The organism is Candidatus Pelagibacter sp. HIMB1509 (assembly GCF_052047855.1).
Lineage (GTDB): Bacteria > Pseudomonadota > Alphaproteobacteria > Pelagibacterales > Pelagibacteraceae > Pelagibacter.
The window spans coordinates 746,910-860,215 of record NZ_JBNAIU010000001.1; the positions used below are offsets into that span (position 1 = coordinate 746,910).

Annotated in this window: 130 protein-coding genes and 3 tRNA genes (2 of these 133 cut by a window edge); 100 read left to right on the forward strand and 33 right to left on the reverse strand. The window is 29.1% G+C overall.

What is annotated here, in order from left to right:
* From ACTTBO_RS03885 to ACTTBO_RS03915, 7 genes are all read left to right on the forward strand, one after another.
* Nucleotides 1–305 carry the end of a D-2-hydroxyacid dehydrogenase gene (locus ACTTBO_RS03885; protein ID WP_440656489.1) on the forward strand. The gene continues 715 nt to the left of window position 1, outside the view, so the window shows 305 of its 1,020 coding nt (coding positions 716–1,020); its start codon lies beyond the left edge, outside the window; it ends in the stop codon at nt 303–305.
* Between the two features lie 20 nt (nt 306–325).
* On the forward strand, nt 326–775 hold the full coding sequence (locus ACTTBO_RS03890) for a YtoQ family protein (protein ID WP_440634015.1): 450 nt from the start codon (nt 326–328) through the stop codon (nt 773–775).
* Nucleotides 776–1,028: 253 nt separating this feature from the next.
* Entirely contained in the window at nt 1,029–1,871 is an 843-nt protein-coding gene (locus ACTTBO_RS03895) for a HalD/BesD family halogenase (RefSeq protein WP_440656490.1), read from the forward strand.
* Between the two features lies 1 nt (nt 1,872).
* Nucleotides 1,873–2,766 (forward strand): NAD(P)-dependent oxidoreductase, encoded by an 894-nt coding sequence (locus ACTTBO_RS03900; protein WP_440656491.1) that lies wholly within the window; start codon nt 1,873–1,875, stop codon nt 2,764–2,766.
* Nucleotides 2,766–3,497: a class II aldolase/adducin family protein gene (locus tag ACTTBO_RS03905; RefSeq protein ID WP_428080272.1), complete on the forward strand. Its 732-nt coding sequence runs from the start codon at nt 2,766–2,768 to the stop codon at nt 3,495–3,497. The genes ACTTBO_RS03900 and ACTTBO_RS03905 overlap by 1 nt, the downstream gene beginning before the upstream one ends.
* Nucleotides 3,497–4,711 (forward strand): Coenzyme F420 hydrogenase/dehydrogenase, beta subunit C-terminal domain, encoded by a 1,215-nt coding sequence (locus ACTTBO_RS03910; protein WP_440656492.1) that lies wholly within the window; start codon nt 3,497–3,499, stop codon nt 4,709–4,711. The genes ACTTBO_RS03905 and ACTTBO_RS03910 overlap by 1 nt, the downstream gene beginning before the upstream one ends.
* A gap of 6 nt (nt 4,712–4,717) precedes the next feature.
* The gene (locus tag ACTTBO_RS03915; RefSeq protein WP_440656493.1) at nt 4,718–5,107 is read left to right on the forward strand and encodes a DUF2306 domain-containing protein; all 390 of its coding nucleotides are present in this window, start codon (nt 4,718–4,720) and stop codon (nt 5,105–5,107) included.
* A gap of 46 nt (nt 5,108–5,153) precedes the next feature.
* Here ACTTBO_RS03915 and ACTTBO_RS03920 read toward each other — a convergent pair whose 3' ends face one another.
* The 4 genes from ACTTBO_RS03920 to ACTTBO_RS03935 form a co-directional block, all read right to left on the reverse strand.
* A complete protein-coding gene (locus ACTTBO_RS03920) occupies nt 5,154–5,825 on the reverse strand; it encodes a GNAT family N-acetyltransferase (protein ID WP_440656494.1) in 672 nt (223 codons plus the stop codon).
* Nucleotides 5,825–6,715 carry a DMT family transporter gene (locus tag ACTTBO_RS03925; protein WP_440656495.1) on the reverse strand — a complete coding sequence of 297 codons (891 nt, stop codon included), beginning with the start codon at nt 6,713–6,715 and terminating at the stop codon, nt 5,825–5,827. Before ACTTBO_RS03925 ends, ACTTBO_RS03920 begins: the two co-directional genes overlap by 1 nt.
* A gap of 153 nt (nt 6,716–6,868) precedes the next feature.
* Complete coding sequence (locus tag ACTTBO_RS03930) at nt 6,869–7,909, reverse strand: zinc-dependent alcohol dehydrogenase family protein (RefSeq protein WP_440657127.1); 1,041 nt, start codon at nt 7,907–7,909, stop codon at nt 6,869–6,871.
* A gap of 78 nt (nt 7,910–7,987) precedes the next feature.
* Nucleotides 7,988–8,197: a hypothetical protein gene (locus ACTTBO_RS03935; RefSeq protein ID WP_440656496.1), complete on the reverse strand. Its 210-nt coding sequence runs from the start codon at nt 8,195–8,197 to the stop codon at nt 7,988–7,990.
* A 32-nt stretch (nt 8,198–8,229) separates the two neighbouring features.
* Between ACTTBO_RS03935 and ACTTBO_RS03940 the strand changes: the two genes are divergently transcribed.
* The 3 genes from ACTTBO_RS03940 to ACTTBO_RS03950 are packed head-to-tail and all read left to right on the forward strand — an operon-like array spanning nt 8,230 to nt 10,584.
* The gene (locus ACTTBO_RS03940) at nt 8,230–8,775 is read left to right on the forward strand and encodes a hypothetical protein (RefSeq protein WP_440656497.1); all 546 of its coding nucleotides are present in this window, start codon (nt 8,230–8,232) and stop codon (nt 8,773–8,775) included.
* Nucleotides 8,772–9,191, forward strand: a complete 420-nt coding sequence (locus ACTTBO_RS03945) for a hypothetical protein (RefSeq protein WP_440656498.1) — start codon at nt 8,772–8,774, stop codon at nt 9,189–9,191. Before ACTTBO_RS03940 ends, ACTTBO_RS03945 begins: the two co-directional genes overlap by 4 nt.
* A gap of 46 nt (nt 9,192–9,237) precedes the next feature.
* Nucleotides 9,238–10,584, forward strand: a complete 1,347-nt coding sequence (locus tag ACTTBO_RS03950; protein WP_440656499.1) for an NAD(P)/FAD-dependent oxidoreductase — start codon at nt 9,238–9,240, stop codon at nt 10,582–10,584.
* 156 nt (nt 10,585–10,740) lie between these two features.
* Here the strand turns inward: ACTTBO_RS03950 and ACTTBO_RS03955 are convergent, their stop codons facing one another.
* From ACTTBO_RS03955 to ACTTBO_RS03975, 5 genes are read right to left on the reverse strand one after another with little or no spacing between them, the layout of a single operon-like run.
* Nucleotides 10,741–11,331, reverse strand: coding sequence for a metal-dependent hydrolase (locus ACTTBO_RS03955; protein ID WP_440656500.1), 591 nt, complete (start codon nt 11,329–11,331; stop codon nt 10,741–10,743).
* Nucleotides 11,332–11,342: 11 nt separating this feature from the next.
* On the reverse strand, nt 11,343–11,537 hold the full coding sequence (locus tag ACTTBO_RS03960) for a hypothetical protein (RefSeq protein ID WP_440656501.1): 195 nt from the start codon (nt 11,535–11,537) through the stop codon (nt 11,343–11,345).
* On the reverse strand, nt 11,534–12,298 hold the full coding sequence (locus tag ACTTBO_RS03965) for a PD-(D/E)XK nuclease family protein (protein WP_440656502.1): 765 nt from the start codon (nt 12,296–12,298) through the stop codon (nt 11,534–11,536). Before ACTTBO_RS03965 ends, ACTTBO_RS03960 begins: the two co-directional genes overlap by 4 nt.
* A 24-nt stretch (nt 12,299–12,322) precedes the next feature.
* Complete coding sequence (locus ACTTBO_RS03970) at nt 12,323–12,484, reverse strand: hypothetical protein (RefSeq protein ID WP_440651236.1); 162 nt, start codon at nt 12,482–12,484, stop codon at nt 12,323–12,325.
* On the reverse strand, nt 12,484–12,741 hold the full coding sequence (locus ACTTBO_RS03975; protein ID WP_440656503.1) for a hypothetical protein: 258 nt from the start codon (nt 12,739–12,741) through the stop codon (nt 12,484–12,486). The genes ACTTBO_RS03970 and ACTTBO_RS03975 overlap by 1 nt, the downstream gene beginning before the upstream one ends.
* A 538-nt stretch (nt 12,742–13,279) precedes the next feature.
* On the opposite strand from ACTTBO_RS03975, the gene ACTTBO_RS03980 reads away from it, so the two are divergent.
* From ACTTBO_RS03980 to ACTTBO_RS04065, 18 genes are all read left to right on the forward strand, one after another.
* Nucleotides 13,280–13,732, forward strand: a complete 453-nt coding sequence (locus ACTTBO_RS03980; RefSeq protein ID WP_440656504.1) for a hypothetical protein — start codon at nt 13,280–13,282, stop codon at nt 13,730–13,732.
* A 67-nt stretch (nt 13,733–13,799) separates the two neighbouring features.
* Nucleotides 13,800–14,036, forward strand: coding sequence for a hypothetical protein (locus ACTTBO_RS03985; RefSeq protein WP_440656505.1), 237 nt, complete (start codon nt 13,800–13,802; stop codon nt 14,034–14,036).
* Complete coding sequence (locus tag ACTTBO_RS03990; protein ID WP_440656506.1) at nt 14,020–14,199, forward strand: hypothetical protein; 180 nt, start codon at nt 14,020–14,022, stop codon at nt 14,197–14,199. The genes ACTTBO_RS03985 and ACTTBO_RS03990 overlap by 17 nt, the downstream gene beginning before the upstream one ends.
* Nucleotides 14,200–14,230: 31 nt before the next feature.
* Nucleotides 14,231–14,914: a hypothetical protein gene (locus ACTTBO_RS03995; protein ID WP_440656507.1), complete on the forward strand. Its 684-nt coding sequence runs from the start codon at nt 14,231–14,233 to the stop codon at nt 14,912–14,914.
* Nucleotides 14,915–15,042: 128 nt separating this feature from the next.
* Nucleotides 15,043–15,222, forward strand: coding sequence for a hypothetical protein (locus ACTTBO_RS04000; RefSeq protein WP_440656508.1), 180 nt, complete (start codon nt 15,043–15,045; stop codon nt 15,220–15,222).
* A gap of 9 nt (nt 15,223–15,231) precedes the next feature.
* Nucleotides 15,232–15,408 carry a hypothetical protein gene (locus ACTTBO_RS04005; protein WP_440656509.1) on the forward strand — a complete coding sequence of 59 codons (177 nt, stop codon included), beginning with the start codon at nt 15,232–15,234 and terminating at the stop codon, nt 15,406–15,408.
* Nucleotides 15,398–15,631, forward strand: coding sequence for a hypothetical protein (locus ACTTBO_RS04010; protein WP_440656510.1), 234 nt, complete (start codon nt 15,398–15,400; stop codon nt 15,629–15,631). The genes ACTTBO_RS04005 and ACTTBO_RS04010 overlap by 11 nt, the downstream gene beginning before the upstream one ends.
* 134 nt (nt 15,632–15,765) lie before the next feature.
* Complete coding sequence (locus tag ACTTBO_RS04015; protein ID WP_440656511.1) at nt 15,766–15,984, forward strand: hypothetical protein; 219 nt, start codon at nt 15,766–15,768, stop codon at nt 15,982–15,984.
* A 133-nt stretch (nt 15,985–16,117) separates the two neighbouring features.
* On the forward strand, nt 16,118–16,318 hold the full coding sequence (locus ACTTBO_RS04020) for a hypothetical protein (protein WP_440656512.1): 201 nt from the start codon (nt 16,118–16,120) through the stop codon (nt 16,316–16,318).
* Between the two features lie 407 nt (nt 16,319–16,725).
* Nucleotides 16,726–17,298: a hypothetical protein gene (locus ACTTBO_RS04025; RefSeq protein WP_440656513.1), complete on the forward strand. Its 573-nt coding sequence runs from the start codon at nt 16,726–16,728 to the stop codon at nt 17,296–17,298.
* Nucleotide 17,299: 1 nt separating this feature from the next.
* Nucleotides 17,300–17,674, forward strand: a complete 375-nt coding sequence (locus tag ACTTBO_RS04030; protein WP_440656514.1) for a hypothetical protein — start codon at nt 17,300–17,302, stop codon at nt 17,672–17,674.
* A gap of 5 nt (nt 17,675–17,679) precedes the next feature.
* The gene (locus ACTTBO_RS04035) at nt 17,680–18,054 is read left to right on the forward strand and encodes a hypothetical protein (RefSeq protein WP_440656515.1); all 375 of its coding nucleotides are present in this window, start codon (nt 17,680–17,682) and stop codon (nt 18,052–18,054) included.
* A 65-nt stretch (nt 18,055–18,119) separates the two neighbouring features.
* The gene (locus ACTTBO_RS04040) at nt 18,120–18,986 is read left to right on the forward strand and encodes a hypothetical protein (protein ID WP_440656516.1); all 867 of its coding nucleotides are present in this window, start codon (nt 18,120–18,122) and stop codon (nt 18,984–18,986) included.
* Entirely contained in the window at nt 18,983–20,548 is a 1,566-nt protein-coding gene (locus ACTTBO_RS04045) for a hypothetical protein (RefSeq protein ID WP_440656517.1), read from the forward strand. Before ACTTBO_RS04040 ends, ACTTBO_RS04045 begins: the two co-directional genes overlap by 4 nt.
* Nucleotides 20,549–20,553: 5 nt before the next feature.
* Nucleotides 20,554–22,362, forward strand: a complete 1,809-nt coding sequence (locus tag ACTTBO_RS04050; RefSeq protein WP_440656518.1) for an NERD domain-containing protein — start codon at nt 20,554–20,556, stop codon at nt 22,360–22,362.
* A complete protein-coding gene (locus ACTTBO_RS04055; protein ID WP_440656519.1) occupies nt 22,359–25,895 on the forward strand; it encodes a helicase-related protein in 3,537 nt (1,178 codons plus the stop codon). Before ACTTBO_RS04050 ends, ACTTBO_RS04055 begins: the two co-directional genes overlap by 4 nt.
* A complete protein-coding gene (drmB, locus tag ACTTBO_RS04060; protein ID WP_440656520.1) occupies nt 25,892–27,829 on the forward strand; it encodes a DrmB family protein in 1,938 nt (645 codons plus the stop codon). Before ACTTBO_RS04055 ends, drmB begins: the two co-directional genes overlap by 4 nt.
* Nucleotides 27,822–28,559, forward strand: a complete 738-nt coding sequence (locus ACTTBO_RS04065; protein WP_440656521.1) for an Eco47II family restriction endonuclease — start codon at nt 27,822–27,824, stop codon at nt 28,557–28,559. The genes drmB and ACTTBO_RS04065 overlap by 8 nt, the downstream gene beginning before the upstream one ends.
* Here the strand turns inward: ACTTBO_RS04065 and ACTTBO_RS04070 are convergent.
* From ACTTBO_RS04070 to ACTTBO_RS04080, 3 genes are all read right to left on the reverse strand, one after another.
* Entirely contained in the window at nt 28,552–29,772 is a 1,221-nt protein-coding gene (locus ACTTBO_RS04070; protein ID WP_440656522.1) for a DNA cytosine methyltransferase, read from the reverse strand. The two genes, ACTTBO_RS04065 and ACTTBO_RS04070, sit on opposite strands and share 8 nt — an antisense overlap.
* An 81-nt stretch (nt 29,773–29,853) precedes the next feature.
* Nucleotides 29,854–30,207, reverse strand: coding sequence for a hypothetical protein (locus ACTTBO_RS04075; protein WP_440656523.1), 354 nt, complete (start codon nt 30,205–30,207; stop codon nt 29,854–29,856).
* Nucleotides 30,194–30,529, reverse strand: coding sequence for a hypothetical protein (locus ACTTBO_RS04080; RefSeq protein WP_075506578.1), 336 nt, complete (start codon nt 30,527–30,529; stop codon nt 30,194–30,196). The genes ACTTBO_RS04075 and ACTTBO_RS04080 overlap by 14 nt, the downstream gene beginning before the upstream one ends.
* Nucleotides 30,530–30,834: 305 nt before the next feature.
* Here ACTTBO_RS04080 and ACTTBO_RS04085 point away from each other — a divergent pair, with 305 nt between their 5' ends.
* The 6 genes from ACTTBO_RS04085 (at nt 30,835) to ACTTBO_RS04110 (ending at nt 36,439) form a co-directional block, all read left to right on the forward strand.
* Nucleotides 30,835–31,377 carry a hypothetical protein gene (locus ACTTBO_RS04085; RefSeq protein WP_440656524.1) on the forward strand — a complete coding sequence of 181 codons (543 nt, stop codon included), beginning with the start codon at nt 30,835–30,837 and terminating at the stop codon, nt 31,375–31,377.
* Entirely contained in the window at nt 31,361–31,879 is a 519-nt protein-coding gene (locus ACTTBO_RS04090; protein ID WP_440656525.1) for a hypothetical protein, read from the forward strand. The genes ACTTBO_RS04085 and ACTTBO_RS04090 overlap by 17 nt, the downstream gene beginning before the upstream one ends.
* A 45-nt stretch (nt 31,880–31,924) precedes the next feature.
* Nucleotides 31,925–33,037: an RIP metalloprotease RseP gene (gene rseP / locus ACTTBO_RS04095; RefSeq protein ID WP_440656526.1), complete on the forward strand. Its 1,113-nt coding sequence runs from the start codon at nt 31,925–31,927 to the stop codon at nt 33,035–33,037.
* A 157-nt stretch (nt 33,038–33,194) separates the two neighbouring features.
* Nucleotides 33,195–33,470, forward strand: a complete 276-nt coding sequence (locus tag ACTTBO_RS04100) for an HU family DNA-binding protein (protein WP_440656527.1) — start codon at nt 33,195–33,197, stop codon at nt 33,468–33,470.
* A 145-nt stretch (nt 33,471–33,615) separates the two neighbouring features.
* Nucleotides 33,616–34,917, forward strand: coding sequence for an ammonium transporter (locus tag ACTTBO_RS04105; protein ID WP_440656528.1), 1,302 nt, complete (start codon nt 33,616–33,618; stop codon nt 34,915–34,917).
* A 229-nt stretch (nt 34,918–35,146) separates the two neighbouring features.
* Nucleotides 35,147–36,439, forward strand: a complete 1,293-nt coding sequence (locus ACTTBO_RS04110) for an ammonium transporter (RefSeq protein ID WP_440656529.1) — start codon at nt 35,147–35,149, stop codon at nt 36,437–36,439.
* A 58-nt stretch (nt 36,440–36,497) separates the two neighbouring features.
* Here the strand turns inward: ACTTBO_RS04110 and bcp are convergent, their stop codons facing one another.
* Together bcp and ACTTBO_RS04120 are read right to left on the reverse strand one after the other, a co-directional pair.
* The gene (bcp, locus tag ACTTBO_RS04115) at nt 36,498–36,965 is read right to left on the reverse strand and encodes a thioredoxin-dependent thiol peroxidase (RefSeq protein ID WP_440656530.1); all 468 of its coding nucleotides are present in this window, start codon (nt 36,963–36,965) and stop codon (nt 36,498–36,500) included.
* Nucleotides 36,958–37,935 (reverse strand): glycosyltransferase family 2 protein, encoded by a 978-nt coding sequence (locus ACTTBO_RS04120; protein WP_440656531.1) that lies wholly within the window; start codon nt 37,933–37,935, stop codon nt 36,958–36,960. The genes bcp and ACTTBO_RS04120 overlap by 8 nt, the downstream gene beginning before the upstream one ends.
* 65 nt (nt 37,936–38,000) lie before the next feature.
* Between ACTTBO_RS04120 and ACTTBO_RS04125 the strand changes: the two genes are divergently transcribed.
* Nucleotides 38,001–38,342, forward strand: a complete 342-nt coding sequence (locus tag ACTTBO_RS04125; RefSeq protein WP_440656532.1) for a rhodanese-like domain-containing protein — start codon at nt 38,001–38,003, stop codon at nt 38,340–38,342.
* On the opposite strand, the gene ACTTBO_RS04130 is transcribed toward ACTTBO_RS04125, so the two are convergent.
* Both ACTTBO_RS04130 and ACTTBO_RS04135 read right to left on the reverse strand, forming a co-directional pair.
* Entirely contained in the window at nt 38,339–38,917 is a 579-nt protein-coding gene (locus ACTTBO_RS04130) for a 2-hydroxychromene-2-carboxylate isomerase (protein WP_440656533.1), read from the reverse strand. The genes ACTTBO_RS04125 and ACTTBO_RS04130 overlap by 4 nt on opposite strands.
* Nucleotides 38,910–39,383 (reverse strand): ABA4-like family protein, encoded by a 474-nt coding sequence (locus ACTTBO_RS04135; protein ID WP_440654372.1) that lies wholly within the window; start codon nt 39,381–39,383, stop codon nt 38,910–38,912. Before ACTTBO_RS04135 ends, ACTTBO_RS04130 begins: the two co-directional genes overlap by 8 nt.
* Nucleotides 39,384–39,407: 24 nt before the next feature.
* Here ACTTBO_RS04135 and ACTTBO_RS04140 point away from each other — a divergent pair, with 24 nt between their 5' ends.
* A complete protein-coding gene (locus ACTTBO_RS04140) occupies nt 39,408–39,971 on the forward strand; it encodes a regulatory protein RecX (protein WP_440656534.1) in 564 nt (187 codons plus the stop codon).
* A gap of 134 nt (nt 39,972–40,105) precedes the next feature.
* Here ACTTBO_RS04140 and ACTTBO_RS04145 read toward each other — a convergent pair whose 3' ends face one another.
* Both ACTTBO_RS04145 and ACTTBO_RS04150 read right to left on the reverse strand, forming a co-directional pair.
* Nucleotides 40,106–40,870 (reverse strand): 3'(2'),5'-bisphosphate nucleotidase CysQ family protein, encoded by a 765-nt coding sequence (locus ACTTBO_RS04145; RefSeq protein WP_440656535.1) that lies wholly within the window; start codon nt 40,868–40,870, stop codon nt 40,106–40,108.
* Nucleotides 40,871–40,873: 3 nt separating this feature from the next.
* Nucleotides 40,874–41,044: a DUF3553 domain-containing protein gene (locus tag ACTTBO_RS04150; protein ID WP_428080254.1), complete on the reverse strand. Its 171-nt coding sequence runs from the start codon at nt 41,042–41,044 to the stop codon at nt 40,874–40,876.
* A 41-nt stretch (nt 41,045–41,085) separates the two neighbouring features.
* Here ACTTBO_RS04150 and mnmA point away from each other — a divergent pair, with 41 nt between their 5' ends.
* From mnmA to ACTTBO_RS04215, 13 genes are all read left to right on the forward strand, one after another.
* The gene (mnmA, locus tag ACTTBO_RS04155) at nt 41,086–42,204 is read left to right on the forward strand and encodes a tRNA 2-thiouridine(34) synthase MnmA (protein ID WP_440656536.1); all 1,119 of its coding nucleotides are present in this window, start codon (nt 41,086–41,088) and stop codon (nt 42,202–42,204) included.
* A gap of 162 nt (nt 42,205–42,366) precedes the next feature.
* Nucleotides 42,367–43,542, forward strand: coding sequence for a trans-sulfuration enzyme family protein (locus tag ACTTBO_RS04160; protein WP_440656537.1), 1,176 nt, complete (start codon nt 42,367–42,369; stop codon nt 43,540–43,542).
* Nucleotides 43,543–43,545: 3 nt separating this feature from the next.
* Nucleotides 43,546–44,766, forward strand: coding sequence for an MFS transporter (locus ACTTBO_RS04165; protein WP_440656538.1), 1,221 nt, complete (start codon nt 43,546–43,548; stop codon nt 44,764–44,766).
* A 4-nt stretch (nt 44,767–44,770) separates the two neighbouring features.
* Nucleotides 44,771–45,928 (forward strand): chorismate-binding protein, encoded by a 1,158-nt coding sequence (locus ACTTBO_RS04170; RefSeq protein ID WP_440656539.1) that lies wholly within the window; start codon nt 44,771–44,773, stop codon nt 45,926–45,928.
* Complete coding sequence (locus tag ACTTBO_RS04175) at nt 45,925–46,485, forward strand: aminodeoxychorismate/anthranilate synthase component II (RefSeq protein ID WP_440656540.1); 561 nt, start codon at nt 45,925–45,927, stop codon at nt 46,483–46,485. Before ACTTBO_RS04170 ends, ACTTBO_RS04175 begins: the two co-directional genes overlap by 4 nt.
* Complete coding sequence (locus tag ACTTBO_RS04180; RefSeq protein ID WP_440656541.1) at nt 46,445–47,188, forward strand: aminotransferase class IV; 744 nt, start codon at nt 46,445–46,447, stop codon at nt 47,186–47,188. Before ACTTBO_RS04175 ends, ACTTBO_RS04180 begins: the two co-directional genes overlap by 41 nt.
* Before the next feature lie 2 nt (nt 47,189–47,190).
* Nucleotides 47,191–47,589, forward strand: a complete 399-nt coding sequence (locus tag ACTTBO_RS04185) for an HIT family protein (RefSeq protein WP_440656542.1) — start codon at nt 47,191–47,193, stop codon at nt 47,587–47,589.
* A 98-nt stretch (nt 47,590–47,687) separates the two neighbouring features.
* Entirely contained in the window at nt 47,688–48,482 is a 795-nt protein-coding gene (locus ACTTBO_RS04190; RefSeq protein WP_440656543.1) for an adenylyl-sulfate reductase, read from the forward strand.
* 33 nt (nt 48,483–48,515) lie between these two features.
* Nucleotides 48,516–48,986, forward strand: coding sequence for an adenylyl-sulfate reductase subunit beta (gene aprB / locus ACTTBO_RS04195; RefSeq protein ID WP_075506608.1), 471 nt, complete (start codon nt 48,516–48,518; stop codon nt 48,984–48,986).
* Complete coding sequence (aprA, locus tag ACTTBO_RS04200) at nt 48,986–50,845, forward strand: adenylyl-sulfate reductase subunit alpha (protein WP_440656544.1); 1,860 nt, start codon at nt 48,986–48,988, stop codon at nt 50,843–50,845. Before aprB ends, aprA begins: the two co-directional genes overlap by 1 nt.
* A gap of 27 nt (nt 50,846–50,872) precedes the next feature.
* Nucleotides 50,873–51,223: a hypothetical protein gene (locus ACTTBO_RS04205; RefSeq protein WP_440656545.1), complete on the forward strand. Its 351-nt coding sequence runs from the start codon at nt 50,873–50,875 to the stop codon at nt 51,221–51,223.
* Nucleotides 51,224–51,288: 65 nt separating this feature from the next.
* Complete coding sequence (locus ACTTBO_RS04210; RefSeq protein ID WP_440656546.1) at nt 51,289–51,423, forward strand: hypothetical protein; 135 nt, start codon at nt 51,289–51,291, stop codon at nt 51,421–51,423.
* Between the two features lie 30 nt (nt 51,424–51,453).
* A complete protein-coding gene (locus ACTTBO_RS04215) occupies nt 51,454–52,533 on the forward strand; it encodes a sulfite exporter TauE/SafE family protein (protein WP_440656547.1) in 1,080 nt (359 codons plus the stop codon).
* Here the strand turns inward: ACTTBO_RS04215 and ACTTBO_RS04220 are convergent.
* The 3 genes from ACTTBO_RS04220 to ACTTBO_RS04230 are packed head-to-tail and all read right to left on the reverse strand — an operon-like array spanning nt 52,530 to nt 55,083.
* Nucleotides 52,530–53,603 (reverse strand): YeiH family protein, encoded by a 1,074-nt coding sequence (locus ACTTBO_RS04220; RefSeq protein WP_440656548.1) that lies wholly within the window; start codon nt 53,601–53,603, stop codon nt 52,530–52,532. The genes ACTTBO_RS04215 and ACTTBO_RS04220 overlap by 4 nt on opposite strands.
* A 24-nt stretch (nt 53,604–53,627) precedes the next feature.
* The gene (locus tag ACTTBO_RS04225; RefSeq protein WP_440656549.1) at nt 53,628–54,794 is read right to left on the reverse strand and encodes a UxaA family hydrolase; all 1,167 of its coding nucleotides are present in this window, start codon (nt 54,792–54,794) and stop codon (nt 53,628–53,630) included.
* Between the two features lie 4 nt (nt 54,795–54,798).
* Nucleotides 54,799–55,083 carry a UxaA family hydrolase gene (locus ACTTBO_RS04230; RefSeq protein ID WP_075506614.1) on the reverse strand — a complete coding sequence of 95 codons (285 nt, stop codon included), beginning with the start codon at nt 55,081–55,083 and terminating at the stop codon, nt 54,799–54,801.
* A 116-nt stretch (nt 55,084–55,199) separates the two neighbouring features.
* Between ACTTBO_RS04230 and xsc the strand changes: the two genes are divergently transcribed.
* On the forward strand, nt 55,200–56,984 hold the full coding sequence (gene xsc, locus ACTTBO_RS04235) for a sulfoacetaldehyde acetyltransferase (RefSeq protein WP_262589343.1): 1,785 nt from the start codon (nt 55,200–55,202) through the stop codon (nt 56,982–56,984).
* A gap of 39 nt (nt 56,985–57,023) precedes the next feature.
* Entirely contained in the window at nt 57,024–58,328 is a 1,305-nt protein-coding gene (locus tag ACTTBO_RS04240) for an NAD(P)/FAD-dependent oxidoreductase (RefSeq protein ID WP_440656550.1), read from the forward strand.
* On the opposite strand, the gene ACTTBO_RS04245 is transcribed toward ACTTBO_RS04240, so the two are convergent.
* Genes ACTTBO_RS04245 through ACTTBO_RS04255 form a run of 3 tightly spaced genes read right to left on the reverse strand, consistent with a single transcriptional unit; the run spans nt 58,325 to nt 60,915 of the window.
* Nucleotides 58,325–59,206 carry a DMT family transporter gene (locus ACTTBO_RS04245; RefSeq protein WP_440656551.1) on the reverse strand — a complete coding sequence of 294 codons (882 nt, stop codon included), beginning with the start codon at nt 59,204–59,206 and terminating at the stop codon, nt 58,325–58,327. The genes ACTTBO_RS04240 and ACTTBO_RS04245 overlap by 4 nt on opposite strands.
* Nucleotides 59,207–59,264: 58 nt before the next feature.
* Nucleotides 59,265–60,041 (reverse strand): fumarylacetoacetate hydrolase, encoded by a 777-nt coding sequence (locus ACTTBO_RS04250; RefSeq protein ID WP_440656552.1) that lies wholly within the window; start codon nt 60,039–60,041, stop codon nt 59,265–59,267.
* 13 nt (nt 60,042–60,054) lie between these two features.
* Nucleotides 60,055–60,915, reverse strand: coding sequence for a DMT family transporter (locus ACTTBO_RS04255; RefSeq protein WP_440656553.1), 861 nt, complete (start codon nt 60,913–60,915; stop codon nt 60,055–60,057).
* Between the two features lie 51 nt (nt 60,916–60,966).
* Here ACTTBO_RS04255 and ACTTBO_RS04260 point away from each other — a divergent pair, with 51 nt between their 5' ends.
* Entirely contained in the window at nt 60,967–61,566 is a 600-nt protein-coding gene (locus tag ACTTBO_RS04260; RefSeq protein ID WP_440656554.1) for a LysE family translocator, read from the forward strand.
* Here ACTTBO_RS04260 and ACTTBO_RS04265 read toward each other — a convergent pair.
* From ACTTBO_RS04265 to ACTTBO_RS04280, 4 genes are read right to left on the reverse strand one after another with little or no spacing between them, the layout of a single operon-like run.
* On the reverse strand, nt 61,563–62,366 hold the full coding sequence (locus ACTTBO_RS04265; protein ID WP_440656555.1) for a M23 family metallopeptidase: 804 nt from the start codon (nt 62,364–62,366) through the stop codon (nt 61,563–61,565). The two genes, ACTTBO_RS04260 and ACTTBO_RS04265, sit on opposite strands and share 4 nt — an antisense overlap.
* Nucleotides 62,351–63,109 (reverse strand): SDR family NAD(P)-dependent oxidoreductase, encoded by a 759-nt coding sequence (locus ACTTBO_RS04270; protein ID WP_440656556.1) that lies wholly within the window; start codon nt 63,107–63,109, stop codon nt 62,351–62,353. Before ACTTBO_RS04270 ends, ACTTBO_RS04265 begins: the two co-directional genes overlap by 16 nt.
* Nucleotides 63,109–63,702: a TerC family protein gene (locus ACTTBO_RS04275; RefSeq protein ID WP_075506621.1), complete on the reverse strand. Its 594-nt coding sequence runs from the start codon at nt 63,700–63,702 to the stop codon at nt 63,109–63,111. Before ACTTBO_RS04275 ends, ACTTBO_RS04270 begins: the two co-directional genes overlap by 1 nt.
* Nucleotides 63,702–65,297: a GMC family oxidoreductase gene (locus ACTTBO_RS04280; RefSeq protein WP_440656557.1), complete on the reverse strand. Its 1,596-nt coding sequence runs from the start codon at nt 65,295–65,297 to the stop codon at nt 63,702–63,704. The genes ACTTBO_RS04275 and ACTTBO_RS04280 overlap by 1 nt, the downstream gene beginning before the upstream one ends.
* Before the next feature lie 141 nt (nt 65,298–65,438).
* On the opposite strand from ACTTBO_RS04280, the gene ACTTBO_RS04285 reads away from it, so the two are divergent.
* From ACTTBO_RS04285 to ACTTBO_RS04310, 6 genes are all read left to right on the forward strand, one after another.
* The gene (locus ACTTBO_RS04285; protein WP_440656558.1) at nt 65,439–66,533 is read left to right on the forward strand and encodes a TRAP transporter substrate-binding protein; all 1,095 of its coding nucleotides are present in this window, start codon (nt 65,439–65,441) and stop codon (nt 66,531–66,533) included.
* 71 nt (nt 66,534–66,604) lie between these two features.
* A complete protein-coding gene (locus ACTTBO_RS04290; protein ID WP_440656559.1) occupies nt 66,605–67,219 on the forward strand; it encodes a TRAP transporter small permease subunit in 615 nt (204 codons plus the stop codon).
* Nucleotides 67,219–68,553, forward strand: coding sequence for a TRAP transporter large permease (locus ACTTBO_RS04295; protein WP_440656560.1), 1,335 nt, complete (start codon nt 67,219–67,221; stop codon nt 68,551–68,553). Before ACTTBO_RS04290 ends, ACTTBO_RS04295 begins: the two co-directional genes overlap by 1 nt.
* Nucleotides 68,554–68,579: 26 nt before the next feature.
* Nucleotides 68,580–70,037, forward strand: coding sequence for a cytosine permease (locus tag ACTTBO_RS04300; RefSeq protein WP_440656561.1), 1,458 nt, complete (start codon nt 68,580–68,582; stop codon nt 70,035–70,037).
* Nucleotide 70,038: 1 nt separating this feature from the next.
* The gene (locus ACTTBO_RS04305; RefSeq protein WP_440656562.1) at nt 70,039–71,043 is read left to right on the forward strand and encodes an alcohol dehydrogenase catalytic domain-containing protein; all 1,005 of its coding nucleotides are present in this window, start codon (nt 70,039–70,041) and stop codon (nt 71,041–71,043) included.
* A gap of 193 nt (nt 71,044–71,236) precedes the next feature.
* Nucleotides 71,237–71,887 (forward strand): DUF3047 domain-containing protein, encoded by a 651-nt coding sequence (locus ACTTBO_RS04310; protein WP_440656563.1) that lies wholly within the window; start codon nt 71,237–71,239, stop codon nt 71,885–71,887.
* Here the strand turns inward: ACTTBO_RS04310 and ACTTBO_RS04315 are convergent, their stop codons facing one another.
* Complete coding sequence (locus ACTTBO_RS04315) at nt 71,888–72,028, reverse strand: hypothetical protein (RefSeq protein ID WP_440648707.1); 141 nt, start codon at nt 72,026–72,028, stop codon at nt 71,888–71,890.
* A 58-nt stretch (nt 72,029–72,086) separates the two neighbouring features.
* Here ACTTBO_RS04315 and ACTTBO_RS04320 point away from each other — a divergent pair, with 58 nt between their 5' ends.
* A complete protein-coding gene (locus ACTTBO_RS04320; RefSeq protein ID WP_440656564.1) occupies nt 72,087–72,503 on the forward strand; it encodes a YbgC/FadM family acyl-CoA thioesterase in 417 nt (138 codons plus the stop codon).
* Here ACTTBO_RS04320 and ACTTBO_RS04325 read toward each other — a convergent pair.
* Complete coding sequence (locus ACTTBO_RS04325; RefSeq protein ID WP_440656565.1) at nt 72,496–73,176, reverse strand: uracil-DNA glycosylase; 681 nt, start codon at nt 73,174–73,176, stop codon at nt 72,496–72,498. The two genes, ACTTBO_RS04320 and ACTTBO_RS04325, sit on opposite strands and share 8 nt — an antisense overlap.
* 2 nt (nt 73,177–73,178) lie before the next feature.
* Here ACTTBO_RS04325 and ACTTBO_RS04330 point away from each other — a divergent pair, with 2 nt between their 5' ends.
* Both ACTTBO_RS04330 and ACTTBO_RS04335 read left to right on the forward strand, forming a co-directional pair.
* Nucleotides 73,179–73,736, forward strand: coding sequence for a histidine phosphatase family protein (locus ACTTBO_RS04330; protein WP_440656566.1), 558 nt, complete (start codon nt 73,179–73,181; stop codon nt 73,734–73,736).
* 10 nt (nt 73,737–73,746) lie between these two features.
* Nucleotides 73,747–73,884, forward strand: coding sequence for a hypothetical protein (locus tag ACTTBO_RS04335; protein ID WP_179850441.1), 138 nt, complete (start codon nt 73,747–73,749; stop codon nt 73,882–73,884).
* On the opposite strand, the gene ACTTBO_RS04340 is transcribed toward ACTTBO_RS04335, so the two are convergent.
* From ACTTBO_RS04340 to ACTTBO_RS04350, 3 genes are read right to left on the reverse strand one after another with little or no spacing between them, the layout of a single operon-like run.
* Complete coding sequence (locus tag ACTTBO_RS04340) at nt 73,881–74,255, reverse strand: hypothetical protein (protein ID WP_440656567.1); 375 nt, start codon at nt 74,253–74,255, stop codon at nt 73,881–73,883. The two genes, ACTTBO_RS04335 and ACTTBO_RS04340, sit on opposite strands and share 4 nt — an antisense overlap.
* Nucleotides 74,256–74,295: 40 nt before the next feature.
* Nucleotides 74,296–74,466, reverse strand: coding sequence for a hypothetical protein (locus tag ACTTBO_RS04345; protein ID WP_179850442.1), 171 nt, complete (start codon nt 74,464–74,466; stop codon nt 74,296–74,298).
* Nucleotides 74,459–74,710 (reverse strand): DUF1289 domain-containing protein, encoded by a 252-nt coding sequence (locus ACTTBO_RS04350; RefSeq protein ID WP_440656568.1) that lies wholly within the window; start codon nt 74,708–74,710, stop codon nt 74,459–74,461. The genes ACTTBO_RS04345 and ACTTBO_RS04350 overlap by 8 nt, the downstream gene beginning before the upstream one ends.
* Nucleotides 74,711–74,794: 84 nt before the next feature.
* Between ACTTBO_RS04350 and ACTTBO_RS04355 the strand changes: the two genes are divergently transcribed.
* The 39 genes from ACTTBO_RS04355 to lpxD all read left to right on the forward strand — a co-directional run.
* Nucleotides 74,795–74,879: transfer RNA gene (locus tag ACTTBO_RS04355), tRNA-Leu, on the forward strand.
* A gap of 10 nt (nt 74,880–74,889) precedes the next feature.
* Nucleotides 74,890–76,338 carry a trigger factor gene (gene tig, locus ACTTBO_RS04360; protein WP_440656569.1) on the forward strand — a complete coding sequence of 483 codons (1,449 nt, stop codon included), beginning with the start codon at nt 74,890–74,892 and terminating at the stop codon, nt 76,336–76,338.
* 42 nt (nt 76,339–76,380) lie between these two features.
* On the forward strand, nt 76,381–76,992 hold the full coding sequence (gene clpP, locus ACTTBO_RS04365) for an ATP-dependent Clp endopeptidase proteolytic subunit ClpP (RefSeq protein ID WP_262589313.1): 612 nt from the start codon (nt 76,381–76,383) through the stop codon (nt 76,990–76,992).
* A gap of 89 nt (nt 76,993–77,081) precedes the next feature.
* Nucleotides 77,082–78,350, forward strand: coding sequence for an ATP-dependent Clp protease ATP-binding subunit ClpX (gene clpX / locus ACTTBO_RS04370; RefSeq protein ID WP_075506632.1), 1,269 nt, complete (start codon nt 77,082–77,084; stop codon nt 78,348–78,350).
* A 60-nt stretch (nt 78,351–78,410) separates the two neighbouring features.
* Nucleotides 78,411–80,789 (forward strand): endopeptidase La, encoded by a 2,379-nt coding sequence (gene lon / locus ACTTBO_RS04375; protein ID WP_440656570.1) that lies wholly within the window; start codon nt 78,411–78,413, stop codon nt 80,787–80,789.
* 50 nt (nt 80,790–80,839) lie between these two features.
* Nucleotides 80,840–80,915: transfer RNA gene (locus ACTTBO_RS04380), tRNA-Val, on the forward strand.
* 12 nt (nt 80,916–80,927) lie between these two features.
* Nucleotides 80,928–81,004 (forward strand) — tRNA-Asp (locus tag ACTTBO_RS04385).
* 88 nt (nt 81,005–81,092) lie between these two features.
* Nucleotides 81,093–81,461: an NADH-quinone oxidoreductase subunit A gene (locus ACTTBO_RS04390; protein WP_262589310.1), complete on the forward strand. Its 369-nt coding sequence runs from the start codon at nt 81,093–81,095 to the stop codon at nt 81,459–81,461.
* A gap of 10 nt (nt 81,462–81,471) precedes the next feature.
* Nucleotides 81,472–81,987, forward strand: a complete 516-nt coding sequence (locus ACTTBO_RS04395) for a NuoB/complex I 20 kDa subunit family protein (RefSeq protein ID WP_425321967.1) — start codon at nt 81,472–81,474, stop codon at nt 81,985–81,987.
* Nucleotides 81,988–81,989: 2 nt separating this feature from the next.
* Nucleotides 81,990–82,595, forward strand: a complete 606-nt coding sequence (locus ACTTBO_RS04400; protein ID WP_075506636.1) for an NADH-quinone oxidoreductase subunit C — start codon at nt 81,990–81,992, stop codon at nt 82,593–82,595.
* Nucleotides 82,579–83,754 carry an NADH-quinone oxidoreductase subunit D gene (locus tag ACTTBO_RS04405; protein WP_440656571.1) on the forward strand — a complete coding sequence of 392 codons (1,176 nt, stop codon included), beginning with the start codon at nt 82,579–82,581 and terminating at the stop codon, nt 83,752–83,754. The genes ACTTBO_RS04400 and ACTTBO_RS04405 overlap by 17 nt, the downstream gene beginning before the upstream one ends.
* Nucleotides 83,751–84,359 carry an NADH-quinone oxidoreductase subunit NuoE gene (gene nuoE, locus ACTTBO_RS04410; protein WP_075506638.1) on the forward strand — a complete coding sequence of 203 codons (609 nt, stop codon included), beginning with the start codon at nt 83,751–83,753 and terminating at the stop codon, nt 84,357–84,359. The genes ACTTBO_RS04405 and nuoE overlap by 4 nt, the downstream gene beginning before the upstream one ends.
* Nucleotides 84,352–85,683, forward strand: a complete 1,332-nt coding sequence (nuoF, locus tag ACTTBO_RS04415; RefSeq protein WP_075506639.1) for an NADH-quinone oxidoreductase subunit NuoF — start codon at nt 84,352–84,354, stop codon at nt 85,681–85,683. The genes nuoE and nuoF overlap by 8 nt, the downstream gene beginning before the upstream one ends.
* The gene (gene nuoG / locus ACTTBO_RS04420; protein WP_440656572.1) at nt 85,676–87,706 is read left to right on the forward strand and encodes an NADH-quinone oxidoreductase subunit NuoG; all 2,031 of its coding nucleotides are present in this window, start codon (nt 85,676–85,678) and stop codon (nt 87,704–87,706) included. The genes nuoF and nuoG overlap by 8 nt, the downstream gene beginning before the upstream one ends.
* 1 nt (nt 87,707) lies before the next feature.
* A complete protein-coding gene (nuoH, locus tag ACTTBO_RS04425; protein ID WP_262589304.1) occupies nt 87,708–88,706 on the forward strand; it encodes an NADH-quinone oxidoreductase subunit NuoH in 999 nt (332 codons plus the stop codon).
* A gap of 2 nt (nt 88,707–88,708) precedes the next feature.
* Entirely contained in the window at nt 88,709–89,194 is a 486-nt protein-coding gene (gene nuoI / locus ACTTBO_RS04430; protein WP_075506642.1) for an NADH-quinone oxidoreductase subunit NuoI, read from the forward strand.
* Complete coding sequence (locus tag ACTTBO_RS04435; RefSeq protein ID WP_075506643.1) at nt 89,195–89,827, forward strand: NADH-quinone oxidoreductase subunit J; 633 nt, start codon at nt 89,195–89,197, stop codon at nt 89,825–89,827.
* The gene (gene nuoK / locus ACTTBO_RS04440; protein ID WP_075506644.1) at nt 89,820–90,131 is read left to right on the forward strand and encodes an NADH-quinone oxidoreductase subunit NuoK; all 312 of its coding nucleotides are present in this window, start codon (nt 89,820–89,822) and stop codon (nt 90,129–90,131) included. Before ACTTBO_RS04435 ends, nuoK begins: the two co-directional genes overlap by 8 nt.
* Nucleotides 90,132–90,133: 2 nt before the next feature.
* Nucleotides 90,134–92,047, forward strand: a complete 1,914-nt coding sequence (gene nuoL / locus ACTTBO_RS04445) for an NADH-quinone oxidoreductase subunit L (protein WP_440656573.1) — start codon at nt 90,134–90,136, stop codon at nt 92,045–92,047.
* A complete protein-coding gene (locus tag ACTTBO_RS04450) occupies nt 92,047–93,528 on the forward strand; it encodes an NADH-quinone oxidoreductase subunit M (protein ID WP_440656574.1) in 1,482 nt (493 codons plus the stop codon). Before nuoL ends, ACTTBO_RS04450 begins: the two co-directional genes overlap by 1 nt.
* 1 nt (nt 93,529) lies before the next feature.
* Nucleotides 93,530–94,948 carry an NADH-quinone oxidoreductase subunit NuoN gene (gene nuoN, locus ACTTBO_RS04455; RefSeq protein WP_440656575.1) on the forward strand — a complete coding sequence of 473 codons (1,419 nt, stop codon included), beginning with the start codon at nt 93,530–93,532 and terminating at the stop codon, nt 94,946–94,948.
* Complete coding sequence (locus ACTTBO_RS04460) at nt 94,948–95,484, forward strand: biotin--[acetyl-CoA-carboxylase] ligase (RefSeq protein ID WP_440656576.1); 537 nt, start codon at nt 94,948–94,950, stop codon at nt 95,482–95,484. Before nuoN ends, ACTTBO_RS04460 begins: the two co-directional genes overlap by 1 nt.
* A 5-nt stretch (nt 95,485–95,489) precedes the next feature.
* Nucleotides 95,490–96,236 (forward strand): type III pantothenate kinase, encoded by a 747-nt coding sequence (locus ACTTBO_RS04465; protein ID WP_440656577.1) that lies wholly within the window; start codon nt 95,490–95,492, stop codon nt 96,234–96,236.
* Between the two features lies 1 nt (nt 96,237).
* Nucleotides 96,238–97,896, forward strand: a complete 1,659-nt coding sequence (locus ACTTBO_RS04470) for a ribonuclease J (protein ID WP_440656578.1) — start codon at nt 96,238–96,240, stop codon at nt 97,894–97,896.
* The gene (locus ACTTBO_RS04475; protein WP_075506651.1) at nt 97,896–98,141 is read left to right on the forward strand and encodes a DUF1467 family protein; all 246 of its coding nucleotides are present in this window, start codon (nt 97,896–97,898) and stop codon (nt 98,139–98,141) included. The genes ACTTBO_RS04470 and ACTTBO_RS04475 overlap by 1 nt, the downstream gene beginning before the upstream one ends.
* 1 nt (nt 98,142) lies before the next feature.
* Nucleotides 98,143–99,477 (forward strand): proline--tRNA ligase, encoded by a 1,335-nt coding sequence (gene proS, locus ACTTBO_RS04480; RefSeq protein ID WP_440656579.1) that lies wholly within the window; start codon nt 98,143–98,145, stop codon nt 99,475–99,477.
* A complete protein-coding gene (locus ACTTBO_RS04485) occupies nt 99,474–100,703 on the forward strand; it encodes a lipoprotein-releasing ABC transporter permease subunit (protein WP_440656580.1) in 1,230 nt (409 codons plus the stop codon). The genes proS and ACTTBO_RS04485 overlap by 4 nt, the downstream gene beginning before the upstream one ends.
* Nucleotides 100,696–101,373: an ABC transporter ATP-binding protein gene (locus ACTTBO_RS04490; RefSeq protein ID WP_440656581.1), complete on the forward strand. Its 678-nt coding sequence runs from the start codon at nt 100,696–100,698 to the stop codon at nt 101,371–101,373. Before ACTTBO_RS04485 ends, ACTTBO_RS04490 begins: the two co-directional genes overlap by 8 nt.
* The gene (gene dnaE / locus ACTTBO_RS04495; RefSeq protein WP_440656582.1) at nt 101,366–104,782 is read left to right on the forward strand and encodes a DNA polymerase III subunit alpha; all 3,417 of its coding nucleotides are present in this window, start codon (nt 101,366–101,368) and stop codon (nt 104,780–104,782) included. Before ACTTBO_RS04490 ends, dnaE begins: the two co-directional genes overlap by 8 nt.
* A 129-nt stretch (nt 104,783–104,911) precedes the next feature.
* Nucleotides 104,912–105,730, forward strand: coding sequence for a 30S ribosomal protein S2 (rpsB, locus tag ACTTBO_RS04500; protein ID WP_440656583.1), 819 nt, complete (start codon nt 104,912–104,914; stop codon nt 105,728–105,730).
* A gap of 1 nt (nt 105,731) precedes the next feature.
* Nucleotides 105,732–106,583, forward strand: a complete 852-nt coding sequence (tsf, locus tag ACTTBO_RS04505) for a translation elongation factor Ts (RefSeq protein WP_440656584.1) — start codon at nt 105,732–105,734, stop codon at nt 106,581–106,583.
* Complete coding sequence (gene frr / locus ACTTBO_RS04510; RefSeq protein ID WP_440656585.1) at nt 106,584–107,135, forward strand: ribosome recycling factor; 552 nt, start codon at nt 106,584–106,586, stop codon at nt 107,133–107,135.
* Nucleotides 107,132–107,806, forward strand: coding sequence for a polyprenyl diphosphate synthase (gene uppS / locus ACTTBO_RS04515; RefSeq protein ID WP_440656586.1), 675 nt, complete (start codon nt 107,132–107,134; stop codon nt 107,804–107,806). The genes frr and uppS overlap by 4 nt, the downstream gene beginning before the upstream one ends.
* The gene (locus ACTTBO_RS04520; protein ID WP_440656587.1) at nt 107,806–108,477 is read left to right on the forward strand and encodes a phosphatidate cytidylyltransferase; all 672 of its coding nucleotides are present in this window, start codon (nt 107,806–107,808) and stop codon (nt 108,475–108,477) included. The genes uppS and ACTTBO_RS04520 overlap by 1 nt, the downstream gene beginning before the upstream one ends.
* Nucleotides 108,478–108,482: 5 nt before the next feature.
* Entirely contained in the window at nt 108,483–109,646 is a 1,164-nt protein-coding gene (gene dxr, locus ACTTBO_RS04525; RefSeq protein WP_440656588.1) for a 1-deoxy-D-xylulose-5-phosphate reductoisomerase, read from the forward strand.
* A 6-nt stretch (nt 109,647–109,652) separates the two neighbouring features.
* Nucleotides 109,653–111,902 carry an outer membrane protein assembly factor BamA gene (gene bamA, locus ACTTBO_RS04530; protein WP_440656589.1) on the forward strand — a complete coding sequence of 750 codons (2,250 nt, stop codon included), beginning with the start codon at nt 109,653–109,655 and terminating at the stop codon, nt 111,900–111,902.
* Nucleotides 111,902–112,408: an OmpH family outer membrane protein gene (locus ACTTBO_RS04535; protein ID WP_440656590.1), complete on the forward strand. Its 507-nt coding sequence runs from the start codon at nt 111,902–111,904 to the stop codon at nt 112,406–112,408. Before bamA ends, ACTTBO_RS04535 begins: the two co-directional genes overlap by 1 nt.
* A 1-nt stretch (nt 112,409) precedes the next feature.
* Nucleotides 112,410–112,856, forward strand: a complete 447-nt coding sequence (gene fabZ / locus ACTTBO_RS04540; RefSeq protein WP_440656591.1) for a 3-hydroxyacyl-ACP dehydratase FabZ — start codon at nt 112,410–112,412, stop codon at nt 112,854–112,856.
* Nucleotides 112,857–112,907: 51 nt separating this feature from the next.
* Nucleotides 112,908–113,306, forward strand: partial view of a UDP-3-O-(3-hydroxymyristoyl)glucosamine N-acyltransferase gene (lpxD, locus tag ACTTBO_RS04545; RefSeq protein ID WP_440656592.1) — the 5' end (the start) only. The gene runs 582 nt beyond the window's last position; only the first 399 of its 981 coding nucleotides appear in the window; the start codon lies at nt 112,908–112,910; its stop codon lies beyond the right edge, outside the window.

A 113,306-nucleotide genomic window follows, 5' to 3' on the forward strand; every position in this document is an offset into this window, starting at 1 on the left:
AATTAAAATCTACATGTGGGATTGTAAATATTGGAAGACAATCTGTTTTAGATTATGAAGCTTTAAGAATTAAACTTCAAAATAATGAAATTGCTGGAGCAATTTTAGATGTATTTTCACAAGAGCCTATTCCAAAAACATCAAACCTTTGGGATACTCCAAATTTAATTATAACTCCTCACATTTCATCTGATAGTGAGGGCAATTATATTGAGATGGTTCTTAAAATTTTCTTTAAAAATTTAAAATTATTCACAGATAATAAAGAATTAATTAATCAAATAGATAGAAATTTAGGATACTAGTTACTATATATAAAGAACATATGTTGAAAGTATATTTAGCAGGAGAAATACACACAAATTGGCGTGATGAAATTATTGATGAATGTAAAAAACAAAATTTAGACATTCAATTTTCATCACCTGTAACAGATCATGCATCTTCAGATGATTGTGGTGTTGAAATTTTAGGACCTGAAGAGAAAAATTTTTGGAAAGATAGAAAAGGGGCTAATATCAATTCAATTAGAACTAAAAAATCGATTAAAGATTGTGATGTAATCATTGTTAAATTTGGTGAAAAATACAAACAATGGAATGCAGCTTTTGATGCGGGATATGCAGCTGCGTTAAATAAATCAATAATTATAATTCATAATGAAGAGCATCAACATGCTTTAAAAGAAGTGGATGCTGCTGCAGCTGCTGTTGCTTCAGACCAAAAACAAGCAGTTCGTATCTTAAAATACGTTCTTCAAGGAACCCTTAAATAGTTAAATACTAATTATTTTCTAAGTGAAATTTGTTTACCTGGGGTAAAAAATAGAATACGATTTTGTTATGAATCTTAATCTTTTTACTCACTGTCATAGACTAGCTAGAGTTGGCTTGAGTTCAAAGTTATCATCTAATCTATTTAATTTATTACTTCAAAAAGTAGACTGCAAAAATCATATAAATTCTTCAACGCCCACGAAATTGTAATCACTTCTTTTTTAAAAAATTAATTTTAATTAAAGGAGAATTATGGAAATAAAAAATATTGTTAATTTAAAAGATTACCCAATTGATCAAACAGGATCAAAAGAGTATCAAGATTTAATTACTAAAAATAGAGAGCTACTTGATAAAGATGGATGTTGTGTACTTCCAAACTTTGTACTTAGCGAGTCTTTGAAAAGAATGAAGGAAGAAGTCGAAAGAAATCTTCCTAAAACTCATTGGACCAAAGATCATCACAACCCTTATTTTTCAAAAGATGATGAAAATTTATCAAAAGATCATCCAAAGAGAGTATTTTCATTTAGAGAAAGCGGCTACATCAATTCAGATGATTTAGAAGAACAATCTGATTTAAATAAAATTTACGAGTCTGAAGAAATGTTAAAATTTATTTCAGATAGTTTAGGGGTTTTTCCTCTTTATAGATGGTCAGATCCTTTAGGTAAAAATCCATACAGTATCATGCATAAAGATCATTACTTTCCTTGGCACTTTGATGGCAATGAATTTACTTTAAGTATTTTAATTCAAAAAGCTGAAAAGGGTGGATTGTTTGAATACTCACCAGATTTAAGAAGTGTAGAAAATGAAAACTTTGATGAGGTAACAAAGGTTCTTCGTGGCTCTAGAGATAAAGTTAAATCATTAGACCTTCAACCAGGGGATCTTCAAATATTTAAAGGAAGATTTTCTATGCATAGAGTAACAAAAATAGAAGGAAATACTTCTCGTTACATTGCATTACCAACATACGTAAAAGATAGCTACAGAGTAAATAAACCTGAACACTCTAAACAAGTTTACGGTAAAGCACTTCCAATTCATTATGAGAGAAATAATGTTGAAGTAGATGGGTTGATGGATTGATATGAAAATAGGTTTTATTGGTTTAGGAAATATGGGGATGCCAATGGCATTAAACTTACATAAATCAAAAAAAATAGATTTATTAGGTTACGATGTAAGTCTTAAATCTTTAAAACAATTTAAATCTAAAAAAGGAAAGGCAACAAGCTCATTAGATGAATTAATAAAGTTTTCCGATGTAATTATCACCTGCGTTCCCGGACCAAAACAAATTAAAGCATTATCAATTGGCAAAGGTAAAATAATTGATCAATTAGGTAATAATAAAATTTGGATTGATTGTTCTACTAATTCTTTAACTTGCTTTAATCTTTTAAAACAAAAGTTAAGTAAAAAAATAAACCAATTCGTTGATGCAACGATATCAGGTGGAAATTTAAAGGCTCAATCAGGAGATTTATCAATATTTATTGGTGGTAATAAAAAGACAGTTAATAAGCTTAAGTTTGTCTTTAATATATTAGGTAAAAACATCTATTATCTAAATAAACCTGGTGCTGGTTATGCTGCTAAAATTGCACAAGTTAGTCTTTGTTATTTAAACTATTTATCACTCTCAGAGTCGTTGATGCTTGGAGTAAAGTCAGGGATTAAACCAAAAACAATGTTAGAGATCATCGATAAAAGTGCAAGTGGTGGTTATACGTCAACAAGATACGGACCTAATATGATTAATGGAGATTATGATCCGTCTTTCTTTTTAGGTTTATCAATGAAAGATTTAAATCTTGCTAATGAAATTATTAAACTTCAAAAATTAAAACTACCAATAATGAACTTAACTTCAAAAATTTATAATAAAGCGATTAAAAAATATGGACCAAATTCTAATCACTTAAAAGTGATTAAACTTTTAGAACAAAATAATAAATTAACTTTTTCAAAGGAGGGATGATGAAAAATAATATAAGTGAAGCAGATTGGAAAGTAAGAGTAGATCTTGCTGCCATGTTTAGATTAACAAACATGATGGGTTGGGATGATACGGTTTGGAACCATATCACCGCAAGAGCACCTGGAACGGATCATACTTTTTTTATGCATGAGATGGGCTTGTTGTATGAAGAAGTAAAAGCATCAAACTTAATTAAAGTAGACGAGCATGGTAAAGTTTTAGAAGGACCTGAAAAAGCAAATACCGCAGGTTTTATTATTCATAGTGCTATTCATCTAAATCATCCTGATGCAAAATTCGTCTTTCATGCACATCCTCCATCAGCTTTAGCTGCAACGGCATTGAAAGATGGTATCCCTCATTTAGTACAAGATAGTTCAATGCTTTATGGAAAAGTTGGTTACCATGAGTGGGAAGGACTATCGATTAATAAAGATGAGAGAGTTCGAATTGCTGAAAACATGGGAGATAATAAGGTTTTGATTATGAAAAACCATGGTCTTTTAACTGTTGGTGCAACAGCTGGGGAAGCTTTTATGAACATGTATTACGCAATTAGAATGTGTGAGGTTGCAGTACAAGCAACAGGTTCAGGACTTCCTCTTGAAAGAGCAACGGAGGAGATGTGGAAATTATCTCAAAAACAATATGATTTATTTTCACCAGGATTAAATGAGTGGCCAGCATTACTTAGAAGATGTGATGCAAAAGACCCATCATATAAAGAGTAATGACAAAAATTAATTCTTTAGATGATATTGTAAAAAATGGCCTTTGTATTGGCTGTGGACTTTGTAAAAGTATTGCAGGAAATTCTCTTCAAATGGAAATGAGTGACAAAGGTAATTTAGAACCTAAAGAATTAACACCAATTACTAATGAAACCTTAGAGAAAATTAAAAAAGTTTGTCCTGGAGTTATTGCTGAAGGACCTGAAGATCATAAAGAAAATGAAGGAGCTAATAAAGATTTGGTTTGGGGAAATTATTTTGATTTGTATTATTCATGGTCCACTGATCCAAAGATCAGATTTCAAAGCTCAACAGGAGGTTTGTTAAATGGATTGTCTTTATATTTATTAGAACAAAAGAAAGTTGATTTTATAATGCATACCGCAGGGGACAAAGATAACCCTATGCGAAACATTGTAAAATATAGTTATAACAAAGAGGATTTAATTAACTGTGAAAGTAGATCAAGATACGGTCCATCCTCACCTTTAAGTGAATTTCATAAAGCTTTAGATAAAAAACAAACCTTTGCTTTTGTTGGAAAACCTTGTGATGCAGGAGCTATTAGATTACTTGCTAAATCAGATGAAAGAGTGGATCAGTATTGCAAATATATATTCACCCTTGTTTGCGGAGGCTTTCAAGAACTTACAAAATCACAAGAATTTATTGATAGCTTTGATGTTAAAGAGGAAGAGTTAGAGGAATTTAGATACAGAGGATTTGGTAACCCTGGAAGAATGTATATCAAAACAAAAGATCAAAGAGAGTTTGATAAAGATTATAATTCTTTTTGGGGTGATGAAAGTAATTGGAAAGTTCCATTTAGATGCAAAATATGCCCCGATGCAATAGGCGAAAGTTCAGATATTGCAGCACTTGATACTTGGAGAGGGGGTTCACCTAAAGGAGAAGATGAAGGTTTTAATGCTGCAGTGATGCGAACAAAAAAAGGAATTAAAGTTTTTAATGAAGCAGTTAAAAGTGGATATCTTGTTAGAGGAGATAAAGTAACCATTGAAGACATTAAAGATTTTCAACCTCATCAAACAAGTAAAAAACAAGCAGTTTATGCAAGACATCTTGGGATGAAAAATAATAATGTTCCTACAATTAAAACTAAAAACCTTAGAATAGAAGAATTGTATAACTTAAATGATGATGAGTTTAATAAACAACAAGAACAAGGTGTTTCAAAGAGATTAGGAAATTAAGAAGACATGACTTTGTTATTCAATGAAGCACACCCTATACCACTTCATGCTATTATGGCAATGATTGCTATAATTTTAGGTGGCATTCAGCTTTCTATGAAAAAAGGTGGAGCCATTCATAAATTGTTAGGTCGTATATGGGTAGGTTTAATGTTGATTGTAGCGATAACTTCTTTTTTTATACACGAAACTAAAATTTGGGGAGATTATAGTCCTATACATTTATTGAGTTTGTGGACTATTTTCATACTTGGTGTGGGTATTTATTATGTGCGTGTTGGCAACATTAAACGTCATAAACAAGTAATGATCGCAACTTATTTTTTTGCTTTAATCCTAACAGGCTTTTTTACACTTATGCCAGGACGTATCATGCATCAAATTTTGATTGGCTGATAATTCTATTACCCGATATGCATATCAATTACATTGGTTATGAAGCTTAATTTACCTTAAGACCTCTTTTTTGATTTAGATTTTTATCTAAATTTTTGCTTGATAAATATTTCAAATAACCTTTTTTTATCTTTTTCCAATCTTTATCAATAATTGCATACCAGGAAGTATCTCTATTTCTATTTTTATAAATTGTAGCTTGTCTAAATATACCTTCAAATTTAAAACCTAATCTTAAAGCAGCTTTATTCGATTTTTTATTTAAACTATCACATTTCCACTCGTATCTTCGGTAACCTAAATTTTCAAAAACATTTTTCATCATAAGATACATTGCCTCAGTTGCCTCAACTGTTCTTTGAAGATTTTTTGCATAAGTAATCCAACCTACTTCGATTGTTCCAATTTCTGGTTTAATTCTAAGATAACTTGCTAAACCACAATAGGTTTTAAGTCTTTTAGAGTAAATTGAGTAAAAAAATGGATTACCTGATAACTTATCAGTAGTTAAATACTTCTTAAAAGAACTAAAAGTTTTATAGGGTCCTGTTGGCATATAAGTCCAATCAATTCCTTTTTTGTCTAAAGAAAAGTTTTTATACAAATCTTTAGCATGCTTTTTTGCGTTAACTGGTTCTAAAAAACAATATTTACCAATTAATTTTTTTTTTAAAGGAAATTTTGCTTTATTAAATTTTACACTAAAACCTATTTTCATTATTCAATTTTTCCTAATTGCTTCTGTCTCATTATAATTATGAGACCACTTATAACAATCATTACAGCACCTAGATAAGTATTATATTCTGGTGTCTCGTTGAAAAAGAAATACCCATATAAAATCCCCCAAAGTATTGCTGTGTATCTAAAGGTTGATGTAACAGAAACTAATGCAGCTTTAATTGTCAGTACTGAGAAAATGTATCCAAACGATAAAAAGAAAGCCGAAATAATTAAAATAATACTTTGTTCTAAATTGAATGAATAAAATTTATAAACAGAAAGAACTCCAAAAAATATTGTAACTACCAAACAAGTAATAAATGCTATTTGAAGACTATTGTGACCTGTTTTTATATTTTTAGTTACCAAATCTCTTATTGATAAGAAGATTGCAGAAAGAAGTGGAAATATAAAGTAATAACCAAATTTTAATTCAGCTGGATTGATGACAACTACAACGCCAGTAAAACCTATTATAACTGCACTCCATCTTTTCCATCTAACTTTTTCATTTAAAAATAATGCTCCAAAAGTTGTCATTATGATTGGGGCCAAACTCAATAAAATATAAACCATTGCAAAAGGTAATTTTGCAACCCCTATAAAAAAACCAACTGCAGCTAATGCTTCTAAGATTCCTCTTAAAGTTACTTTGTTTGAAGAAAATATTATTTTCAAATTAAATTGGTTTTTAATACTTAAAAATATTCCTATAAATATAAGACAACAAATTCCTCTTAAAAAAATTATCTGATTTAAAACTGCTAATTCATCAAAGCTTTGGTAAATATGTTTGACTAATGCATCATTTGTAGCAAAAGAAAATTGTGCAATAACCATGTAGAGGATACCAAGTATTTCATTATTCATTTTTCTTTTAGGCATAAGTTAGGTTTATCTGAAATTGTTATAAAAAAGGTATCGCTTAATATATTTTAATCAAACATTCAATCTGATTAAGCCTTGCTCCAATAGTGCTCCAATGAGAATTAGTCATGGCGTCATTTAGAAAGAAAAATAAAACGTATAAAGTACCGCTTAAAACTTTGTTATGACGATTGCACCCACTGATTGGAACTTATCCATATTCATCAGAGATTCAGGTGCTTCATCTAAACTAATCTTATCTCCTACCAAGCGAGCCAGATTGAGTTTACCTTTATTGATCATATCGAGCATTGCACCATAACGATGAGCCTGCATTCCGTGAGAACCAAGGATTTCTAATTCTTTACTTATCACCCTCGCCATTGGGATTTGTGGTTTTGTGTGTTCACCAAGCATCAGACCAACTTGAATATGTTTGCCTCGTGGTCTTAGATTTTGTATGGAATTAAAGCAAGTTGTTGGATGTCCAAGTGCATCTAAGGATACGTGCGCTCCACCTTTAGTTAGTTCAATGACAGCTTCTGAAACATCTTTTTTGTTTGCTCCATTAATTGTTTGAACTGCACCAAGTTCTTTGGCTAGAGATAATTTTTCATCATCGATGTCTATTGCAATCACATTGGCACCGACTGCATTAGCGATCATGACAGCAGAGAGACCAACTCCTCCACATCCATGAACAGCTACCCACTGGCCTGCATTCACTTTGCCTTGATCAATAACAGCTCGAAAAGATGTTGCGAACCGACAGCCTAGACTAGCGGCAGTGGCGTAATCCAAACTTTCAGGTAAGGCTACAACATTTAGATCAGCATAGTGGATGCTAACATATTCAGCAAACGATCCCCAATACGTGAATCCAGGTTGCTCTTGATTTTCACAAACTTGCTGCTGTCCAGCATGACACTCAGGACAGGAACCACAGCCAGAAATAAAAGGAACGGTAACCCGGTCACCAACTTTCCAGTTTGAAACTCTTGATCCAACCACCTCGATTACACCTGCCAATTCATGACCAGGGACGTGGGGTAGAGTAATATCATTATCATGCCCCATCCAACCATGCCAGTCAGAGCGACAAACACCTGTTGCTTCAACCTTGATCACAACCCCATGTGTTTCTGGTGTTGGATCATCTACAGTGACGACTTTGGGTGTTTCAGCAAACTTCTCAAAAAGAACTGCTCTCATATTAATTCCTTTATTAACATCGTGTATTTCGAACTGCCAATGCAAACTTTAACATTTTTAATTTAATTAATGTTTTAATCATGATCCAATGTCAAATTTTTCTAATAAGAAATTGATTAATAAATTGTAAATGAATGCAAAACTAAAAATATAAAACAGAAAAATTGCTGCTTTAGAATTAAATATGTATCCAGTTGAGGTTAAAAGAACTAAGAAAAAGCTTATCGATAAAGCAAGTTTAGATAGTGCTTTTTTCTTAAAATGAGATTTAACAACTTTTTCCTTCATATATTCTATTAACTAAAATACTTAATATACCAATGAATTTTAAAAAATATATATGGAAATGTAGGTTGTTAGTTTTGAATACTCCAAACTACACTAATCAAGAGTATAAAAATTCAAAAGATATTTACCAAACACACATAAAAGAATTTCATAAACGATTCATAAAACTTGTTACAAGATTAGACAAAACTAAAAACTTTAGTGTGAGTTTAATTGGCTTTGATGGAACCGAAAAAGCTAAGTTAGATATAATAAATCTTAAAAAGATATTTAACTTGGTTGATAAAATGCCAATGAATAAAATGATAAAAGATAAAAGTTTTAAACCTTTAAATCTTTCATTATTTTCTGATTATAAACCTGAGACAACTTTACATGGATTAGGTTTTAAGAATAAAGAAAAGGCGCTTTATACAGTTAAAGCTATCAAAAAAAGATCAATTAAGTATCAAGTAAATGTTATTGCAACAATGCTTGGAAGAGCAAAAAATCATCCTAACAAAACTAAAGATATGGATGATGCAATAAGGATCTTTGACAAATGGATGAAAGATTATAAGAGAAGTAAGAACAAATGAAAAAAATACTATCAATAATATTTTTAAGCTTTTTTAGCATGAGTGCTTATGCTGATGATCAGCAAACTTTTGTGTTTAATAACCTACAAGGAGATTTCACGACTTGTTATAGCTATTATTTATTGTCTGAAGAAGGTTTTAAAAAAAGTGGTAGTGCTAATGATGAAACTATAGCAGGACTTAATAAATCAGCAGATTTATCATTAGAATCTGTTTTTATGATTGGTCAGCAATTAGGCATGAACACAGATACAATGAGAAATAGAGTTAAAACATCCTTTGAAAGTATGAAAAAAGAGATGGGTGAAGATTATAAAAACTTTTCAAAAGTTTTAGATAAATACGGAATATTCTGTAAAGACTTAATAGAAAAAACAGACGACAGAGTTGTATTCTGGGAAGATAAATTTAAGTAAATTATTATTTAGATAATTAAGGGTTATGTTAACCTAACGTTAACCAATGAGTAATATTTATCATTCAGATATTTATCAGTTCAATAAACCTGTTCCTAGTTACTGGGAAGCAACTTCAAGTGAAAATCTAAATTTAGATAGACTTCAAAAAGATATTAGTTCAGAAATAGTAGTAATAGGTGGGGGTTATACTGGTTTACTTTGTGCAATAAATTTAATTGAAAATTATAATTTAGATGTGGTTTTGGTTGAGGCTGGAAAAGTAGGTTGGGGTGCTTCTTCTCGTAATGCGGGGTTTTGCTGTCTTCCTCCAAGTAAGATGTCTTATAAAAAAATGCAATCTGTTTATGGAACAGAGGAGACTAGAAAATTTTTTAAAAATTCTGTTGAAGGAGCTAATTATACTAAAGAATTAATTGATTATTATAATATTGATTGTGATGTAACTGGTGAAAATAATTTTGTTGTAGCTCATCATAAAAATAAATTTGAACAAATCAAAGAACAAGCTGAAGTTTATAAATCTGAATTTGGTATAGATACTAAAGTATATTCAAAAGAAGAGTTTGATGAAATAGGTCATGGTGGAACTGAGCAATTTGGAGCTTTTTCATATAAACCTGGATTTGCAATCAATCCTTTAAAATTTGTAAATGGCCTTGCAAATTATGCTTTATCTAAAAAGTTACAAATATATGAGCATACAAAAGTTCAAAAAATAGAAAAAGAAAATGGCTCTTATCTTTTAAGAACTAATGAAGGATCAATAAAGACAAAAAAAATTGTAGTTGCAACTAATGGATTTTATCAAGAAGGATTAATACCTGAAATGGATGGAAGAGTATTACCTGTTATTTCAAATATCATTGTAACAAGACCACTTACTAACGAAGAGCTTAGTTTACATAATTTTAATACTTACGCACCAATAGCTAATTCCAAAAACCTTTTATATTATTATCGAAAGTTACCTGATAATCGAATTTTGTTTGGTACTAGAGGAGACTTTGAAGGAAGTGATCAATCTAATCAAAACAGAGCAAATGATATGGAACAATTTTTAAAAAATATTTTTCCTAAATGGAAAAATGTAACCATTGATTATAATTGGAGAGGTTTGATTGCATTATCTCAAAAACTTACTCCTTCAATTGGTAAAATAGATAATGAAGAAATTTATTATGGATTTGGTTACAGTGGAGTTGGAGTTAGTGCAGCTCCTTGGACTGGAAAACAATTATCTAAGTTAGTTTTTTCATCCAATAGTAAAGATTTAGATATCTCTTTAATTTACAAAGGTTTACCTAAGAAATTTATTTTCCCACAATTGAGAGTATTTTATTTTAAATTAGCAGTGTGGTTTTATAGAATAAAGGATAAGTTTAATATTTAATGATTGAGTTTATAGATATATTTTTTAATCAATACTTAAGGATATTTGTAGGTATTGTCCTTGTAGGTCTTATTCTGTTTTCTTTATACTATAAATTTAAAAAATAATTTTCTAATTTTATTCTCGTTTTTTTATTCATTAATATCTAAGATTTTTTTAGTTATTATTATTAAATTTTTTTATATAAAACCATATTAAAGGAAATAACGTAAGCATCATTATTATTTTAGCAAAAAAATTTTTATCAATTATCATGTATATAATTCCTATTATAATTATTGATAAAAAAATTATATTTTTTTGTATTATATTAATTTTTTTTTGGTTTAGCTTTTTAAAAGCTATGTAAACAGCAAAGAACATATTTCCAAAAATCCATAATATTGAAAATGTTTTTCCTGTATAAATCCAGAATGGTAAAAAAATTGTAGCTGTACCAGTGAAATTATAATTTTTTGGAAATAAATCTGCACATAAATGTATGGCTATACCTAATAAAAAACCAGTGTATGTATAATCTAGAAGGTTGTCTTTAAAGTGTTTAGATGTGAAAATTTTTTCAAATCGATTTTTGATTGAAAAAATTTTTATTTCTTTTGTTAGTAAGAAATAAATTAATAATGGTACTAATATTCCGTGAGTAATTATTGATCTATGACCTAAAAAAATTAAAATTAAATCGATATCAGGAAAGTTTAAACCACCATAAAGTGAAATATAGAAAAATAATAAAAATTTCTTTTCCATTGGCAAACAAACTAAGATTTTAAATCATTAGTTTTTTTTATTGTTCTTCTTAACTGTAATAATTTTTCAGATTTATTTAAAGGCAAGCTAGTAGGGTCAGGTTTAACTGTTTTGTAAGGCCAATTTTTTTTAGATTTTCCTAATTTTTTCCCTTTACCAATTTTTATAATACTGTGTCCACCTAAATAAGATCCTTTTTTACTCATTTTTTTTCTATCTTAGATCTTATTTCTTCACTTAATCTTCTTTTCTCATTATACCATCTGCAATTATCACAATCTTGCCCTGACTTAGGATATTTATCAGAATCTAAACATGCTTTTAAATCAACAAGTATATCTTCAATATAATCTGTTTTAAGTTTGTAAGGCAACAGAGTAGTTTTGAAATTTACCTTTTTATCAAAAGAAGTTTGACTTTGATCTGCAGCATTACAGATTAACCAATAGCCTGTATCATGAACTTTGAAATCGTTAAGTTGTAATAGATATGCATAAAAATCTAACTGTCTTAAATATCCTTTGTGATAATGTTTTGAGGATGTTGTGTAATCCTCTAGGTTTTTGTTAGATGTTGCTTTGTAATCTAACACAACTATTTCGTCTGTATCTTTGTTGAGCCACAAATCATCTAAAGCACCATAAATTTCAATCCCAGTTTTTTTAGAAGTTGCTCTAACACCACTAAAGTTATGTCTATACTTACGTAATGTTTCTTCATCTAAGCCGTTATAAGGAACAAAGTTTAATTTATATTCCTCAAATATAGGATGAGGCTTACCTTTAGCTCTAAGTTCATCGAATTCTTCTTTTAATAAAGCATCCACCCTTGAATTAATCGGAAATCCAGGCGTGCTTGGTGGTTTAATTTTATGTTTTTCTAAAAGATAGAAGCAAAGAGGGCACTTAATAAAACTATCCCATTTAGATCTACTAATTTTCATTGTTCCTCCAATTAAGATTATCATTAAACATAGTGATTAGGAAATTTATCATTTTTTATACCTCGCAATTTGTCTGTAACATTGTGGTTTAACTGAAGATTTACCAATGATTTTTACTTCATCGTTTTTAAAATAATAAATCCAATAGTAGTGCTCATTATTTTCTTCATCAAAAACTTCCTCAATTCTAATTTCAGTAATTTTATCCATTAGTGGTAAGTCCTTTCTTTCTTCAAATACTCAAAATACAATTTAAAGATACCAAGCCTTACTTTTCTAATTACACTGTCCCATTCTTCCTCAGAATTATTTGATAACCAGGGTAGATCTTTCTTTTTAAGTTTAAAAACCTCTAAAAATACTTGATCTACAGATTGAAGTAGATGATTTACATCTTTTTCACCCTGAACAGCGATTAAATTAATAAGCTTATCGTGATCGGATAACTTTGATATTTTCTTTTTCATATTTACCTCTCAGAACGTAAAGCTCAAAAAAGATAAACCTGTCTATTTTACTGACCATATATATTTTACCATTTAAAAACTTTCGTTCTTAATTGTTAGTTTTTAGGTAAAAAGATTTAAAGATTTGGTACATTTATTCCCATTAAGCATCAGCTAAAACTAAAAAGTTTTAACTCTTAAAAGGTCGGCAATGTAGCTGAAGGCAGGAAATATACACTGATCAGTAAAACTTAATGTATATATCTTGCCTTCATCAAATTATTAAACCTTACCTAAATCATACCCTATACTTAAAATAGACAAATTCAATGATTAAATTTTAATTTATATGATTCATAATTTTTTAATTGGTGTGTTTATGTTTTAGAAGTAATTGGAAATGTAACAGGCATGGGCTATGAACTTGCTAATATTGTCATATTTGTAATTTTACAACCTGCATTAATATTATTGTTCTTTGTATTGTGGAGAAGAGAAGTAAAAAAAAAATTTAATCAATAAACATATTTTTAACAATTTTTTCAAACAAAATTTGTCAGTGAAAAGAATTATCCTTTTTATTTTTACCTTTTTCCTACTAACACAATCATCATATGCAATTTTAAAAGTAACTAAGCTTCCTCATGAAGAAGCAAATATAGAAAGAATATATAAATTAGATAATGGTAAATTTATTTTTATTGAGCAATTTGTAAGAGGTCATATTATTTGGGAATACGACCAAGAGTTAGATAAATTTAAGGAAATATCTGGTGTTTGGAGTTTTCTTGATCTTGCCTCTAAATGTGAACAAATAAAAAGTAAGGATATTTATTTTGCTACCACTTTAGAATATTGGTTTGCTGGGGGAACTAATATTGATTATCCAGAAATAAGAATATTTGAATTATACGAACCCAATCCTTGGAGAGATACTGATATAGGAATTACACCTAGCATGAAATATGCAAAGGAATGGTGTACTTTTTATAAACCTTATTATATAAAGTAAATACTGTCCGTGATTTAGAAATAACTCTACTTGCTTCGGACATTAAACATTAACGCTAAAGGAGCATATGAAATATAAAATCAAAAAAGCAAAAAAAGATGACCCAATTTATAAAAAAGGGTTTACCATTAGTTCAATCAAGGATTACTTCCAATCAAAGAAAGATAAAGGATTAAAACCTTTATTTTTTAAAAAAGTAGGAGACAAAAATTCCTCTAGAGATGAAATCCTTCAAAATTTAATCAAGGTATTAAAAGAGAATGGTTGGAAAATAAGTGGAGGTTCAAATGGGAAAAATAATTAGTGCTAAACTTGCAACAGATGATTATGACCCAATGAATTTATTGGGGACTTCTGCTGTGTTCTCACCTAGAAAACATAGAATAATAAAAATAAATAAAGAAAATAAAAGTAGTGAGAAATTAATCTGTAAAACAAAATCAAATATAGATATTTCAAGTAAATAGACTCTCTGTTCAGGATTTGGTAAAATTATTTATGATCAGTTGTCCCAGATGTGGAAATACAGCAAATCATGTAATTGATACACATTACTTGAAAGATAGAGTTATTAAAACAAGAGAATGCAGATTTTTAAATTGTAATCATAAATTTTTTATAGAAACAGAACCGACAGAGGTAGATAAAGATAAGATTAAAAAACTTTCAATTAAAAGTAATAAAATTAGAAAAACAGAAAAAAGAACAGATTGGCAAGATTTTAGATTTCTAACTTATGCTGGAACTCTTATTGAGCTTATTTACTATCAAGTAATTTTATTCTTAGAGGGCGAAGGGTTAGAGGATAAATTTGACAAACAAATACTTAGAATTGAGGAAATAAAATCATCTGATGGAGTTATTTATTATAAACTTGAAGATGATTCTAATGGTGAAATATACGAATTCACTGTTAGAGGTTTAAAAGTAGATGCTATTAGGTACCTTTTAAACAATCCTAATTATTGGAATGCATATAAAAATATTTTTAAAAAAGAAGCTACAGAAGAAATTAAAGCAAAAGAACAACAACAATTTGCTAAATCAATAGTTCATCCTAAAACAGGAATAAAATCTAAAAAATATGATATTTTTTTTCTAGCAAGAAATCCAACAATCGCTGACATGATTGATAAAGTTGGGCCAGATGATTTTTGGAAATTATGGTCAAAATTACACTAAAAATAGAGCACTAAACTTCAACGTATTAAAATTATTTTTTTTTTTTATACGTCGAAAATCTCAAAGTATTTAAATTTTAAAAATAATTCATATCCTGATTTAAGCATAAAAAACTCACAGGAGGGTAAGTGCTTAAGGAAAAAATAACTAAAGAACACAAAAAACAAATAAGAATACTTGATCGTGTAACTGAAAAAGCAGTACGCAAAGTAGAAAAAGAAGGAAGAGGCAAACAAAGAAACTACATCGATGAATGGTTTAGATATATCGAATTAGTTAATCAGGGACTGAAAAAATACTTAAATTAAGGAGGAAAAATGATTGAGGAAAGAAAAGTAATAAAAAAAAATGAATACACAAGACATACACATTGTTTCAGTTGTAAACAAAATATTAATTCGCAACAGTACGATGTTTGTGAGGACTGCAAAGGAATAGTTTGTAGCTGTGGATCTTGTTTTTGTGAATGGGGGGATGATAGATATGATTACTAATATGATCTCCAATATCAAAGATAATTCTAAAAAATTTATAAGAAAACAAGCAATCGAAAAGGTAAAAGAAAATATTACTTACCAACAAAAAAATGTTTCGGATTATTCTAAAGAAGAACTTAGAGCATTTATTCTTAAAGAAGAAAAAAGAATAATTAAAGGAGCTAGTTTGAAGAGTGTTTTGGTAGCTGCTGGAGCAATGGTTGGAATAACATACATATAATGGTTAAATTCTTTGTAAAACAATTCCTATATGGAAGAGTGTATTTATGGTTTAAGCCTAAGATTTATGTTTTGATTTTTCTGATATTAGCCATTAGTTCAATATTTTATCTACATAATGAATATCTTAAATATTTGGAAATAAACACTGATAATTATCTGGTAGGAATTTCTTTTATTATAAAAAATCTTTTAATCATTCTCTTAGTCACTGGTTATTTTGTTTTTCAATATTTTTTAAATAAATCTAAAAATAAAATTGAAAAATTAGAGGAAAAAGTGTGCAACAGGGAAAGCCATGTATCTTCTTTGGATGAATTTTTAGATCCTGAAGAGTTGAATAGAAAATTATAGAAATTGAGGCTAATAATTAAATGAAGTCATTTAGTATAAAATATTTAAGGATATGATTGTTTTTACCATGTATCAAAGTTGTTTGTTATTTCTCAAATTAGACTCTTAACATAGTATCTGATAAATTATTATTATGGAAAATTGGCAAATAATTCTATCAGTCACAATTGTTCTACTTTCAATAGTAATGCCAATTTATTATTCTTATCAAAAAAAAGTTGAGAAACAAAAAGTAGAACAAGCCTTAAAGCATGGCAGAGAAGTGGCCGAAGGTGAAAAAATTAGAGTTTATTTAAATCAAATCAACGAAACATTTAGAAAAAAAAGAAAATAATTTTTTTTCTTATTTCATAAATAAAACAAGTTTGTAGCAAAATTCAAACAAACACTATTGATTTAGTGGGATCATGCATTGGATTTCAATCCTTTTCTATCGTATTCCGCTGTTTTTATTATCTCCCTTGTTGCGTAATTCGAACAAAAAGAAAGGGATTGAGTCTATTACCAACTATAAACTTTTAACTTTAAAAAAATCAACTAACCTCAGGAGTTCTAATACATGGAAATAAACCGTGTCTGTAAGTATTGTCACGTGAATACATATATTGCATACGACAACTGTAGCCCCGTTTACAAACAATCATTTAAATTTGAAATAAAACCTGGAGAACACAACAGCTTAGTCTGGGATAAAATAATAAAAATATTTAGGAAACATGGATACAAAGTGGAGCTCAAATCATGAAGAGACTTCTGCTTATTATTTTATCTCACTTATTGCTGTTTTTTATTGTCTTTGCTTATCAAGCACAAGCTCATGCTGAAGATGAGGAATGGACGATAGATAGTTTAGAAACCATGGCTTATGCAAGGGTTTCAGGAGAAGTTATTCATGGTGATAATTTAAACTTCTTCATCGACTCTAGAGATGATTGTCAAAAAGTATGGAATAACTTTACATTTGTTACTTACAATGACCCTGGAGACATCAAGCAGCTTATAGGAAAACATATTCCAATAACAATTAATGGTGAAGAAATAACAGCAAAAGTTGAACATATTTCTCCATTTTTAAAACTTGGTTGGAGAGTACTTTTTACCATCGGTACATATCCTGTAAAAGAATACATCAATGTATTAAATAATTTCTATATTGAAGAAAAAAAATATGAAATCAAAATTATTGATGGCATTGATTTTAAAGTAGATAAATACTTTGATATTTCTGTAAACAGTTGGAAATTAGATAACTTAGTTCCATCAGTTTTAGCAGCCCATAAGCTTTGTAAACAATTAAACGACATGGAGAGTTAAAATGCTTAGAATTTTTTTATTAATTATATTTTTATTTCCTAATATTTCTCATGCAGATCAAGGTCTTAATCTTACCTGTAAAAATTTATTATCAGCGCTTGGAAAACAATACGAACCTTTAAATTTTAAGCTTGAAGTAACTGGATTTCATTATTTTGATAAAGATCACAATGAATTTAAGATTATTCCAGCAGAGGAATTGGTATTTGGAGACGACATGTTTGTTGCTAAATTTCCTGAGTATGAATTAGGGTTTCAAAGAATGGTATATGCTGGTGAAACAGAGCAAATTATAACTATGTCTAAATATGATTTTATAAATGATAAATTTTTAGCTCACTATGAATGTGATGTAGAAACAACTTATATTGATTAACTATTATGTTTATTAAAAATAAAAAAGAAACAATCTATTATAGTGGTTTTTCAATGGAACCACCTGAAACTGTAGAACTTTTAGATAATTTAAAAGGAAAGATAATTTCAAATCGAACTCACAAGATTATAAAATTAGAAGAATACAAGATCTTATCTTTTTGGGATAAAATAAATGAATTAGGAGTCTGGAATTGGAGTAAAAAATATCCTGTAAAAGAACCAGAATTAGAGCAACTGTTAGATGGTTATAGATGGGAATTAAAATTAAGAGATAGAAACGGAAAAGCTAAGTATTGTTCTGGCTATATGAGTTTTCCTAGAAATTTTAATGTTATGATTAAAGAATTAAATATTTTGTTTGGATCAAATATCGAATGATAAATTTTCAGTAATCACAAAGTTTATTTACAGAATGAAAAATCGATATTATTATATTTTAAATAGTGTCTCATCTTACAGAATTTGCCGAAAACATAACAAAAAAGACTAAAGAAAATAAAAAATTTCTTCAATTTCTTGTTACTAATAACAAACCAATTTTAACCGAAATTATTTTAAGCGAATTATTAAATAGTCAACTTAATCAAAAATATAAAAATATAATTAAGCTTAGCCCATTAGATCACATTAAAACTTCTGGAGAAAATAAAATTTTTTTTAATTTAAATAAAAAAAAAACTAATAATAAATTTTTGATTTATGACATTTGCTTAAGCACAAATAAAAGTTCAAATAATTTGTATGAATTTAAAAATAAATCTGAAAATGTTACAGAAAGTTTTGCAATTAAAATGTTAAATAACCTAGTTTGTTTACAAACCGACAAACAAAGTAAAGAAAAGATTGTTGAGGAAAATGATTACATAAAATTACTAAATACTAGCTTGACCAATGAATTGATAAAACGTTTTGGATTTGACTGGTTCTTAAAAAGTAATTTTATAGATAAAATAAATTTTTTTAGTAGCAGAAATAGCTATGCTTTTTCTTCCCAATATTTAAAGAATTTCGATCAAGGATTTAAGTTATTACTCTCAAATTATTTTGTAGAGTTTAATTCAAGTAGATCAGATTTTACAACAATTGATAACAACAAGGGATTAAATTTTTATGGAAATTCTGAGTCTTTTTTGAATTTTTTCGATGAATCTGTTGAAGGAAATCATATTGTAAAGATTAATATTGGTGAAATTAAATTTGAAGAAGCAATTCATAAATTAGATAGTTTATGTTTAGAAAAAAAAATAATTGTAGAAGAAAATTTTAACAATCAAGGATTTTCAATTCAATCAGGGTCAATTCAATTATGATAAAAATTGAAAACAAATTGTTAGATAAGTTTAAGATCAGTGATATTTATAAGGATAATTATATAAATAGTTACCCAATATATAATGATAAATTTAAATATTTTAGAGATATAGTTTTTTATTTAAGTAATAGATTAAAAAATTATTTTGAAAACGATATAAATTTAAAAAAATTTTTAGGTTTTTATCATCGTTTTATTAAAATTTCTAACTCTCTACCTTTAACTATAAGTAATTGTGCTTCTTTAACTGAAATTAACTCAGAGATTAAGTTAACAAAGACAACTAAAATTATAAAAACTGCTTATCCAGATTATGAGCAAGAATTTGATTTTATCATAAAAGAATTTGAAGAATTTAAAGTAAACAAAACAAACCTTTTTTTAGATAATGATTTAAATCTATTTTATGACAATGAAAATTTAATTCTCTATGAGAGTAGGTACGAACCTAATTATAAAGTTAGCTATGTTAAAAGTAAAAATTATTTTTTAGATCCAGACTTCAAAAAAATTCAGTCTATTACTTTACTCAATCCTACCTTAGATCTTTTAAAAGAAATTGCTTATTTAGATATTTGCACAAATCTAAATATTTTAAATTTCAGCTGGGTAATTAGAGATTATTCTAATTTGAGTCTATTCATCTCCAATAGTGAGGTAGAGACAAAAACATTGAAAATTAATTATATTGAAGTTCCAAAACCTAAAACTAATACTTTAAATGAATTCAAAGGAGAAATTTTTGATGAGGATATTGAGTTTTCAAGTGATTTAGATGAAATTTACAAACAATTAGAAGCAAAAAATATTGAAGATTCTAAAATTGAAGACAAAGATCAAAAAAATGAAAATGATTTAGAAAAAATCAAAGCCACTCTATTTCAACTTTCTAATGGAAAAATTGCGTTATTAAGAAACGATCAGAATGACAAATCTCAAGACGTAATAGAAAAAACGCCTTTAGGTAGAATTTTAATAAAATCAAAAAAAGTTGATTTAATTCAACCTGGTGAATTTGTTTTGTTTCAAGGAGAAAGAGCTAAAGCAAATATGCTAGAAAAAGAAACATCCAGAGATATTGATAATGCATTTGAACTTTATGCAGATAGAAAAGACTGGAAATTTAGATTCAAACAAGAAATCAACCGACTTGGTTTAGAAAAGGTTATAAATAAATTGAAAGAATATGGTGGAAGAAAAACTATCAAGGTAAATAATATTAAATATTGGCTAAATCCAAAATCTTTAAGAACAGATGATCCTGAAACATTTTTTGCAATAATGAAACTATGTGGTTTATTTAATAAATCCCAAGAAATTTGGTTAAATATGGAAAAGTTAGAAAAAGCGCACCTAAAAGCTGGTAAAGAAATAAGAAAAAAAATTGAAGAGGAGGTTACCAGAGATACCAATCTTCTTTTTGATAAAGGTTTTCAGGAGTATTTTTTAGATGAAAAAGGAAGTGGTTCTATTGAGGTTTATAAAGTTATTGAAAAAGGGAAATCAATTAAAGTTAAATTTAGTATTACAGATAAACCTCTATTGCCTGGAGATTTATAAAAAAAATGGCCAAATTAATTCCCAATGTTCTTAAAGACTCTATCCAAAGTAGAGGAGAAGTAAAAATATTTAATTATTTTAAAAATGAAAATGAAATTACTAAAGATTGGATCATTTTACATTCATTAGATATTGCATTACATAGAAAAAAGAAAAGAGGAGAGGCCGATTTTATTGCAATAATTCCTAATAAGGGAATTATTTGTGTAGAAGTAAAAGCTCATAGCCATATTTCAAGAACAGGTGGTATTTGGCGTTTTGGTAATGAGGAAGGAGAGTCTCCTTTTGATCAAGTGCGAGGAAACTCAGAGTCGCTCATAAAACAAATTAATGAATTATCTTTAACTAGTAAACCGTTTGTAACAAATTTAGTAATTTTTACTCATTGCCCTTTTAATGAAAAATCAATTGAATGGAATGATTGGGAATTAATAGATTTCAATGAAATTAGACTAAATCAAAACAATTTTGGAAAAATGTTTTTAAAGCATTTTGAAGACTCAATTAAACACCACACATCAATTCCAGGTAAATTTAAATATTTAGAGCATCAAGATTTTTTTGATAAATTTTCTGATGGTATTTGTAAAGATATCGCAAATTACTTTAGAAAGGACTTTGAGTGCTTTGTGAGCCCTAATGACCTTAATAATGAATTAAATAAAGAGCTTAAATCATTTTCAACTGAACAATACAGAGTAATTGATGCTAATGAAGATAATAAATTAATTTTAGTTGATGGTTATGCTGGATCTGGAAAAACAGTATTAGCTTTAGAACTTGCAAGAAGAAAAGTTTTAGAAGGGAAAAATGTATTATTCTTATATTTCAATAGATTAATCAAAAATCATATAGAAGATCAAATTGGGCTAATTAATGAGGATGTAAAAAAAGATATTAATAATAAAAAAATTTCTATTTTTACTTTATATGAATTTGTTTCCAGTTTTATCCCAAAAGAATATCAGCCATTGTCTTCAAAAATTTATTCTAAAAAAGATGATATTTTAATTCATATTCTTAATCATCTTGTTAAATCTGAAGAAAATAAAAAATATGATGTTTTAATAGTTGATGAAACTCAAGATTTTCCGAATGATGAATTGGGCCAATGTTCACTAGATATATTTAACCAGGTTAATTTAGATGAAAATTCAAGTGTATTATCAGAATTATATTTCTTTGGAGATTTTAGATCCCAACAGGTTTATCAAAATCAACTTTCTCGAAAACAATTTAATGAACGTTATTTTGATGCAAGATTGCACAGCTTAATTCTAAATGAAAATTGTAGAAACCCATTAAGAATAAGTAGATTTGCAGAATTAGTTGGAAAAATAAAGTATTCAAAAATTTTCAGAGAAGATAATTTACATAATGTAGATAAATTTTTTTATAAGGACAAGAAAGATCAATTAAGAATTTTAAAAAAAATTATTCATGGATTAAAATCAAAATTTAGACCTTCGGATATAGCTATTTTGTTTTACTCAAATTTAAATAATAATCCTAAAAACCTGTCTATTAATGATTTTGATGAAGAACTATTGGAAAATTTAGGATTAAAAAACTCTAATTTAATTTCTAATGGAGAAGTAGTTAATAAATCTTTTAAAAAAACATTAGGCTATGCAACTTCTGTAAGGAAATTCAAAGGTTTAGAGTCAAAAGTTTGTATAATTTTGAATATTAGTGGCTTTGATGTAAGCAAATCTCCATCTATACTCTACACGGGTGTTACAAGGTCTCAATATAATTTGTCTTTATTATTTGATGAAAATGAAAAAGATCAATGGGGTAAATATTTAATATGATCGATCATAAACAAAATAGAGAAAATATAATTAGAGATTTAAAACTTAATCTTATAGGCCCAAGTCCAACTGGAAAACCAATTAAAATTGATGAAATGCATATTTTTGAATCTTATGACGATATGCTTATGCCTTACAGACAATTTAATAGTGATTTTGAAAATAATGAGGGAGATGAGATATTAAATAATATAAAACCAAGTGAAAGATATGGTTTAGGCGTTTTGTATCCAGTTAAATTTAGGTCAACAGAGGAAGATGAGGAGTCTGAAAATTTAAACAATGATGAATTAGATAGATCTAAAGCTCAATCAAATAAAAAATTAAATTTAAAAAATAAAGATCTAAATAATGATATTGAAAATTTAAAAAATGATTTAAATATTGAAGTTGAAAAAGATCTTCTGCCTTCTTCATTTAGTCTGAGTTTTTTGGTTGATCCATCAATAACAAAAGATCTTAAATTTGAATTCACAGGTGGTTTTTATAAACAGCCTGAAAAAGAAATTGAGTACAAATATAAAGATAGTGAAACAAAAAAAGGGAGAGATTGGTACTTTAGATCTTCTTTTGAGTGTAGTGGATTTATCGATATTGATAATAATAGTAATAAAATAGAACCTAAATTTTCATCTTTACCGAACACATTTGATTTAAGATTTCAATCTGATGTTAGAGATTATGAAAATCATAAAATTATTACTTTTAGTGTTGCAAATTTTACCCAAGATAAAAAATCAAAAAGAAGAAATTTAGATGAAAATTCAATCTACCAAAGTCAATTAAGAATATTTTCTGATAATTATTGTATTTTACCTTACCCAAAAGCAAAAAATTTAATATTAGATCAGGAAGAACAAATAAATGATTTACTTTATAGAGACAAAAGAAATTATGCTATTGGTCATGGTATATCTGCAGACTGGGGTACACCTGATAAAAAAACAAATTCTGTAAATGAAATTAGTTCACAAGCAATGCCAATTGTTGATGTACCTAATATAAGTCCAGATATTTATGATGATAAAAATCAAAAAATAGATATTCCTTTTTACAATCTAACTAGAGCTGGAAACTTTAATGATGGATTAAATTCTCTTAAAAATTTACATTCAAATTATTCTAAGTGGATTCAAAAAATTGAAAATCATTCAAAAGATTTATCGTCAAGGTATAAAGCCCCCTCAGAAATTATAATAAAAAACTGCAAGACTGCTGCTGAGAGAATTAATAAAGGAATATCTTTAATAGAAACAAACGAAGAATTAAAATTAGCCTTTAAAATTGCTAATGAAGCAATCATGTATCAACAATATAGAACCTCAATTCCATCCAGATCTATAAAATTTGATGATAGTGGAAACCCTATAAAGGGAGACAATGGATATGAATTTACATCTAAATATGATCATAATTTCGATCTTAGTTCACCCGAGTACCAGAAGAAAAAATGGAGACCATTTCAAATAGCTTTTATTTTAATGAATTTAGATTCTTTGGCTAATCCAGAAAGCATTGAGAGAAAAATTGTTGATTTACTTTGGTTTCCTACTGGAGGTGGAAAAACTGAAGCTTACTTAGGGCTATCTGCTTTTCAACTCGTTTTAAGAAGGATTAGAGATAAATCTGATTATGGAACCGATGTCATAATGCGTTACACTTTAAGATTGCTAACAGCACAGCAATTCCACAGAGCCAGTGGATTAATTTATGCATTGGAACATATAAGAAAAAAGAATATTGAAATTTTAGGGGAGCATCAATTTTCTATTGGAATATGGATAGGTGGAGACAGTACCTATAACACAAATAAACAGGCTCATGAAGATTTTAAAAAAATTTTAATACCTAGAAAAAAAAGTAACGTTACTCTGAATAAATTTCATATTTCAGGATGTTCGTGGTGTGGAGCAAAATTTCAAATAAAAAAATACGAAAGCTCACGACAGAGAGTTTATGGTTTTAAAGAAAATAATAGAGAAAAAAAAATTTTTGCTCATTGTCCTGATGCTGAATGTGAATTTCATTCTAAATTGCCTACTTATACTTGTGATGAAGATTTATATAGAGAAAAACCATCTTTTTTAATAGCTACAATAGATAAATTTGCTCTTTTGTCATGGCGACCATCTGCGAGGAATTTTTTTGGTATAGATGAAAAAGGGGAGCAAGTTAAATCACCTCCCAATTTAATTATACAAGACGAATTACATTTAATTTCTGGACCACTGGGTTCTATGTCAGGCTTATATGAGACAGTAGTCGAAGAATTATGCACAAATAGAAGAAATGGAAATTCAACTAAACCTAAAATAATTTCTTCAACGGCAACTATAAAAAATTTTTCAAATCAAATTAAGGCTTTATTTGCTAGAGAAGACTCTAGTCTTTTCCCACCTCCAGGATTAAGTCAGTCTGATAATTTTTTTTCTAGAGTTGCTAAAACTAACGATCAAATAGATTGTAAAAAATATGTTGGAATTTATGCACCAGGATTAAGATCACTGTTAACTTCTCAGATAAGAACTTTTACCTCACTTCTTCAATCAGCTAACTATAATAGAATTGAAAATAGAGAATTAACGAGTGAAGAAAAAGATCCTTGGTGGACACTAGTTAGTTTTTACTCAAGTCTATTTGATCTTGGTTCAGCTAGAAGTATTTTATCGATTGATATGGAGTCAGAATTAAAAAAATATAAAAAAAATTTTGCAATAGATAATAAAAATATAAGACCTTTACCTGATCCTACGGAAATTCTTGAACTTACTGCTGCTCAAAAAGACAGTGTTGAAGAAAATTTACAAAAATTATCTTCATCTTTAATCGATAAAAATCAAAATATAAAACCCGTTGATATTTGTTTGTCTTCAAGTGTAATTGAAGTTGGTGTTGATATAACAAGGATATCATTACTTAGTATTGTAAGTGCTCCAAAATCAGTATCACAATATATTCAAGTTTCTGGAAGAGTTGGAAGAGATTGGCATAGAGGAAAATCTGCACTAGTTGTAACCATATACTCACCAACAAAACCCAGAGATAGATCTTTATATGAGCAATTTAGATCATATCATGAACAATTGTACTCATGGGTAGAGCCAACAAGTGTAACCCCATTTTGTGAACCTGTTCTAGAGAGATCTTTACATTCAGCTCTATTTGCTTATGCAAGACAGACTTCTTCTTTAGAAAATGCAATACATAATCCTGGTTATATCAATTATGAAAATAAGGTTAATAAATTTAAAGATGTGATTTTAGAACGAGTTAAAATTATCGATCCACATCTAGTTAAAATTGCTGAGAACTATTTTGATAAAAAAATTAGCTTATGGAAAAATAGATCATTTGATAGTTGGGAAACCAGAAAAAAAGATAATGAAATTCCATTGTTAATTCCTCAGGGCAGTTATTTAAATGAGAAGTTAAAATTTAAAACATTTCAAACCATGACATCAATGAGAAATGTAGATGCAGAGTGTATGCCATACATATTTTCAAATCTTGATGATGAAAGTGAGGCAGTTTGAGTATTTTAAGAATAAGAAGATCACAATTGGTTTCTAAACATGGAGTTGGATCAGTTTTTCCCGGAACAGATGGCGTCTCTAGATTAACAGCTGGTTTGGACAGATGGTTTAGTCATGAATATGAGGAGAATAATAAAAATGTTCATAAAGATGATTTTAAGATTAAAGAATGGAGATTGGAACAAAGACTAGGAGTTTCTCATTTTAGAGCTCCGCCTGATTATAGAAAATTTGAATTTTTTTTACAGGGACAAAAAAATTTAGATCTTAAAATACCTTTTTTAAGATTTCCTACTTGGCATAGATGCATGAAATGCAAAATGCTATCCAAGCCTTCAAGAGGTTTACATATTAGAGATATTGGTTCCTGTAAAAGAAAATATGAAGACAAAGAATGCAATGGAACCTTGGTGCAAGTTCCTTTTGTCATGTTTTGTCAATCTGGTCATATAGAGGATTTTCCATGGAATGAGTGGGTCCATAGAAGTCACAAACCTAATTGTGAGGGCAAAAATTTAAAATATGAAGATGATCCTAACAAATCTGGAGGTTTAGATAGTATTTATATAACTTGCTTGTCATGCTCAAAAAAAGGCCAACCACCTGTTAGAAGAAACCTTAAAAATATTACTAGTTCATCAAAAAATAACGATTCAACTGAATTAACGGACAATCTTGAAAAAAATTTTAGATTTAAATGTAGAGGAGCTAAAACCTGGTTAGGTTATGGAGTTCATGAAGAATGTAATCATCCTGTTAGAGCCTCATTGAGGTCTGCAAGTAATTTGTATTACTCAAAATCTTTTTCCTCAATATATTTACCCAGTGTAGAAAATGATATTTTGTCTGAAATAGTTCAAATAATGACCGAAAATTCAGAGATTGATACATATTTAAGAAACGCAAAAGATTTTGCTCCAAATGATCAAATACTACCAAAACTTTTAGATAAATTTGAAGATGAACTAAAAAATTTTTCAAAAGAAAATATTTTAAAAGCATTAAATCTACTAACTGACTTAGAAAATGATGATGGTTCACATTCAGAACGAGTTCAAGGAGATGATGATATAGATAGAGAAACGCCTTTTAGAAGATTGGAATATAGAAGATTGTTAAGCAATGATAGTAGCGATGAACTCATTATAGAAAAAAAAGATATTGATGAGTACCAGCATAATTTTTCGAAATATTTTTCTTCAATTTCGTTAATTAAGAAATTAAGAGAAACAAGAGTATTATATGGATTTAGCAGACTTTTTCCTGATGCAAATAAGGACAAGGACGTAAAAGAAATGCAAAAAATGTTAAGAAAAAAAGTAAACAAACATGAAGATTGGTTGCCAGCAATAAAAGTTTACGGTGAAGGAATTTTTTTAGAGCTAAATGAAGAAAAAATTAAGTCTTGGGAAAATAAAACTGAAGTAATAGATCATATAAATAAAATTCAAGAAAACCTGGATGCATTAACAGAAAAAAGAAATATGCAAAGTAGAACTATTTCTCCAAGATTTGTCTTGCTACATACTTTGTCTCATGTCTTAATAGACAAATTTATCTATGAAAGTGGTTATCACTCTGCATCTTTAAGAGAAAGAATATACTGCTCAACAAATTCTAATGGTTCGATGACGGGTTTACTTATTTATACAGCAGATGGTGACTCAGAAGGAACAATGGGTGGATTAGTTAGAATGGGAGAACAAGGAATAATTGAAACTGTTTTTCATAATGCTATTGAAAATGCGAGATGGTGCTCAGCTGATCCAGTATGTACTGAAATTGGCAAAAGAGATGGTCAAGGTTTAGAAAAAATTAATTTAGCAGCTTGTCATAATTGTTGTTTGTTAGCTGAAACATCATGTGAAGAATTTAATCGATTATTAGATCGAGGAGTTTTAATAGATAAACAAATTGGATTTTTTAATGATTAAAAAACAAAAAGACTCAAAAATTAATTCTCGTGATATTTATAAATATATTGATGAAAAAAAATTCAAAAAAATAATTAAAAAATTTTGCTACAGCTATATCCCTGAATTAAAAGATAAGGAAAATACTTTTTTTAGAAACAAAATTGATCCCATGCTTTCAATTTTTAGCATGTTTTTAAATGATTTTAATTATGACAGCTGGGTTTCAGCAGAAAAGACTAGGCAACTTCAAAAGAGTTTAGAAAATTATAATGGTAATTTTCAACAAGATTTACTTAGAAGTATGAATGGATGGAGTAAAATGGAAATTCTAGATGCAGTGAATAAAGAAAAAAAAATGATAGTAGATGTTAAAAACAAACAATACACCGAAAAAGGAGATAAAAAAGTTGCCTCATACGATAGTATTAAATCTTGTCTAGCTAAAAAAGAATATAAAGGTTTTACTGGTTATTTTTTGGTTATGATTAAGAATGTCAAAAGTGATCTAGATATACCTTTTGAACCACCAGATAACAAAACAAAAACAAGAAGACCAAAAAGAGAAGATATAAGAATTATAGATGGTGTTACTTTTTATGGAAAAATTACAGGAGATAAAAAATTTTTATATAAAGTGTATCAAGAAATTCCAATTGTGTTATCTGAAATTTTAAAAAAAGAAGATCTTAAAAAGGAAATTATTGAAGATGAAAGATTTGAGAGTTTTTATAAAAAAACTTTTAATTAACCTTATTTAATGAATTAATAATTTCATATCCAATATATTTTGCAAGATTAACAGGGACTGCATTACCGATTTGTTTATATTTTGAATTTAAGCTACCCATAAATTTCCAGTTATCCGGAAAGGTTTGGATCCTTGCATATTCTCTATAAGTTAAAGGTCTGTTATCTTCAGGATGTGCTCTCTCAGTTTGTTTCATAGCAGGAGCAGTTGTTAAAGTTAATGATGGTTCATCCCAACTTAATCTTCTGGCAATCCCTGTTTTGCCGCCTCCAAGGTGATAACTTCCACCCATATATTCTTTTTGTAATTTTTCAGGAAGGTCTCTCCAATTACCACCTCCTGGAACTTTGCTCATAATTTGCTGTTTTCGTTTTGTATACTTTTGAAATTCAGCTTTAGGAACATTAGTTTTAAATAACCTTCCTTTTTTTAATGCATCTTTGACCGTATATGGTTCAGACACTTTATCTGGATAATTAAAAATAAGACCTGATCCTTTTTTGATACCAATTAAAAATAGCCTTTCTCTTTTTTGTGGAACTTCATAAAAAATTGCTTGGCAAATTTCAGGAGAAATAACATCATAACCAATATCGTTCTCCATTACATCGATGATTGTTTTTAAAGTTTTGCCATTATCATGAGATACTAAACCTCTTACATTTTCTGCTATACAAATTTGTGGTTTAATAATTTTTACAGCTCTTGCAAACTCATAAAATAAGGTACCTCTGGTGTCTTTAAATCCCATTTTTTTCCCCGCATAACTAAATGCCTGACATGGAAAACCTCCAGAAACTACATTGGCACCTTTATATTTTTTAAATTCAGAATCTGTTATTTGGTGAATATCTCTATTTACTACATTCCAATTTGGTCTGTTTTCTCTTAAAGTTTTACAAGAATCTCTATCAATATCGTTTGCAAATAAACAATTTAATCCAGCTTCCTCAAAACCTAATGCCAAACCTCCACAACCTGCAAATAATTCAACAACTGTATATTTTTTTTTGGGTTTGGGTTTCTTAGTTTTTTTTTTATTAAATAAAAAGGCTAATTTATTAAATCTTTTTAATTCATCTCTATGAATTAATGTTTTTCCATTAGGTTTAATACTTTTCAATTTATTTTTTCTAATCCAACTACTAACGGTTGATTTGCTTGTTGAAAGCATATCTGCGACTATTTCTTTTGTAAAATAATTTTTTTTCATAAAATGAATCTTCCGAATATATCATAAATTATTTGAGATATTCATATTAGAGTTGGTTATTAACAATTAATAAATTTAAAATTACAAACTATGAGAAGTGTTGATTACACCACCCACTTCATACCATCTATGATAGTAAATTCTATTTTTTCTCAATGTTTTTGAAAATTCCATTTCATCAAACCCATGATTTTCAACTAGATTTGAAAAAATCAGATATTTAATAAAATTATAATTAATATTAGCTAAATTTTGTTTTTTAAATATTTCAAACGTAAGACAAGACTGCAATTGAGCATCTTTATAATATTTTTCGGCATAGACATAAGATTTCTCAGTAACAATTAACATACTGATATAATTAGAATTCACATTTAAGATTTTTAAATCTATGCTTTTTTCAAGATTGCAATCAACCATATTAAATTGCTTCATCCCAAAGCCCCTCATCATATTGTATCTGTCTTTGATCTAAGAATTTAATTAAAAAATCTTTCTTAGACTGACCTTCTTTTGGTACTACGTTTTTTAAATATAATAATATTTGTTCAAATGTAATTCCTTTTAAATCTTCCTTTTTAATATTTACGTAATCATCAAATTCAGCAAAAATGTTACTTGTTTTAGGATGAGTGATGTCAGAAAATTTAATCATATCTCCATAATCACTTAGTGCAGAGTAGTATTTTGCGATTGGATTTTCTATTTTATCAAATACTTCATATTTCCAGCCTTCCGGCAGATTATTTTTTTCCATAAATGTAATTGAGTTTTTTATTTTTTAAAAAGATTAACAATTATTAATCTAAAATTTAAATATGTTTATAATATGTTTTTTTTAAAAAAATTTTCAACGTAAGTTAACGTAACAAAAAATATTTTGTAACATAAGTTTAACATTAAAAAGTATTGAAAAGTTTTTTAATATTTGCTAAAGTTAAATATCTTTACTTTAAAGATCGTCTTGGGCGTTTCCCATGCACTCTTAATCAAAGCCACTAGTTGGTGAGTTCGTGTCAGCAGGTTCACAACTGCAATCCAAAAAATATATAAGGAGTGCTTATGGCAACCATCAAACAAATTAATGCTAATAGAAAAAATGCATTATTATCTAAAGGACCTAAAACTGATTTAGGGAAAATAAATTCATCTAAAAATTCATTAAAACACGGACTAACTGCTAAGCAATTAGTAATCGGTGAAGACTTGAAGGAATTTGAGAAATACCGAGATCATATGATTGAAGCATTAAAACCAGAAGGGATTTTAGAAGAACAAGTAGCTTTTAAAATCATTGATGTTGGTTTTAGACTTAGAAGAATAGGTGGAATTGAAGCTGGTATTTATAATCAGGAAATACTCCATCATGAAATTGATGAATATAAACAAAAAATGGCTGAGAAAATTGAATTTAAAGATGAAGAATTAGTTCAATCTTCAGATAGATCTATCAACTTAAAAGGTTTAGCATTCGCAAGAGATTGTAAATACGGAAGTGCCATTTTAAAGCTTAATACAATCGAAGATAAACTGATGAATAAATATTATAGGCAGCTAGATATATTAAAGATGATGCAGGAGGGCAGATATGACCTGGAGAAATAAGAGAGATCATTTTAATAATTATACCTGCAAGTGGAGAAATTCTAATCTTGGAAAAACGAACCCAAATCATCATTACTTCATGCGGTTATTGAAAAAAGAAACAGAAAGTTTCTTAAGAGCAAACAAACAATACTTATTAAATAATAAACCTGAAATTTATTATTCAATGATTAATAGGAAACTTCCTAAAAAATATATGAAGCAAAATGTAGTTGTAACTCCAGTTAATGCGTATGTACCTCCACAATCTAAATTAAGTCCTGAAGAATTAGATAAACAATTAGAACAAGAGCTAAATGTAAGAAAACAAAAAGAGCAAGCTTTAAAAGAACAAAAATTAAAAGAGCAAAAGGAAAAGGAGAGAACAGAACGGAATAGAGCTGCTTATAATCGAGAACGAAAATACATTTATTGGTGTAATGCTTATGAACAAGGAAATTATGTCAGTATTCGCTCAGAAAAATTTAAAAGCAAAGACAAAAAGTATCAGTATTATTGGTGATTGTGAGGTTGTGATTAATATGATATTAACTTAAAATATATAAATATGCTTAGTTATATTGTTCCATTTCTGATTCTTATTTTAGTGGTTGTATTCATCCATGAATATGGACACTATTATTTTGCAAGAAGATATGGAGTAGGGGTTACTGATTTTTCTATTGGATTTGGTAAAGAATTATTTGGTTGGAATGATAAACATGGAACTAGATGGAAAGTTTGTGCTATTCCTTTAGGTGGTTACGTTAAATTTTTTGGAGATCGTAATGTTTATTCGCAAGCTGATCATGAAGAAATTTTAGAAAAATATAATGAAGAAGAGAGAGATAAATTATTTATTTTAAAACCTTTGTATCAAAGAGTTTTGATTGTATTTGGTGGTCCTTTAGCTAACTTTTTATTAGCTTTAGCAATTTTCTTTTGTATTTATACTTTTGTTGGAAAAGATTTTACTCCAGCAGTTATCAGTGAAGTTCAAAAAGATAGCCCTGCAATGGTTGGGGGCTTAAAAAACCAAGATATTATTTTAGAAATTGATGGTAATGAAGTTAAAAGCATCATGGAAGTATCAAAATATATCACAATGTCTACATCTGACTTTATAGATTTCAAAGTAAAGCGTTCATATGAAGAATTAATTTTAAAAGTAAAACCTAATATTGTTGAAGGCGAAGATGGTTTAGGAAATAAAATTAATAAAAGAATGGTTGGTATAAAATTAAGTGCATACAATGATAAAATTAATCATGTTAAATTAGGTCCAGCACAAGCATTGTATCATGCAGCAAATGAAGTTTATTTTGTAAGTATTTCATCATTAAAATACATTGGTGGAATGATCATGGGGAAAGCAGATACCTCTCAACTTGGGGGTCCTATAAGGATTGCAAAGATATCTGGGCAAGTTGCAACCTTCGGTGTGTTAGCTTTTATTAGTATGATGGCTTATATTTCAATAAGTTTGGGGTTAATTAATCTGTTTCCTATACCAATGTTAGATGGTGGACACTTAATGTTTTATGCATTTGAAAAGGTTTTAGGGAGACCTTTGTCTCAAAAAACACAAGAAGGCTTTTTTCGAATCGGATTGTTTTTGTTGCTATCATTGATGTTTTTCACAACATTTAATGACCTAAAAGACCTTGGTTTATTTAGATAATTTAAATTTCTAACTTGTTAAAAAGATCAATAAAATCAACGTTTATTTAAATTTTTACAAGATGTTGTGTGTTCTTTTAATTAAGATACTAAAAAAAAGCTTGATTTATCAACGTTTATGACAAGTATCAATATTAACCAACAAAACCGGAGCTAAAATGAACAAAAAACAACTAGTAGCAAAGCTTTCTGGCTCATTAAACTTGAGCAAAGCAGATGCTGAGCGAACTTTTGATACAATTACCAACACTATTTTAGATGCACTAAAAGGTGATGATTCAGTGAAAATCGCTGGATTTGGTACGTACAAAGTAGCTAAAAGAAAAGCTAGAGTTGGAAGAAACCCTAGAACTGGTGAGCAGATTCAAATCGCTGCTTCTCAGAAGGTAAAATTCTTACCAGCAAAAGCTTTAAAAGAAGTATTCAATAAATAATATTTTTTTAACAGCCCTAAACGATTGTAAAAACACGTTTAGGGCTGTTACTATATGCAAAAACTGCATACCCAATTTTCCTAATCAGCGTTAGTTTTTAAATTTTTTAAATTTATAAACCACCACTTTAACAAGTGGAGGTCTTATGACTAAAATAATAAAGAGAATATCTGCACCATTACTAAGTTTAGTATTTTTGCTAAGCATGAGTAGTGCAGGTATGGCAGAGACAACTGTTTCTGCTGAAGTGGGGTTTATATTTAACACTCTACTATTTTTAATTTGTGGTTTCCTTGTCATGTTCATGGCAGCAGGTTTTGCAATGTTAGAATCTGGAATGGTAACTTCAAGAAGTGTTTCAGTAATTTGTGCAAAGAATATTGGTTTGTACGCAATTGCTGGAATTATGTTTTGGCTAGTTGGTTACAACTTAGCTTATGGTATTCCAGAAGGCGGATACATTGGATCATTTACACCATGGTCAGATGCTAGTGCAATTGACACTGGTTATTCAGATGGTTCAGACTGGTTCTTCCAAATGGTATTCTGTGCAACAACAGTTTCAATTTGTTCAGGTGCTATGGCTGAAAGAATCAAGTTATGGCCGTTCTTCTTATTTGCAGCTATCTTAGCTGGAATTATTTATCCAATCGTAATGGGTTGGCAGTGGGGTGGAGGCTGGTTAGCAGAACTAGGCTTCTCTGATTTCGCTGGTTCAACTTTAGTACACTCAACTGGTGGTGCAGCTGCTTTAGCAGGTATCATGTTGTTAGGTGCTAGAAGTGGAAGATTTGACAGTAAAGGTCAACCAAAAGCGTTACAACCTTTTGCTGCGTCTTCAATTCCATTAGTAACAATAGGTGTATTCATCCTATGGTTAGGTTGGTTTGGATTTAACGGTGGTTCACAATTAGCATTAGGTACTTTTGATGATGCAGTTGCGATCTCATCAATCTTTATCAATACAAATCTTGCAGCTTGTGGTGGAGTAATGGCCGCTGGTATCATTACAAGATTAATGTACGGTAAAACAGATGTAATTCAAATGTTAAACGGAGCAATCGGTGGTCTAGTAGCAATCACTGCAGAACCATTAGCACCATCTCCATTTGCAGCAATTTTAATTGGAGCTGTTGGTGGATTAATCGTAGTGTTTGGAACTAAATTATTATTTAGCTTTAAACTTGATGATGTTGTAGGTGCAATCCCAGCTCACTTATTTGCTGGAATTTGGGGAACACTTGCAGTGCCATTAACAAACGCTGATGCATCGTTCAGTGCACAATTAATTGGTGTGCTTTCAATTAACATTTTTGTGTTTGCTGTGTCTTACATCATATGGTCAATAATGAAAGGTACGTTTGGAATCAGATTAAGTAAAGAAGCTGAAACTAAAGGTACAGACGTTACTGAAACAGGTGTAATTGCTTACGCAATACGTGACTAATTGCATGCAATATAGAGGCTCTTCGATCTCCATGTCGTTATCTCATTGAAGAGCCTCTAAACAAAGAATTAACTTAAAATCTCTCTTCTAGTTAGTTAATAGCCAAAGGCCCCAGAAATGGGGCCTTTCTTTTACACATATGCTTATTTCTCATAACTCTTTTGACCTATCAGCAGTACTTAAAATTTAAATGTTTATTAAAACGACATGATCAAAAAAAGGAGAGATAATGATTAATCATTTAAAAAAAATATCATTAAGCTTATTAATATTTCTAAGCTTTACTAATTTAGCTTCAGCAGAAACAACAATGTCAGCTGAAGGACAATATATTTTCAATTCCCTAGGATTTTATCTTGGTGGTGTTTTAGTTGCATTTATGGCAGCAGGTTTCTGTATGCTTGAGAGTGGATTGGTGACAACTAAAAGTGTTTCAACAATTGCAGCAAAGAATATTGGTAAATTTGCAATTTGTTCGTTAATATTTTTTTTCTGTGGTTACAATTTAGCATACGGAATTCCTGAAGGTGGATTTATTGGTTCATTTTCAATGTGGAGTGATGCTTCTGAACTTTCAACAGGTTATTCAGATTATTCAGATTGGTTCTTTCAAACAATGTTTGTATGTGCAACTGCATCAATTGTGTCTGGCGCTGTAGCTGAAAGAATTAAAATTTGGCCATTCTTCATTTTTGCAGCAATCATGGCTGGAATAATTTATCCAATTTCAATGGGTTGGCAGTGGGGTGGAGGTTGGTTAGCAACCTCAGGTTTTTCTGATTTTGCTGGTTCAACTTTAGTTCATGCTTGTGGTGGAGCTGCTGCTTTAGCAGGTGTAATATTATTAGGTGCTAGAGAAGGAAGATTTTCAAAATCTGGTGAAACAAAATCTTTAGTTCCTTTTGCAGCCTCTTCAATACCATTAGTAACACTTGGAACTTTCTTATTATGGTTTGGTTGGTTTGGATTTAATGGATTTAGTCAACTTGCAATGGGAACTTTTGATGATGTAAATGCAATTAGTAAAATTGCAGTTAACACTCACTTGGCAGGAGCAGCTGGAACTGTGATGGCAGCAGTGGTTACAAGATTGCTTGGTGGTAAAACTGATATTGTAATGATGCTTAATGGAGCATTAGCAGGATTAGTTGCTATTACTGCAGAACCTTTAACTCCAAGTCCTTTATTAGCAATTTTAATTGGAGCTCTTGGATCATTAATTATGTACTTTGGTACTAAATTTTTAGAAAGTAAAAAAATTGATGATGTTGTAGGTGCAATTCCAGTTCATTTATTTGCTGGTATATTTGGAACTTTAGTTGTTCCAATGAGTAATCCAGATACAAATTTTGGAACACAGTTAACTGGTGTGATTGCAGTATGTTTATTTAGTTTCATACTTTCATACATTGTCTTTAGAGTTCTAAAGGCGACTATTGGTCTTAGAATTAGTGCTCAAGCTGAAAAACTTGGAACTGATGTTGCTGAGGTTGGTGTAAAAGCTTACGCTATCAGGGACTAAAATATCTCTCTATATATAACAATAAAAGGCTCCTTAGAAATAAGGAGCCCTTTTTTTATTATTTTGAAATGTCTTTTAAAGTTTCTAGGACTTCTTTGGCGTGATCTTTTACTTTAACGTTTTCCCAAATTTTTAAAATTTTACCTTTTTTATCAATTAAAAAAGTTGTTCTGTTTATTCCCATAAATTCACGTCCCATAAATTTTTTCTTACCCCAGACTTTGTATTTTTTTAATACTTTAATCTCTTCATCTGCGAGTAAATCAAATTTGATTTTATATTTATCTCTAAATTTATCGTGACTTTTTAAGCTATCTTTTGAAATCCCATATACTTCACACTCTAGCTTTTTAAATTTAGCTAACAATTTATTGAAGTCATTAGTTTCAATTGTACATCCAGGTGTATCATCTTTTGGGTAAAAGTATAGAACAACATATTTACCAATTGAATCTTTAAGAGAATAATTTTTATTGTTAGTTGATGGTAGTTTAAAAATTGGTGCTTTAGTATTTTCTTTAATCATGTGTTTTATTTTCCTCCCAAAGTTTTTTATAATCTATAAATGGCGACAACCCATAACTTGAATTAATGTTAGTTAAATGTAGTGATAAACTCTTTATAGGAGAAATACAAATTTCTTTATTATAAATCTCATTAATATATTTTTCAAAAGGATCATGCCTATCTAGACAATTTTGATTAAAATTATCCCAATATTTTTTCAATAAACTTGCAGATGTCATAAAAGTACAAAGTGTCTTGTCCACAGTTCTCCAATGACGTTTGTTACCAATTAAAATATTAGTTTTTTCATTGGTCATATAAAGGTAAGGATAGTCAGATGGACACATAAAAATATCTTTGTTAATCTGAGATGCGATTCTTTCGTAAGAAGAAATCATTTCTTCGAGCATAGTTTCAAAATGCAGGTAATCATCTTCTAAAAAAAATATTAAATCTTCTCCTCTTTCTTTACCAATCTCAAAGCTTTGAAGTAAGCTTGCTAGGTTTGCAAATGTTTCTTTATTTTTCTGTTTTGAGATTTTATTTTCATATTTTGAGTAGTCTAAGTTTATTATGTCTATATTTTCTCCATTAAAAATATCTTTTATTTGCTGAATTTTATCTTTTGTTGAATTGTCATCAATAATAATTGTTTTAACTTTTAATGATTTGTATTTGTTGTTTAAAAATTTAATTGATTTAATTAGTGAATTTAAAGATCTCTTACAATATTCAATTTTTGGAAATTCAAATAATCTTCTTCGATTTTGATCCCAGATTTCTACATCAGTGTTCATTCTAAAAATTATTAGTACAGATTGTACTTTTCTTGTTATCTTAACTTCACCTAATGGTAAAATTATTGATTTTTGATTTAAAGTAGAAAGCTCTTCATTCAAAACTTTATTTAGTGTTGGAGACGAAAAAGAGTTTTGATCTATAATTTCAAAACCTAATAATTTGCAAATTTTTATAAAAATTTTTTTCATAATATGATATAAGATTATAATAATATGATTTTTAAATCATCACAAACTCCAGTAAAACAAAGTCTATGGAAATTTCAACTATAAGTGCTGATCAAGCTTATCAAATGGTTCAAGAAAACAAATGTAATCTAATTGATATTAGAGAATTAAATGAATTAGAACTTACAGGGAGAGTTGAAGGAGCTAACCATATACCTATGGGGAATTTAGAAACTCTTCTTGATCCTAATAGTGATGTTTTTAAGAATGGTCAAATTGATAAAAATAAAGAAGTAGTTTTGTTTTGTGCCGGTGGAGTTAGATCTGAAATGTCAGTAAAGTCCTTAACTAAAAAAGGTTTCAAAAACATTTCTCACATTGAAGGTGGTTTTGGATCTATCATTAATAGTAGTTTTAAAATAGTTTAAATATTTTTAATTTCATCTAGAGCGTATTCTAGACGGTCTTGACCCCAAAAAATTTTATTATTTACTATAAAAGTTGGAGCACCAAAAACCTCTTTTTCAAAAGCATCTTTAGTAAATTCTTGTAATTTATATTTAATGTCTTGGTTATTAATAGAATTAAAATAATCATTCTCATCAATTTTTAATTTTTTTAATAGTTGTTTAATAGTATCTTCATTAGATAAATCTAGGTCTTCTTTCCAATAAGCCTCAAAAAAACTATTTAAGTACTCTTCTTTTTTATCATCCTTAACACAAAGATAACCTCTCATTATACTTAAAGAGTTGATTGGAAATCTAGAATTCCATTTGAAACTTATGTTATTTTTTTTTGCAACAACCTCACAATCATTTTGCATATTTTTCATTTTATATTTGTTAAAAGCAGGAGCAGTAATACCTGCTAAGTTGTGAAGACCACCTAACAATATTGGCTTTAATTTAAAATCAACATTGTTAATTTTTAAAATTTTTTTATATGCGATGTAAGCGTAAGGGCTAATAATATCGAAGTAAAAATCTATATGATCACTCATATAGATTTAGTCTTTTGGCGTAAAATATTCTAATTATCCAATAAATAAATAATCCTATAGGTCCAATCAGGTATGTAATTATTAAAGGGACTGACATTAATACTTTATTTACATAGTATTTTTGAGAGTCTTTAACCATCCATCCACCAACAAATAAATTTATAGCTACAAAATGAGTCCAGAAAAGAGTTAGGTATAGATTATCTTCAAACAGTCGAGATAACTCAACTAAACCAAGATACAAACTAAAATTAGCATCGAAGTCATAACCAACGATGAAAGATCTATATAAAATGTAAATATAAACCCCACTTAATAATAGAAATGGAAATATAGTAGTTACCACATACCTACTTAAGTGTGACTGGGGAAAAACTATTAAGATGAACCAAAAGGGTATAACTCCTAAATTGATCCACATATAAAGCACATCAATTGTGAAGTAGTTATAAATTTGTTCGATCATATTTATATTATATAAAATCTAACGATGATTCCTATAAGAAATAAAAGAAAAACACTTCAAGTTACTGTTGATGAAATGAGGAATTTTGCGTTTGCCTATGTTGAAAAATATGCACCTTCAAAACAACAACTTAAAACATATTTATTAAAAAAATACATGAAACTCTCTGCAACAGACTCTAGAAAAAAAGATATAAACAAATTAATTGATATTGTTCTATCTGATCTAGAAAAAAATAAATTTATCAATGATCAATTTTATTCAGAAAGCAAAGCAAAGAGTATGATCCAAAGAGGAAATTCCATAAATAAAATTAGAAATTATTTAATGGGCAAAGGAATTGATGATGGTTTTATTAAGGATGCAATTGAGAAAATAAAAGAGGATAATTCTGATCAGGATTTCTTTTCAGCAATAAAATTGTGTAAAAAAAAGAGAATAGGACCAGCAAGAGCAGAAGATAATAGAACTTTGTTTTATAAAAAAGATATTTCTTTACTAGCAAGAAATGGATTTGATTTTGAAACATCCAAAAAAGTGATGGATATTGATAAAAATGAATATGAAAAGATAATTAAATTACTTTAATTTTCTTTTTTTCTGTTCGTCTACAAGGTGATTTATTTTGTTTCTAATATAATTTTTAACAAAAACAAAAACTAGTAATCCAAAAATTGAGACTGATACTATTATAATTAAAATAATTCTTAATTGCTCATCCATTAAATTATATTTTTACTTTTCAAAATTAAACTTGGATTTTTTAAATCTTTCTTACCATATAAAATTTCATTACCATCAAAGTCTCTCACAGATCCTCCTGCATTTTCTAAAATTGCATGTCCTGCAGCAATATCCCACTCGTAAGCTCGAGGTTCAGCAACATAACCATCAAACTCACATGCAGCAACAACACAAAATTTTAAAGAACTTTTCATTCTAGTATGTTTCTTAACACCCAATTCATCATAAATTTTTTGTATCTCAGGTTTAATTTTATTGCTGTAAGAAATGAAATTAAGTGGCTTTGTTCTTTTAGATGGTAACTCAGAAAGGTTTATTGTTTTTTCATTAGTAAACTCAAAAGATTTACCTTTCTCATATGAATAAAACATTCTTTTTTTAGCAGGTGCATTTATTAACCCTGCAACAGGTTTATTGTTAATAATTAAACCTGCATTAATAGTAAATTCTTCTAAATTATTTATGTAATCATAGGTTCCATCTATAGGGTCCACCAACCAAAAATCTTTTAATTTAGAATTATCTTTGTTTTCAGAAGTTTCTTCTGAAATAATTGGAATGTTAGGTGTTATTTTGGATACTTGAGAAGATATAAAATTATTTACTTCAATATCACCATTACTAACTGGAGTATTGTCAGATTTAATTTCTTTGCTTAATCCTTTTTCTCTTAGTTGAATGGACAAGTCCCCCGCTGATAAAAAAGTATCAACTAAATCTTCAATGATTTTTTGTAAGTCCATCTTTTATTTACCTATTTTTTTTAATTCTATATTTTTTGCATTTATCACTTTTTTACCTGCATTTTCAAAATTAACAGTAACCTTATCTTTTATAATTGATTGTACTTGTCCAATGCCCCATTCTTTTTTCTCAGGATTAGTGACTTTGTCACCTGGTTCATAATCTAAAATCATTTAATTTAACTTATATTGTAAATAAGTATAAATACCACCTAATGAATAAAGAATTAAACTCTATCGGATTTAACAAAAAACCTGAAGACACAACGGTTGTAGTTGCAATGTCTGGTGGGGTAGACTCGTCAACTGTAGCAGGAATTATGAAAAACGAAGGTTATAAAGTTATAGGTATTACTCTTAAACTTTATGACGACGGAAAAGAAGTAGCTCAATCTAAACAGTGTTGTTCAGGTCAAGATATTATGGATGCAAAACGTGTTGCTCATAAATTAGGTATTGAACATAAAATTTTATACTATCAAGATAAATTCAAGCAAGGAGTAATAGATAATTTTGTTGATAGTTATTTAAAAGGTGAAACTCCAATTCCATGTGTTCAATGTAATCAAACAGTAAAGTTTAAAGATTTATTTGAAGTTTCAAAAGAACTTAAAGCAGACGCACTAGTTACGGGGCATTATGTAAAAAATATTACATCAAAGAACACCAATAATATGTATAGAGCAATTGATGAAAATAGAGATCAAAGTTATTTTTTATTTAACACAACAAGAGAGCAGCTAGATTATTTAAGATTTCCATTAGGTGGAATGTTAAAAGATAAAACAAGAGAAATTGCTAAAGAGTTGGATTTAAATGTAGCAGATAAACCAGATAGTCAGGATATTTGTTTTGTACCTAATGGAGATTATGCATCAGTAATTAGAAAATTTAGACCAGACTCTTTTCAAAAAGGGAATATTAAAAATTTAGATGGAAAAGTAATCGGTGTTCATGATGGTATTATTAATTTTACAATTGGACAAAGAAAGGGAATTAAGGTTTCAGATAAAGAAGCTTTATATGTTTTAAAAATAAATTCAGATAAAAATGAAATTGTGGTAGGACCTAAAGAAAAACTTGGAAAAAAAGAAATATCTTTAAAAGATTTAAACTTATTAACTGACAAAAAAGACCTTGATCAAAATATATTTGTAAAAGTTAGATCAACAGGTAGTCTTCTTGAGGCAAAAGTAGATTTAAAAGATAATAATACTGCAAATGTTCATCTATTAAATCCTGAGGATGGAATATCTCCAGGACAGGCATGCGTATTCTATAGCAAAGACCAATATGGTCATAGAGTTCTTGGTGGTGGATGGATTAAAGAATAAAGAATTACTTCTTCTTATTTTTTCTTTTTGCTCTTCTCTTTTTGGAGCCTTGTTTTCTTCGACCCCTATGTTTCTTCGGATAACTCATTTAGTCCTATTTATTAATTTATTGACGTTTTTTACGGGATATAGCATTGTCTTTTAAACATATCAAATTTTATTATGAGTAATTCTTTTAAAACATTTTTAAAACATACGGCAAAAGACTTTCATAATCAGTCTGTTAATCCACCAATTGTGCGTGCTTCAACGATTATTTTTAAATCGATGCAAGATATTAGAAAAACCCAAGAGAAAGCTAAAAAAAATCCTACTGGCGGACATTTTGATTATGGAAGACAAGGAACATCAACGACTCATATATTACAACAAATTTTATCTAAACTAGAGGAAAGTTACTTTACTTTTTTAACACCTACTGGGTTTGGATCTGTATTTCTTGCAATTTTTAGTGTGACAAGACCTGGTGATGAAATAATTGTTGCTGATACAGTTTACAGCCCAACAAGATTGCTAACAGAAGATTTTTTAAAAGAATTTAAAATCAAAACAACTTTTTACAATCCTCATGATCTTAAGACATTAGAAAAAGCTATTACAAAAAAAACTAAATTAATTTTTGTAGAAAACCCAGGAAGCAATACATTTGATTTTCAAGATTTAGGTAAAATTATTTCAATTGCAAAAAAGCATAAAATTTTAACAGCAATTGATAACACATGGGGAACTCCATATTTTTTAAAACCTATTAAACTTGGTTTTGATATGGCAATTGTTTCAGCAACAAAATATTACTCAGGTCATTCTGATGTAATGGGTGGAAGCCTAGCAGTAAATAAAAAAGTTTTTCCAAAAGTTAAAGCAGCAGAAAGAATTACAGGTTTAAGATTAGGACCTGATGATGCTTATTTGATTACAAGGGGATTAAGAACTTTAGACGTTAGATTGGATAGGCACAGAGAAAATGCAAAAAAAGTAGCAGAATTTTTATCTAAATTTAAAAATATAAAATTGCTATATCCATACAAAAAAGACTCTTACAATTTTAGAATGTGGAAGAAATATTATTCAGGTGCTTCAGGTTTAATGGGCTTAAGAATTAAAGCCAAAAGTGAAAAGGCAGTTGTTAAATTTGTAAATAATTTAAAATTATTTGGACACGGTTACAGTTGGGGAGGGTTTGAAAGTTTAGCATTACATCAAAATGTAAGAGAACAAGGAAATAGAAGTTATCTTAAATTAGCAAAAAACGAGTATATTGTTAGATTGCATATTGGTTTAGAAGATCCAAGCGACCTTATCGCTGATATTAAGCAGGCCCTAAAACACCTAAAATAATAAATGGCCTCAGAAAAGTTTATTAGAAACAAAACAGCTTTAATTACATTATTGGCAGCATGTTTTGTAGTTTTAGTTTCTTTGGGAGTAAGACAAACCTTTGGATTGTTTTTTTCAGACTTTAAAAATGATTTAAATATTTCCCTTACTGAATCTGGATTGTCAATTGGTCTACAAATGTTGATGTGGGGATTAACAGGACCTATTTTTGGAGCAATAGCAGATAAGTATGGTGGCCATAAAGCTATTATGTTGGCTTTTATATTTTATATTTTAGGAATTTATTTTTTGTATGCTGGTCCAAATACTAATCTCTATTTTCAGCTGGATATGGGTATATTAATCGGAATTGGATTGGGTGGTACTGCTATTAGCATTCCAATGTCTGTTGTAGGAAAACATTTTCCACTATCTAATAGAACAATTGCGATGAGTATAGTCACGGCAGTTGGTTCATTTGGCTACTTTGTTTCACCAATTTTTACAAATCTATCTTTAAATAACAATGGATGGGAAACTACTCTTTTGTGGTTTTTATTATTTTTGATTATGGGATTAATTATTTCTTTTTTTGTTAGATCACCATCTAGTGATCAGATTTTAGAAAAACCAAATGATCAAAGTACCTCACAAGCATTAAATGAAGCCTTTAAAAATAAAAGTTATATATTGTTAGTACTAGGTTTTTTTGTATGTGGATTTCACATTACTTTGGTTGGAACGCATGTCCCAACATATGTTATAGATAGAGGATTAGAAAGTTGGACTGCAGCAGCAATCTTATCTTTAATAGGATTATTTAATATTTTTGGATCATTATTTAGCGGATATCTATCAACTAAAATGAGTAAGAAAATTATTTTGAGTGCGATTTATGCGCTGAGGGGTTTCTCAATAATATTCTTTATATTTCTTCCACCTAGTACACTTAATGCATTTATATTTGGAGCAAGTTTTGGTTTTTTATGGTTATCAACCGTTCCAGCCACAAGCGGTATTGTTGCTCATATTTTTGGAACAAAATTTTTAGGTTTATTGTATGGAATAGTATTTTTAAGTCATCAAATAGGATCTTTTTTTGGTGCTTATCTAGGAGGCTTATTTTATGATCTATATGGATCTTATGATTATGCTTGGTATTTAGCAATTATGTTATCAGTGTTTGCAGCAATTGTTCATTTACCTATTAAAGAAGAGCCAGTATTAAGATTAAGAACAGAATAAAAAATTGAAACAAAATATTTTACAAAAAATTAATAGCTCCAATAAATCTTATATTATTTATAAATCAAAAAAAGGATTTGATCTTTATACTGAATTTACTGAAAAAAAAATTCTATCATCAAAAAATACAGTACAGTTTTTAAATAATTTTAATAAAAAAAAAATTAAATTAAAAAAAACTGATTTATATATTGGTTTTTTTGGATATGAGGTTCTTAACAATTTAATAGGAGTAAAGATTCCTAAGCAAAATTCTAATAATTTTCCAAAAGGAATTTTTTACAAACCAAGTAAAATAATTAATTTAAACGAGAAGTTAATTGATTTTAATAAAACAAAAAAAAATTACTCAAAATTTAAAATTAATATTAATTTAAAAACATATAAAAAAATTTTTGAAAATTTTAAAAAAAAGATAAAAAAAGGGGAAACCTATCAAATTAAAATTTGCACAAAATATAAAAACAATTCAATTATAGATCCATTAGAGTTTTTTTGTAGATTGTCTAAATCTAATTTGGCTCCAGAGGCATTTTTAATAAAAGATAAAAATTATTCTATAATTAGCTGTTCGCCTGAAACATTAATTTTAAAGAAGGGTAATATTATTGAAACTAAACCAATAGCTGGAACTTTAAAAAAAAATAAAACTTTGAATAAAAAAAAGGCATTAAATTTTTTTAGAAAAAACATTAAAGAAACAAAAGAGCATAATATGATAGTAGATATGGAGAGAAGTGATTTATCAAAAATATGCTCACCTGGATCAGTTAAAATAGCTAAACAAAAAACTGTTGAGGAATACAAAGATCTTTTTCATTATGTAAGCTTGATTAGAGGTAAAGTTAAAAAAAATACATCCACTTTAGATATTATTAAAGCAATGATGCCTGGAGGCTCGGTTATTGGTTGTCCCAAAATAAGCACACTTAATCTTTTAAATAACCAAGAAAAAGAAAACAGAAACATTTACACTGGTAGTTTCGGTTTTATAAAATTTAATGGAGATATGAGATTTAATATTATTATTAGATCAATTTTAAATTATAAAAATACATCAGAAATTTCCGTAGCCTCTGGTGTTGTTGTAGATAGTAATGCCAAACATGAATTCAATGAAAATTATATAAAGGCAAAAGCATTAATAGATTTATTTAAATGATTTATGTAATTGATCATAAAGACTCTTTTACTCATAATGTAGTACATCAACTTTCTATATTTGATAAAGTTGAGTGCAGTGACTTTAATGAAATTAATTATTCTAAACTTCACAAAGCTTCAACTATTGTACTATCACCAGGGCCAGGTTCACCAAAAGATTATCCTTTAACAACTAAAATTTATAAAAAATTTAAAGGTAAAAAAAAAATAATAGGAATTTGTTTAGGATTTCAACAAATCTTATTTTCCGAAGGAGGAAAAATAGTTGAACAAAATAAAATTTATCATGGGTTTCAATCTAATGTCATAGTGAATAAACAGAGTAAGTTGTTTAAAAAAGGTCAAATTTTTAAAGTAGGAAGATATCATTCATTAAAATTAAGAGAGCCTTTTAAGGTAAAAAATTTTGATATAACTATGAGATGTGCTATCTCAGGTTCTGCAATGTCTATAGAAAATAACGTTGATAAAGTTTATGGATTTCAATTTCACCCAGAATCATTTTTAACAATCAATGGTAACACTCTTATTAAAAAAATCTTATCAGCTAAGTAATCTCAAAGAAGTTTCTTTTAAAGATCTTTGGGGGTCCAGAGGTGTATTTACAACAATGCGAATGGTCGGTAAACCTTCCAAGTTAATATTATTAAAACCACATATTGAAAACTTAATTAAATCTACAAAAAAATATGCAATTAGAAAAAAAAACTTAAAGAATATTATTTTAGATCTAATTAAGAAAAATACACTTTACAAAGGTCCTGATAATTTATTTAGAATTGCTTTAAATAAAAAACTAATATCCGTATCAATAAGAAAAAGACCAAAACTTAAAAAAAATTTTAGTCTATTATTATTTAGATATAAAAGAGTTGAGCCAAATTATAAAAATCTTTATTACAAAAAAATTTTGGCAAAACTTAGTAAGGTTGACTCATCTAAATTTGATATTGCTTTAGTTGCAAACAATAAAATATTAGAAACTGGTACTTCAAATTTAGTTTTTGTTAAAAACGGAAAAATATTTTCTCCAAAAAAAAATTGTTATTTTGGAAACACACTTAAGTTTATAAGTAAAAAAGTTAAAATTAATTTTAAAGATATATCAATTAAAGAAATTAATGATTATGAAGAAATAATTCTTATTGGATCAGGTAAGGGCATTACATCAGTGTCAAAAATAGATGAATTAAAATGGAAAAGTAGAAATAATATTTCCTTTAACAAGCTAAACAAAATATATAATACTCTAATTTAAGCATGAGAGATCCAAACAACCCTTGTTTATTTTGTGATTCAAAAAAAAGTGGTATTGCTCAAGAAAATGACCTTGCTTATGCAAGTTATGACTCTTACCCTGTTTCAGATAATCACTGTTTAATAATTCCAAAGCGACATATTAAAGATTATTTTGACATGACTAATGATGAGTTGATCGCTTGCAATGACCTTATCCAAATGATTAAAAATGAGATTTTAAAAAAAGATAATACTGTAAAAGGATTTAATATTGGCACAAATGCTGGAAAAATTGCAGGTCAATCTATAATGCATTGTCATATACATTTGATACCAAGGAGAGAAGGTGACGTTGATAACCCCCAAGGTGGAGTAAGATCAGTAATACCCAACAAACAACACTACAAACGTAAACCCTAAGTTGTTATTAATGACAAAATTGACCAATAGTTTTGGTTGAACTCTTTATTTAACTAGATTAGAAAATCTCAAACTAACTTTATAAAATACAAAAAATTATGTTATCTACAAATCCTTTTTCAATTTTAGCTGAAACAATTTCACCTTTTGCAATGCAAAGCTTTATAATTGCTATGGTTATTTTGATTGCAGTTGGAACAATTATTCAGATGATTGTTCACAAAAATGTTACTTATTTTTTTAATAATGCCAAAAAAGCCAAAGCTAATGCTGTTAAGGAATTGAGTACAGGAGAAAGAGCTTCAATTATCGCAAAGACAACAGTTTACGATATCGGCACAACTGCAGAACTTGGATTTGGAAAAAGAAGACTTGCACACGTACTTGGAATGTATGGAACAATATTATTTTGGGTTGCATCAGCAGTTTTAGTATTCTGTTATACTGGAGCTGATAAGCCCACTTCATCTACGTGGTCAATGATTTGGCATGTAGGAGCAATACTTACATGTATTGGTGGTTATTGGTTCTGGTTTTTCTTGAGAGTAGATGTGTCTGCGGAAGCGCACCCATGGTACAGAATAATTAAAGCTGATTTATTTGTTTTAGCTTTATTAGCTTGTTCTACTTTTGGTTTGTTGTGGTCTTACACACAATCTAATGGTCAAGCAGGCTTATCTTATTTATTTTTGACTTTATTTGTTCTTTCAAATTTAGTTTTATTTGGAGGAGTTTATTGGTCTAAATTTGCACACATGTTTTATAAACCTGGTGCAGCAATCCAAAAAAATTTAGCAGAAGCAGATGGTTCAAGAGACAACTTACCTCCTCCTGCTGACGCGCCTGAACAGTTTGGTTTAGGTATTAAAAGAGAACAACCTAAACATTATTAATATGATGAAATTAAAAAAGGAGAATAAATAATTATGTCAACTTTCGTATACATGACAAGATGTGATGGCTGTGGTCACTGTGTGGATATTTGTCCATCAGATATTATGCACATAGATGAAAATATCAGACGTGCAAAAAATATTGAACCTAACTTTTGTTGGGAATGTTATTCATGTGTAAAAGCATGTCCAAATCATGCAATTGACGTAAGAGGTTATGCTGATTTTGCTCCTATGGGTCATAGCGTTAGAGTTAGAAGAGAAGAAGAAAAAGGAACAATCTCATGGAAGATCAAATTTAGAAATGGAACAGAGAAAAACTTTGTTTCTCCAATTACTACAAAGCCTTGGGGTAAATTTATTCCAAAACTTGCTGAAGGTGACAAACCAAACCAAGGTGAGATTAATTCACAAAGACTTTATACTGAGCCAGAAGGTTTAAATATTGATGGTGAATTACCATCAGTTCCAAAAGAGTCATTTAAAAAAGGAGTTTACTACTAATGGCTAGACATAAAACACATTACGAGGATTGCGATATATTAGTTGTTGGTGGTGGTATGGCTGGAACAGGTGCTACGTTCGAAGCTAGACACTGGGGAAGAGATATGAAAATTGTTTGTGTAGAAAAAGCAAACATAGACAGAAGTGGAGCTGTTGCTCAAGGTCTTTATGCAATCAATTGTTACATGGGAATGCAATGGGGAGAAAATCAACCTGAAGACCATGTTAGATATGCAAGAAATGACTTAATGGGAATGGTTAGAGAAGATTTAGGTTACGACATGGCTAGACACGTAGACTCTACTGTTCACATGTTTGATGAATGGGGTCTTCCAATGATGAAAAATGAACAAACTGGAAGATATTTAAGAGAAGGTAAATGGCAGATCATGATCCATGGTGAAAGTTACAAACCTATTGTTGCTGAGGCAGCAAAAAAATCTGCTGACAAAATTTATAATAGAATAATGATCACTCATTTACTTATGGATGAGTCTCAAGATAATAGAATTGGTGGAGCTGTTGGCTTTAACATGAGAACAGGTGATTTTCATGTTTTTAGAGCAAAAGCTGTAATAGTTGCAGCTGGTGGTGCTTCTCATATCTTCAAACCAAGAGCAGTTGGAGAAGGAATGGGTAGAACTTGGTATGCTCCTTGGAGTAACGGTTCAGCATATGCACTTCCTATTGCTGCTGGAGCTAAAATGACACAAATGGAAAATAGAATTGTGTTATGTAGATTTAAAGATGGTTATGGGCCTGTTGGAGCTTATTTCTTACACTTAAAAACATATACTCAGAATGCTAATGGGGAAAATTATGAGAAGAAATGGTATGATCAAACTAAAGAGTTAGTTGGCGAATATATTGATCATCACCCAACACCTACTTGTTTAAGAAATCATGCTTTCATTCAAGAAGTTGCTGCTGGTGGTGGACCAATTCATATGGTTACAACTGAAGCTTTCCAAGATCCACATTTAGAAACTGTTGGTTGGGAGAACTTCTTAGGAATGACTGTTGGTCAAGCTGTAGTATGGGCGTCTCAAAATATTGACCCTAAATATACTAATCCTGAATTAACAACTTCAGAACCTTATGTGATGGGTTCACACGCTACTTGTTCTGGAGCTTGGGTAAGCGGTCCTGAAGATTTATCTCCACCAGAATACTTCTGGGGATATAATAGAATGCTTACAATTGACGGATTATTTGGCGCTGGCGACACTGTGGGTGGAAGTGCTCATAAGTTTTCATCTGGATCTTTCACAGAAGGTCGATTAGCTGCTAAAGCTGCTGTTAAGTATATCGAAGATAAAAAAGCTGAAGGAGTTAAGGTTTCAGACAAACAATGTGAGGATTTCAAAACTATGGTCTACAAACCACTTGAAAATTTCACTGTTGCACAAAACGAAATCACTGGTGGAACTGTTTCTCCTAGCTATATATCACCAATCCAAGGTCTACAAAGACTACAGAAGATTATGGATGAATATGTTGGTGGAATTACATCTAATTATATGACAAATGGCAATATGTTGAAAAGAGGACTTGAATTGCTTGAATGGCTTCAAGAAGATCTTGAGCATGTTGGTGCTGAGGATTATCACCAATTGATGAGAGCTTGGGAATTGAAACATAGAGCTTTAACTTCTCAATGCGTAACTGAACATACTTTATTTAGAGAAGAAACTAGATGGCCAGGATACTATTATAGAGGAGACCATATGAAACTTGATGATGATAATTGGCATTGTCTGACAGTTTCTAGAAGAGATCCAAAAACTGGTAAATTTAGTATGGAGAAGGTTCCTGTCTACCACATAGTGGATGAGAACGAGAAGAAAAAAGCTTCTTAAGATACTTTAATTAGAATTAGATAAGTTATGGATATTTTATCAAAAAAAGATGATGAAATATATGAATTGGCCAAACCTATTTGGTTCAACCTAGTAAAATCATCTAACCTTAAAGATTATGGTGGATTTACGAGGGATTTTTCTACTCAAATGCTTTTTGGAGCAAATGAAGTTGAGCTTGGAAAGCAATGGGCAAATAACAAGCTAATTACTAATTTAAATGAAACCTTCGAGCCATTTGGATGTCTTAGAAGAGGAGATCATGTAACTGTTCTAATTAAACAGACAAACAAGGAGTTACCAGGAGAATTTTTGGGCCGATTAGTTTTAGGTGTGGAAGACGAAATGGTTAAAGTTTTTGGTGCTACGATCTATTAAAAATTTTATTTAATAATTTAAATTATTATTTGACAAATAGTTTTCCGGGTGTATTGACGGCTCAAATGCAAATTTCAAATATAAAAATTTTTAATAAATTCTCAAATCTTAAAGCTTCTTTTGTTAAAGTAGGAATTTTTGTAAGCCTAGCAGCTTACTGGGGAGTGATTTTAGTTGGAACTTTTATCACTTTTAATTAAGTTGTTTAATTAACAACTCTTAAATTTAACATGGATGTTTTTTTACCAATAGCTCAAGTATTTGTTAATCCAATTGAGATACTTTTATTAAGTGCAATTGTTGGTGTTCTGTCTGGTCTCTTCGGAGTTGGAGGTGGATTTTTAATGACACCTTTTTTAATTTTTTTAGGAATACCTCCTGCCTATGCTGTTGCAAACGAAGCCAATAATATTTTGGCAACTTCTGTATCGGGTTCAACAACACATTATTTGAAAAATACCTTAGATTATAAAATGGGTTTGATGATAGTTATCGGTGGAGCTATTGGAACATCAATAGGAATTTATACTTTTTCTTATTTTAAAGGAATTGGTAAGATTGATACAGTGATTTCACTTGCTTACATGTATATACTAGCAATCATTGGTTCTTTGATGTTGGTCGAAAGTCTTGGTGAAATAGATAAAGCCAAGAGAAATGTTTTAGTTAAAAAAAAATTACATGTTCATTATTGGATACATGGTCTCCCATTTAGGATGCGTTTTCCAAAATCTAAATTATATGAAAGTATTTTCACTCCAATAATAATTGGGTTTTTTGTTGGATTTATTGCTGCAATTATGGGTATTGGTGGAGCATTTATTCTAGTGCCTGCTATGATTTATATTATTAAAATGCCAACAAAACTTGTACCAGGAACTTCGCTTTTTGTTACAATTTTTGTAAGTGTGATTGTTACTTTTTTACATTCATTTAATTATGGTTCAATAGATTTGCTATTAGTATTTATGCTTGTTGTAGGATCAATAATAGGAGTTCAAGTTGGACAAAAACTGGGAGAAAAAATTGATAGCTCTGGTTTAAGAGCATTAATGGCTATTTTGATTTTAGCTGTAGGTATTGCAATTGCTTATGACTCATTTTTCGCAGATCATTCTTCTGATGAAATTGTATCTGTGGTTAATGCTGAGTTAAACTTCTTCTCAAAATTTATTTTAGATTTTTCTAATGAGATGCCATTTTTTTATGGTTTATTTTCAATTTTATTTGCAGTTTTTCTTGGTGTAAGTGCTGCATTTATTAGAAGATTTTTTTCAAATCTTAGAAAACAAGCTAAAGCTAAATCTTAATTAAATAAATAAAGATATATTTCAATAGTTCCTAAACAAACTATTCCAACTGTAGCCATACCAACAAATCCAACTACAAATGGCTTATAACCCATATTTTTTATATCTCTAAGATTTGTAGACATACCAATTGCCGCCATTGCCATTGTTAGGAATATTTTTGATAAAGATTTAATACTATCTACAGTGGTAAGCCAAATTTCAATATTGTTTGTAATAAAAATTTGATCACCAACATTTCGAACAATAATCATTGAAACAAATCCAAGTACAAAATAGGGAAAAATATTAATTATTGAGTATTTTTTTTCTTTAGATTGGCCTCTGTTATAAAGATACGCAAACAAGGGTATCATAATAATCAAAAAAGTATTTCTGATTAGTTTAGTAACTGTTGCTACATTTAAAGTCTCTGGACTATTGAACTGCTGATCATAGATCAATCCAGCAGCTGCTACTTGCGCTGTTTCATGTATAGAAGTTCCTAAAAACAAACCGATTAGAAGTGGTTCCCCATTAAAATAAAAATTTGCAAAGTATGGATAGATCAACATTGAGAGAATTCCAAACAAAGTTATGTTCGCAATTGCATAGGATATCTCATTTTTTTTGGCACCAATAACAGGAGCAGTTGCCATGATGGCTGTTGTTCCACATACCGTACTTCCGATAGAAATTAAATAAGCCATGTTTCTAGGAATTTTTAATTTGTTGATCAAAAGTTTAATGACTACCAATACACTAACGATGCAAATTACTATTAAAGGAATAGCAATTGCTCCAAATTCTAGGAACTCAAAAGGTTTTAATTGAATACCTAGGCAAATTATTCCAAGTTTTAAAATATTTTTTTGAGTAAAATCCAAACCTCTTATGAAACTTTCTCTTATTTTAAAAACATTTCCAAAGAACATTCCTAAAAGGATTGCTATCATTGCAGTGGATATAGGACTTTTTTCATATCCTAGTAACTCTGTGCCTATAATATTATTAAAACCTTGCGATAGCGTGTAAAGAACAAACGCAAGAATAATACCAGGTAAAATTACCAGGTACTTATTTTTAGCCATAAACTAGGATTTTTAATTATTTAATTAAGCACTTCTGTAAAGCTTAGTCATTACAAATTCTCTATGACCTAAAGCTTCAGCACAAGTTAACCTTCCATTAGCTGTTCTAATAGTTGTTTTAATTAATTCATCACCAGCTTGATCCAAATTCATTTCTCTAGAAAGGATCTTAGAAACATCACAGTCAATATGCTCTTTCATGCTTACTGCTGTTAGTGGGTTAGCTGTTAATTTTACAACTGGTTCAATTGGGTTTCCTATAATATTTCCTTGTCCAGTTGGGAATAAGTGAATATTAAAACCACCTGCAGCTTGCAATGTTACACATTCAGCTGCAGCTGATGATGTATCCATAAAATATAATCCTGGACCTTTTTGTGGTTCTTCAGCAGGTGTTAAAACATCTACAAATTGTCTTGATCCTATTTTTTGGAAATTACCAAATGCTTTTTCTTCAATTGTAGTCAGTCCTCCAGCAATATTTCCTGCAGTAGGTTGACTTTCTGATAAATCATCTGTTGCTTCTTTTAAAATGAAATCGTTGTATTCATTCCAAGTTTTTTTAAACTTCTCTTGTGCTTCTGGAGTTTTACCTCTTTTTTCACAAACAGTTTCAGCACCTGTAAGTTCTGATGTTTCACCAAAACACAAATGAACTCCTAATGGCTCTAATTTGTCCATTAAATTTCCAACTGTTGGATTAGATGCAAGACCTGAAGTAGTATCAGACTCTCCACATTTTACAGAAATCCAAAGATCACTTATTGGACATTCCTCTCTTTGTTTTTCAGAAGCCCACATTGAAAATTCTTGAGCTTTTTTTGAAGCCTTCATGATTGTTTCAATGTCACCAGCACCCTCAATGCTAAAACCTTCAACAGGTTTTCCAGTTTTTGCTACTTCATCAACAATTCTTTTAGTCCATTTAGGCTCAATACCAATAATTATAGCAGCAGCAACATTTGGGTTTTTTGCTGTACCTATCATTGTTCTAAAATGTAACTCTAAATCAGCACCAAACTGTAATCTTCCATACGAGTGAGGTAACGCAATTGTGCCTTTAATATTGTTTGCGACAGCTTCTGCACAAGCATTTGATATATCATCAACGGGCAAAATGATTACATGATTTCTTGTTCCAGCTCTACCATTTTCTCTTTTATAACCTAAAAAACTTTTTGGGATTTCCATATTACTACCACTTCTTTGTTTTAACGTTGTGAACATGTACGTGTTCACCTTTTTTGATTGATTTGACTACTTTACCAATATCATGTCCATATTTAATAATAGTGTCACCTTCATTTAAATCACTCATAGCAATTTTGTGTCCTAGAGGGATTTCATCTTCAGATTGAATGTTAACTGTCTTGTCATTTTCCATAATCCAGCAAGAGCAGTCCTGTTTTGGAGTGATTTTTTCAATAACAACTACTCCTACGTTGTCTTTTTCGTCGTGTATAATGATATCTGTAGCCATAATGTTGTGTCGAATTGTTTGTTTGAAATTTAGAAAATCTTATATATTAATCGCGAAAATTGACAAACGAATTTTATAAATTCTTAATAATTATACTTTAGAGGGGTTTTAGTCTTATGACAAAAATGACAACAGAAGAAGCTTTTGTAAAAGTTTTACAAATGCACGGCATTGAACACGCTTTTGGGATTATCGGTTCTGCTTTCATGCCAATATCAGATATTTTTCCTGATGCAGGAATTACTTTTTGGGATGTAGCCCATGAAACAAATGGTGGTTTAATTGCTGATGGTTATACAAGAGCTACAGGTAAAATGTCTATGGTCATTGCACAAAATGGACCAGGAATAACAGGACTAGTAACTCCAATTAAAACAGCATATTGGAATCACACACCTCTATTGTTGGTAACACCACAAGCTGCAAACAAAACTATGGGCCAAGGTGGATTTCAAGAAGTAGAACAAATGAACCTTTTTAAAGATATGGTTTGTTATCAAGAAGAAGTTAGAGATCCATCAAGAATGGCAGAAGTTCTTAATAGAGTAATTGAAAAAGCTATAAGAGGTTCAGCTCCAGCACAAATAAACGTTCCAAGAGATTATTGGTGCCAGGTTATTGATATTGATTTACCACCAATTGTAAGATTAGAAAGACAAGGTGGAGGTAACGACGCTGTTTCTAAAGCTGCTGATTTATTATCTAATGCAAAATTTCCAGTAATACTTTCAGGTGCTGGTGTTGTTATTGGTGGAGCAATTGATGCTACTAAAAATCTTGCTGAAAAATTAGATGCACCAGTATGTTCTGGTTATCAACACAACGATAGTTTTCCAGGAAGTCACCCACTAGCAGTAGGACCTTTAGGTTATAATGGTTCTAAAGCTGCAATGGAATTAATTTCAAAAGCTGATGTTGTTTTAGCACTAGGTACAAGATTAAATCCATTTTCAACTTTACCAGGATATGGAATTGATTATTGGCCAAAAAATGCAAACATCATTCAGGTAGATATTAATCCTGATAGAATTGGTTTAACTAAAAAAGTAACAGTTGGAATTAGTGGTGATGCAAAATTAGTTGCGGAGCAAATTTTAGCAAAACTATCTTCAAACGCTGGAGATACTGATAGACAAGCTAGAAAAGATTTAATTCACCAAACAAAATCTGCATGGTTGCAAAAACTTTCAAGTTTAGATCATGAAGATGATGATGAGGGAACAGTTTGGAATAAAGAGGCTAGAGAAAGAGATGCAGACAGAATGTCACCAAGACAAGCTTGGAGAGCAATTCAATCTGGTATGCCTGATGATGTAATTATTTCAAGTGATATTGGTAATAACTGCGCCATTGGTAATGCTTACCCAACTTTTGAAAAACCAAGAAAATATTTAGCCCCAGGTTTATTCGGACCTTGTGGTTATGGATTTCCATCTATACTAGGTGCAAAAATTGGTTGCCCTGATACTCCAGTAATTGGTTTTGCGGGAGATGGCGCTTTTGGAATTAGCATGAACGAAATGAGCTCATGTGCAAGAGAAGAATGGCCTGCAATTACAATGGTAATTTTTAGAAATTATCAATGGGGTGCAGAAAAAAGAAATACTACTCTTTGGTTTGATAATAATTTTGTTGGAACTGAGTTAGACCCTGAATTAAGTTACGCTAAAGTTGCTGATGCATGTGGTTTAAAAGGTGTAACCGTTAGAACTATGGAAGAAACAACAAATGCAATCAAGCAATCTTGCGAAGATCAAAAGAAAGGAATTACAACATTTATAGAAGTAATTCTAAACCAAGAACTTGGAGAACCATTTAGAAGAGATGCGATGAAGAAACCGGTAAGAGTTGCTGGTATCAACAAAGCAGATATGAAGAAACAACCTTCATTAAACTCTTAAAATCTTTTAAAAATTTATCAATTATCGTAAAGTCACTTCATGGAAGTGACTAACGATAATAGCTGTAGCTGGATTAATGACCTTAATCCAAGAACAAACATCAAGTCTCTTCTATCAAACGATGAGTGTGATTGGTTAATAATAGGTGCTGGTTACACAGGTCTGTCTGCTGCAAGAAAATTAGCTCAAATAAATTCAAATTTAAAAATTATACTAGCAGATGCCCAACTAGCAGGTGAGGGTGCTAGTGGAAGAAATTCAGGTTATTTGGTTGATACAACTTTGAACGATGGTTTTACATCAAATAAAGAACTGCAAAATTACAAAAAGAAAGCTGATATTTATTCATTAGGAATAGATGTAGTAAAAAAATTTATTAAAGAACATCAAGTGGATTGTGATTGGAATGAATGTGGTAAATATTTTGCTTCATCAAAAATTGAAGATAAAAAAATTTTAGAAAATTTTTCAAATACATTATCTAAGTTAGGCTTTGAACACAGTTTATTAGGAAACAAAGAATTGTCTGAAAAATTAGGTACTAGTTTTTATAATATCGGACTTTACACAAAGGGTGGTATTCTACTACATCCAGGAAAATTAGTTAGAGCAATGGTTGATGCTCTTCCTACCAATGTCATTTTGTATGAAAATTCTTGTTTGTTAAATTGGTCTAAAAATAAAGATTTCATTTTTTGTAATTTCAAAAATGGAAAAATTAAAACAAAAAATATTATTTTTGCTACGAATGGTTTTTTAAAATCATTAGGAATAAAATCAAATTATAACTTTCCCATTACTTTAACTGCGAGCATGACAAGAAGATTGTCTGATAAAGAATTTAAATCTATTGGTGAACCAAAAGAATGGGGTGTATTACCAGTAAGACCAATGGGTGCAACAATTAGAATGACAAAAGACAGACGAATTTTGATTAGAAATACAGCTGAAGTACACAATCCATTTGTTATGTCAAATTCCACTCTTAAAAAAAGATCTTTAAATCAGAAAATTGGAATACAAAAAAGATTTCCACAATTACCCAATGATATAATTAAATCATCTTGGTCTGGCATTGTGTCAAGAACAAGGAATAGTTCTCAAATATTTGAAAAAATTGATAGTAATATTTTTGCTGCAGGTTGTTACAACGGTTCAGGTATTGGTGTGGGAACTTTATTTGGTGAACAAATTGCTCTTAAAGCGATTAATGAAAGTACTAGTGAAATAAAAGCAATAGAAGCGAGGAATAAACCTACTTGGTTACCACCGCAACCATTTTTAAATTTAGGAATAAAAACTAGATTAGTTTATGAACGTTTGAGAGCTAAATCAGAAATCTAATTGGTTCTAATTTTTTGATTTATCACAAGAACAGCACCAATGATTAAAATTGGAAGACCCATTATTAGATCATATTGCCATTCTAAATTTTCAAATATTGTTGAAATAATTAATGCTAAAACGGGCATTACAACACCAACATAACCAGCTCTTCCAGGTCCAACTTTTTCAAGTAACTTTAAATAATATACAAAAGCAAATATTGAACCAAAAATTGAAAGATACAACAGTGAAGAAATGTAGCTAAAACTAGTTTCAAATAATAATTCAGCTCCTCTAAATTTTGTAATTATCAGTGTAACAATTGAACCATAAAACATAGCATATGCTATTGTTTGTATTGGAGGAAAATTATTATTCAAGTTTCTTTGGTGAACCATATTACCTGTTGATGCACTAAATGTTCCAATCAAAGCTAGAAACAATCCTATATGGGTTCCTTCGCTAAAACTAAAATTGAAAATTTCATCATTAAAAATTATTAAAATACCTACCATACCAATTGAAGCTCCGATTAAAGTTTTTAAAGAATGTTTCTTTTTAAAATAGAAGGTTTCTCCAACTATATTCATTATTACTACAGTTGAAAATACAATTGCTGGTAAAGCACTAATCAAATAAGTGTTAGACAAATAGAAAAAAACATAATTTACCGAATACAAACAAATTCCAAAAAACAAAAACCAAAAATGCTGATTAATTGAAAATTGTAATTTTTCTTTTTTAATTATTAAAAAAATAAAAATTATAAATGAAGCTATTAAAAATCTATAAAATACAGATACCAGCGGATCAACATAGCCTAATTGAAATTTAATTAGATACCAGGTGGGTGACCAACAAAAAAGAGTGATTATAAAAAGAATAATATTATTCATGATTAGCTAATTTTTACACACGTATTCTATGAATAAAATTATCCTTATGATTTCAATATTATGAAATAACTGCTCTTACAGATCCAAGTTTATCAATTTTTGCTGTATATATTCCTTTTTTTATAATAGGCACAACCCCAACTGTGGATCCTGTAAAAACATAAAAATCTTTGTCTAAATTAATTTTATCTTTTTTAACTTTATTTAAAACAAATCTTAATGAATTTATTGGATTTAAATAAACAGCATTTGTGTTTCCATCTACACTTTGCTTAGCTTTTTTATTTGAAATATTTGTTTTTAAATTACCTATGTTAATTTTTTTAAATTTTTTCTTTTGACCAATTAAAAATTTAATATTACCTCCAAAGTCACTACTTAAATCTCCAAACGAAGTAATACCTTTTCTTTTTTGCCTATATCCAACTACTTCGATACAAGGTGCCATGTGTGAAATATATTTAGTTACGTTACTATTTGTTATCTTACCTTTTGAAGTGAAAAAAGTTTTTTTGATTAAATAACAAACTTCAAGTTCAATCCCTAAAGCAAATTTATTTATTTTTACTTTCTTTCCACTTTTTATTAAGTTTTTTTTGAAAACAGATGCAATAAAAGGTTCTTTTTCTTTGAATTTTTTCATTAACGGAATGCCAGTTCCACCAGCTTTAAAACCTATTGTTGGATCTTTTATTTTGCTTTCACATAATTTTCTAAATTTGTCCGCCTCAGCAAGTTTTTTTGTAAACCTACTAGGTATAGGAGAGATAATTTTATTATTAAGAAAAGCATTAACTAATTTATCTGAAATTTTATCTTTAAGTGTTTTTGTCATAAGAATTTTTAATTTATTTTTTTGATGTTTGATTAATAACAAATATTCCTGAAGTTGTAATTATTATTGCGCCTATAATAGTAAATAAATCTGGAACATCATCATAGAAGAAAAATCCAAAAATTATTGCCCAAAAAATTAAAGTATAATGAAATGGTTGTATTATGCTAGCTCTTGCATTTTTAAGTGCTAATATTTGGAAGTATATACCTAATGAAAAAAATAAACCAATTGGCACAAAGAAATATAAAGAATTAAAATTAACAGGTTGCCAAAAATTAAATGCCATTATTGAGGTTATAACAATCCCAACTAAAGAAGAGTAGAACAAGGATACTTCAGGAGCATCATATTCAGTTATTTTTTTTGTTGCGATTTGATAAAGACCCAGAAAAAAAGCTGCTAGCAATGGAATAAAAGAATTTACACTAAATACATCAGATGCAGGTCTAATAATTATCAAAACTCCAATAAAACCTATAAAAATTGCTATCCAAGTTTTGATTGATACTCTCTCATTTAAAATAAATACAGATAAGGCAACTATAATTATAGGCGCTAATGCGCCTATGCTATGAGCGTTCGCTAAAGACAGGTGTTTAAAAGATAAAACAAAAAAACCAGATTCTAAAATAGATAGTAGACTTCTTATAATTTGAAGTTTTAAATTATTTGATCTGTAAAAATTATTATTGTTAGCTCTTTTTGCTTCTATCAAGCCTAACAAAAGCACAAAAGTATATTTGATAAATAATAATTGAAATATAGAGTAATGAATAACTGCAGTTTTTTGAATTGCATCAAGGATTGAAAATGAAAAGTAAGCAATTATTGCAAAAATAATTCCTAGTGTTTCTCTTGATTTAAATTTCATTTTATTTGTTTTAATTTTATTTAAAGTTGTTATTGATTTATTCAGACTGTAATGGATTTTGTATTACTATATTTTGTTATAGCAAGTTTTTTAATAGTGATAGTGCCTGGCCCCACTGTTAGTCTGATCATTGCTAATTCTTTAAGATCTGGTGTAAAAGCAGGATTATTAAATGTTTTTGGTACCCAAATTGGCGTTCTAATTTTGTTATTTTTATTAGCACTTGGATTTGAGATAGTTTCTCCCTTTCTAGAAACGATTATAAATTATGTAAGAATTCTAGGTTCAATTTATTTAATTTCACTTGGAGTAATTACAATTAAATCAGATATTGATTTAAACAAAACTCAAGTAACTAAATTTGAAAAAAAATATTTTATCCAAGGATTAATAGTAATTTTAACTAATCCAAAAATATTCTTGTTCCTTGGAGCATTTATTCCTCAATTTATTAATATAAATGAACCTGTTAGCTATCAGATAATTTATTTTGGAATTATCTTTATAATTGTAGCTACAATATTTGATAGCTCATATGCATTTGTATTTGGCAAATTTAGAGAATTCATTGGATCAAAATATTTAAAAATTTTAAATAAAATTGGCGGATTTATATTAATTCTTGTTGGTATTTGGATGTTTTTTTATTAATTTTCCAAAACAGACATTGGGTCCAATCTAGTTTGAAACCAATTAATTCTAAAATCAAGATGAGGTCCAGTTGATCTACCTGTCGATCCGACGGTTCCAATAATATCTCCTTGATTAATTAAATCTCCAACAGAAACTAAAACATTTTCTAAATGTGAATATATGGTTGATATACCATGACCGTGATCCATAATGACTGTACCACCGGTATAATATAAATCATCTTCAGCCATTGTAACTTTACCTGAACCTGATGATTTAATCATTGTTCCTTGTTTCGCAGCTATATCAATTCCGTAATGTGGCCATCTAGGTTTACCGTTTAAAATTCTTTGACTCCCATAAACACCACTAATTATTCCTTCAACAGGCATTATAAATTTTTGCTTAAAAAATTGTAATTCAGAATTAATTGCTCTTGCTTCACCAATTGCATTATTTTCTTTTTTAATTCTTTTATAGACTGACTCGGGTGGGGTTACTTTGCTTTCTTCTAATCCATCTATTCTTTGAATGTTGTATTTTCTTTTTAAAACTTTTTTAGTTATTATAGATTTTTTTTCATCAAAGATTTTTGTAAAAGTAAGATCATATTTTTGATCTCTATCAATACCAAAAACGAAAAAACCATCCTTTGATACTCTTACTTCTTTTTTTCCAACAATTATCTTTGCACCAGGATTTGTTTTTCCTAAGATAAAATGGCCTTGTAAGAATTTACCTTGAAATTCTATTGCGTTTGCAGTTGAAAAAAAAAAGAAAAATATTAAAAAAAATCTATTTATTACTGAGCTGTCCATCCACCATCTATTATAATTGATGTTCCAGTTATCATTGAGGAAGCAGGTGAGGCTAAGAAACAAACTGTTGTTGCTACATCACTTTCAGTTGCTGCTTTTCCCATTGGAATATTTCCTAGTGCTAGTTTTTTAAATTTTTTATTTTTAAAGAAATTTTTAACCATTGGAGTTTCAACAAACGTAGGAGCTACTGTGTTAACTCTTATATTCCTTTTAGCTAACTCTACACCCATACCTTTTGTCAAACCTTCAATCCCAAATTTAGTCATATTATAAACATTTCTCCCACCCATACCGACATGACCTAATTGTGAAGACATATTAATAATAGAGCCAGGTCTCTTTTTATTTTTAAGCATTTTTTTTACTACTAACTGTGCAACATTAAATGCAGCTTTTAGATTTAAATCTACTAAGTAGTTCATGCTTTTTTGTTTGATTTTTTCAAAAGGTTCAGGAATATTAGTTCCAGCATTGTTTACTAACACATCAATAATTTTGATTTTTTCTAATTTTACTTTTAGGTCCTCATAATTCATTACATCACAAGGAACTTTAATTATTTTACCTTTAATTTTTTTAATATCTTTTTCTAATTTATTTAAATCAGAAGGAGTTCTGCTTAACGCTATCACTGTTGCTCCAGCTTCTGCAAGTGCAATAGAACAAGCTCTGCCCAGTCCTTTTCCAGCACCAGTAACTAGTGCATACTTATTTTTAAGATTAATTTTTTGAAGATACATTAAAAGAATATTATTTTAATATCTGTATAAATCAACTCAACAGCCACTATTAATATTGCTAATAACCCAACCCATGCAATCCATTTGTATTTTTTTATCCATCCAGAAATTAATGTTGCAGCAGTTGCCATTAAAACAATCGATAGAACCAATCCAAATACAAGCAATCCATAATGATCACCTGCAGCACCAGCAACACCTAAAACATTATCTAAACTCATTGTAAAATCAGCAAGTAAAACAGTCCAAATTGCTTTTAAAAAACTTGAGTTGTCTACTTTTATATCTTCCTCTGAATCTGAGCCTTTGATTACATCAACATAAAGTTTGTAAACAATATAAAGGAGTAAAATTCCCCCAATAAGCCTTAGTCCTGTAATTTGTAACAAATAAGCTGTTAGTAACGTTAATATTATCCGTAATATTACTGCACCACCAATTCCCCAAAATATAACTTTCTTCCTTTGTTCGACTGGAAATTTTGAGGCTACCATTCCAATTATAATGGCATTGTCACCAGCTAAGACTAAATCAATAAAAATAATTTGTGTTAAAATAGCAATTTGTTCGGGAGTAAAAAATTCTGCAAACATTATTGTTGTAGTATCATGTCAGCACCTTTTTCTGCAATCATAATCGTAGGTGCGTTAGTATTTCCTGAAGTAATGTTAGGCATTATTGATGCATCAATAACTCTAAGATTTTCTATTCCTCTTACTTTTAATTTTTCATCAACTACTGACATCTCATCTTGTCCCATCTTACATGTACCAACAGGATGAAAGATCGTTTGTGCAAAATTTGATGCTTCTTTCACCAATTCCTCGTCATCATCAATATGAATACCAGGTCTATATTCCTCAGGTGTATATTTCTTAAAAGTTTCAGACTCCATTATAATTTTTCTTGTCAATTTTAATCCTTTAGCAGCAATCATTCTATCGTGATCAGTTGATAGGTAGTTTTGTTTTATTTTTGCGTAAACACGCGAGTCTTTATCAACAATACTTACGTGACCTCTACTTGTAGGTCTTATATTTGAAACAGTTGGAGTAAACGCGTGAAAATCATGATTTTTTGTAGCTCCCAATGTATCCATACTCATTGGTTGAACGTGCCATTGTAAATCAGGTAATTCTAAAGAAGGATCACTTTTTGCAAACATACAAAGTTGACTTGCTCCCATAGTCATTGGACCACTTCTTTTAAAAACATACTCTAATCCGATAAGCAAATTTCCAAACAAGCTATTAATTTTTTTGTTAAGAGATTTTAAACCGTTAATTTTATAAATAGGTCTCAACATTAAGTGATCGTGTAGATTTTCACCTACACCATTTAAATTATGAACCATATCAATTCCTAAATTTTTTAGTTTTTCTGGATTTCCAATTCCTGATACTTGCAATATTTGAGGAGAACCGATTGCACCAGAGGAAACTATAATTTCTCTGTTTGCTTCAGCTGTTTTCAATTCATTATCTTGCCAATACTCAATTGATTTTGCCTTTTTATTTTCAAAGTTAATTTTTTTAACATGAGCGTGAGTAAAAATTGTTAAATTTTTTCTATGCTTAACAGGGTTTAGATAACCAACAGCAGTACTGCATCTAAATCCATCTTTTTCTGTTACTTGAAAATAACCACAGCCATGATTGTCTCCTGTATTAAAATCTTTTGTTTTTGGTACACCAAATTCCTCAGCAGCGTTTTGAAACTCATCTAAAAGAGGAAGATGTATTCTTTGATCCGAGACAGAGAGAGGTCCACCAACTCCATGATATTCACTTTTGCCTCTTTCTTGATTCTCTGCTTTTATAAAATAGGGCAGAACATCATCCCAACCCCAGCCAGTATTTCCAAGTTGTCTCCAAATATCATAATCTCTGTGTTGACCTCGTATATATAAAAGTCCATTAATAGAAGAGCTTCCTCCTAAAGTTTTTCCACGTGGATAACGTATTGAAATATTATTCATACTTTCGTCTGGTTCTGTCTTGTAGCACCAGTCAGTTTTAGGATTATGCATAGTTTTAAAATAACCAACTGGAATATGGATCCATGGATAATTATCTCTACCTCCAGCTTCGATCAAAAGAACTTTATGTAAAGGGTTTTCTGATAACCTATTTGCTAAAACACAGCCTGCAGATCCTGCTCCCAATATAATGAAATCAAAATTATTCATAAATCTGAACTCTTATAAAGTAAAAAAATTATATTTCTAATAAATCTGTTTAAAATTTAAAAATATAACAATATTAACACTTGTTTTAGTTTTCATTTTTTGACAGAGTTTCATTTTTAAAAATTAAACAGAGGGAAACAAATGAAAAAAATCATTTCAATGTTATTTGCAGTTGCAATGGTATTTGGATTTATTTCAAATGCTAATGCTGCAAAAACACTAAAATGTCAGACAGTTCTAAACACAAAAGCTGATGAAGTTAAGATGTTAAAGGATTTTACTGACACAGTAACAGAGTTAACTGGAGGATCTCTTAAGTTTGAAATTATGCCAGCAGGAGCTGTTGTTGGTGTAAAAGAAACTTTAGATGCAGTTGACAAAGGCCTAATCGATTGTGGTTTCGCTTGGACTCACTATTGGTCAGGTGACCATCCTGCAGCTATGCTATTTGGATCTCCAGTAGCTGGTGGTGGTGTTGGTATTGACAACATTGCATTCTTATCATGGTTCCAGTATGGCGGTGGAAAAGAGCTATACGACAGACTATGGAAAGAAATGGGAAGAGACATCAAAGGATTTATGATTCAACCAGTTGGACCAGAAGCTTTAGGTTGGTTTCCAAAACCAATTAAAGATATGGCTGATTTTAGAACATATAAGTTCAGAACTCCTCCAGGAATTCCAGGACAAACTTATAAAGACATCGGTATCGCATCTGTAGCTATGGGTGGTGGAGATATTCTACCAGCTTTAGAAGCAGGAACAATTGATGCTGCTGAATGGTGTTGTCCAAAACCAGATTTAACGTTTGGTTTCCAAAAAGTATTAAAGCACTACTACTTACAAGGTTTACACCAAGTAGTCGTAAATGCTGACTTTTATATTACTGGAAAAACCTACAATGCAATGAGTGATCATGAGAAGAAGTCTCTTGAAGTTGCAGCTAATGCTTCATTAGCTAAATCTTTAAGTTACAGAATCTATGAAAATGGTAAAGCTTTAAAAGAGCTTACTGAAGTTCATGGAGTTAAATTAGAGGACACACCTTCTGATTATTTCACAGAATACATGGCTGCAGCTAAGAAAAGTTTGGAAACAAACGCTGCAAACAATGCATTTTTTGCAGAAGTATGGGACTCTATGAAAGAATTTGCTGATATAGCAGTTCCTTTCTGGAGTGGTGCTCAAATGTCTAATGCGAAGCTAGGAATGGCTCACGCAGCAACATTAAAGTAATCCAATAATTAATCTAAAATTCAATTAGAGCGGACTTAGTTGTCCGCTCTAATTTTTCTAACAAAATATTTATGGCTGAAGAACCTACCAAACTAGATATATCAGATGAAATGATTGCCGAAAGGCGAGGTGGTTCAGGAAAGATGCCAAATGAAATGCCATCATGGATGGCGAGTTCAATTATAAACATTGATAAATTTAGCAAATGGATAGGCAATGGTGTTTGCTGGATACTTATGCCACTTATTTTTGCTATGACTTATGAAGTTTTGGCAAGAAAACTTTTTCATGCACCTACAATATGGGCTTATGACATAAGTAGATTTTTATACGGTGCACTATTCATGTTGGGCGCAGGTTATGCACTTTCGAAAGGTGTTCATATCAGAGCAGATTTTTTATACAGAAATTTCAAAACAAAAAACCAAGGAATAATTGATTTTTGGTTATATTTATTATTTTATTTTCCAGGATTAATCGTCTTTCTTTATATGACCATTGGTTATGTAGGTGAATCTATTCAAAGAGGTGAAAGAGGAATGGATACTACATGGATGCCTTATATGTGGCCAATTAAAACTTGTTTATTGGTTGGTATAGTATTTTTATTAATCCAAGGTATTTCAGAATTATTAAAAAGTTATTGGGCCGCTACTAGAGGAAAATGGCCAGGAGAAGATGAATAATGCTAGCTGAATTTATAGATCCAGCATATTTAGGTTTTATTCTTGTTGGAGTAATGCTTTTTGCAATTTTTGTAGGATTTCCTATTTCATTTACTCTTATATTTTTAGGTTTTGTATTTGGATATTTAGGATTTGGAAAATTGGTCTTTTATTTAATGACACTCCAGTTTTCGATGGTCATGACCGAACAAACTCTCGCCGCCGTCCCGCTCTTTGTCTTTATGGGTATTATGATGGAGCAGGCGGGTTTAATGGAAAGATTGTTCTCATCATTCCAAATGATGCTAGCAAGAGTTAGAGGTGCATTATATTACGCTGTTCTTTTTGTTTCAGTTATTTTTGCTGCAGCAACAGGAATTGTTGGAGCTTCAGTAACCATACTAGGTATCATGGCTGCAAAATCTATGAATAGATCTGGCTATGACGTTAGGCTTGCTGCAGGAACAATAACAGCAGGTGGTACTTTAGGAATTCTTATTCCACCAAGTATCATGCTTGTTGTAATGGGCCCAATTATGGAAATTCCTGTAATTGATCTTTTTGCAGCTGCTATAATTCCAGGAATTCTTCTTGCAAGTTTATATGCTGGATACACAACAATAAGATGCATGATTAATCCTAAATTGGGACCTGTAATTCCTGAAGAGATGAGAGCTGCCAGTATGAAAGAAGTTTGGATTGAATTCTTTTTAGGTTTAGTTCCACCAGCGGCGTTAGTTTTTGCAGCATTGGGAAGCATCCTTTTTGGTTTTGCAACTCCAACAGAAGCAGCTGGTTGTGGTGCAATGGGAGCTTTATTACTTTCTTTAGCATACAAAAAATTAACTTTTTCAAAACTTCAAGAGGCTCTTGTTAAAACTTTAGAGATCACTGCACTAATAATGGTTTTAGTTGCTGCATCAAACTTCTTTGGAGCTGTTTTTGCAAGACTTGGTACTCCAACGTTATTAACTGAATTCTTGTTAGGTTTAGAAATGAACAAATATTTAATATTAGCGATTGTAATGGTTGCAATATTTTTATTGGGTTGGCCTTTAGAGTGGGTACCAATAGTAATGATTATTGTGCCAATTATTTTACCATTGATTGAAGCTCTTGGCTTTAATCTTACTTGGTTTGCAATATTAGTAGCCGTCAATCTCCAGACCGCCTGGCTGTCACCACCAGTGGCATTGTCTGCGTATTTCTTAAAAGGGGTTGTGCCTGAATGGGATTTAAAAGATATTTATTATGGAATGATGCAATTCATGGTTCTTCAAATAATTGGATTAATATTAATTATTATATTTCCAAAAATTGCACTTTGGCTGCCAACTCTCTTATATGGACAGTAGAAATTATTAGTTTAAAGTAATTTTTAGTGAATCAGCCAAAAGTTAAATACTCACTCTCAAATTGGGATCTAGTTTCAGTAAATCCAAATTATAAAACTTGGAATTGGAAAGACCTTTTCTGCTATTGGGGTGTAAATGTACAAAGTGTTATTGGTTTTTCTTTGATTGCTTCTCTTTACATAATGTATGATCTAAATTCTTTTGTGGTTTTACTTGGAACTTTATTAGGTTCATTTTTTGTTTATTTGTTTGCTAATTTTATTGGAAAACCCTCACAAAAATTTGGATTACCTTTTGTGGTCTTGTTGAGATCTTCTTTAGGATTTAATGGAGCTAAATTTTTTGGATTAATTAGAGGCTTAGTTGGAATTTTCTTATTTGGAATTCAGACTTATTTTTTATCAAAAATTTTAACTTATCTTATTAGAATATTGCTTTTTACCATTGATGAATCTTTGTTGGTGCAAGATATATTTATTTTTTACTTCTATGGTCTAAATATAATTGATTGGTCATCAATTATAATTGTTATTATTTTTCAAACATTATTGTTTAGTATTGGTGCTCAATATAATAAAAAAATAGTTAATTTTTCAGCAATCAGTGTTTATGTAGGAATTGTTATTTTTTTCTTTCTTGTATTCTTAAGTGATGTCAAATTAACATCAAAAGCATTTATAAATATTTTAAATACCAAAAACTTTTTTGATCTTAATAATTTATTACCACTTTTAACTGTTGCAGGAACTGTCTTTGCTTATTTTTCAATATTAATAATTAGTTTTGGAGATATTTCTAGGAATGTTAAAAATACCAAAGAGCTAGACAAAGGAAATTTGAGTTTACTTATTAATTTAATTATTTTCTCTTTTTTATCTATTTTTATTGTTTCTGGATCAGATGCACTTCTAAATCAAAAATTTTCAGATATAGACAGAATTTTTACAAATCCTACTGATATAATTGGTAAATATGACAATATTCAAATAACCACATTAGTACTTTTTTTTATCGTAATTGCTTCAGCATCCACAAATTTAGTAGCTAATTACATTCCTTCTCAATATTCACTAATAAATTTTGTTCCAAGTAAATTATCTTTAAGGAGCGCAAGTTATATAATTTCTTTCCTAGGTTTGTTGGTTGCTATTTTTTGGCTTACAATTTTGAGTCAAATTGGCATTTTATCTTTTGTAGATACATTTGGTGCATTATTTGGTCCATTGTTTGGGGTTATGGTTGCTGATTATTATTTGATCAGAAAGCAAAGCTTAAGTAACAAAGATTTATATTCAATAGATAAAGAAAGTAGTTATTTTTATTCAAGAGGGTGGCATATCAAAGGTGTTTACTCAGTATTATTAGGTTTTATTTTTTCAGCATCAACAATTTGGAATACAAATTTAATGTTTTTGCAGTCTTACGCATGGTTAATTGGTGCATTTGTAGCTTGGATAACGTATTACTTGTTAGCAAAAAAATAACATGAAAGCTTTAGTATATACCGGAACACAAGAATTAGTTTACAGGGATGAACCTAATCCAATTGAAGTTTCAGGTGAAAGTATTTTAAAAATTCATGCTTCAGGAATATGTGGATCAGATATGCATGCGTATCATGGACATGATGAGAGAAGAATTCCTCCACTAATATTAGGCCATGAAGTTAGTGGTGAAGTTCAAAATGGTAAATTTAAAGGTAAAGACGTTGTTTTAAATCCTCTAATAACTTGTGGTAAATGTGAATACTGTACAAGTGCTAGAGAACATCTTTGCCCTCATAGAATTATATTAGGAATGAGCAAACCAATTGAAAGACAAGGTGTTTTTGCTGAATTTGTCTCAACTCCTGATAAGAATATTTATGAAATCCCAGATGGATTAGATAAAAATGAAGCGCCAGTAGCAGAGCCAACTGCAGTTTCTTTGCATGCAGTATTAATTGGTGAACAATCTTTAATAAAACCTTTATCTGAATGTAAAATTTTGATCCAAGGTGGTGGTGCAATAGGATTGTTATGTGGTTTAATTTTATCTAAAATTAAAAATAGTGAAAATATAATTCTCTCTGATCCTAATAAATTGAGATTAAATGAGTGCTCAAAATATTTAGATGCAAAATATGTTGCACCAGACCATAACGAAATAGAAAGTAATAAATTTGATATTGTATTTGATACGGTAGGGTTGGAAATTTCAAGACAACAGGCTATTGAAGTAGTTAAGCCAGGCGGTTCAATTATACACATAGGCTTAACTCAGCCAGCTGGAACCTTTAATTTTAGAAAAATGACACTTCAAGAGGTGACCGTAATAGGAACTTATTGTTATACCAATAAGGATTTTGAGCAAACTTTAGCAATATTAGCTAACAAAGAGATAGGTTCTCTAGATTGGATTGAATTTAGGGATTTAAAAAATGGTGGTGATGCCTTTAAACAAATTCATGATGGCACCTGTGTTGCACCTAAAATTATACTGATACCTTAGAATTAGAATTTAATTTTATAGCTCTAGAACTGCCCATTTTGAGGTCATTAGACATAATTGGTGCAGATATCATTATTGACCAATAAATTAAAAGTAAAAAAATTGAAATTGTTTTCATATCATTTATTTAAAAATTAATTCTAATTTTTGTATGTTTAAATCTTGTCTAAATAATGTATTAAGAACTTAAATTATGAAAATATTTTTTAAACTTATCTCAATTTTTTTGATTTCAATTAGCTCAGTTGTTGCAAATGAAGTTGTAGTTTTTGAATTTACAGAAGCAGAACTTTCAGAATTAACTGTCAGAAAAGTAAGGGGAGCAAAGAACGAGACAAAATATACTGTTGGGAAAAATGAAAATGGAAACTTCCTTAAGGCTGTTGCCGATAATGCAGCATCTGGTCTTGGCAAAGAAGTTAAAATTGATCTAAACAAGACTCCTTTTATAAACATTACATGGAAAATTGAGCAAGATTTATCCGGAATTAAAGAAGATACAAAGAAAGGCCATGATTTTGCAGCGAGAGTTTTTGCTGTTAAAAAAACAGGTGCAACACCATTATCAAATAGAGCAGTTAACTATGTGTTTTCAAGCAATAGAGATGTTGGTGTTAGTTCACCAAGTCCATACACAAAAAAATCTATAGATAATGTAATTGCCACAACCAAAGCTAATTTAAATGAATGGGTGACAGTTAAATCAAATGTAAAAGAAGATTTTAAGAAATTCCATGATTTAGATTTAGATGAATTAGATGGCTTAGCAGTTATGGCAGATACAGATAACTCTAAAATGAAATCTATAGCATATTTTCAAAACATTTATTTTTCAGCAAATTAATTAAAGTTTAGTATATTTTTTTAGCCCCATACTCAGGAATGATAGTATGATTGCTACAATTACGTCCTCTGTTGGTGTTGCATTAGGAACACCAAAGTTCCATAAAATTACTCCAATCAACCAAATTATATAAACTTTCATTGTAGTTATTATATCTTAGTTTGTATAAAAATTTCTCATTATTTGATATTAATGAACAATGCATAAAACTTTTAGCCATAATGTTAAAATTTACTATGAAGATACCGACTCTGGAGGAGTAGTTTATTACGCAAATTATCTAAAATACTTTGAAAGAGCTAGAACAGAAGCATTATTAGCTATTGGTTTAAGTAATTTGAAAATTAAAGATGAGTTTAATTCTTTAATAATCGTTAAGTCATGCAATATTGAATACAAAAAATCAGCATACATAGAAGATAATTTAACAATAAAATCTTTTATATCGTCTTTGTCAAAAACCTCTTTTGTAATGGATCAGTCAATTTACAGAGATGATTTATTAATTGTGGATGCAAAAATACATTTAGTGTTTGTAAATACAATCGGAAAACCTACAAAAATTCCTGAAATAGTTTTAAACAACTTTGAGCCTTATATTTTAAAATCTAAATAGCTGTTACTCTTTTTATTTTTTTGAAAAAATTAACTATCATTTTTTCAGATATTAATTTTGTATTTACATTTCTAGGACTTGGATGATAACAAGCGTACAATCTGATTTTATTTGATAAATCATAACATTTCCCGTGCTTAAAAGTATACTTTCCATTTAATTTATTTTTAATTTTGTAATATTTAATACAATTATCAAAAGCAACTTTACCTAAAGCAACAATTGTTTGGATTTTGCTTAAAGTTTCAATCTCATTTTGAAAATGATTTGAGCAATTTGATAATTCTTCATTTGTTGGTTTGTCACCAGGAGGAACACATTTCAGTATATTGGTTATAAAAGTTGATTTTAATTCCAATCTATCATTTAAATTTTCTGAATAAGGTAGATTAGAAATATTTGCTTTTTTTAAACAAGAAAATAAGAAATCGCTTGATTTGTCTCCAGTGAAAGGTCTTCCTGTTCTGGTTCCCCCATGTGCAGCTGGCGCCAAACCTAAAATTAATAATTTCGAATTTATCTTACCAAATCCAGGAACTGGTTTACCCCAATAAGTTTCGTTAATATTTTGTTTTCGTTTTACAGTAGATATTTTTTTAATAAAATTAATTAATCTAGGACATTTTCTACATTTAATAATTTTCTTATTAAGTTGTTTTAATTTATTATCCATATATGAAAATTTTAAAATATTTTTTAATTATATTTATATTTTTAAGTTCTCCAATTAAAGCAGATTCAAATGAAGCTATGATTGGTGAGCTTCAAAAAGGTGGTAAATTAATATTTATTCGTCATGCTTATGCACCGGGAGGAGGGGATCCTTCTAATTTTGATGTCAATAATTGTGAAACCCAAAGAAACTTAAATGACGAGGGAAGAGTACAATCAAAAAAAATTGGAAATTTTTTTAAACAAAATGATATTTTAATAAACAAAATTTACTCTAGTGAATGGTGCAGATGCAAAGAAACTGCAGAAATAGCCTTTAAAAATTATGAAACAAAAAATTTTTTGAATTCATTTTTTAGTGCAAAATTTGCTAAAAATAGAAAACAACAAGTTATTGATTTTAATAAATTCTTAAAAACGTGGGATCAAAAACAAAATATAATTTTTGTAACACATTACGTGGTAATATCTGAGCTCTTAAACTATGCACCATCATCAGGTGAGATTGTTATTTCAGATAAAAATTTAAAAGTAATTGATACTTTAGAAATAGAATATTAAATTAGAATTTATGTCTTCAAAAAGAGCTATGCGACAAGCACAAAAACAAGCATTCGCTAAACATAGATCTAATATTTCAAATAGTAGATTTGATTTTAAAAAAAAAAATTTAGATAAACTCAAGGAAAATAAAAAAAAGAAAACCTAACTTTGGTTTGCAAATTTTTCTATTTTTTCACATATAGAAATTTTTGAAATTCCTTCGATATCGTTCATAACACTTTTAATAAATATCTCAGGCTTGTTCTTTTCAATTAATATTTGAGTATAAAATTGAGGATAACCATGTTTTAAAGTAAAAATTTTACCATCCTCTTCGTAAATATTTCTTACATAAGAGTTTGATTTTTTTACACTTAAATCAGTAATTCTATATTTTTGATAAGTTTTTTCTGCATAAACATAATTTCTAGTCATAATTAATTCATTAAGATTAAATATATATTCATTTTTTAAATATTTATCTTCTTTATGATCACATTTACTTAAAATTATAATTTCTGAAAATGAATGATTCATAAATGAGAAAGAAAATAAAATGAGAGAAAAAAAAAATAATTTATTTTTTTTCATTTTTTTCAGCAAAAAATAATCCAATTAAAAAAAGTGCTGTCCAACCAATACCCAGTAATGCTTTAGGGCTAGTTTCAGCGCTCCACATATCTAAAACTAAAGCACCAAAGATTAGTCCTATAATATAAATTATAACTACAATTGTTGATTTACTCATTTTTAAGATTTTTTTTGAATAGAGATATTCCGTTATTTATTTTATACTCGTAAGAGTCGTTAAAACTATCTAATTGCCATCCAGTTAATCTTTTTCTGATAATTTCTAAATTATTTTGTTTCCATTCATCTGTAGTTTCTTCTAGTTTCCAAAGTTTTTTTTCATCATTATTTCTTCCACACCCATAACAATAACCTGTTGAGGGATCTGTTTTGCAAATACTAATACAAGGCGAAATAATCATATTATTTATATTTTTATATCCTTTTACACTATTATTCGGATTGGACAAATGAGTTCAATAATATATAAAGCACCTAATTTAACTGGGGCGATGGCGGAATTGGTAGACGCGCTGGTCTTAGGAACCAGTCGAGCAATCGGTGAAGGTTCGAGTCCTTTTCGCCCTACCATTAAATGATTATGAAAGTTACTGTAGAAAATAAAAAAGGTTTAAATAAAGATCTAAAAATTTTCATCGATAAAGAGACTATGAACTCTTATATGGATGAAAAATATGAAGAGATTAAAGGAACAGTAAATTTAAAAGGTTTTCGACCAGGAAAAGTACCAAAAGAAATTTTAAAAAGACAATTTGGTAAAGCTGTATTTGGTGAAGTATTAGACAAAGTTTTAAAAGATACATCTACAAAAGCGTTAGAAGAAAACAAAATTAAACCAGCAGGTCAGCCAAAATTAGATCTAAAGACATATGGTGAAGATAAAGAATTGGAATATGTCTTGTCAGTTACAGAATTACCTAAAGTAGAGATTAAATCATTAGAAAACATTAAATTTGATGAATACACTGTTAAAATTGATGATAGTGAGACTGATAAAAGAATAAAGGAAATTGCTAAGAACCAACCAAATTTCAAGGAAGGTGCACCAGATACGAAAGCAAAAGAAGGTGATCTAGTTGCATTAGATTACAAAGCAACAATTGATGGAAAAGAATTTAAAGGAAGTGAAGGAAAAAATACACAGCTTACATTAGGTAAAGATTTATTTTTGAAAGGTTTCGATAATCAACTAATTGGTGTTAAAAAAGATGATGAGAAAGTTGTTGAAGCAACACTTCCAGAGAATTACCCTGAAAAAGAATTAGTTAATAAAAAAGCTAAATTTAATTGTAAAATTTTATCAGTCAAACAACCACAAGAGGTGAAAATAGATGATGATTTTGCAAAAAATTTAGGAGCTAAAGATTTGAAAGATCTTAAAGCTTTAATTTCAAAACAAATCAATGATGAATATAAAAATTCTTTAGATCAACTTTCAAAAAATCAAATTCTAAAAGAAATTGAAAAAATTAAAGTTGAAGAAGTTCCAGGAAACTTAGTCGAGGAAGAAGTTAAAATTCTTTCACAAGGTATGTCTGAAGATGAAGCTAAAAAGAATAAAAAATCTTTTGAGGAAAAGGCAAAAACAAGAATTAAGACTGGATTAATCTTAAATGAATTTGGTGAAAAAAATCAAATCAATGTTAGTGAACAAGAAATTCAAGCTGAAGTTCAAAAACAATTAAGAATGATGCCAGGACAAGAGAAAATGGTTATGGATTTTTATCAAAAAAATCCATCTGCTTTAGCCAGTCTAAGAGGAACAGTTTATGAGGAGAAAATTTTAAATCTTATAAAAGAAAAAGGTAAACCAAATAAAAAAGAAATTTCAAAAGATGAGGCGGAAAAAATCTTAAAAGAAGCTCATAAACATGATCACGATCATGATCATGACCATGATCATTCACATGATAACGAAGCTAAGAAAGAAACAAAAAAGAAACCTTCAGCAAAAGCTTCAGAGAAAAAAAAGCCTTCTACAAAAACATCAAAAGCAAAACCAGCTGCTAAAAAAAACAAAAAAAGTTAGCAAAAAGTAATCACAAGTTGTATAAGTAGAAAGAATCAACTTATGACAACAAAATTATCAGAACATATGAGCAATCTAGTGCCGATGGTTGTAGAGCAATCAAGCAAAGGTGAGAGAGCTTATGATATTTATTCAAGACTTTTAAAGGAAAGAATTATTTTTTTAACGGGTCAGATAAATGACAATATTGCATCCTTAGTAACAGCACAGTTATTATTTTTAGAAGCTGAAGATCCTAAAAAAGAAATTTATTTATACATCAATAGTCCTGGTGGACTGGTTACAGCTGGTCTTGGAATTTACGACACCATGCAATATGTAAAACCTGATATTTCAACTTTATGTATTGGACAAGCCGCATCAATGGGATCATTTTTGTTGGCTGCAGGAACTAAAGGTAAGAGGTTTTCTTTACCCAACTCAAGAATAATGGTTCACCAACCTTCAGCAGGTTTTCAAGGACAAGCTACAGATATTGAAATACATGCAAATGAAGTCTTATCATTAAAGAAAAGATTAAATGAAATTTACTCGAAACATACAGGTAAAACTGTTGATGAAATAAAATCTGCTTTAGAGAGAGACAATTTCATGACCGCTGATGTCGCAAAATCATTTGGTCTTATTGACGAAGTAGTAGAAAAAAGATCATAATACACAATATATTGATAACTCACTAATCCAAACTTGATTAGTATGAGTCTTCTATAATAAAGTAATGAAATTGATTCGTTTAAAAAATTATGAGTACAAATAATAAAAATATTCTTTACTGTTCTTTTTGTGGAAAAAGCCAACACGAGGTTAGAAAACTAATTGCAGGTCCAACTGTATTCATTTGTGATGAATGTGTTGAGCTTTGTATGGATATTATAAAAGAGGAAAGCAAAGATACTTTTGTTAAACATCAAGACGGTCTTCCTTCACCAAAAGAAATTTGCACAGTGCTAGATGATTATGTAATTGGTCAAGCTCACGCTAAGAAAGTTTTGTCGGTAGCAGTACACAATCATTACAAAAGACTTAACTATGAAAATAAAACTAGCAAGAATGTAGAATTATCTAAATCCAACATTTTATTAGTTGGCCCTACTGGTTGTGGTAAAACTTTATTAGCTCAAACTCTTGCAAGAATTTTAGATGTTCCATTTACAATGGCCGATGCAACAACATTGACTGAAGCAGGATATGTTGGTGAAGATGTTGAAAATATTATTTTAAAATTACTTCAAGCTTCAGATTATAATGTTGAAAAAGCACAACGTGGAATAGTGTATATCGACGAAGTTGATAAGATTAGTAGAAAATCTGAGAATCCATCCATTACAAGAGATGTATCTGGAGAAGGAGTTCAGCAAGCTTTATTAAAGATAATGGAAGGAACTGTTGCAAGTGTTCCGCCTCAAGGAGGTAGAAAACATCCTCAACAAGAATTTTTACAAGTAGACACAACAAATATTCTTTTTATTTGTGGAGGTGCATTTGCTGGATTAGACAAGATTATCTCTCAAAGAGACAAAGGTACCTCAATTGGTTTTGGAGCGGATGTAAAAAATACTCAGGATAAAAAAACAGGAGAGTGGATGAAGGGACTAGAGCCTGAGGATTTATTGAAATTTGGGTTAATACCAGAATTTATCGGAAGATTACCAATGATAGCAACTCTTGAGGATTTAGATGAAAAATCATTGATCAAAATTTTACAAGAACCTAAAAATTCTTTAACTAAACAGTATCAAGAACTATTTAAGTTAGATGGAGCGAAATTAACATTTAAAGAAAATGCTCTTAAAGAAATAGCTCAAAAAGCAATTAGCAAAAAAACAGGTGCAAGAGGATTGAGATCAATATTAGAAAATATATTATTAAAAACTATGTATGATCTCCCAAGCCAAGATAACATTGAAGAAGTAATTGTTGATGCAGGAGCCGCAAAAGGTCAATCACAACCAATTTTAGTTCATTCTAAAGGCGAAAATAAATCTAAGTCTGGCAAAACATCAGCGGCTTAATACCCTTAATAAGTAACAAAAACCTATTGCAATATAATATATAATATCCATATTAATCCTATGGACGTTAAAATATCATTGCCGTTATTACCTTTAAGAGACATTGTAGTCTTCCCAAGCATGGTAATACCTCTGTTTGTAGGAAGAGATAAATCTATTTCTGCACTTAATGAGGTGATGAAAAAAGATAAGAAGATTATTCTTGTAACACAAAAAAACTCAGAGATTGATGATCCCAAAAAAACAGACGTTTTTATGTATGGTTGTGAAGGAAGCATCCTACAATTATTAAAGTTACCAGATGGAACTGTAAAAGTTTTAGTAGAAGGTATTAAAAGGGTAAAAATTTTAGACTTTAAAGATAACGAGAAATTTATTACGTGTGACTACACTTATTTCAATGATATTTTACCAAAAGATGAGGATTTATTTCCTTTAGCAGCTACTGCTTTAAGAAGATTAGAAAAGTTAACTTCAATAAATAAGAAAATTTCTAACGAAACAATAAATACAATTAAGCAGTTAAAAGATCCATCTCAAATAGCTGACAATATTGCTTCACACATCACTGCTACAATTTCAGAAAAACAACAAATTTTTGAAACTGTAGATATTAAGAAGAGATTAAACGCCATAATTAAAATTATGGAAAATGAAACAAGTATAATTGGTGTAGAAAAAAGAATACGAGGAAGAGTTAAAACTCAAATGGAGAAAACCCAGAGAGAATACTATTTAAATGAACAGCTTAAAGCTATTCAAAAAGAACTTGGTGAGATTGAAGACGGTAAAGACGAAACTACTAGTTTAAATAAAGCTATAACAAAAGCTAAAATGCCAAAAGAAGTTGAAAAAAAATGTCTTCAGGAACTTAAAAAATTAAAGAACATGAGCCCAATGTCAGCAGAAGCTACTGTGGTTAGAAACTACTTGGATTGGATGACAGAATTACCTTGGCATAAGAAAAGTGAAGTTGATATAGATTTAACTAAAGCGTTAAATATTCTTGATAAAGATCATTTTGGACTAGAGAAAGTTAAAGAGAGAATAATAGAATTCTTGGCTGTTCAAAAAAGAATGGAAAAAATCAAAGGTCCAATATTATGCTTAGTTGGTCCTCCTGGTGTTGGTAAAACATCTTTAGGTAAATCTATTGCAAAAGCAACTAACAGAGAATTTGTTAGAATGTCTGTGGGTGGTATGAGAGACGAAGCAGAAATAAGAGGGCATAGAAGAACTTATATCGGATCATTACCAGGTAAAATAATTCAAATGATGAAAAAAGCTGGAACAAAAAATCCTCTAATTTTATTAGATGAAATAGATAAAATTGGAAATGATTATAGAGGAGATCCATCATCAGCGTTATTAGAAGCATTAGATCCAGAGCAAAATACAACTTTTAACGATCATTATTTAGAGGTTGATTATGATTTATCTGATGTAATGTTTGTAACAACAGCAAATACTCTAAATATATTACCTCCATTATTAGACAGAATGGAAGTAATAAGATTAGCTGGTTACACTGAGGATGAAAAAATTAGTATAGCTAATAAATATCTACTTCCTAAACAAATAAAAGATAATGGTGTTAAAGAAAAAGAAATGAAATTGGAAGACGACATTATAAAAGAAGTAATCAGAGGATATACAAAAGAATCAGGAGTTAGAAATTTAGAAAGAGAAATTTCTAAACTTGCTAGAAAAGTTGTTAAGAAAATAGTAGCGGGTGAGGAAAAAGAAGTTCAAATTAATAATAAAAATTTATCTGATTTTCTTGGTGTAGCTAAATTTAAATTTGGGGAATTAGAATCAGAAAATAGAGTGGGTATTGTAACTGGACTTGCTTGGACTGAGTACGGTGGAGAGATTTTAAAAATTGAAACAGTAACTATGCCTGGAAAAGGAAGAATGCAAATAACTGGTAAGTTAGGTGATGTGATGCAAGAGTCTGTAAAAGCTGCAAAATCTTTTGTTAGATCAAAATGTTTAGAGTACGGAATTATCCCACCTCTATTTGAGAAAAAAGATTTTCATATTCATGTACCAGAAGGAGCAACACCAAAAGATGGTCCATCTGCTGGAATAGGAATGGTTACTTCAATTGTTTCGTCGATTACAAATATACCTGTGAGAAGAGATGTTGCGATGACTGGTGAGGTAACATTAACAGGCCAAGTATTGCCAATAGGTGGCCTTAAAGAAAAATTACTAGCTGCTCATAGAGCTGGAATTAAAGAAGTTTTGATTCCTAAAGAAAATGAAAAAGATTTAGTCGATATGCCCAAGAAAATTATAGATGACATTAAAATTACACCAGTCGAATATGCCGACCAAGTAATTAAAATTGCTTTAACCAAAGAACTTAAACCTACGGAATGGGTTGAGGTAGATTTGGCTAAAAAAGACGATAAATCTCAAGCTAGTATTCAATAATAATTAATTTACTTTATTAAAGTGTTGATGTAATAAGTAGCTCTGTTTTGGGGCGGTTAGCTCAGTTGGTAGAGCATCTCGTTTACACCGAGGGGGTCAAAGGTTCGAGTCCTTTACTGCCCACCAAACAAATTAAGTGGGGGTGTAGCTCAGTTGGTTAGAGCGATCGCCTGTCACGCGATAGGTCGAGGGTTCGAGTCCCTTCACTCCCGCCACTTTTTCCCAATAAACTGTCTGTTAATATTAATAAAATGTGACTTATCTTCCCTTCAACATCAGATAAAAACTGATATATAGATTTTCATGTTATCTGAATTTTTAAAAGATTACCTACCAATTATTCTATTTTTAGTTATTGCTCTTGGCTTAAGTATTGCTTTTGTAGTGTTAAATTTTTTACTTTCTCCAAAAAAACCTGATCCAGAAAAATTGTCTGCATATGAATGTGGTTTTGAACCGTTTCAAGACTCCAGAATGGAGTTTGATGTAAGATTTTATTTAGTTGCAATCCTATTTATCATATTTGATCTCGAAATTGCCTTTCTATTTCCATGGGCAATATCATTAGGAAACATCGGTCTATTAGGTTTTTCATCAATGATGATTTTTCTATTCATACTAACAGTTGGTTTTATTTATGAATGGAAAAAAGGTGCTTTAGATTGGGAATAAAATTAATTTAATGAACGATAAAATAGAACAAGTTCCTGAAGAGTTTAAACAACTTGCTAAAGATTTTAGCAAAAATGGTTTTATAACTACATCGCTAGATAATTTAATTAATTGGTCTAGATCTGGCTCTTTGCATTGGATGACTTTTGGTCTTGCGTGCTGCGCAGTCGAAATGATGCAAACAGCAATGCCTAGATATGACTTGGAAAGGTTTGGAGCTGCTCCTCGTGGATCACCAAGGCAATCAGATGTAATGATTGTTGCTGGAACATTGACAAATAAAATGGCACCAGCTCTAAGAAAAGTTTACGATCAAATGCCAGAACCTAGATATGTAATTTCTATGGGTAGCTGTGCTAATGGTGGAGGTTATTATCATTATTCTTATTCAGTTGTTAGAGGGTGTGATCGTATAGTTCCAGTAGATGTATATGTTCCAGGATGCCCTCCCTCTGCAGAAGCATTATTATACGGAATTTTGCAATTACAAAAAAAAATTAGAAAAAAAGGATCTTTTATAAGATAGTCATGAATAGTTTAGAGGATCTAGAAAAAAAAATTAATTCTGAGTTAACCACTAAAATTAACAATTCAGAAATAAAACATAATCAAATTTATCTAGAAACAGATAAAGATGATTTTTTAGATGTAATTTTATTCCTAAAAACTAATTTAGATACAAAATTTCGACAGCTAATAGATATTACAGTTGTAGATTATCCAGAAAATAATCAAAGATTTCAAGTAGTTTACTTATTTTTAAGTCATGAGTTTAATCAAAGACTAGTTCTAAAATACTCTATTTCTGAAAATGAAGTTATACCTTCTTTAACAAGTGTTTTTCCTGCAGCAAATTGGATGGAAAGAGAAGTTTTTGATATGTATGGTGTAAATTTCAAAGATCATCCAGACTTAAGAAGAATACTTACAGATTATGGTTTCGAAGGACATCCTTTAAGAAAAGATTTTCCTTTAACTGGTCACTCAGAAGTTAGATACAGCGAAGATCAAAAAAAAGTAATCAGCGAACCAGTTAAACTAGAGCAAAATTATCGAAATTTTGATTACGAGAGTCCTTGGGAAGGAACAAAATATATTAAAGAAGAAATTGAGAATAATGACAAAAAAAATTAAAAATTTAAATCTAAACTTTGGTCCTCAACATCCAGCAGCTCACGGTGTATTAAGACTAATATTAGAATTAGATGGTGAGGTTGTTGAAAAAGCAGACCCACATATAGGCTTGCTTCATAGAGGTACAGAAAAATTAATTGAAAACAAGACATACATGCAAGCCGTTCCGTATTTTGATCGTTTGGATTACGTGGCTCCAATGAATCAAGAACATGCTTTTGCCCTTGCTGTAGAAAAAATTCTTAAAATAGATGTACCGATTAGAGCTCAGTATATAAGGGTTATGTTTTGTGAAATTGGAAGAATACTAAGTCATATTCTTAACGTTACTACTCAAGCGCTTGATGTTGGTGCCTTAACCCCATCACTTTGGGGTTTTGAAGAACGAGAAACTTTAATGACTTTTTACGAAAGAGCTTCTGGATCAAGATTACACGCCAACTACTTTAGAGCCGGTGGTGTTCATCAAGACTTACCTAAAGGTTTAGAGGAAGATATCTCAAACTTTTGCGACACATTTCCAAAAGTGATTAATGATTTAGAAAGTCTCTTAACAGACAATAGAATTTTTAAACAAAGAAACGTAGATATTGGAATTGTAAGTAAAGAGGATGCCTTAGATTATTCGTTTTCAGGAGTTATGATTAGAGGATCAGGGGTGCCTTGGGATTTAAGAAAATCTCAACCTTATGATTGTTATGAGGATTTAGATTTTAAAATACCAGTTGGAAAAAATGGTGATTGCTACGATAGATATTTATGCAGAATTGAAGAAATGAAAGAGAGTGTTTCTATTATTAAACAGTGTTTATCTAAAATGGAAAAAGGTCCAATTAAATCATTAGATGGTAAAATTAGTCCACCATCAAAAAAAGATATTAAACAATCAATGGAAGCATTAATTCATCATTTTAAATTATTTACAGAGGGTTATAGAGTACCTAAGGACGAAATTTATACAGCTGTTGAAGCACCTAAGGGAGAATTTGGAGTTTATTTAATTTCTGATGGTTCGAGCAAACCCTACAAATGTAAGATTAGAGCACCAGGATTTTCACATTTGCAATCAATGGATTATTTAATTAAAGGACACATGTTAGCAGATGTACCAGCTGTTCTAGGTTCATTAGATATTGTTTTTGGTGAGGTGGATAGATGAGCTTAAGAAAACCAGCAAAAGATCAACCAGAAAGTTTTGAATTTAATGCTTCCTCTTTAGAGGCAGCAAATAATATTGTTGCAAAATATCCAAAAGGAAAACAACAAAGTGCTGTGATGGCCTTACTTTATATTGCTCAAAGACAAAATAATAATTGGATACCATTAGCTGCGATGAAGTATATCGCTAAGTTTTTAGATATGCCTTATATAAAAGTTTATGAGGTGGCCACTTTCTATACAATGTACAATCTATCACCTGTTGGAAAATATTTTGTTCAAGTATGTACCACAACACCATGTATGATTAGAGGTGCAAATAAATTGGTTGAAGCTTGTAAGGAAAAAATTTCTGAAAATGAATGTGAATTATCAAGCGATAAGAGTTGTTCATGGATGGAAGTTGAATGCTTAGGTGCTTGCGTGACTGCTCCTATGATGCAAATAAATGATGATTATTACGAAGATCTTGATAAAGAAAAAACATCTGAGATTTTGGATAAAATTTTAAATGGAGAAACTCCAAAACCAGGTTCATACAGAGGAAGAATTAATAATGAGCCAGAGAACAATAGAAAAACATTAACGGATTTAAAAAATGCTTAAAGATCAAGATAGAATTTTTCAAAATTTATATAATGATAAAGGCTCTGATGTAGCAGCGTCACAATCAAGAGGAGATTGGGTAAACACTAAAGAAATTACTGAAAAAGGAAGAGATTGGATTATTAATGAAATTAAAGAATCTCAGCTTAGAGGTCGAGGTGGTGCAGGATTTCCTACAGGTTTAAAGTGGTCATTTGCACCAAAAGAAGTTGGATCAAGACCACATTATTTGGTTATTAATGGTGATGAGTCTGAACCAGGCACTTGTAAAGATAGAGATATTTTAAGATTTGAACCTCATAAATTAATAGAGGGTTGTCTAATAGCATCATACGCAGTTCAAGCACACGTCTGCTATATATATATTAGAGGAGAATATTTTGTTGATGGTCAAAAACTCCAAGCTGCAATTGATGAGGCTTATGAGAAAAAACTATTAGGAAAAAATGCAGCTGGAACTGGGTGGGATTTAGATATTTATATCCACTATGGAGCAGGAGCGTATATTTGTGGTGAAGAAACAGCATTACTTGAAAGTTTAGAGGGCAAAAAAGGTCAACCAAGATTAAAACCACCTTTCCCAGCTTTGATTGGTTTATATGGGTGTCCAACTATAATTAATAATGTTGAAACAATTGCTGTGGTGCCAACTATTCTAAGAAGAGGAGCTAAATGGTTTGCTTCTTTAGGAAGAGAAAAAAATACAGGTACCAAAATATTCTGTATTTCTGGAAATGTTAATAATCCTTGTAATGTAGAAGAGGAAATGAGTATTCCTCTAAAAGAATTAATAGAAGTTCATGCTGGTGGAGTGATTGGTGGATGGGATAATTTACAAGCTGTAATACCTGGTGGATCTTCTATGCCTCTAATTCCAAAAGATAGATGCGAAACATTAAAGATGGATTTTGATGCGTGTGTCGAAGAAAAAAGTGGATTAGGAACAGCAGGAATAGTGGTTATTAATAAAGATCAAGACATTATTAAATGTATGGCGAGAATTGCTAGATTTTACAAACATGAAAGTTGTGGACAATGTACACCTTGCAGAGAAGGTTCTGGATGGATGTGGCGAATGCTTGAGCGTATGGCAAAAGGCGATGCAACTAAAGATGAAGTTGACATGTTAGGAGATGTAACAACTCAAATCGCTGGTCATACAATTTGTGCGTTTGGAGAAGGTTCTTCATGGCCAGTTCAAGGTTTGTTAAGACATTTTAAAAAAGAAATTCAAGAAAGAAACAATTTGGACCCAATTGTTCAGAAAAAAAATAATATACCTTATTTGGTTGATCAACATTTATTAGATAAAAAAAATGCTTAAATTAAAAGTAAATGATATTGATGTAGAAGTTGAAGAAGGACTAACAGTTCTTCAAGCCTGTGAAAAAGCAGGAGTTGAGATACCTAGATTTTGTTATCATGAAAAATTATCTATAGCTGGAAATTGTAGAATGTGTTTGGTGGAAATGGAGAAATCACCGAAACCGATTGCATCATGCGCAATGCCTGCTGCCGAAGGAATGAACATTAAAACAAACACAAGTTTAGTTGAAAAAGCCAGAAAAGGTGTAATGGAATTTTTACTAGCAAATCATCCTCTAGATTGTCCTGTATGTGACCAAGGTGGTGAGTGTGATCTTCAAGATCAATCAATGTTTTATGGGGTAGATAAATCAAGATTTAAAGAAAACAAAAGAGCAGTTCCTGAAAAAAATATGGGACCATTAATAAAAACTCAAATGACAAGATGCATACATTGTACAAGATGTGTGCGATTTGCCACTGAAGTTGCAGGAGTCCCAGAACTTGGTGCTATAGGTAGGGGTGAGGATATGCAAATTACAACATATCTTGAGCAATCAATGCAATCAGAATTATCTGCCAATGTAGTTGATTTATGTCCTGTTGGAGCTTTGACATCAAAACCTTATGTTTTTGAAGCGAGACCATGGGAATTAAAAAAGACTGAAACAATTGATGTTATGGATGCAATAGGTTCAAACATTAGAGTTGATACATACGATTGGGAAGTAAAAAGAGTTCTCCCAATAATAAATGAAGATATTAATGAAGAATGGATTTCAGATAAAACTAGATATGCGTGTGATGGTTTACTTCATCAAAGATTAGACACTCCATATATTAAATACAACGGTAAATTTGAGAAAGCATCGTGGCAAGAAGTTTATAAAATAATAAAATCTAAATTAGAAAATACATCTAAAGAAAAAGTATCTGGTTTTGTTGGAGATTTAACAAACATGGAAACTGCGTACATTTTTAAAGAATTTTTTGACCGTACACTTGAAACTGATAATTATGAATCAAGATCAGACAATAGATATATTAATATTTCAAAAAGAGAAAATTATTTGTTTAATTCCTTAATTAACGGAATTGAAGATGCTGATTTAATTTTATTGTTAGGCGCCAATCCTAGGTATGAAGCCACAATTTTAAATGCAAGAATTAGAAAATCTTATCTAAATAATAGTACGAGAATTGTATCATTAAATGATTGTGGAGATCTAACTTATCCTTATGAAAGCTTAGATGGACAAACTAAAACAATAAAAGAAATTATAGATGACACACATAAACTTTCAAAAGAAATAGAAAGTGCAAAAAAACCAATGATAATTATTGGTGAGTCTTTATTAAGATTAGAAAATGCACAATATTTATTTGACAATTTAAAAGATTTTTTGAATAAAAAAAACAAGTTCTCAGAAGAGTGGAATCCTTTGAATGTTTTATCATGTGATGCAGCAACTGTAGGAAATTTTGATTTAGGGGTTTTAAATAATAAAACAAATTTAATAGAAGATTTAAAATCAAATAAATTTGAAATAGTGTTTTTAATAGGTCAAGATAATTTAAATTTTGTTAAAAAAAATGAATTTGTTATTTATCAAGGGAGCCATGGTGACAAAGGGGCAGAGTGTGCAGATATAATTTTACCTGGCTCAGCTTATACAGAACAAGACGGTTATTATACAAATTTAGAGGGAAAAATTCAAAAAGCATTTAAGGCTTCTTATCCACCTGGAGATGCAAAAGAAGATTGGCAGATAATAAATGAACTAGCTGAATTCATGAATAATAGAAAATTGTTTAACGATAAAGAAGAGCTAGATAGCAGCATGTTAAATTATTTAAAATTGCAAAGTGAAAAACAAACTGAACAAAATAATAACAAATCAAATTCTGATTTTAATAATGAAAATTTAAAAATTGAAATTAAAGATTATTATTTTTCTAATGTTGTTGCTAAATCATCAAAAACAATGATCGAGTGCAATAATGCAAAAATGAATTTAAAATCAACAGGCACAGAAGGTTAAGATGGAATATTTAAATATAGTCTTTCAAGAGGTATACAAAATTTTATTTTTGTTAGTTCCAGTTTTGGTTTCTGTAGCTATGATTGTTTGGCTAGATAGACGAGTTTGGGCTTTTGTCCAAAAAAGACAAGGACCTAATGTAGTTGGACCATTTGGATTACTTCAATCATTAGCTGATGCGTTGAAATATATTTTTAAAGAAATAATCATCCCATCAAGCTCAAACAAAGTAATCTTCATATTAGCACCTATCGTTACTATGACATTAGCCTTGATAGCTTGGGCTGTTATACCATTTAGTGCAACACAGGTCTTAGCTGATATTAATGTCGGTATACTTTATCTATTTGCTGTTTCATCGCTAGGTGTTTATGGAATAATTATGGGAGGATGGGCTTCAAACTCTAAATATCCTTTCCTAGGTGCAATTAGATCTGCGGCTCAAATGGTATCATATGAAGTTTCTATTGGAGTTATTATCATCAATGTATTGTTGTGCGTAGGCTCATTGAATTTGAATGACATTGTAATTGCTCAACAAAATCTATGGTTTGTAATTCCGTTATTTCCAATGTTTGTAATATTTTTTATCTCTGCTTTAGCTGAAACTAATAGACCACCTTTTGATTTACCTGAAGCTGAAGCAGAATTAGTTGCTGGATATCAGACAGAATATTCAGGAATGATGTATGCAATGTTTTGGTTAGGTGAGTATGCAAACATCTTATTGATGTGTGCTATGGGAGCTATATTGTTCTTAGGTGGTTGGTTATCTCCAATAGATATTTATCCATTTACTTTAGTTCCTGGTGCAATTTGGTTAATTTTAAAAATTTTACTTTTATTTTTCTTATTTGCTTTAGTAAAAGCAATTGTACCAAGATATAGATATGACCAATTAATGAGATTAGGTTGGAAAGTATTTCTTCCTTTGTCATTAACTTGGGTTGTTTTAACTGCAAGTTATTTATTTTACTTTAACCTTTTACCAACAAACTAATTATGAATTTATCTAGATTTTTTAAAACTATTTTCATGGTTGATTTTGTAGGCGGTTTGTTCATTGCAATAAAAGAATTGTTTAAACCAAAAAAAACAATCAATTATCCTTTTGAAAAAGGAAAAATTAGCCCAAGATTTAGAGGTGAGCACGCTTTAAGAAGATATCCAAATGGAGAAGAAAGATGTATTGCATGCAAACTTTGCGAAGCTGTATGTCCTGCCCAAGCAATTACAATTGAATCTGCTCAAAGAGAAGATGGCAGTAGAAAAACTACTCGTTATGACATTGATATGATGAAATGTATTTATTGTGGTTTATGTGAAGAAGCTTGTCCTGTTGATGCTATAGTCCAAGGTCCAAATTTTGAATTTTCGACTGAGACAAGAGAAGAATTATATTACACAAAAGAGAAATTATTAGATAACGGTGACAGATGGGAGAATATTCTAGACGCTAATATTAAAGCGGATAGTTCACATAGATAAATGATTGCTCACGCTATTTTCTTCTACACTTTTTCTATAATTGCGGTTGTGTCTGCAATAATGGTTACAGTATCTAAAAATACTGTCCACTCAGTTTTCTTTTTAATATTAGATTTTATCAGTATTTCTTGTCTATTTATTATGATTGGTGCTGAGTTTTTGGGTATGATAATGTTGATTGTTTACGTTGGAGCTGTAGCAGTTTTATTTCTTTTTGTTGTAATGATGCTAAATGTTGCTCAACAAAAAAATCAATGGTTTGCCTCTGCTGCTAGCTCAAAACATATTCCTGTTGGATTAATTATTAGTACAATCATTTTCTTTGAACTAATTATTGTAATTGGCGGATGGAAATACAAACCAGAGATTTTTGATATTAACAATTCATTAAAAGTTTCAGACTTAAGTAACACACACTCATTAGGTCAAATATTATACACTGATTACATACATGTATTTCAAATTAGCGGTATGATTTTGTTAGTTGCGATGGTTGGAGCAATCGTTCTGACTTTTAGACAAAGGTCAAACGTCAAAAGACAAAGTTATATAAAACAAATTTCTCGTGAAAGAGCTGAAGGAGTAAGTGTTGTAGAAGTTGCTTCTAACAAAGGAGTTAAAATAGATGACTGAGATAGGTTTAGGACATTATTTAACTTTAGGCGCTGTTATATTTTCAATTGGAGTTATTGGAATTTTTCTTAATAGAAAAAATATTATTGTTATATTGATGAGTATTGAGTTGATTTTATTAGCTGTAAATATCAACTTAGTTGCTTTTTCAATCTTTCTTGGAGATTTAGCTGGTCAAGTATTTACCTTATTTATTTTAACTGTAGCAGCTGCAGAAGCTGCGATTGGTTTAGCTATAATCGTTGTTTACTACAGAAACTCTGGAACTATCAGAGTTGAAGAAATTGATGAGTTGAAAGGATAATAATGGAACTTTCAATTTTATTTCTTCCATTAATAGCATCAATTATTTCAGGCTTTTTTGGACGTTACATTGGTGATAGAAATTCTGAAATAGTAACTAGTGCATTAGTTTCTATATCTGCAATTTTATCAATAATTGTATTGTATCAGGTAATTGTTAATCAATATGAGGAAAATATTGTTATAGCAACTTGGATTAATTCAGGTTCACTTGATGTTAATTGGTCAATGTTAATTGATCCTCTATCAGCTGTGATGTTGGTTGTAGTTACTTCTGTATCAGCATTAGTCCATATTTATTCTATCGGATACATGTCTCACGATCCACATAAACCAAGATTTATGGCTTACCTATCATTATTTACATTTGCAATGTTAATGCTAGTAACATCAGATAATTTTATTCAACTATTTTTTGGTTGGGAGGGAGTTGGTCTTTGTTCTTACTTCCTAATTGGTTTTTGGTTTAAAAAAGAAAGTGCTAATGCAGCTGCAATCAAAGCATTTGTAGTTAATAGAGTAGGTGACTTTGGTTTTGCGTTAGGTATTTTTTTAGTTTTTTATTTATTTGGAACTGTAAATTATGATGAAGTTTTCCAACAAATTCCAACAGTTGTAGATAAAGATTTATCCTTCTTAGGTTTTGAGGTTAAAGCGATAGATTTGGTTTGCTTATTGTTATTTATCGGAGCTATGGGTAAATCAGCTCAAATCTTACTTCATACATGGTTACCTGATGCAATGGAGGGACCAACACCAGTTTCTGCTTTAATTCATGCTGCAACAATGGTTACTGCAGGCGTATTTTTAGTTGTTAGATGTTCACCTATATATGAATTTTCTCCAGTAATTTTAAACTTGATTACTGTAGTTGGAATGACAACAGCTTTTTTTGCTGCAACGGTAGCATTGGTTCAAACAGATATTAAAAAAATAATTGCTTATTCAACTTGCAGTCAGTTAGGTTACATGTTTTTCGCAGCTGGTGTAGGAGCTTACAATGTTGCTATGTTTCATTTATTTACGCATGCTTTTTTTAAAGCTTTATTATTTTTAGGATCAGGATCAGTAATTCATGCTTTTAAAGATGAGCAAAATATTAATAACATGGGAGGTGTATGGAGAAAATTACCTTACACTTATGCTTTAATGATTATTGGAACTCTTGCTTTAACAGGTTTTCCTTTTTTATCAGGCTTTTATTCAAAAGATGCAATTATTGAATTTGCATATTTGAAAGGAAATACAACAGGTTATTATGCAGCTGGCATTGGAATAGTTACTGCATTTTTAACGTCAGTTTATTCGTGGAGACTAATATTCAAAACATTTCATGGCGAATATAATAATAAAGAGATTAAAATTGAGGAAACGCACGAGTCACCTTTGGTAATGCTAGTTCCGTTATTTGTGCTTTCTATTGGTGCAATTTTTGCAGGCATGTTATTTAAAGATTTGTTCATTGGACATGGTGGTGAAAATTATTTTTGGTCAGAATCAATCAAATTTTTAGAACCTCTAAGCAAAGATCATCCACCAACATGGTTTTTACTTTTAACACCTAGTTTAGTTATCCTATCAATACCTATTGCTTATTACTTATTTGTTAAGAACAAAGAGTTGCCAAATGAAATAGCTTCAATGAATAAACCTTTGTACAATTTCCTTGTCAATAAATGGTACTTTGATGAGTTGTATGAGGTTATTTTTATTAAATCATCAAAAAAACTAGGGACATTTTTATGGAAAGTTTGTGATGGAACTATAATAGATGGATTTGGTCCTAATGGAATTTCTTCTTTTATAAAAAAATGTTCAATTAAAGCAAATAAATTTCAAAGTGGTTTTATCTATCAATATGCTTTTGTAATGTTGTTAGGTTTTTCTGCTTTATTAACCTTTTTGATAGTTAAATAATGAGCTTTCCAATTTTATCATCTTTAATCTTGTTACCAACTATAGGATCTCTTTTTCTATTTTTTACAAAAGATAAAGATGGAAATAATTCAACAGCTAAATATGTAGCTTTATTTACAAGTATAGTTAATTTTTTAATTTCTATTTATTTATGGATATCTTTTGACCAAAGCATATCTGATTTTCAATTTGTTGAAGACAGAACATGGATTGAAGGATTTATTAATTATAAAGTTGGTGTCGATGGAATTTCTATATTATTTATAATTTTAACAACCTTCATAACTCCACTTTGTATTATTTCAGTTAACAATTCAGTAAAAAATAGATTACGAGATTTTTTAATTGCAATTTTAATCATGGAAAGTTTCATGATTGGTGTGTTTTGTGCACTTGATTTAGTTGTTTTTTATTTATTTTTTGAGGCTGGATTAATTCCAATGTTTTTAATTATTGGTATTTGGGGTGGTCCAAAACGTGTTTATTCAGCATTTAAATTTTTTCTATATACTTTACTTGGATCAGTCTTGATGTTGGTTGCGATCATCTCAATATACTGGATATCAGGTACAACAGATGTAGTTAAACTTTATGAAATTGGAATTGACGCTAAATACCAAAATTTATTATGGTTAGCTTTCTTTAGTTCTTTTGCAGTAAAAACACCTATGTGGCCTGTTCACACTTGGTTACCAGATGCTCATGTTGAAGCTCCTACAGCTGGTTCAGTTTTATTAGCTGCTATACTATTAAAAATGGCAGGATATGGTTTTATTAGGTTTTCACTTGGATTATTTCCAGTAGCTTCGGAAGTATTCACACCTCTTATTTATACTTTGAGTGTTATAGCAATAATTTTTACATCCTTTATCGCTTTAATGCAGGAAGATATGAAAAAGTTAATTGCATATTCGTCTGTTGCACATATGGGTTTTGTAACTTTAGGTATTTTTACTCTTCAACAACAAGGTATAGAGGGAAGTATAATCCAGATGATTAGTCATGGATTAGTGTCCGCGGCTCTATTTTTATGTGTTGGTGTTGTTTATGACCGTATGCATTCAAGGATGATAAATTCTTATGGTGGTATAGTTGCCATAATACCAAAGTATTCGATTTTATTTATGTTGTTTACATTAGCTGCTTTAGGATTACCCGGAACAAGTGGTTTTATTGGTGAATTTTTAATTTTAATGGGTGCTTTTAAGGACAATTTTTTAGTAGCTGTATTAGCAAGTTTAGGAGTGATTTTAGGGGCCGCTTATATGCTTTGGTTGTACAAAAGAGTAGTTTTTGGAAAATTAGTTAATGAAGATTTAAAACAAATGTTAGATTTAAATAAATCAGAATATTTAATTTTAACATGCTTGGCTATTCCAACCTTATTTTTTGGTTTTTATCCAGATCCTCTGATTAATACAATAGAGGTTTCAGTTTCAGATTTAATAAATATGCATAACATTAATTTAGCGAGCAAATAATATGGAAAATTTAAATTTAATTTTACCTGAAATTTTTATCTCATTATCAATAATGTTTTTACTTGTATTGGGCGTGTTTAAAAAAAATAGTTCAGGGATTACTTTTAACTTGTCTTTATTTGTATTTTTGATTGCTGCTATAATAGCAATTAACGAAACTTTCTCTGTGAATAGAGAAACTTTGTTTAATGGTAGTGTTCTAATAGATAAGATGTCTTCATTTATGAAGATAATAACATTGTTGGGTGGTTTTCTAGTGTTAGTTATTTCTTCTAGTTATTTAAAAATTTTTAAAATTTTTAATATTGAATATCCAGTTTTAATTTTGAGTTCTGTACTGGGAATGATGGTCATGATTAGTTCTAATGATCTTATTGTATTTTATATGGGTCTAGAGTTACAATCATTAGCCTTATATGTTTTAGCAACTTATAACAGAGATCAACTAAAATCATCTGAAGCAGGTTTAAAATATTTTGTATTAAGTGCATTATCATCAGGATTATTACTTTATGGATGTTCACTAATTTATGGTTTTTCAGGATCTACGAACTTTGATGTGATTTCTACACAACTTAATTCAAATGAGTATGTACTGACTTTTGGTATAGTTTTTATTTTAGTAGGTTTAGCATTCAAAATTTCAGCAGTGCCATTCCATATGTGGGCACCAGACGTCTACGAAGGATCTCCAACTACAGTAACTTTATTTTTTACAATGGTACCAAAAATTGCTGCGTTAACTGTATTTATTAGATTTTTATATGTTCCATTTTTAAATCTAATCGATCAATGGCAAATGATAATTGTATTTTTATCTATTGCCTCAATGCTATTTGGTGCAATTGCAGCAATTGGACAAACAAATATTAAAAGACTGGTTGCTTATAGCTCTATTGGACACATAGGCTACACATTGGCTGGTCTTGCCACTGCTTCTAATGAAGGAATTCAAAGTTCAATAATTTATATTTCAATTTATGTTGTGATGAATTTGGCCCTTTTTTCTTGTTTGTTAATGCTTAGAAGAAATAATCAATATTACGAAGATATTGATGACTTATCTGGTTTATCGAAAAATCATCCATTATTATCACTTTCTTTACTTGTAATATTGTTTTCATTGGCAGGGATACCACCATTAGCAGGGTTTTTTGCTAAGTTTTATGTTTTTAAAGCAGTTTTAGAACAATCAATGTATTTTTTAGCTATTGTTGGATTGTTATCTACTGTTGTTGCAGCTTTCTATTACTTAAGAATAATCAAGATTATGTACTTTGATAAAGAAAAAGATAAATATGATACGGATCATAGTTTATGGTTAAAATTTTCATTAACTTTTTCTACAATATTAATTCTTTTATACTTCATATTTCCAAGCCAATTAATTGAAGTAGTATCAAGAATTAATATTATTTAATGAAATTTAAGAAATTTAATTTTAAAATAATAAAAAGTACTAACGATACAGCTGCAAGAATAATAAAAAAAACTAATTATAAATTTGGTATGGTCGTTGCTGAAAAACAATTTAGTGGTCGAGGTCAGTATGGAAGAGAATGGATTTCATATAAAGGTAATTTATTTGCCTCTTTTTTTCATCCATTCGATGAAAATAAATTCTCAATAGAAAGAGTGACAAAGTTAAATTGTAATTTAGTGAAAAAAACACTTTCTAAATATATAAAAAATAAAATAACTTTTAAAAAACCAAACGATTTATTAATCAATAAAAAAAAGATAAGTGGGATTTTGCAAGAAATTATAACGAAATCAGATAAAAAATTTTTAATAACAGGAATAGGAATTAACGTAATAAAAAACCCAAATATAAAAAATTATCCATCTACAAACTTATATAAAATAATAGGTAAAAAAATTAATAAATCTGAATTAGAAAACAATTTGAAACTAGTTTTTGAAAATAGAATATCAAAAATGTATAAAATAAATTAATTAATATGTATATTTTAGGTGACATAGGAAATACTGATACTAAAATTTTTTTAGTTTCCAAAAAAAATACAATTTTAAAAAGAATTACTTTTATTTCAAAAAAAATAAGTAACAACCAATTAAAAATCTTATTTAAAAAAAATAAAATTCAAATAAATAAAATCGAAAAAATATTGTTCTGCAGCGTTGTCCCAAATACTTTTAAAATTATAAAAAACTACTTTTCTAAAATCACTAAAGTTAAATGTAATGAAGTAAAAAATTTGAATTTAAAATCAATGATTAAAATTAAAGTTGACTATAAACAGGTGGGCTCTGATAGAATTACAAACGCTATAAGTTTATTGGATAACAAAAATAATTATATAATTTTAGATTTTGGCACTGCCACAACATTTGATGTTTTAATAAAAAATACGTATATGGGAGGCATAATAGCTCCTGGAATTAAGTTGTCTCTTAATACTTTGTCAGACAGAGCTACTTTAATTCCAAAAATTGAGCTTAAACGTATTAAAAAAGTAATAGGCAGCAATACACTTTCTGCTGTTAGATCAGGTTTTTTTTGGGGTTATGCTGGTTTAATTGACAATATGATTAATTTAATTAAGAAAGAGACAAGAAAATCCTTTAAAGTTGTATTGACAGGTGGATTTTCTGATTTATTTACAAGTTCAATAAAATCGAAAGTTAAACATAACCAAGATATTACAATTAAAGGTCTAATAAAGATTTCTAAGCAAATAAAATAATATGAAAGATGAATTGTTATTTTGTCCACTAGGTGGATCAGGAGAGATTGGTATGAACATGAATTTGTTTGGTTACGGTCAACCAAGCGATCATAAATGGATAATGGTAGACATTGGTGTAACTTTTGCTGATGACACTATACCAGGTGTTGATTTAATTTATCCTGATCCTGGATTTATTGTTGAAAGAAAAGATAACTTGTTGGGTATAGTTTTAACACACGCACATGAAGATCACATTGGAGCAATTGCACATTTATGGCCTAAATTAAGATGTAAAATATTTGCTACTCCATTTACAGCAGTTTTGATTAGAGAGAAGTTTCGAGAAAAACAAATAGATATTACTAATGATTTACAAATTGTTGAATTAAATGGAACTGTTTCATTAGATCCATTTGAAATTGAATATATAACTTTAACTCATTCAATTTTAGAACCCAATGGCTTAAGAATAAAAACTCCTGCTGGTGTAATTTTACACACAGGAGATTGGAAAGTAGATCCCAATCCACTTATTGGTGACAATATAAATGAGAAGAGATTAAAAGAAATTGGTAATGAAGGAGTATTAGCAATGATCTGTGACTCTACTAATGTTTTTAGTGCCGGCAAGTCTGGATCTGAACTTGATGTTAGAAAAAATATGTTAAATGTAATGTCGAGATTGAAAAAGAGAATTATAATCACTTCATTTGCATCCAATGTAGCAAGAATGGAGACAGCATTTTATTGTGCTGAGCAAACAGGAAGACAAATTTCACTAGTTGGAAGATCAATGCATCGTATTTACAAAGCTGCACGTCAATGTGGATATTTAAAAAATACAATTGAACCAATTGACCCCCGTGAAGCTAAAAATTTCTCAAGAGAAAAAATAGTTTATCTTTGTACAGGTAGCCAAGGAGAACCAATGGGAGCGATGATGAGAATTTCTAGCTATGTACACCCTGATGTTTTTATTGAAAAAGGTGATGCTGTAATATTTTCATCAAAAATTATACCTGGAAATGAAAAAAAACTTTATAAATTGCACAACCAACTTGTTAAAGATGGTATAGAAGTGATATCAGAGGAAACTGAATTTGTTCATGTTTCTGGTCATCCAAATAGAGAAGATTTAAAAGAAATGTATCAATGGGTTAAACCTAAATGCGTAATACCTGTACATGGTGAACATAGGCACATGATAGAACACATAAATTTTGCAAAAGAAATGCAAGTTCCATATCCTGTACAAGTAGAAAACGGTGATATAGTTAAGTTATATCCTGGTAATCAGCCTGAAGTTTACGACAAAGCTCCAAGTGGTCGATTATATTTAGATGGCAATGTAAGTGTTGATCCAGATTCACAGTCAATAAAAGATAGAAAAAATTTGAGTGCTAATGGATATCTTGAAGTAACTTTAATGATAACGCCTAAAGGAAATATTCACAACAATCCTGTGCTTTCTTTTCGTGGTTTGCCAGTAGATGATAGAGAAGAATTTGTTTATGGGTTGGAAGAAGAAATAGAAAAAACTTCTAGAACTTTTAAAATTGGAAGCAAGCAACAAGAGCATAATTTAATTGATGCATTGAAAATTGCCTGCAGAAAATTTTCTAAAGAAAGAACGGGAAAAAAACCTTTCACTAATATTAACTTAGTTAGAATTTAATGAGTGTAACTGGTTTAGCAATTATCTATGTAATTATATGGTGGATAGTTTTCTTTGCCATACTTCCTATTGATGTAAACAGAGCAAAAACAGTAAAAATTGATGGTGAAGATCCAGGATCACCTGAAAACCCAAAAATGTTGAAAAAATTCTTGTATTGCACTGGTATAACTACTGTAATTTTTATCATTATTTATTTACTAATAAAATTTGAATATTTAAATTTAAGAAATATGATTAGTTAAGATGCTTTTATCAAATTCATTTATTCCGATATTAAAAAATAATCCTTCTGAAGCAAAAATTAAATCTCATCAATTAATGTTGAGAGTTGGTATGATAAAGCAAGCTTCTGCAGGGATATACTCATGGTTACCTTTAGGTTTTAAGGTAATGAAAAAAATAGAACAAATTGTTAGAGAAGAGCAAAATAAGATTGGCGCTCAAGAAATATTAATGCCAACAATTCAATCTAGTGAGATATGGAAAGAAAGTGGTCGATATGATGATTATGGTGAGGAGATGCTTAGAATAACTGATCGTCAAAATAGAGAAATGCTTTATGGACCTACCAATGAAGAGCAAGTTACAGAAATTTTTAGATCTTCAATTAAATCTTATAAATCATTACCCCAACTAATGTACCACATACAATGGAAATTTAGAGACGAAATAAGACCTAGATTTGGAATAATGAGGGGGAGAGAGTTTTATATGAAAGATGCCTACTCATTCGATGTATCAGACGAAGAAGCCTTTTTTTCTTATAATAAATTTTTTCTTTCATATTTAAAAACTTTTAAAAGATTAGATCTAACTGCAATACCTATGGCTGCTGACACTGGCCCAATTGGAGGAAATTTATCTCATGAATTTATTATCTTAGCAGACACGGGAGAAAGTAAAATTTTTACTGATAAAAGAATTTTTGACTTAAATAGTGATGATACTCAATTAGAAAAATCTTCGTTAGAAGAAATGAGAAAAAAATATGAGCAATTTTATGCTGTGACAGATGAAAAGTTTAACAAAGATGAATTTGAAAAAATAGTTTCAAAGGAAAATCAATTAATCACAAAAGGTATTGAGGTAGGCCACATATTTTATTTTGGCGACAAATATTCAAAACCTATGAATGCATCAGTAGATTTACCAGGTGGAAAAAAAGATTTTGTTAAAATGGGTTCTTATGGAATTGGTGTATCAAGGCTAGTTGGGGCAATAATAGAGGCAAAATATGATGAAAAAAATGAAATCATGAAATGGCCATTGTCTGTTGCTCCATATGATATTGCTTTGATACCGATGATAAATAAAAACGATAATTCAGCACTTGTTAAAGCCAATAATATTTACAGTGAGTTATTAAAAAATAATATTGATGCTCTTATTGATGATACTGATGAAAATTTTTCATCTAAAATTAAAAAAATGAGTTTAATTGGGGCTCCGTATCAAATTATCATTGGAAAGAAAAGTGAAGGTGATTTATTAGAGTTCAAAGAAACAGGTGGTGAAACTCAAAACTTACCTTTAAGCAAAATTATAGAAATTATAAATAAACAAAAAAATTCAATTTGATTTCTACTTTAGAAAAAGAAATTACTTTAAGATTTTTAAAAGCTAGAAAAAAGGATGGCTTTTTAAATGTTATTTCAATATTTTCTTTCATCGGAATAAGTCTAGGTGTTGCTGTTCTTATTATTGTTATGTCAGTAATGAACGGCTTTAGAACAGAATTAATCAATAAAATTTTAGGATTTAATTCACATATTACTGTTAAACCTTATTCAAATTCAATAGATGAAGATAAAATAAATAATAAACTAAAGTTAATCTCTAAGAATATTATTTTTAGTAATTCAGGAGAGGCAATTATTCTAAAAAACAATAATACTAAAGGAATAGTGTTACGAGGCTATAAATACAATGATCTTTTAAATTTAGAGGTATTAACAAATGAAAAATTTAAAGGTGAATTAAATCAATTTGATAAAAATTTCATATCAATTGGAAGTGAACTGAGTTTTTCTCTAGATCTTGAAATAGGAGATGAATTGACTTTAATGTCACCGTCAGGTGTTCAAACAATAATTGGCAGTATGCCAAAACAAAAAACTTTTATAGTTAATTCAATTTTTAACAGTGGTTTAGCAGAGTTTGATAACAATATTGCATTTATTGAACTTAATATTTTAGAAGAGTTCTTTGGATATGATCCCAACGAAAGAAATTTAGAAATTTATCTGAAAAATCCAAATAATATAGAGTCTCAAAAATTAATAGTAAAACAAGTTTTTGATGATGAGTTTGTTTTTAGTTGGGCAGATATGAATAGTTCATTATTTTCAGCTCTAAAAGTTGAGAGGAATGTTATGTTTATTATTTTGTCATTAATAATAATTGTTGCTGCATTTAATATTATTTCAGGATTAACTATTTTAGTGAAAAACAAAACAAGGGATATTGCCATCTTAAAATCAATTGGAGTATTAAATAAATCAATAATTAAAATATTTTTTTTAGTTGGAGTAATAATAGGTACTTCTGCAACAATTTTTGGTATTTTTTTAGGTGTAACTTTTTCTATTTACATTGAAAATTTTAGACAATTTTTAAGCTCAGTTTTCAATATAAGTTTATTTCCTGAAGAAATATATTTTTTAAGCAAAATGCCTTCTGAAATTAATCTGACATCAATTATTCTAATTTCAGTTTGCTCAATAATTATAACAATTTTAGTATCAATTTTTCCAGCTTTTAAAGCAGCTAGATTAGATCCAATCAAATCTTTAAAATATGAGTAAGTATTTAGAATTAAAAAGTATATCTAAAAGCTTTGAGACTGAAAAAAAGATTAAAGTCTTAAAAGGTTTGTCGCAAAATTTTGAAAAAGGTAAAATTTATTCGCTCATGGGCCCATCTGGTTCAGGAAAATCAACTTTGTTAAATTTAATTTCTTTAATAGACAGACCTTCATCAGGTCAAATTATGTTTAATCAAAATCAAATCAATTTTAATGATACAGAAGAAAATGATATTTTTAGATCAAAAAAAATTGGTATTGTTTATCAACAAAACAATCTTCTTTCTGACTTTACTGCTTTAGAAAATATTTATTTAGCATCACTTGCTAACAATAATGACAAAGAATTAGCAAGTACAAAGGCTAAAAAATTATTAAAAAAAATTGGTCTTTCAAATAGATCAAATCATTTTCCTTCTCAACTATCGGGCGGTGAAGCTCAAAGAGTAGCTATAGCAAGAGCTATTATAAATGATCCTGAAATAATCTTAGCGGATGAGCCAACAGGTAGTTTAGATATGAATACTGCAAAAGAAGTTTTTAAACTTTTATATAATCAAAAAAAATCAGATAGATTAATAATATTTGCAACTCACAATAGATTTTTTGCTAATAAGGCAGATTGCCTATTGGAGATGAGAGATGGTATTATAAAATCATCTAATGTCTGAGTCATTAAATCAAAACTTTAATCATTTAAAAGTCCATACACAATATTCTATATGTGAAGGTGCGGCCAAGATTGATGATTTACAAGAATATTGCAAATCAAACAAAATTAAATCTTTAGGAATCAGTGACACTTCTAATTTATGTGGAGCTTTAGAATTTGCAGAAAAAATTTCTAAATCAGGAACACAGCCAATTATTGGTACTCAAATTAATTTTAAACTAAATGATACAACTGGATTGCTACCTTTATTTGCTTTGAATGAAACAGGTTATAAAAACATTATTGAATTATCCTCAAATTCATATTTAAAAAATGATGAATTAAGTGATCCTCATGTAAATTTTGATGAATTATTAAAAAGTTCTGATGGTGTTTCAGTTTTTTCAGGTACTATTTTAGGTCTTTTTGGAAAATTATTTGATAAAGGAAAATTTACAGAAATAAACGAAATTTATTTAAAAATTAAAGAAGTTTTTGGAGATAGGTTTTATTTAGAAATTCAACGACACAACGACACTAATGAAAAAGGGTTTGAAAAATTTAATCTAAAAAAGTCTTTAGAACTAGAAATTCCAATAATTGCTACTAATGAAGTTTTTTATTTATCAAAAGATTTGCATGAAGCACATGATGCTTTGATTTGTATTGGTAACAAAACCTATATTAATGAAAAAAATAGATTAAAATTAAGCGATCAACATTATTTAAAAACTAACTCTGAAATGACAGAGTTATTTGCTGATATACCAGAGGCATTAGAAAATAATTACAACTTTCCTTTAAGATGTAATTTTAGACCATTATTCTCTAATCCTATATTGCCAAACATTAGTACTGATAAAGATGGTAATGCAGATGATCTTTTAACTAAATATTCTTTAGAAGGACTGCGAGATAAATTTTTAAGAGTTTTTAACGTTAAAGACAGCGAGCTTGAAAATGATAAAAATTTTCTTCTTTATAAAGAAAGACTAGATCATGAACTTTCAATAATTATTAAAATGAAATATTCGAGTTATTTTTTAATTGTATCTGATTATATAAAATGGGCTAAAGAAAATGATATACCAGTTGGTCCTGGTAGAGGTTCAGGTGCTGGGTCATTGGTTGCTTGGTGTATATCAATTACTGATGTTGACCCGATTAAGTTTAATTTAATTTTTGAGAGATTTTTAAATCCAGACCGAATTTCTATGCCTGATTTTGATATAGATTTTTGTGAGGATAAAAGAGACCTTGTTTTTGAATACTTAACAAAAAAATACAAAGATAGTGTAGCTCACATAATCACATTTGGTAAACTTAAAGCAAGGATGGTGATCAGAGACGTTGGTAGAGTTATGGGATTACCTTATGGGTTTATTGACAGTATATCAAAAATGATACCTTTTGATCCTTCTAGACCTCAAAACCTAACCCAATGTATAGCTGGAGAGCCAAGATTAAAAAAGCTAATTAATGAGGATACCAGAGTAAAAAAATTAACAGAGTTATCATTAAAATTAGAAGGTCTTAATAGAAACGTCGCTACTCATGCAGCAGGAGTTGTGATTGCAGATAAAAAATTAACAGAAGTAGTTCCTTTATATAAAGATACTTCTGCAGATTTACTTTTACCCTCAACACAATTTGATATGTATTCAGCTGAAAACGCTGGTTTAATAAAATTCGACTTTTTAGGGTTAAAGACATTAACAGTAATAAATAAAACTCAAAAATTAGTTAGAAAAAAAGATAAAAAATTTAACATTGAAGAAATAGATTTTGATGATCAGAAAGTTTTTGATCTTTTGTCATCAGGCAAAACTGTAGGCTTATTTCAAATTGAGAGTGCTGGAATGAGAGAAGCTTTACTTCATATGAAACCAAATCATATTGAAGATATTATTGCATTGGTAGCATTATATAGACCAGGCCCTATGAGCAATATACCAACTTACAATGATTGCAAACATGGAAAGCAACAACCAGATTATTTACATCCATTATTGGAAGATATTTTAAAACCTACATATGGAGTAATTATTTATCAAGAGCAAGTAATGCAGATTGCTCAAAAATTGTCAGGATTTACTGCAGGTCAAGCCGATCTTTTAAGAAGAGCAATGGGTAAAAAGAAGAGAGCAGAGTTGGAGAAACAAAAACAAGGTTTTATCGCTGGAGCAGTTAAAAATGGAATTGCTAAAGATGTTGCGGCTGGAATATTTTTAAAAATTGAACCATTTGCAGAATATGGTTTTAACAAAAGTCATGCTGCTGCTTATGCAATAATTTCATATCAAACAGCATATTTAAAAACTTATTATCCAAAAGAATTCATTGCCGCATCAATGACGATGGATATTTCTAATCAAAATAAATTAAGTGAATTTTATGAGGAATTAAAAAGACTTAATGTTGAAACAATTAGACCTGACATAAATGAATGTTTTGCAGACTTTAGAACTATTGATGGAAAATTTTATTATGCATTAGGTGGAATTAAGGCTGTAGGTTATGAAGCAATTTCAAATATTGTTAAAGAAAGAGAGTTAAACGGAAAATTTGAATCTATTAATGATTTCATAAACAGAGTTAATCCAAAAGATATAAATAAATTACAATTAGAAGGATTAGTAAAAGCAGGTGCATTTGATAATTTAAATTCAAATAGACAAGCAATCTTTAACTCAATACCTAATTTGATTTTAAAAAATAAAAATATTTCTGAAAATAAGCTAGCCAATCAAATAGATTTGTTTTCTGATAACATTGAAACAGAGAAAGACATTTTAACAAAAATAGAAGATTGGAAATTTGAAGAGAGATTATCAAAAGAATTTGAAGCAGTTGGTTTTTTTATATCTGATCACCCTTTAAATCAATTTACAGAAATTTTTGATGACTATAAAATAAATGATTACGCAAAATTTATATCAGATGATAATTTAGAAAATGCTAATGTAGCTGCAACATTACTTAAAGTTCAAGAGAGAAAAACCGCAAAAGGAAATGCATATGCTGTTTTAAAGTTAACAGATTTAAATAGTGTATTTGAAATATTTATTTTTTCAGATTTATTGGAGTTAAATAGAGAAATTTTAAAAGAAGGTAACTCATTGATTTTAACTTTGGCTAAGAATGTTTCTAACGATGAAAACCGTTTTAAAAGAATTAATGTTCAAAAAATAGCTTCTTTAAAAGATTTATTTAATAGTCCAATTAATGAAATATCATTTAGTGTTAAATCTATTGAACAAATTCAAGAGATATCAAAATTTTTAAATGAAGATGGCAAAACTCAAGTAAAATTCAATCTCTCAACAGAAGATCAAATTTTAAATTTTCAATTAAAAAAACTAATGAATCTTGACAGAAAATCTTTGAATCTTTTAAGAAAACAGCAAATTCAAGCAGAAATTAGTTAAATAAAACTTGTCAATTTTAACAAATATTTGTAAATAACCATTAAATTAAATTAACACTCACACAGTTGTTGGTTTTATACCTCCGGTCCTTAATTGGAAATTACTGTGGTGGCTTAACCGGGAATAAATATGAAAATACCTAACGTTACAATTCAACAATTATTAGAAGCTGGTGTTCATCTTGGACACAAAACTTTGAGATGGAATCCAAAAATGAAGAAATATATTTTTGGAAAAAGAGACTCAATTCACATTATAGATTTAACCCAAACACTTGAATTAACCAAAGTAGCTTTAGAAAAGGTCTATAATACAATAGCAAATAATGGAAAAATTTTATTTGTTTCAACTAAAAAACAAGCATCAGAAGCTATTGCAGAAGTTGCAAAAGAAACAGATCAGTACTTTGTGAACTATAGATGGTTAGGAGGAATGCTAACTAATTGGGGAACAATATCTAATTCAATTAAAAAATTAAAAAAATTAGAAATTGATTTAGCTGCTGAAAATAGAGGGTTTACTAAAAAAGAACTTCTCAAAATGAGTGTAAAAAAAGATAAACTTCAAAGATCTTTAGGTGGAATTGCAGAAATGAAAAAAGTTCCTGAATTAGTTTTTGTAATAGACACTAACTATGAGTCATTAGCTATTGCTGAGTCATCAAAATTAGGTATTCCTATAATTGCTATACTAGATAGTAATTCTAATCCAGATAATATTGATTATCCAATACCTGGAAATGATGATGCAAGAAGAGCAATAGATCTTTATTGTAACTTAATTAAGGAAACAATTAATAATGCAAAAAGTTCAATTCAATCATCTGAGCCTAAGCAAGAAAAAGCAAACGAAAGTAATGATGAAAGTAAAAATAAAACAATTCAAGAAATTGATAGAGAAAAATTAGAAAAAAAATTCTCTAACGAAGATAAAGGAAAGTTAAATTAAAATGAGCGATATAGAAAAAGTAAAAAAATTAAGAGAAGCTACAGGTGCTGGATTTAAAGATTGTAATTTAGCAATCAAAGAATCCCATGGTGATTTAGATAAGGCAATTGAAATTCTAAGAGTCAAAGGAATATCAAAAGCATCAAAAAAAATGTCTAGAGATGCACGAGAAGGAGTTGTTGTAGTATCTGGTGATGAAAATAAAACATCTGTGATAGAGGTAAATTGTGAAACTGATTTTGTTGCAAAGAATGATGATTTTATAAACTTTGTTAAAGAATTAAGTGAATTGAATAACCAACACAGTTCTAATCAAGATGAATTAAAAAAAGCTGCAATGAAAAATGGGCAAAGTGTAGATGATAATTTAGTAGCTCTAATTGCAAAAATTGGTGAAAAGATTACGATTGGTAAATCAAAAACTATTGAGAATAAAAGTGGTATAAATAATCACTACCTACACACAGTTGTAAAAGATAACGTTGCAAAATTAGCCGTATTAGTATCTCTTGATACAAATGATAAATCAGATACAGTTAAATCATTTGGCAAACAATTATCTATGCATATAGCAGCTTCAAATCCTTTAGCGCTAGAGTCAAATTTAATTGATCAAGCTATTATTAACAAAGAGCAAGAACTTGTCGCTGAGGAGCTAAAGAATTCAGGTAAACCTGAGGAAATAGCTAAAAAAATAAGCTTAGGAAAAATGAACAAGTTTAAGGAAGAAAATGCTCTTTTAACTCAAGCTTGGGTAATGGAACCTAAGAAAAAAGTTCAGGATATTGTTAAAGAACTTTCAATAGCTGATCTTAAAATTAAGGAATTCTTTAGATTAAAAATAGGAGAATAAATGTTTGACGAGAAATCTTATGGTCTAAAAATGGATAAAGCCATAGATGTATTTTCTAAAGAATTGTCATCTTTAAGAACTGGTAGAGCCAATGCAGCAATGCTAGATCTTGTTAAAGTAGATGTTTACGGTCAACAAATGCCAATTAATCAAATTGGAAGTATAACAACACCAGAACCTAGAATGATAAATATACAGGTTTGGGATGCAAATAATGTTCCACTTTTAGATGCTGCGATTAAGAAATCAGATTTAGGCTTAAATCCTCAAATTGATGGTCAATTAATTAGATTACCTATTCCTGAGTTAAATGAGGAAAGAAGATCTGAAATAAAAAAATTAATTAAATCAATTGGTGAAAAATGTAAAGTTTCCATAAGAAATATACGAAGAGAGGCAAATGATGATCTTAAAAAGATGTTAAAGTCTAAAGAAATTGGTGAAGATGATGAAAAATCAAAGGAAAAAATTATTCAAACAATAACAGACGAACATATAAAATCAGTAGATGACAAGGTTTCTTCAAAAGAGAAAGAAATAATGACAATATGAACCCATTAAATCATGTAGCCATAATAATGGATGGCAATGGTAGGTGGGGTATAAAGAACAAAAATTCTAGAAATGCTGGACATAAGGCTGGTTTAAAAACTGTTGAGAAAATTATTAATCATTCAATTAAAAATAAAATAAAGTTTCTAACATTATATGCTTTTTCAACAGAAAATTGGAAGAGACCAAAAAAAGAAATTACTTTTCTTTTTCAATTGTTAGAGACATTTCTTTTAAAGAGATTAGAAAACCTTAATAATCAGGATATTAAATTAAAAATTATTGGTATAAAAAAATTTTCAAAAAAGTTAAATCAACTTTTAACATTAGCTGAAAAAAAAACATCTAACAACAAATCATTACAGATAAATTTAGCTCTTAACTATGGCTCAAAATATGAATTAGTTGATGCTTTTAAAAAATTAAGAAAAAATAAAGATAAAATAAGTGAAAAAAATATTAATAAATATTTACAAACAAAAGATATTCCTGATCCTGATTTGCTAATCAGAACAGGAAATACAAAGAGATTAAGTAATTTTTTACTATGGCAATTAGCATATTCAGAAATTTTTTTTGAAAAAAAATTATGGCCTGACTTTAATGAAAAAGATTTTAATAAAATTCTTAAAAAATATAAATTAATAAAAAGGAATTTTGGAAATATTTAATGACAAAAAATATCGTAAAAAGAATTTTCACATCTTTGATTTTAATAACATTATTATTTATCGGTCTTTACAATAATGATTTTACTTGGAATGTATTAGTAACAATTTTTTTAATTATATGTTTTTATGAATTTTATAATTTAATAAATAAAATTAATTTAAATAAATTTTTTTCTATTTTACTGACTTTTTTAATTGGTTTTTATTTGTATATTTTTTATTTAATATTAATAAGTATTAAAGCTCAATTAGGCGAGGAGGTAATATTAATTTTATTAATAACTTGTATATTTTCAGATATTGGAGGTTACATATTTGGAAAATTGTTTGGTGGTCCCAAATTAACTAGTATAAGTCCTAATAAAACAATATCAGGATCTATAGGTTCAATTTTATTAACTATTATTGGGACAATTTTATTTATATTATTGTTAGCAAGTATTGAAAAAAAACCTATAAATTTAGAACTAACATTAGAGTTTAATTTTTGGTTAATAATCATGTCAATCTATTGTCAAATAGGTGATTTATTAATTTCATATTTAAAACGAAAGGCAAAAGTAAAAGATACTGGCAATATACTTCCAGGTCACGGAGGTATTTTAGATAGATTAGATGGGATGTTATTTGCTATTCCTTTTGGCGTGTTAACATATTTTATTTTGACTTAAATAATATGAAAAAAAAAATTGCAATTTTAGGCTCAACAGGTTCAATTGGAAAATCTTTATTAAAAATTGTTAAAAAAAATAAAAAAGAATTCGAAATTGTATTACTTAGCTCAAATAAAAATTATAAAGTACTTTTAAAACAAATAAAAATTTTTAATGTTAAAAATGTAGTTATTACAAATATAAAAAGTTATAAAAAATTTGTAAAAATAAATAAGAATAATAAAATTAAAATATATAATAATTTTAATGATTTTAAATTAATTTTTAAACATAAAATTGATTATGTAATGAGCTCAATTACAGGTATTGACGGTTTAAAACCAACATTAAATATAATTCCTTTTACTAAAACATTAGCTGTAGCAAATAAAGAGTCAATAATTTGTGGTTGGAATTTAATTAAAAAAAAAATAAAAAAATTTAAAACAATATTTGTACCAGTTGACTCTGAACATTTTTCAATTTGGTATGCACTGAACAACAAAAAAGATACCAATATAAAAAAAATATATTTAACTGCTTCAGGAGGACCTTTAAACAATTTACCAATTAGTAAATTTAAATCAGTTAAAATTTCACAAGCATTGAAACATCCAAATTGGAGTATGGGAAAAAAAATATCAATTGACTCCGCAACAATGATGAATAAAGTTTTTGAAATTATTGAGGCAAAAAATATATTTGATTTTAGTTTTGATAAACTTGGTATACTGGTTCACCCAAAATCATATATACATTCTATAATATGCTTTAATAATGGAATGATTGAAATTATTGCTCATGATACAGACATGAAAATTCCAATATTTAATACTCTTAGTATGGACTTAAATAAAAAATTCTCTTTAAAAAAATTAGATCTTGCAAAATTAAATAATTTAGATTTAAAACAAATTAATCTAAAAAAGTTTCCTTTAGTTAATATTTTAAAAAAAATACCTCAAAAAACATCATTATTTGAGACTGTTATTGTTTCTGCTAATGATGAGTTGGTAAAACTTTTTTTGGAAAAAAAAATAAATTTCAATGATATTCAAAAAAGATTAATTCAAATCGTTAACAATAAGAAATTTTATAAATACAAACGATTTCAGCCAAAAAATATTAATCAAATAGTTGATTTAAATAAACAAGTTAAGTTTCATATTAATTCAAAAAGTATATAAATAAATATGTTTAAAATTAATATTCAAATTATATTATTACTAATAATTAATTTATTATTTTTTAATTCTATTTCTTATTCTAAAAAATTTGAAAAAATTTTAGTTAATGGAAATGAAAGAATACCAACTGAGACTATAGTTGTATTCTCTGGACTAGAAAATATTGACGAAATTAATAATGATGAAATTAATAAAAGTTTAAAAAATCTTTATAAAACAAATTTCTTTAAAGATGTTAAAATAAAACTATTAGACAATAATTTAATAATTGAAGTTAAAGAATTTCCACTTATTGAAAATGTTAAAATAAAAGGAGTTAAAGCTAAAAAGATTCAAGATAATCTATATAATGAATTAAAACTAAAATCTCGTTCATCATATAATGATATTCTTTTGGAAAAAGATAAAAAAAATATTTTAAATTTTTTAAAAAATTCAGGTTATTATTTTTCTTCAGTTGACACTTATGTAATTGAACTAGATGATAATAAAGTTAGCGTTGAGTATAAAATTGATTTAGGTGAAAAGGCAAAAATTAAAAAAATTTCGTTTATAGGAAATAAAAAATTTAAAGATAATAAACTTAGAAGTGTCATTGTATCTGAAGAGTATAAATTTTGGAAAATTTTATCAGGAAAAAAATTTCTAAATGAAAATTTAATAAACTTGGACCAAAGGTTATTAAAAAATTTTTATCTAAACAAAGGTTATTATGATGTTCAAATAAATTCTTCTTTTGGGAAATATTTAGATGATGATACTTTTGAGCTGATATTTAATATAAATGCTAAGGAAAAATTATTCTTTAACGATTTAGCGATATCTATTCCAAAAGATTTTGATCCAAATAATTTTACTAAACTAAATAAAATATTTAGTAAAATTAAAGGAAGTCATTATTCATTAAATACAGTCGAGCAAATACTAGATGAAATAAATATTATTACATTAGATGAAGAATTCCAGTCTATTAACGCGATTGTTAATGAGTCCATTATAGATAATAAAATTAATCTAGAATTTATAATTAAAGAAACAGACAAAATAACTGTTAAAAGAATAAATGTATTAGGAAATGATGTTACTAGGGAAAATGTCATAAGAAATAATTTTGAACTTGATGAGGGAGATCCTTATAATGAAATATTACTCAAAAGAACTGAAAATAATTTAAAGAGTTTAAATTTTTTCAGTGATGTTAAAGTTGAAGCTAAAGATAGTGACGAAATAAATTCAAAAACTATTGATATAACTGTAAAAGAAAAACCTACTGGTGAATTATATGCTGGTGCTGGTGTTGGGACGAATGGTGGGACTATATCTTTTGGTGTTAGAGAAAATAATTATTTAGGAAAAGGCATGCAAGTTGAATCAAATTTAACTATTACCAGTGAAACAATTAAAGGTAATTTAAATTTATATAATCCAAACCTTAATAATTCTGACAAGTCAATTTTCTTAGATTTAGAAGCTTTAGAAATTGATAGAACTAAAACTTCTGGATATAAGACAAATAAAACTGGATTCAGCACAGGTACTAAATTTGAATATTTATCAGATTTTAACTTTGGTTTATCTGGTAAATCAACTTTTGAAAATATTGAGACAAATTCAACTGCTTCGAGCCAATTAAAAAAGCAAAAAGGAAATTTTTGGGATACATTTCTAAATCTTGATTTTGATTATGACAAACGTAATCAAAAATATAAAACAACAAAAGGTTTTAGAAGCTCTTACAATCTAAACATTCCTGTAATTAGTGAAGTTTCTACATTAACAAATTCATATACATATAATTATTACACAGAATTGTATGAAGATAATATTACAAATTTAACTATATTCTTAAAATCTGCCAATTCAATAAAAAATAAAGATATTAAAATTTCAGAAAGATTGTTTATACCTTCTAAAAATTTAAGAGGTTTTGAAAGAGGTAAGGTTGGACCAAAAGATGGTAAAGACTTTATTGGTGGTAATTATGTTGGAGCTTTAAATATTTCAACGACTGTGCCAAAACTTTTTGAAAATCTTCAAGAACTAGATTTTTTGATGTTTTTTGACGCTGCAAACATATGGGGTGTAGATTATAATTCTACTTTAGAAAATGACGATAAAATCAGAAGTTCTATTGGTATAGGTGTTGACTGGTTTACTCCTTTAGGACCCTTGAATTTTTCATTTGCTGAAACTTTGTCTAAAAGTTCTAGTGATATAACTGAAACCTTTAGATTTAATTTAGGAACTACATTTTAATGAAGATAATTTTTAAAATCGTTCTAATTTTTTTTTTTAATATAAATATTTATGCTTACGCTGATGAAAAAATTGCCTTTATTAATTTAGAAAATGTTCTTGAAAAAACTATTTATGGGAAAAAAATATTAGATAAATTAAATATTGAAAATGATAAAAATATTAAAAATTTAAAAATATTTGAAAATGAATTGCAAACACTTGAAACAAATATTAAAAAAAAACAAAATATAATTTCTTCAGAAGAATATGCTAATGAGCTAAATAAATTAAAAATTAAAATTAAAAATTACACCGATAAAAAAAATGAATTAGTTGATAAATTTAAACAACTAAAAAATAATGAATTGAATATTTTCTTTAATGATATCAATCCTTATATAGAACAATATATGCGTGAAAATTCTATTTCCATCCTACTTGATAGTAAAAAAATTTATATTGGAAAATCAGAATCTGATATAACTTCATTAATAGTAGAATTGATAAATTTAAATTTTAAATAAAATGATAAGGTTAAATAAAAATCAAATTATTGAATTATTACCACATAGAGAGCCAATGTTATTAATTGATGAATTATATGATGTTAAGAAATTATTTTCAGCTACAGCTGTAGTTAATGTAAAAAAAAATAGTTTTTTTGTTCAAGGACACTTTCCAGATCAACCTGTGATGCCTGGTGTTTTGATAGTAGAGTCATTTGGACAAGCTGCAGCTGCATTGACAGCTCATGGTTTAGATAGATCTACCTATGAAAATAAATTAGTTTTTTTAATGGGTGTTGAAAAAGCACGTTTTAGAAATCCTGTTATACCTGACTGTAAATTAATATTAAAAATTGAAGCGATAAGAACTCATGGCAGAGTATGGAAATATAAAGGTGAGGCTTTTGTAAATGAAGTTAAAATGGCTGATGCAATTTGGTCAGCTACTATTGTAGATAAGAAATAAATAGCAATAAATATTGATAACATTAATGTAATTGCTCTGTTAAAAGCAATTATGTCTAATCCTTTCTTTAAAAACAGAGGTCCATTTTTAATTTCAGATATTTTTAATTTCCTTAATATCAAAAATGTGTCAGAGAAAATGAATATATCAATAAGTGACATAAAGGATTTGTATAGCTCTAATAGTTCTGACATAACATTCTTTCATTCAAAAAAATATAAAGAATTAGCCCAAAAAACAAAAGCAGCCTTTTGTATTACAACAGAGTCACTAAAAAATGAACTTCCAACTTCGTGCGTTCCTTTAATTGTTGAAAATGTATTGGTTTCAGTATCAAAGATAACTTCTATATTTTATCCTGATGCTATAGATGATGATTTTGATGATAGTGTTATTGATATTAATCAAACAGATTTTAAGGATAAAGTAACTTTTGGTAAAAATGTTTTA

Bases quoted from the DNA above. Each gene is read 5' to 3' on its own strand.
- ACTTBO_RS03890 (WP_440634015.1), top strand. From the start codon at position 326: ATGTTGAAAGTATATTTAGCAGGAGAAATACACACAAATTGGCGTGAT.
- ACTTBO_RS03895 (WP_440656490.1), top strand. From the start codon at position 1,029: ATGGAAATAAAAAATATTGTTAATTTAAAAGATTACCCAATTGATCAA.
- ACTTBO_RS03900 (WP_440656491.1), top strand. From the start codon at position 1,873: ATGAAAATAGGTTTTATTGGTTTAGGAAATATGGGGATGCCAATGGCA.
- ACTTBO_RS03905 (WP_428080272.1), top strand. From the start codon at position 2,766: ATGAAAAATAATATAAGTGAAGCAGATTGGAAAGTAAGAGTAGATCTT.
- ACTTBO_RS03910 (WP_440656492.1), top strand. From the start codon at position 3,497: ATGACAAAAATTAATTCTTTAGATGATATTGTAAAAAATGGCCTTTGT.
- ACTTBO_RS03915 (WP_440656493.1), top strand. From the start codon at position 4,718: ATGACTTTGTTATTCAATGAAGCACACCCTATACCACTTCATGCTATT.
- ACTTBO_RS03920 (WP_440656494.1), bottom strand. From the start codon at position 5,825: ATGAAAATAGGTTTTAGTGTAAAATTTAATAAAGCAAAATTTCCTTTA.
- ACTTBO_RS03925 (WP_440656495.1), bottom strand. From the start codon at position 6,715: ATGCCTAAAAGAAAAATGAATAATGAAATACTTGGTATCCTCTACATG.
- ACTTBO_RS03930 (WP_440657127.1), bottom strand. From the start codon at position 7,909: ATGAGAGCAGTTCTTTTTGAGAAGTTTGCTGAAACACCCAAAGTCGTC.
- ACTTBO_RS03935 (WP_440656496.1), bottom strand. From the start codon at position 8,197: ATGAAGGAAAAAGTTGTTAAATCTCATTTTAAGAAAAAAGCACTATCT.
- ACTTBO_RS03940 (WP_440656497.1), top strand. From the start codon at position 8,230: ATGAATTTTAAAAAATATATATGGAAATGTAGGTTGTTAGTTTTGAAT.
- ACTTBO_RS03945 (WP_440656498.1), top strand. From the start codon at position 8,772: ATGAAAAAAATACTATCAATAATATTTTTAAGCTTTTTTAGCATGAGT.
- ACTTBO_RS03950 (WP_440656499.1), top strand. From the start codon at position 9,238: ATGAGTAATATTTATCATTCAGATATTTATCAGTTCAATAAACCTGTT.
- ACTTBO_RS03955 (WP_440656500.1), bottom strand. From the start codon at position 11,331: ATGGAAAAGAAATTTTTATTATTTTTCTATATTTCACTTTATGGTGGT.
- ACTTBO_RS03960 (WP_440656501.1), bottom strand. From the start codon at position 11,537: ATGAGTAAAAAAGGATCTTATTTAGGTGGACACAGTATTATAAAAATT.
- ACTTBO_RS03965 (WP_440656502.1), bottom strand. From the start codon at position 12,298: ATGATAATCTTAATTGGAGGAACAATGAAAATTAGTAGATCTAAATGG.
- ACTTBO_RS03970 (WP_440651236.1), bottom strand. From the start codon at position 12,484: ATGGATAAAATTACTGAAATTAGAATTGAGGAAGTTTTTGATGAAGAA.
- ACTTBO_RS03975 (WP_440656503.1), bottom strand. From the start codon at position 12,741: ATGAAAAAGAAAATATCAAAGTTATCCGATCACGATAAGCTTATTAAT.
- ACTTBO_RS03985 (WP_440656505.1), top strand. From the start codon at position 13,800: ATGAAATATAAAATCAAAAAAGCAAAAAAAGATGACCCAATTTATAAA.
- ACTTBO_RS03990 (WP_440656506.1), top strand. From the start codon at position 14,020: ATGGGAAAAATAATTAGTGCTAAACTTGCAACAGATGATTATGACCCA.
- ACTTBO_RS03995 (WP_440656507.1), top strand. From the start codon at position 14,231: ATGATCAGTTGTCCCAGATGTGGAAATACAGCAAATCATGTAATTGAT.
- ACTTBO_RS04005 (WP_440656509.1), top strand. From the start codon at position 15,232: ATGATTGAGGAAAGAAAAGTAATAAAAAAAAATGAATACACAAGACAT.
- ACTTBO_RS04010 (WP_440656510.1), top strand. From the start codon at position 15,398: ATGATTACTAATATGATCTCCAATATCAAAGATAATTCTAAAAAATTT.
- ACTTBO_RS04020 (WP_440656512.1), top strand. From the start codon at position 16,118: ATGGAAAATTGGCAAATAATTCTATCAGTCACAATTGTTCTACTTTCA.
- ACTTBO_RS04025 (WP_440656513.1), top strand. From the start codon at position 16,726: ATGAAGAGACTTCTGCTTATTATTTTATCTCACTTATTGCTGTTTTTT.
- ACTTBO_RS04030 (WP_440656514.1), top strand. From the start codon at position 17,300: ATGCTTAGAATTTTTTTATTAATTATATTTTTATTTCCTAATATTTCT.
- ACTTBO_RS04035 (WP_440656515.1), top strand. From the start codon at position 17,680: ATGTTTATTAAAAATAAAAAAGAAACAATCTATTATAGTGGTTTTTCA.
- ACTTBO_RS04045 (WP_440656517.1), top strand. From the start codon at position 18,983: ATGATAAAAATTGAAAACAAATTGTTAGATAAGTTTAAGATCAGTGAT.
- ACTTBO_RS04050 (WP_440656518.1), top strand. From the start codon at position 20,554: ATGGCCAAATTAATTCCCAATGTTCTTAAAGACTCTATCCAAAGTAGA.
- ACTTBO_RS04055 (WP_440656519.1), top strand. From the start codon at position 22,359: ATGATCGATCATAAACAAAATAGAGAAAATATAATTAGAGATTTAAAA.
- ACTTBO_RS04065 (WP_440656521.1), top strand. From the start codon at position 27,822: ATGATTAAAAAACAAAAAGACTCAAAAATTAATTCTCGTGATATTTAT.
- ACTTBO_RS04070 (WP_440656522.1), bottom strand. From the start codon at position 29,772: ATGAAAAAAAATTATTTTACAAAAGAAATAGTCGCAGATATGCTTTCA.
- ACTTBO_RS04075 (WP_440656523.1), bottom strand. From the start codon at position 30,207: ATGAAGCAATTTAATATGGTTGATTGCAATCTTGAAAAAAGCATAGAT.
- ACTTBO_RS04080 (WP_075506578.1), bottom strand. From the start codon at position 30,529: ATGGAAAAAAATAATCTGCCGGAAGGCTGGAAATATGAAGTATTTGAT.
- ACTTBO_RS04085 (WP_440656524.1), top strand. From the start codon at position 30,835: ATGGCAACCATCAAACAAATTAATGCTAATAGAAAAAATGCATTATTA.
- ACTTBO_RS04090 (WP_440656525.1), top strand. From the start codon at position 31,361: ATGACCTGGAGAAATAAGAGAGATCATTTTAATAATTATACCTGCAAG.
- rseP (WP_440656526.1), top strand. From the start codon at position 31,925: ATGCTTAGTTATATTGTTCCATTTCTGATTCTTATTTTAGTGGTTGTA.
- ACTTBO_RS04100 (WP_440656527.1), top strand. From the start codon at position 33,195: ATGAACAAAAAACAACTAGTAGCAAAGCTTTCTGGCTCATTAAACTTG.
- ACTTBO_RS04105 (WP_440656528.1), top strand. From the start codon at position 33,616: ATGACTAAAATAATAAAGAGAATATCTGCACCATTACTAAGTTTAGTA.
- ACTTBO_RS04110 (WP_440656529.1), top strand. From the start codon at position 35,147: ATGATTAATCATTTAAAAAAAATATCATTAAGCTTATTAATATTTCTA.
- bcp (WP_440656530.1), bottom strand. From the start codon at position 36,965: ATGATTAAAGAAAATACTAAAGCACCAATTTTTAAACTACCATCAACT.
- ACTTBO_RS04120 (WP_440656531.1), bottom strand. From the start codon at position 37,935: ATGAAAAAAATTTTTATAAAAATTTGCAAATTATTAGGTTTTGAAATT.
- ACTTBO_RS04125 (WP_440656532.1), top strand. From the start codon at position 38,001: ATGGAAATTTCAACTATAAGTGCTGATCAAGCTTATCAAATGGTTCAA.
- ACTTBO_RS04130 (WP_440656533.1), bottom strand. From the start codon at position 38,917: ATGAGTGATCATATAGATTTTTACTTCGATATTATTAGCCCTTACGCT.
- ACTTBO_RS04135 (WP_440654372.1), bottom strand. From the start codon at position 39,383: ATGATCGAACAAATTTATAACTACTTCACAATTGATGTGCTTTATATG.
- ACTTBO_RS04140 (WP_440656534.1), top strand. From the start codon at position 39,408: ATGATTCCTATAAGAAATAAAAGAAAAACACTTCAAGTTACTGTTGAT.
- ACTTBO_RS04145 (WP_440656535.1), bottom strand. From the start codon at position 40,870: ATGGACTTACAAAAAATCATTGAAGATTTAGTTGATACTTTTTTATCA.
- ACTTBO_RS04150 (WP_428080254.1), bottom strand. From the start codon at position 41,044: ATGATTTTAGATTATGAACCAGGTGACAAAGTCACTAATCCTGAGAAA.
- mnmA (WP_440656536.1), top strand. From the start codon at position 41,086: ATGAATAAAGAATTAAACTCTATCGGATTTAACAAAAAACCTGAAGAC.
- ACTTBO_RS04160 (WP_440656537.1), top strand. From the start codon at position 42,367: ATGAGTAATTCTTTTAAAACATTTTTAAAACATACGGCAAAAGACTTT.
- ACTTBO_RS04165 (WP_440656538.1), top strand. From the start codon at position 43,546: ATGGCCTCAGAAAAGTTTATTAGAAACAAAACAGCTTTAATTACATTA.
- ACTTBO_RS04175 (WP_440656540.1), top strand. From the start codon at position 45,925: ATGATTTATGTAATTGATCATAAAGACTCTTTTACTCATAATGTAGTA.
- ACTTBO_RS04180 (WP_440656541.1), top strand. From the start codon at position 46,445: ATGGTAACACTCTTATTAAAAAAATCTTATCAGCTAAGTAATCTCAAA.
- ACTTBO_RS04185 (WP_440656542.1), top strand. From the start codon at position 47,191: ATGAGAGATCCAAACAACCCTTGTTTATTTTGTGATTCAAAAAAAAGT.
- ACTTBO_RS04190 (WP_440656543.1), top strand. From the start codon at position 47,688: ATGTTATCTACAAATCCTTTTTCAATTTTAGCTGAAACAATTTCACCT.
- aprB (WP_075506608.1), top strand. From the start codon at position 48,516: ATGTCAACTTTCGTATACATGACAAGATGTGATGGCTGTGGTCACTGT.
- aprA (WP_440656544.1), top strand. From the start codon at position 48,986: ATGGCTAGACATAAAACACATTACGAGGATTGCGATATATTAGTTGTT.
- ACTTBO_RS04205 (WP_440656545.1), top strand. From the start codon at position 50,873: ATGGATATTTTATCAAAAAAAGATGATGAAATATATGAATTGGCCAAA.
- ACTTBO_RS04210 (WP_440656546.1), top strand. From the start codon at position 51,289: ATGCAAATTTCAAATATAAAAATTTTTAATAAATTCTCAAATCTTAAA.
- ACTTBO_RS04215 (WP_440656547.1), top strand. From the start codon at position 51,454: ATGGATGTTTTTTTACCAATAGCTCAAGTATTTGTTAATCCAATTGAG.
- ACTTBO_RS04220 (WP_440656548.1), bottom strand. From the start codon at position 53,603: ATGGCTAAAAATAAGTACCTGGTAATTTTACCTGGTATTATTCTTGCG.
- ACTTBO_RS04225 (WP_440656549.1), bottom strand. From the start codon at position 54,794: ATGGAAATCCCAAAAAGTTTTTTAGGTTATAAAAGAGAAAATGGTAGA.
- ACTTBO_RS04230 (WP_075506614.1), bottom strand. From the start codon at position 55,083: ATGGCTACAGATATCATTATACACGACGAAAAAGACAACGTAGGAGTA.
- xsc (WP_262589343.1), top strand. From the start codon at position 55,200: ATGACAAAAATGACAACAGAAGAAGCTTTTGTAAAAGTTTTACAAATG.
- ACTTBO_RS04240 (WP_440656550.1), top strand. From the start codon at position 57,024: ATGGAAGTGACTAACGATAATAGCTGTAGCTGGATTAATGACCTTAAT.
- ACTTBO_RS04245 (WP_440656551.1), bottom strand. From the start codon at position 59,206: ATGAATAATATTATTCTTTTTATAATCACTCTTTTTTGTTGGTCACCC.
- ACTTBO_RS04250 (WP_440656552.1), bottom strand. From the start codon at position 60,041: ATGACAAAAACACTTAAAGATAAAATTTCAGATAAATTAGTTAATGCT.
- ACTTBO_RS04255 (WP_440656553.1), bottom strand. From the start codon at position 60,915: ATGAAATTTAAATCAAGAGAAACACTAGGAATTATTTTTGCAATAATT.
- ACTTBO_RS04260 (WP_440656554.1), top strand. From the start codon at position 60,967: ATGGATTTTGTATTACTATATTTTGTTATAGCAAGTTTTTTAATAGTG.
- ACTTBO_RS04265 (WP_440656555.1), bottom strand. From the start codon at position 62,366: ATGGACAGCTCAGTAATAAATAGATTTTTTTTAATATTTTTCTTTTTT.
- ACTTBO_RS04270 (WP_440656556.1), bottom strand. From the start codon at position 63,109: ATGTATCTTCAAAAAATTAATCTTAAAAATAAGTATGCACTAGTTACT.
- ACTTBO_RS04275 (WP_075506621.1), bottom strand. From the start codon at position 63,702: ATGTTTGCAGAATTTTTTACTCCCGAACAAATTGCTATTTTAACACAA.
- ACTTBO_RS04280 (WP_440656557.1), bottom strand. From the start codon at position 65,297: ATGAATAATTTTGATTTCATTATATTGGGAGCAGGATCTGCAGGCTGT.
- ACTTBO_RS04285 (WP_440656558.1), top strand. From the start codon at position 65,439: ATGAAAAAAATCATTTCAATGTTATTTGCAGTTGCAATGGTATTTGGA.
- ACTTBO_RS04290 (WP_440656559.1), top strand. From the start codon at position 66,605: ATGGCTGAAGAACCTACCAAACTAGATATATCAGATGAAATGATTGCC.
- ACTTBO_RS04295 (WP_440656560.1), top strand. From the start codon at position 67,219: ATGCTAGCTGAATTTATAGATCCAGCATATTTAGGTTTTATTCTTGTT.
- ACTTBO_RS04305 (WP_440656562.1), top strand. From the start codon at position 70,039: ATGAAAGCTTTAGTATATACCGGAACACAAGAATTAGTTTACAGGGAT.
- ACTTBO_RS04310 (WP_440656563.1), top strand. From the start codon at position 71,237: ATGAAAATATTTTTTAAACTTATCTCAATTTTTTTGATTTCAATTAGC.
- ACTTBO_RS04315 (WP_440648707.1), bottom strand. From the start codon at position 72,028: ATGAAAGTTTATATAATTTGGTTGATTGGAGTAATTTTATGGAACTTT.
- ACTTBO_RS04320 (WP_440656564.1), top strand. From the start codon at position 72,087: ATGCATAAAACTTTTAGCCATAATGTTAAAATTTACTATGAAGATACC.
- ACTTBO_RS04325 (WP_440656565.1), bottom strand. From the start codon at position 73,176: ATGGATAATAAATTAAAACAACTTAATAAGAAAATTATTAAATGTAGA.
- ACTTBO_RS04330 (WP_440656566.1), top strand. From the start codon at position 73,179: ATGAAAATTTTAAAATATTTTTTAATTATATTTATATTTTTAAGTTCT.
- ACTTBO_RS04335 (WP_179850441.1), top strand. From the start codon at position 73,747: ATGTCTTCAAAAAGAGCTATGCGACAAGCACAAAAACAAGCATTCGCT.
- ACTTBO_RS04340 (WP_440656567.1), bottom strand. From the start codon at position 74,255: ATGAATCATTCATTTTCAGAAATTATAATTTTAAGTAAATGTGATCAT.
- ACTTBO_RS04345 (WP_179850442.1), bottom strand. From the start codon at position 74,466: ATGAGTAAATCAACAATTGTAGTTATAATTTATATTATAGGACTAATC.
- ACTTBO_RS04350 (WP_440656568.1), bottom strand. From the start codon at position 74,710: ATGATTATTTCGCCTTGTATTAGTATTTGCAAAACAGATCCCTCAACA.
- tig (WP_440656569.1), top strand. From the start codon at position 74,890: ATGAAAGTTACTGTAGAAAATAAAAAAGGTTTAAATAAAGATCTAAAA.
- clpP (WP_262589313.1), top strand. From the start codon at position 76,381: ATGACAACAAAATTATCAGAACATATGAGCAATCTAGTGCCGATGGTT.
- clpX (WP_075506632.1), top strand. From the start codon at position 77,082: ATGAGTACAAATAATAAAAATATTCTTTACTGTTCTTTTTGTGGAAAA.
- lon (WP_440656570.1), top strand. From the start codon at position 78,411: ATGGACGTTAAAATATCATTGCCGTTATTACCTTTAAGAGACATTGTA.
- ACTTBO_RS04390 (WP_262589310.1), top strand. From the start codon at position 81,093: ATGTTATCTGAATTTTTAAAAGATTACCTACCAATTATTCTATTTTTA.
- ACTTBO_RS04395 (WP_425321967.1), top strand. From the start codon at position 81,472: ATGAACGATAAAATAGAACAAGTTCCTGAAGAGTTTAAACAACTTGCT.
- ACTTBO_RS04400 (WP_075506636.1), top strand. From the start codon at position 81,990: ATGAATAGTTTAGAGGATCTAGAAAAAAAAATTAATTCTGAGTTAACC.
- ACTTBO_RS04405 (WP_440656571.1), top strand. From the start codon at position 82,579: ATGACAAAAAAAATTAAAAATTTAAATCTAAACTTTGGTCCTCAACAT.
- nuoE (WP_075506638.1), top strand. From the start codon at position 83,751: ATGAGCTTAAGAAAACCAGCAAAAGATCAACCAGAAAGTTTTGAATTT.
- nuoF (WP_075506639.1), top strand. From the start codon at position 84,352: ATGCTTAAAGATCAAGATAGAATTTTTCAAAATTTATATAATGATAAA.
- nuoG (WP_440656572.1), top strand. From the start codon at position 85,676: ATGCTTAAATTAAAAGTAAATGATATTGATGTAGAAGTTGAAGAAGGA.
- nuoH (WP_262589304.1), top strand. From the start codon at position 87,708: ATGGAATATTTAAATATAGTCTTTCAAGAGGTATACAAAATTTTATTT.
- nuoI (WP_075506642.1), top strand. From the start codon at position 88,709: ATGAATTTATCTAGATTTTTTAAAACTATTTTCATGGTTGATTTTGTA.
- ACTTBO_RS04435 (WP_075506643.1), top strand. From the start codon at position 89,195: ATGATTGCTCACGCTATTTTCTTCTACACTTTTTCTATAATTGCGGTT.
- nuoK (WP_075506644.1), top strand. From the start codon at position 89,820: ATGACTGAGATAGGTTTAGGACATTATTTAACTTTAGGCGCTGTTATA.
- nuoL (WP_440656573.1), top strand. From the start codon at position 90,134: ATGGAACTTTCAATTTTATTTCTTCCATTAATAGCATCAATTATTTCA.
- ACTTBO_RS04450 (WP_440656574.1), top strand. From the start codon at position 92,047: ATGAGCTTTCCAATTTTATCATCTTTAATCTTGTTACCAACTATAGGA.
- nuoN (WP_440656575.1), top strand. From the start codon at position 93,530: ATGGAAAATTTAAATTTAATTTTACCTGAAATTTTTATCTCATTATCA.
- ACTTBO_RS04460 (WP_440656576.1), top strand. From the start codon at position 94,948: ATGAAATTTAAGAAATTTAATTTTAAAATAATAAAAAGTACTAACGAT.
- ACTTBO_RS04465 (WP_440656577.1), top strand. From the start codon at position 95,490: ATGTATATTTTAGGTGACATAGGAAATACTGATACTAAAATTTTTTTA.
- ACTTBO_RS04470 (WP_440656578.1), top strand. From the start codon at position 96,238: ATGAAAGATGAATTGTTATTTTGTCCACTAGGTGGATCAGGAGAGATT.
- ACTTBO_RS04475 (WP_075506651.1), top strand. From the start codon at position 97,896: ATGAGTGTAACTGGTTTAGCAATTATCTATGTAATTATATGGTGGATA.
- proS (WP_440656579.1), top strand. From the start codon at position 98,143: ATGCTTTTATCAAATTCATTTATTCCGATATTAAAAAATAATCCTTCT.
- ACTTBO_RS04490 (WP_440656581.1), top strand. From the start codon at position 100,696: ATGAGTAAGTATTTAGAATTAAAAAGTATATCTAAAAGCTTTGAGACT.
- dnaE (WP_440656582.1), top strand. From the start codon at position 101,366: ATGTCTGAGTCATTAAATCAAAACTTTAATCATTTAAAAGTCCATACA.
- rpsB (WP_440656583.1), top strand. From the start codon at position 104,912: ATGAAAATACCTAACGTTACAATTCAACAATTATTAGAAGCTGGTGTT.
- tsf (WP_440656584.1), top strand. From the start codon at position 105,732: ATGAGCGATATAGAAAAAGTAAAAAAATTAAGAGAAGCTACAGGTGCT.
- frr (WP_440656585.1), top strand. From the start codon at position 106,584: ATGTTTGACGAGAAATCTTATGGTCTAAAAATGGATAAAGCCATAGAT.
- uppS (WP_440656586.1), top strand. From the start codon at position 107,132: ATGAACCCATTAAATCATGTAGCCATAATAATGGATGGCAATGGTAGG.
- ACTTBO_RS04520 (WP_440656587.1), top strand. From the start codon at position 107,806: ATGACAAAAAATATCGTAAAAAGAATTTTCACATCTTTGATTTTAATA.
- dxr (WP_440656588.1), top strand. From the start codon at position 108,483: ATGAAAAAAAAAATTGCAATTTTAGGCTCAACAGGTTCAATTGGAAAA.
- bamA (WP_440656589.1), top strand. From the start codon at position 109,653: ATGTTTAAAATTAATATTCAAATTATATTATTACTAATAATTAATTTA.
- ACTTBO_RS04535 (WP_440656590.1), top strand. From the start codon at position 111,902: ATGAAGATAATTTTTAAAATCGTTCTAATTTTTTTTTTTAATATAAAT.
- fabZ (WP_440656591.1), top strand. From the start codon at position 112,410: ATGATAAGGTTAAATAAAAATCAAATTATTGAATTATTACCACATAGA.